Origin of the sequence: Streptomyces sp. C (genome assembly GCF_000158895.1) — a bacterium.
Lineage (GTDB): Bacteria > Actinomycetota > Actinomycetes > Streptomycetales > Streptomycetaceae > Streptomyces > Streptomyces racemochromogenes.
Map to the genome: position 1 here is coordinate 3,687,244 of NZ_GG657750.1, position 108,627 is coordinate 3,795,870.

The window sequence follows — 108,627 nt, forward strand, 5'->3', positions numbered from 1 at the left end:
AAAAAAAAAAAAAAAAGGCACCCCCCCCTTCTCTACGTCCCTCTACGTCCCTCTACGTCCCTGTTCCTACGAAAGCTGCTTCTTGACGGCCGCGGCGACCCGGCCGCCCTCCGCCAGACCCGCGACCTTCGGGTTCACGATCTTCATGACGGCACCCATGGCCCGCGGCCCCTCGGCACCCGCCGCCTTGGCCTCCTCGACGGCCTGCGCCACGATCGCGGTCAGCTCGTCGTCGCTGAGCTGCTTGGGCAGGTAGGCGTCCAGGAACTCGCCCTCCGCGGTCTCCCGCGCGGCCTGCTCGTCGCGGCCGCCCTGGGCGAAGGCCTCCGCGGCCTCGCGGCGCTTCTTCGCCTCCTTGGCGATCACCTTGAGGACTTCCTCGTCGGAGAGCACGCGCGCCTCCTTGCCCGCGACCTCCTCCTTGGTGACGGCGGAAAGGGTCAGGCGCAGCGTGGACGAAGCGAGTTCGTCGCGCGCCTTGATGGCGGTGGTGAGGTCTTCCTGGAGCTTGGCCTTGAGCGTGGTCATGCCCCTGAGTCTGCCAGGTGCGGGGCCTGCGGCGCCCATCGGTTTTCCCGGTCTGCGACGATGGGGGCATGCACGCGCGTTACGGAACCCCCCTGAAGGTGACCGCCTCGATCGCGGCGGTGGGGGCCGCCGGTGTGGCCTATGCCGCGGGGTTCGAAGCCCGGTCCTTCCGACTTCGCCGGATCACCGTTCCGGTACTGCCCGCCGGGATGCGCCCGCTGCGCGTACTGCAGGTCTCGGACATCCACATGGTCGGCGGGCAGCGCAAGAAGCGCGCCTGGCTGCAGTCCCTGGCCGGACTGCGCCCCGACTTCGTCGTGAACACCGGTGACAACCTCTCCGACACGGAGGGCGTGCCCGAGCTGCTCGACGCGCTGGGTCCGCTGATGGACTTCCCCGGGGTGTACGTCTTCGGCTCCAACGACTACTACGGGCCGCGGCTGCGCAACCCCGGGCGCTACCTGATCGAGAAGGTGCAGGGCCGCCACGGCCTGAACGGCAACAAGCCGGTCGTCGGCGCCGTCCACAACCCGTGGGAGGACATGCGGGACGCCTTCGACGCGGCGGGCTGGCTGAACCTCACGAACACCCGGGCCCGGCTGAAGGTGAACGGGGTGGAGCTGGCCTTCACCGGCCTGGACGACCCGCACATCAAGCGGGACCGCTACGAGCGGGTCGCGGGCGGCCCCGAGGCGGACGCGGACTTCTCGCTGGCCGTGGTGCACGCCCCCTACCTGCGGGTACTGGAATCCTTCACGGCCGACCGCTACCCGCTGATCCTCGCCGGGCACACCCACGGCGGCCAGCTGTGCATCCCCTTCTACGGGGCGCTCGTCACCAACTGCGACCTCGACACGAAGCGGGTGAAGGGCCTGTCCACGTACGAGGCCCAGGGCCGGCGCTCGTACCTCCACGTCTCGGCCGGCTGCGGCACCAACCGCTTCACCCCGGTCCGCTTCGCCTGCCCCCCGGAGGCGACCCTCCTGACCCTGGCCCCCAAGGCCTGACCACCGGCGCCGGGCCCTCGTGAAAACCGGATTTCGCCTCAGGCCGAGGGTCCGCTAAAGTAATCGATGTCGCCAGGACAGCACAGCTTCAGGGCGGCGATCGGGGTGTAGCGCAGCTTGGCAGCGCGCTTCGTTCGGGACGAAGAGGTCGTGGGTTCAAATCCCGCCACCCCGACAGAGTAAGACCAGGTCAAGGGCCTGATCCGCAACGCGGATCAGGCCCTTCCTGCATTTCGGCAGCCGTCCGCCGTGCGGCCTCGACCGGATCGCCAGCGGGGCCTGAGCGGGTGCGTGGACCGTGGAGGCAGCAGCTCCGCAGCTCTTCCGAGCGCTCACGCCGCGGCCGGCTCTGCGTCGGCCGGAAAGGAACACCATCGTGCTTTCCCTGCCCCCGCGCCCCGGCGCGGCCCCGCGCGTCTTCGGTCCGGCTCCGCACGGCCAGGGCTCCCAGATCTCCCCGATCATGATGCAGGAGGAGCTGTGGGGGCGGATGCGGGCGCTGCCCTTCGTCTACATGGCCCCCACGCTCGTCTCCGTCTCGCACGCCCGCTCGCTCTTCCTGCCCGAGGGCATCGGCACGGGCCCGGACGAAGCCTTCCAGGGGGGCCGGGAGTTCGCCCACATCCATCCCCACCACGACGGCTCGCTCCACATCACGCTCCCGAAGGACATCGAGGCCGAGGTCATCGAGGCCGGTTGGGGCGTGCACCACCCCGTCCAGAACGTGACGCTCATCTACGGGCCCAGGAACTCGGCGGAGCTGGAGATCGCCTGGCGGCTCGTGCAGGAGTCGTACTGGTACGCGCTCGGCGCGAAGTAGCGTCCGGCGCCTTCTCCAGGTCAGGGGCCTGATCCGAGGACCGGGTCAGGCCACTGCCGTGTCTTCACCGCTCCGGTGGGTGTGTGTGGGGTGCGGGGTGGGGGTGGGGGTGTTGGAATGCGGGGAGGGACAGGCTGCGGTGAGGAGCGGTCATGGGCGGCGGCTCCGGGCGCGTGGTGGTGCTGGGGCACCTGCTGCGGGCGGTCGGGTCCGGGGTGCTGGTGACCTGCCTGTACTACGCGGCTCCGTTGGACTACGGCTTCGGGGCCGCGGCCGTCGCGGCGCTGGCCGGGGGGTTGCTGCTGTTCGGGGGGCTCGTCGTCTGGCAGGTCGGAGCCATCGCCCGGTCGGCCCGCCCGAGGCTGCGGGCCCTGGAGGCCATGGGCACCGCGGTGCCGCTGTTCCTGGTGCTGTTCTCGGCGACGTACTTCCTGCTCTCGCGGGACCGGCCCGGGTCGTTCTCCGAGCCGCTGAGCCGGACCGACGCCCTGTACTTCGCGGTGACGGTGTTCGCGACCGTGGGCTTCGGCGACATCGCCCCCGCCGACGGGACCGGGCGGGCGCTGGCCACCGTGCAGATGGTGGCCGATCTGATCGTGGTGGGGCTCGTCGCCAAAGTGCTCTTCGGAGCGGTGGAGACCGGGCTGTCCCACCGGCCTGGAAAGAGGAGCGGTCCATGACGGCTACGGAACCGGCCCAGCCCGGGCGGCCGGCCCAGCCCGCCCAACCGGCCCGGCAGCCCGAGCCGGTGGTGTTGCGGGGGCTGCTGAAGACGCCTTCGTACCGCAGGATCCTGCTGCTCTGCGCCCTGGTCGGGATCCCGGTGTCCCTGGTCTGCTTCTGGTTCCTCGCGGGGCTGCACGAGTTGCAGCGGCTGCTGTGGGAGAGCCTGCCGCACTCGCTCGGCTGGGACGGGCCGCCGTGGTGGTGGCCGTTGCCGCTGCTGTTGGTCGGCGGCATCGGCGTGGGCCTGGTGGTGGCCCGGCTGCCCGGGGCCGGCGGGCACGTCCCCGCGGCCGGGCTGGCGGTGGGCGGGGCGTCGACCAAGGTGCTGCCGGGGGTGGTGCTCGCGGCGGCGGCGAGCCTGCCGTTCGGCGCGGTGCTGGGCCCGGAGGCGCCGCTGATCGCCCTGGGCAGCGGCTTCGCGCTGCTGCTGAGGGACCTCGGGCGCGGGCCGGCCACCCCGCAGGCCACGGCGCTGCTGGGGGTGGCGGGGGCGGCCGCGGCCATCGCCGCCATCTTCGGGAGCCCGCTGATCGCGGCCGTGCTGCTGATCGAGGTGGTGGGGGTGGGCGGCCCGCAGCTGGTCGCCGTCATGCTGCCCGCGCTGCTGTCGAGCGGGGTGGGGGCCCTGGTGTTCACCGGGTTCGGGCGCTGGACCGGCCTGCAGACCGGCGGGCTGACCGTCAAACTCCCCGGGCCCGTGCCCCGGCTGGACGCGGCCGACGTGGGCTGGGCGCTGCTGCTGGCCGTGGTGCTGGCGGCCGTCGTGCGCGAGGCGCTGGGGGCGGGTCAGGTGGTGGCGGCGTTCGTGGCGAAGGGCCCGGTCGTCCGTACGGCGCTGTGCGCGCTCGGCGCCGGCGTCTGCGCGGCTGCGTACGCGCTGGTCACGGACCGTTCCCCGGCGGACGTGGCCTCGTCCGGGCAGGCCTTGATGGCCACGCTGGCCGGTGATCCGCGGGCCTGGGGGGTGGGTGCGCTGGTGGCCGTGCTGCTGTGCAAGACCGTCGGGTACGCGCTCTGCCTCGGCAGCATGCGCGGCGGCCCGATCTTCCCCGCGCTGTTCCTCGGGGCGGCGGCCGGCGTGCTGGCCGCGCCGCTGCCGGGACTGGGGGTGGTGCCCGCGGTGGCGGCGGGGCTGGCCGCGGCGGGGGCGAGCGTGCTGCGGCTGCCGGTCAGCAGCGCGGTGATGGCGATCCTGCTGGTCGGCAGCCCGGGAATGACGCCGGTGGTGATCCTGGCCGCCGTCGCGGCCCTGATCACCACCGAGTTGCTGCCCGGGCCCCGGCGCCAGCTGTCAGGCTGAGGGCCGGTCGGCGACGAAGAAGTCCGCCAGGGCGGGGGCCAGGACGGCCGGGTCCACGTCGTGGGTCTGGCCGTCCAGGGTGCGGTGGAGGCCCGCCGGCAGCAGGGCGGCGAGGGCGCGGGCGCCGGACTGGAGCCAGGGATCGCTCGCGCCGCCGCCGATGGCCAGAACGGGGATCCGTACGGCCGCCCAGCGGTCGGTCGGCAGGGGGTTGCCGGACATGGTGTCCCCCATGACCCGCGCGTCGTACGGGAGGGTGTGGGCCAGCGCCGCGAAGTGGCTCCAGATGCCGCTCTCCCTCATCTGCCCGACGAACTCGGCCGGGACGAGGACGGCGGCGGTCAGCATGAGGGTGACGGCGTCGTCGCGCCGGTCCGCGGCGATGGCGATGTCCAGTCGCTCGACGTAGTCGGCGGGGACCGGGGGGCGGCTGTCGTCGATGACGAAGGGGGGCTCGTACAGGGCGAGTTCCTTCATCGGCACGCCGTGGGCGGCGGCCTCCAGGGCCAGGACGGCGCCCGACGACATGCCCATCACCCGGACGGGGCCGTCGAGTTCGGCGATGACGGCGGCCAGGTCCTCGACCTCCCGCTCCACCGCGTAGGGAGCGGTGTCGCCGCTGTCGCCCCGGCCGCGGCGGTCGTACGTGACGACGGTGAAGCGATCGCCGAGGAGCCCGGCGAGCACGGCCCACCTGGGATCGTCGCGGACCTGGTAGGCGCCTCCGACGAGGACGAGGGCGGGACCCTCGCCGGTGCGGTCGTAGGCGATGGCGGTCCCGTCGCGGGAAATGGCCTTCTGCACGGTCTGCTCCCCCTGAAGCCATGTGGACGGCGTCCACATCTCCCTCGTAGGCTATACCTGGAAGTTCACGCCGTCCACATTTAGCGAGGGATCGAGTCCCCATGCCATCGGAAACCGAACCGCCGCCCCCGCCCAAGCGCAGCACCTACCGCCACGGGAACCTGCGCAGCGCGCTGCTCGAAGCCGCCCTGGAGCTGGCGCGCGAGGGCGGACCGGACGCCGTCTCGCTGCGCGAGGTCACCCGGCGCGCCGGAGTGTCGCCCAACGCCGCCTACCGGCACTTCGCCGACCGGGGGGCGCTGGTGCACGGGGTCTCGCAGGCCGCGATGGCCCGGGTGGCCCTGGCCATGGAGGCGGAGATCGACGGCCTTCCCGCCGCCCAGGACCCGGCCGAAGCCGCCCGCGCCCGCTTCCGGGCGGTGGGGACGGGCTACGTCCGCTTCGCCGTCACCGAGCCGGGCTGGTTCCGGACCGCCTTCCACGTGCCGGCCGACATGACGTACGCGGCCGACGCCACGGCCGCCGGGGCGGGCGGGCTCACGCCGTTCGAGCTGCTCGGCGCCTCGCTGGACGGGCTCGTGGAGACCGGTGTCCTGCCGGAGGCCCGCCGCCCGGGCGCGGAGTTCCTCGCCTGGTCGGCGGTGCACGGCCTGGCGTCCCTGATCATCGACGGCCCCCTGCGCGGCATCACCCCGGAGCAGGCCCACGACGCGGGCCAAGACGTGATCGCCATGATCGAGCGGGGGCTCTGACGCCCGACGGGGACCGGCCCGGGCCGCGTGCCCCCGCCCGACCGGCCCCCGCGCGTCACGCGTCCAGGGGGTTCGCGGCGATGCGCTTCGCCGCGCCGCCCGCGACGTAGGACGCCGCCGCGCAGGCAGGCTTGCGGGCCGCCTGGTCCTCGACCAGGGCGAGGAAGGAGGGGCCGAAGCCGAGGCGGGGGTAGTGCTCCAGCAGGCCGGCCAGGAAGGCCGGGTCGAAGTCGGGCACGCGCAGGCCGGACACGTCGGCGCTGGTGCCCACCTGGAGGAGGTGGCTCTCGACGTCCTCGGCGGCGGTGACGTCGTCCCGCATGTGCAGCACGATGACCTCCTCCGCGCGGGCCCGGCGGGCCGGGGGCCAGCCCAGACCGGCCGTGAAGAGCCGGGCCACGTGCCCGCCGGCCTCCTCGAAGGGCAGGGTGTGGCTGTCGAACGGCTCGGTCAGGCCCAGGTCGTGCAGCAGGGCGCTGACGTAGAGCAGCTCCGCGTCGTAGGAGAGCCCGTGCACGCGCGCGTACTCGGCGCCGAAGGCGTAGGAGCGGACGGAGTGGTTGAGGAGGGCGGCGTCGGCGTACTCCGAGGCGATCTCGAAGGCCGAACGGGCCGTGTCCGAATCAAGGTTGTGAAGGGTCCACGTCATGGACCGCACCTTAGAGGGGTGCGGTGAAGTCCACCGCCGACGGGCCTTCTTCTCCCGGCCACCACAACCGGGCCGGTGCGGGCGGGGTTTCTGCGAGGACGGTGCCGCGCGAGACGACGTACCGCGGCCGGACCTGGCGGCGGATCGCCTCCGCGGGGGTGGGTGCCGGGAGGAGGACGAAGGAGGCGGGGGCACCCGGCGTGATCCCGTACTCGGCGGAGGACAGGCCGAGGACGCGGGCCGCGCGCTCCGTCACCATCGAGAACGCGACCGGGACGTCGTCCGCGCCGGTGAGCTGGGCGGCGTACAGGCCGACGAGGGCGGTCTGGAGCGGATTGGCGGTGCCGAGCGCGTTCCAGGGGTCCATCACGTCGTCGTGGCCGAAGGCCACGTTGACCCCGGCGGCCAGCATCTCCTTCACCTGGGTGAGGCCGCGCCGCTTCGGGTAGGCGTCGAAGCGGCCCTGGAGGTTGAGGTTCGCGAAGGGGTTGGCGACCAGGTTGATTCCGGAACGGGCGAGCAGCCGCTGGAGTTTGAAGCTGTAGGCGCCGTTGTAGGAGCCCATGGCGGTGGTGTGGGAGGCGGTGGCGCGCTCGCGCAGGCCCGAGCGCAGGGCGAGGGTGGCCAGCACCTCCACGAAGCGGGACTGTTCGTCGTCGATCTCGTCGCAGTGGGCGTCGACGCGGAGTCCGCGCTCCTCGGCCACCGCGAACGCGGTCCGCAGCGAGGCGACGCCGTCCTCGCGGGTGTCCTCGAAGTGCGGGATCGCGCCGACGACGTCCGCCCCGCGGGCGACGGCCTCGCGCAGCAGCGCCTCGCCGTCGGGGAAGGAGACGATGCCCTCCTGCGGGAAGGCGACGATCTGCAGGGTCATGATGTCCCGCACCCGGTCGCGGACCTCCAGCAGCGCGTCGAGCGCGGTGAGGGACGGGTCGGTGACGTCGCAGTGCGTACGGACGTGCAGCACGCCGTTGGCCGCCTGCCAGCGCAGCACCTCGGTGGCGCGCGCGATCACGTCCTCGCGGGTCAGGGTGCGCTTGCGTTCGCTCCAGCAGGCGATGCCCTCCCACAGGGTGCCGGAGGCGTTCGGGCGGGGCCGGCCCGCGGTGAGGGCGGTGTCGAGGTGGATGTGCGGCTCGGCGAAGGGGGCGGTGAGCAGCCCGCCGTGGGCCTCGATGAGCACGCCGGTCGCGGGCGGCTCCTTCTGGTCGTCGTACGGGATCACCCGCGCGATCCGGCCGTCCTCGGCGACCTCCACGTCGGACAGGCCGTCTTCGTGCAGCAGCCGGGCGCCCCGGACGATCATCCGCATGCGGTCCAGCGTAGGCACCCCGCCCGGGGTGCGCACGCGGCTCGGGGTGTGCACCCTGGGCGGGGTGCGCACGCGGCCCGGGGGCCTGTGCGGGCCCGGGGCCCTGACCCGCGCACGACCCGACCCGCGCACGACCCGACCCGCGCACGCGGCCCGACGTTTCACGTGAAACAAAACGTCGGGCCGTGACCGGTGCCGAGGCTCAGCCGCGCTTGGCCTGTGCCTTCTGCTGCATGCCTCGCGTCTTCGCGGAGAGCGACTGGGCCTCTCTGCCCGCGGCCTTGGCACGTGCCTCGGCCGCCGTGTTCTTCGCCATCGCGCGTTCGGAATCCTGGTGGCTGTGGTGGCCGGTACGAGCCTTCTTGGCCATGATCAACACCCTCTCGCAAGCGTTCGGCGTACGCACACCACCATGCGCCCATTCGGCGCAGTCGGCATCCCGGCCGCCCGCCGCGGCCGGACCCGTAAGAATGGAGCGCATGACCAGCAGCGACAGCGACCTGACCCCCGGCACCGCACCCGCTTCCGAGATGCCCGACTGGGAGAAGCGCTTCCGGGCACCGCGCGTGGGCCTGCCCGAATGGGCCGAGGACGCCCCGGACCGCTCGCTCTTCGTCTCGAACGCCACCGGGACCTACGAGCTCTACGCCTGGGACCGGGCCACCGGCACGCAGCGGCAGGCCACCGACCGCCCCAACGGCACCACCGACGGCGCGCTCTCCCCCGACGGGGAGTGGATCTGGTGGTTCTCCGACACCGACGGCGACGAGTTCGGCACCTGGGTCCGCCAGCCCTTCGCGGGCGGCCCGGACGAGCCCGCCACCCCCGGGCTGGAGCCCTCCTACCCCGCCGGCCTCGCCATCGGCCGTGACGGCACGGCGGTCGTGGGCCGGTCCACCGACGAGGACGGCTCCACCATCCACGTCGTACGCCCCGGCGCCGCACCGGAGGTCGTCTACCGGCACCGCGAGTCGGCCGGCGTCGGCGACCTGTCGTACGACGGGACCCTCCTCGCGATCGAGCACACCGAGCACGGCGACGCCATGCACTCGGCCCTGCGCGTGATCACCCTCGACGGCGCCACCGTCGCCGAACTGGACGACTCCCGGGGCGGCACCGAGGAACTGGGCCTGGAGGTGCTCGGCTTCGCACCCGTCGCCGGGGACACCCGGCTGCTCATCGGGCACCAGCGGCGCGGCCGCTGGGAGCCGATGGTGTGGGACGTGGCCAGCGGGGCGGAGGAGGGCCTGGCCGTCGACCTGCCCGGCGACGTGAGCGCCGAGTGGTACCCGGACGGGAGCGCGCTGCTCATCGCGCACAGCTTCGAGGCGCGCAGCGAGCTGTGGCGCTACGACCTGGCCGCGCGCGAACTCGTACGGGTGGACACTCCGCCGGGAACGGTGTCGGGGGCGACGGCCCGCCCGGACGGGACCGTGGAGTACCAGTGGTCCTCGGCCGCCGAGCCGGCCGTCGTGCGGTCCACCGCGGGCGGGGTCGTCCTGGACCCGCCGGGCATGCGGCCGCCGGCCTCGGTACCGGTGGAGGACGTCTGGGTGGAGGGGCCCGGCGGGCGGATCCACGCGCTCGCACAGCGGCCCGTGGGCCACGGTGACGGCCCCTTCCCTACGGTCTTCGAGATCCACGGCGGGCCCACCTGGCACGACTCCGACGCCTTCGCGGCCACCCCGGCGGCCTGGCTGGACCACGGCTTCGCGGTGGTACGCGTCAACTACCGGGGCTCGACGGGCTACGGCCGCGAGTGGACCGACGCCCTCAAGCACCGGGTCGGCCTGATCGAGCTGGAGGACATCACGGCGGTCCGGGAGTGGGCCGTGGCCTCCGGCCTCGCGGATCCGGCGCGACTGGTGCTCTCGGGCGGGTCCTGGGGCGGCTACCTGACGCTGCTCGGCATCGGCATGCGGCCCGACGACTGGGCGGTCGGGCTGGCCGCCGTGCCGGTGGCGGACTACGTGACGGCGTACCACGACGAGATGGAGGCGCTGAAGGCCCTGGACCGCACCCTCTTCGGCGGCACCCCGGAGGAGGTCCCGGAGCGGTTCGAGGCGTCCTCGCCGCTCACGTACGTGGACGCGGTGAAGGCGCCGGTGCACATCGCGGCGGGCGTGAACGACCCGCGCTGCCCGATCCGGCAGATCGACAACTACGTCGACCGGCTCGCGGCGCGCGGCGCGGTGCACGAGGTGTACCGCTACGACGCGGGACACGGCTCTCTGGTCGTGGAGGAGCGCATCAAGCAGGTCCGGATGGACCTCGAGTTCACGCTGAAGCACCTGCCGCAGGGCCTGCCGCGCTGACCCGGCACCGGGCTTCCGGTGCACCCCCCGTACCGTTGGTGGGGTGCACCGGTTTCTCCTGACCCCGCGCTGGTGGGGGATCAACGTCTTCGTCGCGCTCGCCATCCCCTTCTGCCTGTTCATGGGGACCTGGCAGCTCGGCCGGTTCGAGGGCCGCGTCGGCAGCCACAAGGAGGCGCAGGCCGAGCGGCCCGCCGACCGGGCCGCCGAGCCGCTGGACTCGCTGCTCCCGGTGGACACGAAGACCTCCGGGCGGCTTGCTTCCACGGCCGGCGAGTACGGGCAGCAGCTGCTCGTCCCCGAACGGGACCTCGGAGGGAAGCCCGGCTTCTACGTCCTGACCCTGCTGCGGACCGACTCCGGCAAGACGGTCCCGGTGGTCCGGGGCTGGCTGCCGGGTACGGCCGACCCGGCGAAGGCGCCGGCCCCGCCGACGGGGCGGGTCGAGGTGACGGGGGCCCTGCAGTCCTCGGAGAACTCGGGCACCAAGGGCGTGCACGCACAGGGCGGGCTGCCGCCGGGCCAGCTCGGGGTGATCGGGGCGGCCACGCTGGTCAACCTGGTGCACGAGCCGCTCTACGACGCCTGGCTGACGGTGCAGACGCCGGTGGACGGGATGACCCCGGTGCCGGCGAAGGCGCCGAGCAACACGGGGCTGGACCTGAAGGCCTTCCAGAACCTCGGCTACACGGGCGAGTGGTTCGTCTTCGTCGTCTTCGTGCTCTTCATGTGGTTCCGGCTCTACCGGCGCGAGGTGGAGACCCTGCGCGACGCCGAGGCCGGGCTGCTGCCCGCCGAGGCCCCCGCGCCCGCGCCCGCGGACGCCTCCGGGAAGCCGGAACAGACGCCGGAGCCGGAGCCGGCTACGGCGCGCTCGGCGGAATGAGGCCCGTGCGGTAGACCGTGCCGCCGCAGGCCGCCGGGATGGTGGTCTGGGTGACGGGGGCGCCCGTGCCCGGGGTGTGGGAGACCTCGACCCCGGTCGCCGCCGGGCTCCGGGAGCCGGTCTGCGGATCCTTGGCCGGGGCCGCGTCGGCGCCGGCCGGCTCCGTGCCGCCGGCCGTACCGCCCGCCGCCCCGCTCTGCCGGCCGGCCGTGGGCTGCGCCGCACCGCCCTGCTGCTGGGACCCCAGCGAGGGCGCCGGCTTCGCCGCCGGGCAGGACTGCCCGGAGGGCACCCAGGCGAACCGCACCTCGTACGCGGTGTTGGGCTGGAGCAGCACGACGGGAGCCTCGGCGGACGGGTCGGGCAGCAGCGCGCTCGCCGGGTCCCCCGCCGTGTGGCCCGTCACCGTCACCGGCGGCGCGGCCGCCTGGACGGGCGGCGGGTCGGCGGATGGCACCGAGGCGGCGGTCACGGTGTCCGGGCCGGAGACCGTGCAGCCCCGCGCCGAGACGTTGGTGACCTTGAAACTGCCGTAGACCTTGCCGTCGGTCTCGGGGGCGCGGGCACTGCCCGACACGCCCAGCTGGTCGGCCGTGCACCCCGGCGCCACGCCGGGCGCCGCGCCCACCGGCGGCAGCGGTCCGTGGCCGGCGCCGCCCGTGGGGGCGCCCGCTCCGGCGCCGACGGGGCCCGCGGACGTGCCGCCGGACGGGGAGCCGCTCGTCGGCGCGGACGGCTGCGTGCCGCCGCCCGTGTTCTGGCCGCCGCCCGGTGACCCCACCGGCCGGGGCCCGGCCGCGGCGTCGGAGCCGTTCTGCCGCGGGTCGGAGGCGTCGGCCGCCTTGGGGCCCTGCGACTCCCCGTGGCCGGCCATGGCCGAATGCCCGGCCACCGCCCCCTCGTCGGCGTTCAGGTGCAGGGCGGCCGGGATCGCGGTGCCCGCCAGCAGCGCCACCGCGGCCGTCGCCAGGAGGGCCTGCCGCTTGCGGGCCCGGCGCGCGGGCACCGCGTGCCGCAGCCGCTCCAGGGCCCCCTCGGAGGGCTCCAGCCCCTGCACGGCTCCGGCCAGCAGGCCGCGCAGCAGCTGCTCGTCGGCCGTGGCCGTCCCGGCCGGGCCGGGCAGGTTCTCGTGGTCGTCCCTCATGACTGCGCAGCCTCCATCGCCACCCGCAGCGCGGCAATGCCCCGCGATCCGTACGCCTTGACCGAGCCGAGCGAGATGCCGAGCGTCTCGGCGACCTGGACCTCCGTCATGTCGGCGAAGTAGCGCAGTACGAGCACCTCGCGCTGACGGCGCTGGAGCCCGCGCATCGCCCTGATCAGGTCGTCGCGCTCCAGCTGGTCGTAGGCCCCCTCCTCCGCGCTGGCCATGTCCGGCATCGGCTTCGACAGCAGCTTCAGGCCGAGGATGCGGCGGCGCAGCGCGGAACGCGAGAGGTTCACCACGGTCTGGCGGAGATAGGCCAGGGTCTTGTCCCGGTCCCGCACCCGGTTTCGGGCCGAGTGGACGCGGATGAAGGCCTCCTGGACCACGTCCTCGCAGGAGGCGGTGTCGTCGAGGAGGAGCGCGGCCAGGCCGAGCAGGGAGCGGTAGTGGGCCCGGTAGGTCTCGGTGAGGTGGTCGACGGTGGTACCGGCGACGACCGGCCGCTCGGCGCCGGCACTGGCACTGGTCCCGGCCCCGGCACTGGCCCCGGCAATGGCACTGGTCCCGGCGACGGCCCCGGCGCCGGGCGTCAGGGCCTCGGCCGCCGGAGCCCCGGATATCGAAGCGCCGGGTGCGGGCAGGGTGCCGGGCGGGAGGACCTCCGCCGGCTGCGGGCTCGTGGCGGTGTCCGCGCTATCGCGGGGCGAGGGCACGCGGCCGCCCCGGGTCGGCGGTGCGATGTGCGGCACGCTGGCCGGCGGGACGGGAACGATCACAGGGAAGCCGCCGCCGGGCGCGCCTGAGCGTCGGCGCGAGGGAACGATCCCGCTGCGCGCCGGTAGGACGGCCACGTCCAACAGTGCCTCTGCCACGCCCGTTGGACACGCGTCCCCCCGTCAGGGTTGTACGCGCCAGGCAGAGTATTCAGCAATTTCCCCATTGCCTTCATGCGTACCCGCTCTTCCCGATTGCCCCATTCATCCAGGCGGCAGTCGGGCCATCACCTTGATCAAGGGATCGATGCCGATCCTACAAAGCGGATTACGCGAATTCACCCGCGATCAGTTCCGAGATCTGGGCGGCATTCAGCGCGGCACCTTTGCGTAGATTGTCCGCACACACGAAGAATTCCAGGGCCCTCGGATCGTCGAGCGAGCCCCTCAGCCGCCCCACCCAGGCGGGATCGGTACCGGCCGCGTCCGCCGGCGTCGGGAACTCCCCCGCCGCCGGATCGTCGACGAGGACCACCCCGGGCGCCGCCTCCAGGACCTCCCGGGCGTGCGCCGCGGCCACCTCCCGCTCGAAGCGGGCCCGTACCGTCAGGGAGTGCCCGGTCACCACGGGAACCTGGACGCAGGTCACCGCGACCGGCAGCGAATCCAGGCCCAGGATCCGCCGGGTCTCCGCCCGTACGGCCAGCTCGTGCGAGGACCAGCCGTCCGCGCGCAGCTCCCCGGACCAGGGCACCACGTTCAGCGCGAGCGGCGCCGCGAAGGGCCCGGTGTCCTCGCCCACGGCACGGCGCACGTCCCCGGGCAGCTCCCCGAGGGGGCTTCCGGCGACCTGGGTCAGCTGCCTGCGCAGCGCCTCCGCGCCCGCCCGGCCCGAGCGGCTCGCGGCCTGGTACGAGGAGACGGCCAGCTCGGCCAGCCCGTACTCGGCGTGCAGCGCGCCCACGGCGGCGATCATCGCGGCGGTCACGCAGTCCGGGCCCGCGACGATCCCGCGCGGGCGGCTGCGTACGGCGTGGCCGTTCACCTCGGGCACCACCAGGGGCACCTCGGGGTCTTCCCGGAAGGCGGCGGACTGGTCCACCACCACGGCACCGCGCGCGGTGGCCACCGGGGCCCAGTGCGCCGACACCTCGGCCGGGGTCAGGAAGAGAACGACATCGCCCCCGCCGAGGCCCTCGAAGGCGTCCTCGGTGAGGGCGAGCACCTCGGTCTCCTCGCCGCGGACGGCCAGCACGCGGCCGGCCGAGCGCGAGGAGGCGATCAGGCGGATGTCGCCCCAGACGTCCGCCCGCTGGGACAGGATCTGGAGCAGGATCGTTCCGACCGCCCCGGTCGCCCCGACCACGGCGAGCGCCGGGGCCGGGGCCGACCGGTGCGGACTCATCGTCCGGTGCCTCCGTAGACGACGGCCTCGTCGCTGTCGGAGTCGAGGCCGAAGGCCGTGTGGACGGCGATGACGGCCGCGTTGACGTCGTCCTGGCGGGTCACGACCGAGATGCGGATCTCGGAGGTGGAGATCAGCTCGATGTTGACGCCCGCGTCGGACAGCGCCTGGAAGAAGGAGGCGGTGACGCCCGGGTTGGTCTTCATGCCCGCGCCGACCAGGGAGATCTTGCCGATCTGGTCGTCGTAGCGCAGGGAGTCGAAGCCGATCTGCGCCTTCGCCTTCTCCAGGGCGTCGATGGCCTTGTGGCCCTCGGTCTTGGGGAGGGTGAAGGAGATGTCCGTCAGGCCCGTGGAGGCCGCCGACACGTTCTGGACGATCATGTCGATGTTGATCTCGGCGTCCGCGATGGCGCGGAAGATCGCCGCGGCCTCGCCCGGCTTGTCCGGAACGCCGACGACGGTGATCTTGGCTTCGGAGACGTCGTGGGCGACTCCGGAGATGATGGCGTGCTCCACCTGCTCGTCCCCTTGTGACTCGGGCTTCTCGTTGCTGACCCAGGTACCCGGCAGTCCGGAGAAGGACGAACGGACGTGGATCGGAATGTTGTAGCGGCGCGCGTACTCGACGCAGCGGTGCAGGAGCACCTTGGAGCCGGAGGCCGCCAGCTCCAGCATGTCCTCGGAGGAGATCCAGTCGATCTTCCGGGCCTTCTTCACGACGCGGGGGTCCGCGGTGAAGACGCCGTCGACGTCGGTGTAGATCTCGCAGACCTCGGCGTCCAGCGCCGCGGCGAGCGCGACGGCGGTGGTGTCCGAGCCGCCCCGGCCGAGGGTGGTGATGTCCTTGGAGTCCGCGGACACGCCCTGGAAACCGGCGACGATGGCGATGTTGCCCTCGTCCAGCGCCGTGCGGATGCGGCCCGGCGTCACATCGATGATGCGCGCTTTGTTGTGGACCGAGTCGGTGATCACGCCTGCCTGGCTGCCGGTGAACGACTGGGCCTCGTGGCCCAGGTTTTTGATCGCCATGGCCAGCAGGGCCATGGAGATCCGCTCTCCGGCGGTCAGCAGCATGTCGAACTCACGCCCGGCAGGCATCGGGGATACCTGCTCGGCGAGATCGATCAGCTCGTCCGTCGTGTCGCCCATCGCGGAAACCACGACGACCACCTGGTGGCCGTTCTTCTTGGCATCCACGATCCGCTTGGCGACGCGCTTGATGCCCTCGGCATCGGCTACGGAGGAGCCTCCGTACTTCTGCACGACAAGGCCCACGTGCGCTCCTCGCTCAATCCAGTACTGCGGTCGCCGGTCAGTCTAACGAGCGACCGCGATACGGCCGACGAGTACCACATCGTGAGATGAGCTGTTCATTCCGTGATCATGCGTGGTCAGGCGGGCTCGCTACCGGTCTCCCGCCTTCTGGGCGGCCGGGCGGCGGCCCAGCCGGCCGAGTTCCTCGGCCATCACCGCGCCGGCCTGCTCCGCGAGATCGTCCTCCGCCAGGTCCTCGTCGGTGTCCAGGCCGTCCAGGGCCGCGAGCGGCTGGTTGAGCCGGACGTGGGCGATCAGCGACTGGAGGGCGCGCAGCATCGCCGAGGCCGTCGGGCCCCAGTTGGTGAAGTACGAGAACTGCCACCACCACAGGGCCTCGGTGACCCGGCCGCTCTGGAGGTGGATCAGCCCGTGCCGCAGGTCGGCGACCACGTCGGCCAGGTCGTCGGAGATCCGGTGCGCGACCGGGGTCTTGCGCGGCTCGTAGGGGTCGAAGACCTCGGAGTAGACGTCGACCGGCTCCAGCATCACGGCGAACCGCTCGCGCAGGTCGTCCACGTCCGGTTCCGGGCCCAGGTCGGGCTCGTAGCGCTCCTCGGGCAGGACGTCCTGGTACGCGCCCAGCCGACCGCCCGCCAGCAGCAGCTGGGACACCTCCAGGAGGAGGAAGGGGACGGCGCTGTCCGGGTCCTCGCCCTTGGCCACCTCGGTGACCGCGACGATGAAGGACTCGATCTGGTCCGCGATCGAGGCGGCGAAGTCGTCCGGATCCTGTCCCAGGGCGTGCAGCGTTGCGTCAGACATCAAGAAGTCGCCTTCCTTCAAAGGCCCGCCCGAGCGTGACCTCGTCCGCGTACTCCAGGTCTCCCCCGACGGGGAGCCCGCTGGCCAGGCGGGTGACCTTCAGGCCCATGGGCTTGATCATGCGGGCGAGGTAGGTGGCGGTGGCCTCGCCCTCCAGGTTCGGGTCGGTCGCGAGGATCAGCTCGGTGACCGCACCGTCCGCCAGGCGCGCCAGCAGCTCGCGGATCCGCAGGTCGTCGGGGCCGACGCCCTCGATCGGGCTGATCGCCCCGCCGAGGACGTGGTACTTACCCCGGAACTCGCGGGTCCGCTCGATCGCGACGACGTCCTTCGGCTCCTCGACCACGCAGATGACCGCCGTGTCGCGGCGCGGGTCACGGCAGATCCCGCACAGCTCCTCCTGCGCCACGTTCCCGCACACCGCGCAGAAGCGGACCTTCTCCTTGACCTCCAGCAGCGCGTGCGCGAGGCGCCGGACGTCGGTGGGCTCGGCCTGCAGGATGTGGAAGGCGATCCGCTGCGCGCTCTTGGGCCCGACGCCGGGCAGCCTGCCCAGTTCGTCGATCAGGTCCTGGACCACGCCTTCGTACAACGGACTGCCTTCTTTCGTTTCTGCGTGCTGCTGGATGCGGGTGTGGATGCGGGTGCGGGTGCGGGTCTGCGGGAGCGATTAGAACGGAAGGCCGGGGATGCCGCTGCCGCCGCCCAGTACCTGCGTCAGCGGTCCCAGCTTCTGCTGCTGGAGCGCCTGCGCGTTCTCGTTGGCCGCCTGGACCGCCGCGACCACCAGGTCGGCGAGGGTCTCGGTGTCCTCCGGGTCCACGGCCTTCGGGTCGATGACGAGGGCGCGCAGTTCACCGGAACCGGTGACGGTCGCCTTCACGAGGCCGCCGCCCGCCTGGCCCTCGACCTCGGCCGAGGACAGCTCCTCCTGGGCCGCGGCGAGGTCCTGCTGCATCTTCTGGGCCTGCTGGAGCAGCTGCTGCATGTCGGGCTGGCCACCACCGGGAATCACAGGTACTCACTCCGTACGTCGAAACGGCTGCGGATCGCCTTCGGGGAAGGCTCGGTCAATCCGAGCCTACGTGCTCCCCGGGCGCCGCGCCCTACGCCGGGAGGACCAACTCTTTCGGGTGAGAGACGGGGCGTGCGCGTACCTGATGGAGCCCTCCTTGTGGGCGGAAAACCCGGGATTCGTTGCCCATCGCGCGTCATTCGAAGGTAGGAAGAGCATGCGCACCATTGCGCACACGCGCACCACACGTCAGCGCAGGCAGAGGGAGTGCCGGGTGAGTCAGCCGGAGATGCAGCCCGAGGGGCCACCCCGGGACCCCGCAGAGGACGGCGACCTTACCGGCCGGCCGTTCCCTCTCGGGGACTGGGGAGAGCCCGCCGAGCGGCTCGACGAGCTCTACCGGCGGGTGGAGGCCGATGCGCTGCGCACGGCCGAGTGGTACCTGTCCGACCGGGCGTGGAAGCGCCGGGGCGCCCGGGCGCTGCGGGCCGGCGCGGCCGTGGGCGCCGTCACGGGCGCGGCCATGCCGCTGCTGGAGCTGACGGGCTCGGCGCCCGGGGCGGCCGCGTACGGTTACCTGTCGCTGCTGCTGGCCGCCGCCTGCATGGCCTGCGACCGCTTCTTCGGGCTGACGTCCGGGTGGATGCGGGACGTGGCGACGGCGCAGGCGGTGCAGCGGCGGTTGCAGACGCTCCAGTTCGACTGGGCCTCGGAGAACGTGCGCGAGGTGCTGGGCCCCACCGAGGGGACGGCCAGTGAGGCCGCCGAGCGGTGCCTGACGGTGCTGCGCCGCTTCTCGGAGGACGTCACGGAACTCGTGCGCTCGGAGACGGCCGACTGGATGGTGGAGTTCCGGGCCGGGCCGGCGCCGCTGCTGATGCAGTCCCTGGCCGGGGCGCCCTCCCGCCCGGACCCGGGCATCCCCCCGGCCCGTTTCCCGCTGCCGCCGGGCACCCGCCCGAACATGCCGCGCCAGCGGCCGCCGGAGCAGCCGCGCTGAGTCCCCGGGGTGCGCCGCTCACGGGGGCGGCGCGCCCCGGGAGCCGGGCCGGACGGCTACGTTCCGGCGCCGGTCGGGGCCAGGGGCCGGGTGCCGGGCCGGACCGGGGCCGGTGGCGGGGCCGGGGGCAGGGGCAGGGGCGTTAGCTGAAGATGATCATCGAGCCCTGGCCGAGGCTGCGGGTCGCCGCCGCGTGCAGGCCGAGCCACACGTGGCGCTCCCGGGCGAAGGGGCTCTCGTCGTACGGAATGGGCCCCGCGGGCTCCTCCAGCGCCGTCGGCCCCCCGGGCGGCGCGGGCGCCGCGGGCGGGTTCGCCGGGTCTATCCCGATCGCGGGAGCCACGAAGGCCAGCTCCCGCAGCAACCCCTGCGCCGACCCCAGCGGCCCGCCGCCCGCCAGCAGCTCCTCGTTGGCCAGCGGAGCCTCGAAGTCCACCGGGACGTACGCCCCCGCGTGGTCGTAGTGCCACACCAGGTGCGACTGCTGCGCCGTGGTCTCGAACATCTCCAGCAGCTGCTCGTAGTCCCCGCCCAGCTCGTCCACCGGGGTCACCGGCAGCCCGCAGATCTGCAGCAGGTACGCCCGCCGCAGGAAGTGCAGGGCGTCGTAGTCGAAACCGGCCACCGGGGCCACGTCCCCGCTCAGGCCGGGCATGTACGCGAACACGGGCACCGACGGCAGGCCCGCCTCGCCCAGCGCCTTGTCGTACGAGGCGATCTCTTCCGCGAAGGGGTTGTCGGGGCTGTGGCACAGCACGTCGACAAGGGGGACCAGCCACAGGTCACAGGCCACGCGGGCTCCGATCAGTCGTTGCCGCCGATCGGGCCAGAGTAGTGCGCCGGACACGCTCCGCGAAGGGGTGCGCAGAACCGGGGCGGGCGGACGGACGGCGTCAGAGGCCCGCGGCCCAGTCCAGCCCGTGCTGGTTGTACGCGCGCACGAGCCGGCGTACCTCGTCGGCGTCGGCCAGCGTCACCGCGTCCACCAGCTCGTTGTGCCCGTCCCACAGCGCGGCCCGCAGCTCGGGGGCCCCCTGGAGGTGCGGTACGGAGAAGACCCAGCACTGGACGCGGATGCGGTGCAGGAAGTCCGAGATGTAGGTGTTGCCGACCAGCTCGCTGAGCTCCCGCCAGAAACGCAGGTCGTAGCCGATCAGCACTTCGAGCGAACCGCTGCGCGTGGCCCGCCGCGCCTCCTCCGCGCGGCGGCGCACGGACACCAGCAGTTCAGCCGTGCCCGGCGGGGTGCCGCGTTCGGCGAGGCGGCGGAAGATGCCGTCGAGTATCAGGGTCCGGGCCTCGATCATTCCCCGGAAGTCGTCGACGGTGAAGATCCGCACCCGGAAGCCCCGGTGCTGCACCGACTCCAGCAGCCCCTGCGCCGAGAGGTCGACCAGCGCCTCGCGCACCGGGGTCGCGGAGACCTCGTACTGCTCGGCGATCTGTTTGACCGTGAACTCGGTCCCGGGCGGGAGACGCCCCGCGAGCACCTCGTCACGCAGCGCGTCCGCGATCTGCTGCCGAAGGGTGTTGCGGGTGACACCTCCGCTCCGGCTGCCTGGCATAGGGGTCCGTCTCCTCCATAGGTCATCGGACACCTTAGGCCAGGCAGCGCGGCTGAAACCGAGCGGTCTACGGCCGGAATGCGGATGTGACGTCCGCTCTCCGGACCGTCAGGCGCCGGCGGTGTGCCGGTCGGCCACCGTGAGCGCCTCGTCGAGCAGGGCCAGACCCTCCTTGGCCTCGGCCTCCGTGACGGTGCACGGGGGGACGACGTGGGTCCGGTTCATGTTGACGAACGGCCACAGCCCGGACGCCTTGCAGGCCGAGGCGAATTCGGCCATGGGGGCGTTGTCGGCCCCCGCGGCGTTGTACGGGACGAGCGGCTCGCGCGTCTCCTTGTCGCGCACGAGCTCCAGCGCCCAGAACACGCCGAGACCGCGGACCTCCCCGACGGAGGGGTGGCGCTCGGCGAGGTCGGCCAGCCCGGGGGCGATGACCTCGGCCCCGATGCGGGCGGCGTTCCCGACGATGCCCTCCTCCTCCATCGTGTTGATCGTCGCGACGGCGGCGGCGCAGGCCAGGGGCTGGCCGGAGTACGTCAGTCCGCCCGGGTAGGGGCGGGTGGCGAAGGTCTCGGCGATGGCGGCGGAGATGGCGACGCCGCCGAGCGGCACGTAACCGCTGTTGACGCCCTTGGCGAAGGTGATCAAGTCGGGGGTGACGTCCCAGTGCTCGGCGGCGAACCACTTGCCGGTGCGCCCGAAGCCCGACATGACCTCGTCGAGGATGAAGACGATGCCGTAGCGGTCGCACAGCTCGCGCACGCCGGCCAGGTAACCGGGCGGCGGGGTCATGATCCCGGCGGTGCCGGGCACCGACTCCAGGATGATCGCGGCGATGGACTGCGGGCCCTCGAAGGCGATCGTGTCGGCGAGGTGCGCGAGGGCGCGCTCGCACTCCTCCTGCTCGGTGGTCGCGTGGAAGGGCGAGCGGTACAGGAACGGGCCCCAGAAGTGGACGACGCCGGCGGAGGCGGTGTCCGAGGGCCAGCGGCGCGGGTCGCCGGTCAGGTTGATCGCGGCGGCGGTGGCCCCGTGGTACGAGCGGTAGGTGGAGAGCACCTTCTGGCGGCCGGTGTGCAGCCGGGCCATGCGTACGGCGTTCTCCACGGCCTCGGCGCCGCCGTTGGTGAAGAAGATCTTGTCGAGGTCGCCGGGGGTGCGCTCGGCGATGAGGCGTGCGGCCTCGGAGCGGACGTCGACGGCGAAGCCGGGCGCCAGGGTGCAGAGCTTCGCGGCCTGCTCCTGGACGGCCGCGACCACCTTGGGGTGCTGGTGGCCGATGTTGGTGTTGACCAGCTGGGAGGAGAAGTCGAGGAAGCGGTTCCCGTCGTAGTCCCAGAAGTACGAGCCCTCGGCGCCGGCGACCGCCAGCGGGTCGATCAGGGCCTGGGCGGACCACGAGTGGAAGACGTGAGCGCGGTCGGCGGCCTTGACGGTCGCGCCGGTGACATGAGGGGTCATGCGGTCACGCTAGAAGTGCGCAGGTGGGAAGGGATATCGGCGGACTGTATGGGGGTGGGCGGCCGCTCTCGGCAGTCTGTCTGCCTAGCCCACCATTGACAGCACACTGCCATGATGACAGTCTTCTGTCATAGCTTTCGTCCTACCAACTGGAGGCGAGCACCATGACCGAGACCCCCGCCAAGCCCGTCCACCTCGCGGTCTACGACACGTGGGCGGACTGGGAGACCGGACACACCACCGCGCACCTCACCCAGCGCGGCCACCGCATCCGCACGGTCGGCTTCGCCGCCGACGTCCCGGTGACCACCATGGGCGGGCTCCGGATCCTGCCCGACCTGTCCCTCGCCGATCTACGCCCCGAGGACTCCTCGCTGCTGATCCTGACCGGCGCCGAACTCTGGGACTCCGGTGACGAGCTCGCCCCGTTCGCGGCCAAGGCCCGCGAGTTCCTGGCCGCCGGAGTGCCGGTCGCGGCCATCTGCGGAGCCACGGCGGGCCTCGCCCGGGAGGGCCTGCTGGACGACCGCCCGCACACCAGCGCGGTCTCGTTCTACCTCGCCGAGCAGCCGGGGTACGCGGGTGCCGGGCAGTACGTGGAGGCCGACGCCGTGACGGCGGGCGACCTGATCACGGCCGGCCCGACCGAACCGGTGGCCTTCGCCCGGGAGGTCTTCGCCCGGCTCGGCGTCTACGAGCCGGACGTCCTCGACGCGTGGTACCGGCTCTTCCACGACTCCGACGCGAGCGCGTTCCCGGTCCTGATGGCGGCGGAGGCGGGCGATGCCTGAACCGCTGTCCGCGCGGGAGCGGCAGGACCTGCTCAGCCGTACCGCGCTGAACGTCTTCCACCTCAACGGCCAGTTCCTCTCCGTCTCCGAGGAACTGGCCCGCCCGGCCGGGCTGACGGCCGCGTGGTGGCAGGTCCTGGGCGCGGTGCTGACCGAGCCACTGCCCGTGGCGGGCATCGCCAGGACCATGGGCATCACCCGCCAGAGCGTCCAACGCGTGGCGGACCTGCTGGCCGCCCGGGGCCTCGCCGAGTACGTCCCCAACCCGGCCCACCGCCGGGCGAAGCTGCTCCGCCCGACGGAGGCGGGCCGCGCCGCGATCGCCCGCATCGACCCGGGGCACGCGGAACTGGCCGACAGGCTCACGGAGGCCCTCGGCGAAGCCGGCTTCGCCGAGACGGTCGCGGTCCTGGACCGCCTCTCGGCGGCGCTGTCGGCGATCACGGGCAAGGAGGCCTGAGACGGAGGGTCCGGGGACGGGGACGGGGTGGGGTGCCGGACAGGTGCCCGCCCGACCAGGGCGACGCCCGTTCCCACTCCCCCCGCGGAGCGCACCGCACTACGCTCGCCCCGTCCGGCCAGCCCAGGGGGAAGGGACCACCCGGCGATGGAGCAGCTCCACCCCACCGACCCGCACCACGTCGGCCCGTACCGCCTCCTGGCCCGCCTCGGGGCCGGCGGCATGGGCCAGGTCTACCTCGCCCGCTCCGACCGCGGCCGCGCCGTCGCCGTCAAGCTCGTCCACCCCGGCCTGGCCCTCCACGAGGAGTTCCGCTCCAGGTTCCGCCAGGAGGTCTCCGCCGCCCGGCGCGTCGGCGGCGCCTGGACCGCGCCCGTCCTCGACGCCGACACCGAGGCGGCGACCCCGTGGTTCGCCACCGGCTACGTCGCCGGGCCGAGCCTGCGCCAGGTCGTGGCCCGGGACTTCGGCCCGCTGCCCGCCCGCACGGTACGGATCCTCGCGGCCGGACTCGCGTGCGCCCTCCAGGACATCCACCGCGCCGGCCTGATCCACCGCGACCTGAAGCCCTCCAACGTGCTGCTCACCATCGACGGCCCCCGCGTCATCGACTTCGGCATCGCCCGCCCCCTGGACGAGCCCGACGCCGGCCTGACCCGGACCGGGCAACTCGTCGGCTCCCCCGGCTTCATGGCCCCCGAGCAGGTGCGCGGCGGACCGGTCACCCCGGCCTGCGACGTCTTCTGCCTCGGCGCCGTCCTCGCCTACGCGGCCACCGGACGGCTGCCGTTCGGCGACGCGGAACACCCCGGCGGGGCCGCCGGGCTGCTGCTGCGCATCGTCGAAGCCGAACCGGGCCTGGACGGCGTACCGGACGGGCTGCGCGAGCTCGTCGCGGACTGCCTGAGCAAGGACCCCGCCGCCCGGCCCGACCCGGCGACCGTGCTGGCCCGGGTGGGGGCGGGCGACACGGTGGCCGGCGGCCGGGCGCTGGAGCCCTGGCTCCCGGCACCGCTCGTGGCCCAGCTGGGGCGGCAGGCCGCGCAACTCCTCGACCGCGAGGACGCCGGTCCGGCGGGCACGCCACTGCCGCCGCTTCCGGCCCCGGCCGTCGCACCCGTACCACCCGTCACCGCCGTACCGCCCGTCACCGCCGTACCGCCCGTGCCTCCCGTACCGCCCGTGCCGCGCGCCGTCCCCGTGCCGCGCGCCGTCCCCGACACCCTCGCGGCGCCCGTCGCCGCCGGCCCGCCGGTGCCCGTGCCGCCGGTGCCCGTGCCACCGGTGCCCGTCCCGCCGTACGAGCCGCCTCCCCCGGCGCCCCCGGCCCGCCCCGGCACCGTGTCGACGGCGTTGCTCGCCGCGGTGGCGGTCGTCGTCGCGACGGCCGCGGGCGGCACGGTGTACGCGGTGATGAGCGGCGACCCCGCGCCCCGGCCCCCGCTCACGGCGCCCTCGGGGGCCGCCGGCGCCTCCTCTTCGGGCTCCGGATCCGCTTCCGCCCCCGCCTCCGGGAGCCCCGGAAGCGGAACCCGGGCGGGCCGGCTCCCCCAGTCCTATGCCGGCACCTGGCGGGCCACCTCCGGCTCCGCCGACTGGCGCCTGACCCTCACCCCCGGCGCCGTCGGCGAATCCGTCATGACCCTGCGCGTCGAGCACCCCGGGTACTCCTGCTCCTGGCGGGCCGCCCTGCGCAGCGCCCCCGACCCGGTGGAACTCGAAGCCTCCGCCGTCACCTCCGGGACCCCTCCCACCTGCACGCCCGGCGGCTGGAGCCGGCTGCGGCTGCTGCCCGACGGAAGCCTGGTCCGTGAGCTGAGCGGGGGAGACAGCCTCCCTCTCACGTATTACAGGGAGTAGTCGCCGACCGTTTGTGTCGAAGTCAATAAGCCTGCAAACAGAGCTTGTTGCGTACGACGGACCCACCGCACACTGCGGCACATGGAGCCCTTGAAGGTAGTGGCACGACTGTGGGAGCGGATCGAGGCACGCGACTGGGACGGCGTGGCCGGGCTCGTCGCCGAGGACGCCGTCATCGAATGGCCGGTCAGCGGCGAGCGGATCGTCGGCAGAGCCAACTTCGTCGCCGTGCTCCGTGACGAGGAGGACGACACCGGCGGGCGGTCCATCGGCTCCGTCGAGGTCCTGCGCATCCTCGCCGACGGGGACCTCGTCGTCACCGAGGTGGAGATACCCGAGGACCACGTCCTCTACCGGGCCGTATCACTGTGGACGGTGCACGGTGGACGGGTCGTCGGCGCACGGGAGTACTGGACAAGCCCTGGACAGGACCCTGCGCCCCGCTGGAGAGCCGTTTACGTCGAACCCCTGGTGGCAGACTGAGCCGTGTGCTCACGCAACTCGCCGCGGCGACCGGCGTCCTGGCCCTGCTGACCCTCGTACCCGGCCCCGACATGGCCATCGTGACCCGGCGGGCCGTCTCCCGGGGGCGGGCCGACGGGCTGCGCACCGTGGGCGGGATCGCCGTCGGGCTCCTGCTGTGGGGCGCCCTGACGGCGGCCGGGCTCGCGGCGCTGCTCGCCGCCTCGGCCGAGGTGTTCCTGGTGGTGAAGCTCGCGGGGGCGGCGTACCTCTGCCTCCTCGGCGCGCAGGCCCTGCGCCGCCCCGGTGCCGGGACCGCCCTGGACGGGACCGCCGGTGACACGGCGGACCGCCCCGCGCCCGGCCGCGGCGGCAGCGCCTGGCGCACCGGCCTGGTCGCCAACGCCCTCAACCCGAAGATCGCCGTGTTCTACACCGGCCTGCTGCCCACCCTCGCGCCGCCGGGACTGCGCCCGGCGGCGGGGATGGCGCTCCTCGTCCTGGTCCACGTCCTGCTGACGCTGGCCTGGCTGAGCACGTACGTCTACGTCCTGTCGCGCGCCCGGCGCTTCTTCACGCGGCCGCGCGTCCGCCGGACGATGGACCGGGTGACGGGCGTCGTCCTGATCGGCTTCGGGGTGCGCGTGGCCACGTCCGCGACGTAGCTCCCGGGTAGGGGGCGGGGCCGGACCGCTAGGGTCTGTCGTCAAACTCCCGTCGTCGCCCGGAGGGCGGCCCCGCGGCGTCTGGTGCGTGCTCTCGGCGTGCCGGGCGGAAGCCCGCGTACTGGACGTACTTGGCTTTCGCCCGGTGCGGCGAGAGCGCGTGCCAGGCGTCGCGGGGCAGACGGGAGTTTGACGACAGACCCTAGGGGAGGAGGCGGTCGAGCTCCTCGGTGACGGCGGCCCGTATCCCGTCGTGGCGGGGCGCGAGCGCGTGGCGTTCGCCGCGCCAGCACTCCTCGTCCTCGTAGAGCCAGACCGGCATCCGGACGAGGTCCTCGGGCTCCCAGTCGTAGCGCGGCCAGATGTGGGCGTGCAGGTACGGGTCGGTGTTGCCGAGGATCTCGATGTTCACCCGGCGGAAGGCCGGGTCGAGCCGCGCGCAGGCCCGCTCGACGGCCTCGGCGAGCCGTTCCAGGTCGGTGAGGTAGGCGATCCGGCGCGCCGGGGGCAGGTCCGAGAGCCGGGTCACGGCGGGGTCGTCGGTCAGCAGCACCGAGTACCCGGGCAGGAACTGCCGGTCCCCGATGGCCGCGAATCCGGAGTCGAGGCGGCGCAGGACGGTGGGGTTCAGCCCCCGGTGCGCGCTGCCGATGCGGTCGTGTCGCCAGTCGATCCCGTTCATCCCCGGACCCTAACGGAGGTGCCGTGGCGGGCTGTTCGCGGATGTCGGGCGGCGCGCTCCGAGGCCCGGCCGGTGCTCGTGGACCGGTGGAGGACCGCTGCCGGCTGGCTCTCAGGTAGCGGTGGTCATACCTGAGAGCTACCTGTGAAGCCCGCTCCGCAGCGTGACGCCGACGAGGGGTGCCGATTCCTAACTTCGTTACCAGAGCGGGCGCCTGCCCGCCGGATCGAAGGACAGGAAGAGGAATCCGAGATGAGCGCTGGCAGCCGCCTCCGCCGCACCCTGCTGGCCGGCCTCGTCGCCGCGGCCGTCGTGCTCCCCGTCTCCGCCGCCGCGTCCCCCCGGATCCCGGCGCCGGCCCCGGAGGCCGTCTCCGAGTCGGCCTCCCTGGAGAGCCGGTACGCGGCCTCCCTCGCGGGCATCGGCGGTGCGGCCCGTGCGGCCGAGGAGTCGGGCCACGCCGGACGGGCCGCGCGGCTGTGGGCCATGGCCGGGACCGGAGCCCGGTTCCTCGCCTTCGACGGCCGCGGCCAGGGCCGCGCCGTGGAGGTGTTCGGCGACCTGGGCGGCGCGGACCGGATCGCGGTCCTGGTGCCGGGCTCGGACACGAACCTGGACACCTACCAGCGCTTCCGGGAGGGCGCCCGCTCCCTCCAGCAGCGGCTCCAGGCCGAGCAGCCGCGCTCCGCGGTGGTCGCCTGGCTCGGCTACGACACCCCGGGCACGGTCAGCACCACCGTCCTGACCGCCGACCGCGCCGACCGGGCCGCGGCCGAACTCGGCCCGTTCCTCTCCGGGTTGCGGAAGCTCGCCCCGGACGGCGCCCGGATCTCCCTGCTCTGCCACTCGTACGGCTCGGTGGTCTGCGGCCGGACCAGGACCGGCCCGGAGGTCACCGACATGGCCCTGTACGGCAGCCCCGGTACGGGAGCGGCCACCGCGGGGGCGCTGCCGACCACCGCCCGGGTATGGGCCGGCCGGGGCTCCGGGGACTGGATCGGCAAGGTTCCCCATGTCCGGTTCGGCGGGGTCGGGTTCGGTACCGATCCCGTGGATCCCGCCTTCGGCGCCCGCGCCTTCGCGGCCGGCTCCGCCGGGCACAGCGACTACCTCAAGCCCGGTACCGAGTCCCTCGGCAGCCTGGCGCGCATCATCCTCGGAGCGGAGGCCCCCCATGCGTAGCCTGCTCGCCCGCTGGTCGGCACTGGCCGACCGCGTCGACGGGGCGACCCCGGCGGACCGGGACCGGTCGGTGGACGCCCTGCGGGCCCTCGCGATCCTCGGAGTGGTGCTCGGGCACTGGCTGGTGACGTCGCTGACCAGTACGGACGGCGGCCTGCGCGGGGTGAGTCCGCTGGCCCACATGCCCTGGCTGGCCCCGGTGTCCTGGGTGCTCCAGACGCTGGCCGTGTTCTTCCTGGTCGGCGGGCACGTCGCGGCCCAGGGGTACGCGTCGGCGCGGGCGCGCGGGGTCGCGTACGGGAGCTGGGTCCGGTTGCGGCTGGGGCGGCTGTTCCGCCCGGTGGCGGCGGTGCTCGTGCTGTGGGCGGTCGTGGCGGGCGGACTGCTGCTGGGCGGCGCCGAGCTGGACACCGTCCGGACCCTGCTCCGGCTGGTGTGGTCGCCGCTGTGGTTCCTGCTGGTGTTCGCTGCGCTGACCGCCGCCACCCCGCTGGTGGTCCGGCTGAACCCGCTGTGGCCCGCGCTCGTGGTGGCCGCGGTCGATGTGTGGCGGTTCGGCCTGGGCGGGCCCGAGTGGATCGGCTGGGTGAACGTCGCCGCGGGCTGGCTCGTCCCCTACACCCTCGGGGCCGCGTGGGCGCGGGGGGCGCTCGTCCGGCGCCGTCCGGCCCTGCTCCTGCTGGGCGGGGGCGCGGCCGGTGCGGCCGTACTGGTCCTGTGGGGCGGGTACCCGGCGTCGATGGTGGGGGTGCCGGGGGCGGCCGTGTCCAACCTGAACCCGCCGACGCTGGCCGCCGTCGCCTTCGGGCTGGCCCAGTGCGGGCTGGCGCTGCTGGCGCGCGGGCCTCTGGCGCGGGCCATGCGCCGGCCCCGCACCTGGGCGAAGGTGGCCCTGATGAACCTGTCCGCGATGACGGTGTTCCTCTGGCACCAGACCGCGATGATGTCCGTCACCGCTCTGGGGCTGCTGGTCTCCCGCGACCTGCCCGGGCTGCACACCGTGCCCGGTACGGCGGGCTGGATAGCCGCCCGGCTGCTGTGGCTGCCGGTGTTCGCGGCCGCCCTGGCCGTCTGCTGGGCCGCCTTCCACGCCTACGAGCGGGCCCCCCGGCCGCGGAAGGCCACCGGGACCCCGCGCGCCCGGCGTCCGGGATCCATGAGGGAGATCTCCCATGCCTAGGGTGGACGACGTGAACGACCAGAGAGAGACCGTTGCCGAGGGCCCCGCCGGCCAGGACGTCCCCGCCGCGCGCGGTGTGGCCCGGCAGCTGTTCAGCCTCGGGCGGGATCCGCTGCCGCCGATGAAGCGGCCCCGCTGGCTGAACCGGCTGCCGCACGCCCTGGTGGTGTACCTCGCGGTCCTCTTCGGCTTCCTGACGTTCACGCAGATCCAGGACCACTACCACGTGCGCGATCCGGGCGTCATCGTGCTGTGCCTCTTCACCGGCTTCTCCATCGTGGCCGCGATGTTCCGGCCGGTCGCCGCCTGGTGGCTCGGCATGGTGACCCACGGCTTCATCAGCGCCGTGATCCACGACCACGTGGGGTGGGGCCAGACCTGGCCGTGGACGCCGATCGGGCTCTTCGCGTTCGCGCCGCTGGTCCTGCTGGTGGCCCTGCGCGTGCCGCCCAAGGTGACGGCCGCGGTCGTCGCCGTCCCCGTGGCCTGCACCGGGATCGCCGAGATGCTCTCCAAGCCGGAGCACAGCCAGAGCAGCGCGGTCAGCGCGCTCCTCGTCCTCGGCTTCGCGGGCCTCCTCGGGTACGCGCTGCGGGCGACGCGGCTGGCCCGCGGCCAGCTCGTCGTGCAGGAGACGCTGACGGAGGAGGAGCGGGCACGGCGGACGCTCCTGGAGGAGCGCAGCCGCATCGCCCGTGAGCTGCACGACGTCGTCGCGCACCACATGTCGGTGATCTCCATCCAGGCCCAGGTGGCCCCGCACCTGGTGGAGAACCCCTCCCCGGAACTGAAGGAGAACCTCGCCGGCATCCGGCAGAACGCCCTGGAGGCCCTCACCGAACTGCGGCGCGTCCTGGGCGTGCTGCGCTCCGAGCACGCCGACGATCCGGCGAACCCGCACCACCCCCAGCCCACCCTCGCCGAGCTGGGCGCGCTCGTGGACAACGTGCGCGCGGCCGGACTGGACGTCACCACCGAGACGGCGGGCATACGGCGGCCGCTGACCCCGGGCGTGGAGCTGACCGCCTACCGGATCGTGCAGGAGGCACTGAGCAACTGTCTGCGCCACGCCCCCGGTTCACGTGTGGAGGTCGGCATCGCCTACGGGCCGCGCGAACTGCACCTGTGCGTGGCGAACTCGGCGCCGACCCGGCCGGCCCCGCCGTCGCCCGGTGCGGGGCACGGGCTGCTCGGGATGCGGGAGCGGGCGGGCATGCTGGGCGGGGAGCTGGCGGCCGGCCCGCGCCCTGACGGGGGGTACGAGGTGAGCGCCGTGCTCCCCATGGATCCGCCCGGCGGTTCCGTCTCCGAGAAGAAGAAGGACGTATGAGCACTCCGATCAGGGTGATGATCGCCGACGACCAGATGATGGTGCGGCAGGGTTTCACCGTCCTGCTGAACGCCGAGCCTGACATCGAGGTGGTCGGCCAGGCGATAGACGGCGCCGACGCGGTGGCGAAGGCCGGGGAGCTCGTGCCGGACGTGGTCCTGATGGACATCCGCATGCCGGGGATGGGCGGCATCGAGGCCACCTCCGTCATCACGGGCACGCCCGGCTCGGCGGTGAAGGTGCTGGTGCTGACCACCTTCGACCTGGACGAGTACGTGTACGAGGCGCTGCGTGCGGGTGCTTCGGGCTTCCTCCTGAAGGACGCCTCGGCGGACCAGCTGGCCGAGGCCGTGCGGGTGGTCGCGGCCGGCGAGGCCCTGCTGTCGCCGAACATCACGAAGCGTCTGATCACCGAGTTCTCGCGGCTGGGTGCTCCGCGGGCGCCGTCGCGGGCGCGGATCGAGGAGCTGACGGAGCGGGAGACCGAGGTGCTGTCGCTGATCGCCCAGGGCCTGTCGAACGGGGAGATCGCGACGCACCTGGTGGTGGCCGAGCAGACGGTGAAGACCCATGTGGGCCGGATCCTGGTGAAGCTGGGTCTGCGGGACCGGACCCAGGCCGCGGTGTTCGCCTACGAGACGGGTCTGGTCCGTCCGGCGGGCTACTGAGGGCCCCGTGTAGTACCTGAGGGGGACGCCGGGAAATCCCCTTCGGTGGCGACGCGGTCGAGGCAGGCACCCGCCTACGGTTTGGACATGACCGAGACGACCACCGGGGCGACCCCCCGGCCTCCCGAACTGCGGATGGCTTCGGGCCTGCTCCAGAGCCTGCGCGACGAGCTGATCACCGACGCCCTCGCCTACCGGCCGCTCCCGCCGATGCGGACGGACGGGCCGCTGGTGCGCCGGCTCCCCGAGGGCATACGCCCGAAGGCGGCCTACCTGCCGCATGCCGTGGTGGTCGTGACGGCGTTCATCGTGACCATGCTCGCGAGCGCCGACAACCAGTACGGCGGGCCGCCGGTCCAGTTCATGGTGCTGGGGCTGCTGGCGGCGGGTCCGGTGCTGATGACCCTGGTGCGGCCGGCGGGGGCGTTCTGGGTGGTGCTGGCGCTGACCACGGTCCTGTCGGTGTTCTCCGACCGGAACCTGTCCTGGCCGTGGTCGCCGAGCACGTTCGCGGCGACCCTCGCCGTCATGACCTTCGTGGCGATGCGGCTGCGGCCCCGGGCCGCCGCCTGGATGTGGGTCATCACCGTTGCGTACGGCACGGTCCTGCCCATACTGGTCGGCGGTGCGGACGGCGGCGCCGTCGCGCCGATGGCCTTCTTCTCGGCGGTGGCCCTGCTGGTGGTGACGGTCCGCAACACGCGCAGGGAGGCCCGGCGCGAGGTGATCGCCGAGCGGGAGGTGACGGCCGTCGAGCGGGACCGGCGGACGTTGCTGGAGGAGCGGACGACGATCGCGCGGGAGCTGCACGACGTGGTCGCGCACCACATGTCGGTGGTGGCGATCCAGGCCGAGGCGGCCCCGTACCGGGTGAAGAATCCGCCGCCGGAGCTGGAGGCCGCCTTCGCGACCATCCGGGAGAACGCGGTGGCTGCCCTGACGGAGCTGCGGCGGGTGCTGGGTGTGGTGCGGTCCGCGGACTACGAGGCCCCGGAGGCCCCGCAGCCGACGCTGGCCTCCCTGGACGGGCTGCTGGCCAATGTGCGGGAGGCCGGTCTGCGCGTGGACAAGACCGTCACGGGTGCGGTGCGCGAGCTGCCGCAGGGCGTGGAGCTGTCGGCGTACCGGATCATCCAGGAGGCCTTGAGCAACAGCCTGCGGCACGCCCCGGGGGCGCTGGCCGAGGTGGAGGTCTCGTACGTGCTGGGCGGGCTGGGGATACGGGTGGTCAACGGTCCGGCGGACGGGGACGTCCCGCCCTCGCCGGGAGCCGGGCACGGAATCACGGGGATGCGGGAGCGGGTGGCGATGCTGGAGGGGGAGATGACGGCCGGGGAGACCGGTGCGGGCGGGTACGAGGTGGCCGTGTTCATACCGGTGCGCAACCGGCCGCAGCCCGAGGAGGAGCCGGCATGACGATCCGGGTACTGATCGTCGACGACCAGATGATGGTCCGCGAGGGGTTCTCCGTCCTGCTGAACGCGATGGAGGGCATCGAGGTCGTCGGGGAGGCCGTCGACGGCAGGCAGGCCATCGCGCAGGTCGCGGCCCTGGGGCCGGACGTGGTGCTGATGGACATCCGGATGCCGGAGATGAACGGCCTGGAGGCGACGCGGCAGATCGTGGCGGCGGACACGGACGCGAAGGTGCTGGTCCTGACGACCTTCGACCTCGACGAGTACGTGTACCAGGCGCTGCGTGCGGGGGCGTCCGGGTTCCTGCTGAAGGATGCCTCCGCCCGGCAGCTGGCGGAGGGGGTGCGGGTGGTGGCGGCCGGGGAGGCGCTGCTCGCCCCGTCGGTGACGAAGCGGCTGATCTCGGAGTTCTCGAAGCTGTCGGACGTGCAGAGGGCGGCGGACCCTTCGGGGGTGTCGGAGTTGACGGAGCGGGAGACGGAGGTGTTGGTGCTGATCGCGCAGGGCCTGTCCAACGGGGAGATAGCGGACCGGCTGCTGGTGGCGGAGTCGACGATCAAGACGCATGTGAGCCGGATCCTGGTGAAGCTGGGCCTGCGGGACCGCACCCAGGCCGCGGTGTACGCCTACGAGACACGACTGGTGACGCCTGCTTAGGGGAGGCACCGCCTAGGGGGTGTCCGCAAAGTCTCGCCTGCCCCGCGACGCCCGGCACGCGCTCTCGCCGCACCGGACGAAAGCCCAAGTACGTCCAGTACGCGGGCTTCCGCCCGGCACGCCGAGAGCACGCACCGGACGCCGCGGGGCCCGCCCTCCGGGCGGACGGCGCCACTTTGCGGACACCCCCTAGGGTGCTGGGATGCGCTTTGATCCTTGGGATGCCGCGTTCGTAGCCGATCCGTACCCCGCCTACCGGGAGTTGAGGGGGCAGGGGAGGGCGGTGTGGTGCGAGGCGACGGGGCAGTGGCTGGTGCCGCACTACGCCGATGTGAGCGCGCTGCTGCGGGATCGGCGGCTGGGGCGGACCTACCTGCACCGCTTCAGCCACGAGGAGTTCGGGCGCACGGCTCCGCCGCCGGAGCACGAGCCGTTCCACGTGCTGAACGGGAACGGCCTGCTGGACCTGGAGGATCCCGCGCACGCCCGGGTGCGGCGGCTGGTGTCCAAGGCGTTCACCCCGCGCATGGTGGAGCGGCTCGCGCCGTCGGTCGAGCGGCTGGCGCGGGAGCTGGCGGGCGGGCTGCGGGCCGTCGGTGGCGGGGACCTGCTCACCGCCGTGGCCGAGCCACTGCCGGTGGCGGTGATCGCGGAGCTGCTCGGGGTCCCGGAGGGGGACCGGGGGCTGCTGAGGCCCTGGTCGGCGGACATCTGCGGGATGTTCGAGCTGCGGCCGGACGCGGAGACCGCGCGGCGGGCGGTGACGGCGAGCGTGGAGTTCAGCGCGTACCTGCGGGAGCTGATCGCCGAACGCCGCAAGGAGCCCGGCACGGATTTGATCTCCGCGCTGATCGCCGCCCACGATGAGGAGGGCCGGCTCAGCGAGCAGGAGATGATCTCGACCTGCGTCCTCCTGCTGAACGCCGGGCACGAGGCGACCGTGAACACCACGGTGAACGGCTGGTGGGCCCTGTTCCGCAATCCCGGTCAGCTCGCCGGCCTGCGCGCGCACCCCGGTCCGGCGCGTGCGGAAAAGTTGTCCACAGCTGTGGATGAACTGATGCGCTACGACACACCCCTCCAGATGTTCGAGCGCTGGGTGCTCGACGACATCGAGATCGGGGACACGCTCATCCCCCGCGGGGCCGAGGTGGCACTGCTCTTCGGGTCCGCGAACAGGGACCCCGCGCGCTTCGAGGACCCTGACGTGCTCGACCTCGGACGGGCCGACAACCCGCACCTGACCTTCGGGGCCGGCATCCACTACTGCCTGGGCGCGCCCCTGGCCCGGCTGGAGCTGGCCGCCTCGTTCGGGGCGCTGCTCGACGCGGACGGCCCGCCGATGCGGCTGGTGAGGGAGCCGCGGTGGCAGGAGGGCTATGTGATCCGGGGGCTGCGGGAGCTCCTGGTGGAGTTCTAGGCGGGCAGCGGGCGGTCCGGGGGCGGGGGCTCCGGCGGCCGGGGCTCCGGCGGCGGGGGCTCCGGGGCGGCCGGAGGGCCGCGAAGAGACGGCCGCCCGCCCCCGCGGACCCCCGGCCCCCCAGGACGCCTCACCTCGGCAGAGTCAGCGCCCAGGCCGCCCGTCGCACCGTCCACGTGCGCCGCCGCACCGGGCCGGCCAGGGCGTGGTCCGCGCGGTAACGGAAGTCCTCCCCGGACGCCCCGACCACCGCGGACACCGTGACCGCCTCCGCGCGGCCCCTCAGCGGCGGCGCGCCCGACAGCCGCACCACCACTTCCGCCGGTCCCGCGCCGCCCCCGGCGGTCCGTACGGCCACGTCCTCCACCGGACGGTCCCCGTCGGCGACCACGACCCCGTCGACCTCCACCCGCAGCCGGTGCGCCGGCCACACGGGCGGCGCCGGGCTCGGCAGCAGCGTCCGCAGCAGCGAGCGGTAGCCCCCGCCGCGTCGCACGGCCGACACCGGAGGGCTGATCCGCAAGCCGCCCAGCACCACCCCGCCGCCGTCGTCCACCAGCAGGTCCCGCGGCCGCGCCGGCCCGTCCAGCGCCGTCCTCGCCGCCAGCACCGCCGACAGCGGCACCCCCAGCGACCGGGCCAGCGCCAGCGACCCCGCGGGCCCCACCGGGATCAGCGACACCACCCGCTCGCCCGGCTCCCGCTCCCGGTGCAGCAGCCCCACGGCCCGCACCAGCGCCCGGTCGTCCCCCACGACCACCGGCCGCCGATGGCCGCGGCGGGCGAGGGCCCGCGCAAATTCCTCCTGCGAATCCGGGAGGCAGATTTTCGCCGCCGCTCCCGCTGACAACACATCCTTCGCGATTCGCACGGACTCGCCGTCAAGACGGCGGGCGACCGGGTCGACGAGCACGAGCAGGCCGCCTACCGGCGCGCCCGCATGGCTCATGGCGGGCTCTGGAGCCGACACCTCGGTCCTTCCTCGGGTAGCATCTTTGTGCAAGAGGCCCTTGCGCTATTGCGCCAGGGCCTTCGTCTATTCCGGGGCACCGGTCCGACGGCTCAGCCTGCGGTGTACATCGTCGTACGCCCCCTGACCTTGGACATGCCCCATCCGGAAGAGGTGTACGCCTGTGCCCGCTCTTGTGCTGCTCGGAGCTCAGTGGGGTGACGAGGGCAAGGGAAAGGCCACCGACCTGCTCGGTGGATCCGTTGACTATGTGGTGCGCTACCAGGGCGGCAACAACGCCGGCCACACGGTCGTCGTAGGCGACCAGAAGTACGCGCTCCACCTTCTCCCTTCCGGCATCCTCTCCCCCGGATGCACCCCGGTCATCGGCAACGGTGTCGTCGTCGACCCGGCCGTCCTGCTCTCCGAGCTGCGCGGTCTGAACGAGCGCGGCATCGACACCTCCAAGCTGCTCATCAGCGGCAACGCGCACCTGATCACGCCGTACAACGTCACCCTCGACAAGGTCGGCGAGCGCTTCCTCGGCAAGCGCAAGATCGGCACGACCGGCCGCGGCATCGGCCCGACCTACGCGGACAAGATCAACCGCATCGGCATCCGCGTCCAGGACCTCTACGACGAGTCGATCCTCACCCAGAAGGTCGAAGCGGCCCTGGAGGGCAAGAACCAGCTCCTCGCGAAGCTGTACAACCGCCGCGCCATCGAGGCCTCCGCGATCGTCGAGGAGATGCTCCAGTACGCGGAGCAGATCAAGCCGTACGTCGCCGACACCACCCTGATCCTCAACAACGCGCTGGACGAGGACAAGGTCGTGCTCTTCGAGGGCGGCCAGGGCACCCTGCTCGACGTCGACCACGGCACGTACCCCTTCGTCACCTCCTCGAACCCGACCGCCGGCGGCGCCTGCACCGGCACCGGCGTCGGCCCGACGAAGATCAGCCGCGTCATCGGCATCCTCAAGGCCTACACGACCCGCGTCGGCGCGGGCCCGTTCCCGACCGAGCTGTTCGACGAGGACGGCGAGGCGCTGCGCCGCATCGGCGGCGAGCGCGGCGTGACCACCGGCCGCGACCGCCGCTGCGGCTGGTTCGACGCCCCGATCGCCCGCTACGCCACCCGCGTGAACGGCCTGACGGACTTCTTCCTCACCAAGCTGGACGTGCTGACCGGCTGGGAGGAGATCCCGGTCTGCGTCGCGTACGAGATCGACGGCAAGCGCGTCGAGGAGCTGCCCTACTCGCAGACCGACTTCCACCACGCGAAGCCGATCTACGAAACCCTCCCGGGCTGGTCCGAGGACATCACCAAGGCCAAGACCTTCGCCGACCTGCCGAAGAACGCGCAGAACTACGTGAAGGCGCTGGAGGAGATGTCGGGCGCCCCGATCTCCGCGATCGGCGTCGGCCCCGGCCGCACCGAGACGATCGAGATCAACTCGTTCCTCTAGGCACAGCCGCCCGAAGGGGCGGGGAGCGCACCGCGCCCCCCGCCCCTTCGGCGTTTTCCGCAGACCCGCGCGAACACGTACCGCACCCGGTGGATCACGTTCGGTACAGTCGGGGCACCGTCACCCAGGGCTGGGGATTCCAGATGCACGACCTCCGCGCGCCGGCGCTCCCGGCCACCCGAGGCGAGGCGCTCGACGCCGACGCCTACGCCGAAGAGCTGCGGGTCCGCCGCGCGTCGGTCCGCAACGGCGAGTCCTGGCAGCTGGAGCGGCTCCAGCACTTCGAGGAGACCGGAAACCCCACCCGGGACGCGCTGCGCCGCGGCGACTGGCGGGAGGTGCTCCGGCTGATCGAGGCGGAACGCACCACGGCGCGCCGGGCCGCCGACGACGAGAGCCGCAACGGCTCCGCCTTCCGTCGGCTGCGGGTGGTGGAGGAGCCGCTGTCCCCGTACATGCGCTGGCAGCTGCACTGGCTCCACATGCGCGCCGAGGCCGGGCACCAGACGCGGGTGCTGTCCGCCGAGGAGTTCTCCTTCGCCGAGGCGGCCGGCGGCGGCAGGCTCCCCGAGATCGTGATCGTCGACGGCCAGGTCCTGTACGAGGTCCTCCACACCCCCGCCGGAGTCCACACGGGCAGCCGCCGGTACGAGGACCCGGCGATCGTCCGGCCCTGGGAGGTGTACGTGAAGCGGGCCTACGCGATGGCCGAGGACCTGCGGAACTACTTCACCCACTCCGTCGCGCACCTGCCGCCGCCCCCGGCGACCTGAAAAAATCTCCTCCGGGCCTGTCACATCCGCGCCCTCCCCCGGGTCAGTGCTGTGAAGACACCGACCGAAGGAGAGCACCAGCCATGACGAACGCCCCCGCCTCGATCTCCCGGATGCCCGACCCGGGCGAGTTCGTGCCCGAGCTGAGCGACATCAGCGCCGCCCTCTTCCGCGCCACCGGCAACCGCTCGGTGCCGCGCACCACGATCAGCCTGGTGCACCTGCGCGCCGGCCAGATCGTCCACAACACCTACCTGACCGTCCTGAACACCGCCTTCCTCCGCAAGGCCGGCGAGTCCGAGGAGCGGATCACCGCCGTCTCCTCCTGGCAGGACGCGCCGTACTTCACCCCGGCCGAGCGCGCCGCGCTCGCCCTGGTGGAGGCCACCCTCCAGCCCGCCCCGCGCGGACAGGAGCGCGTCCCGGACGAGCTGTACGCCGAGGTCGCGAAGCACTACGACGAGAAGGCGCTGGCCACCCTCACCATCGCGATCGGGCAGATCAACTTCTTCATCGCGCTGGCGGTGATCGGCAAGCCCCAGCCGGTGGCCTCCCTCGCCGACCAGCAGTGGGACTGAGGACCGGCGGCACACACCGGGTCAGGAGACCAGGGTCTGCTCCTCCAGCTCGGTCAGCCGCACCGTGCACAGGCCGCCGCGCTCGGTCCGCACGTCCGTGACCCTCAGCTGCGTTCCCGGGGAGAGGATGAACTCCTCCTCCTCGGTGAACGCGGAGAAGTCCCGGATGCCGACCGCCCGGGCGGGCACCACCTCGAAGAGCGTCCGCTTGCCGCGGCTGCCGAGGAACCCCCGCGCGACACCGAGCTTCGGCGTGCAGGAGGACACGCCCCACCAGGTGACGGTGCGGCCCGGCGGGTACTGCGCCCGCAGGTCCAGCGCCACGCCCCGGTACAGCGGTTCGGTGCGCGCGGGCAGCCCGGACACGGCGGCGAACAGCAGCCGCAGGTAGGGCAGGTACGGGACGAGCCGGGAGCGGTCCGGTGAGCGCAGGACGGCGTTGATCTCCCGGTAGAACGCGGACTCGCAGGTGTAGAGGTAGAGCGCGGAGACCGCGTCGGCGGACAGCCCGCCGGCCGCTCCGTCCGCCCGCGTCCTGCCGAACTCGTACGACCGGTCGACGTGCCGGCCGAGTCCGGACAGCAGCTCGGCGACGGGCGCGACGGCGTCCCGGAATTCCATGAGCGGGGTGTCGAACACACCGGTGATGGCGGGGAGGACGAGGCCCTCGTCCTTCACGCTGGAGAGGCGCTCCAGATACAGCTGGTGCAGCTCCATCGTGGAGGTGATGAAGGCGCCCATGCGTGCCGCGACGTCCTCGCCGCCCGCCCCGCCGGCCCCTTCGGCGCGCTCGTTCCACCCCTTCTCCGGGAGCCAGTCGACGGGGGCCGCGCCCACGGACGCGAGCGCGTCGTTGACCGTCGCGAAGTGGTCGCCGTCACAGAAGACGTCGCCCTGCGCCGCCGGATTGGCGTGGTCGATGTGCCGGACCTCGACGCCGGGGTACTTCTTCTGGAGTTCGAGGACGACCTTCTTCAGGCTGCGCGCGTGGGCGCCCCACCAGGCGAAGACGACGCCGCGGTCCTCCTCGTCGGCGTCCTGCTTGGCCTTGAGGATCTCCTCGACGATGCGTTCGGCGACCGGCCGCCAGAAGGCGGTGTGCGGATCGGCGCCGCCCCGGGTCCCGTCGCTGCTCGCGGTGAGCGCGGCGTTCAGCAGGAGCACGCCCTGGGTGAGCATCGCCTGGAACCATTCCGGCGGCTGCACGGTGTCCCGCTCCTTGAGGAGCGCGCGTATGTCGGCGATGGGGGTCTTCTTGGGAATTCCGTGCTTCCACATCGCCGCTGCCTTGATGATGCAGCGAATGCTGACGACCCGGCCGAACTGGCTGTCCTTCCAGTCGTGGAAGGTGTTGTCGAACATCGCTATGCCGGTGGCGCTTTCCGGCCGCGGATAGGGGTTCTGCCCGAAGACGACGACCTTCCACTTGTGCGGTGGATTCGGCTTGAGCGCCTGGAAGGTCAGCTCGCGGACCGGGACGACTTCCGGGCTGCGGCCCGCGCCGATGAACGCGGCCGCGTTCGGCCGGCCCTCGATGACGGGCTTCAGCAGGGGAAACCACGGTTCGCCACCGCCCTTGAACAATTCGGCGAGGGCCAGCGGATCATGGGGGTCGGGCTGTGCGGGATCGGCCGGGGAATTGGTTTCGGGCATGGCGGTAACTCCGAAATGTCGAACCGGATTTCGAGTCTTTCCGCAGGCTAGCAGCGGCCACTGACAACGCTGACCGACCATCACCGGGGGCCGGACTGAAGGGGATTGTCAGTGCCCGCCGCTAGCGTGGTGAGTGGTCGGAAAGACCGATTCCCGATTGGAGTGGATGATGACCGAGGACCGCGTGCAGCCTGCGCTCAGGGTCGTACTGACCGACGTCAACGCCGCAGTGGTGGAGTCGTGGCGGGCCGCCTTCGCCGACACCCCCGGGATCGAGATCCGCCGGGGCTCGATCCTCGACGAGGACGTCGACGCGTGGGTCAGCCCGACCAACTCCCGCGGCCGGATGGACGGCGGGGTCGACGCGGCCGTCAAGCGCTTCCTGGGGGCGGGAATCCAGCTGCGCGTGCAGCGGGCGATACGCGACGGGTTCGCGGGCAGCTTCCCGGTGGGCAGCGCGGTGTGCGTGCCGTCCGGGGCCGTCACCCCGCGCTTCCTGATCTCGACGCCGACGATGGAGACGTCCTCGCAGAACGTCAGCCAGACGTTGAACGTGGCCCTGGCCTGCGCGGCCGCCTTCCAGGCGGTCCACCGGCAGAACGACGAGAAGCCCGGCAGCATCCGCTCGGTGGCGCTGGTCGGCATGGGCGCCCGGACCGGCCGCGTGCCGGCGCGGGTCTGCGCGAACCTGATGTGGACCGGCTACACCCTCTTCAACGACCACCGCTTCGACGACTACGACGACCTGCGCGCCACGATCACCGCGCAACTCGACGACATAGAGAACGCCCCCGCCGGGAAGCGGGTCCGCATCACCCCGCCGAAGCGGGCCGCGGCCCGGCGCTGACCGGCCGGGGGCGGCAAGGGGCGGCAAAGGGCGGCAAAGGGCGGCAAAGGGCACCGGCTACCAGGCGAGTTGGGAGATCTCCTCCGCGACCACCGCGCAGGCGTCCGCCGCCGGATCGATCAGGGGGAAGTGGCCGACGCCCTCGACCAGGGTCAGGCCGACCATCTCGCCGGCCTTCGCCGCCGCGGCCACGTACGACTCCGCCACCGCGGGCGGGACCACGATGTCCTCGCGCCCGTGCACCACGGTGGTGGCGATGCCCGTCGGGAGCAGCGCCGCCGGGTCGGCGCAGGGCAGCCGGGCCTCCCAGTGCTCCGGACCGCCCAGCAGCTGTGCCGACGCGCCGCCGCAGACGCCGAGTTCCTCCGCGACCGCGAAGTCCGCGATCGGGGCCAGCGCCACCACACCGCGCAGCGGCGGCGGGGCGGGCAGCCGCCAGGGGGAGCCGGCCGGGAGCACGTGCCGCGCCGCCGCCCACAGCGCGAGCTGTCCGCCCGCCGAGTGGCCGGTCACCACGGTCCGGCGGAAGTCGGCGGCGGGCAGCGCGGTCGCGGCCAGGGCGGGCAGGGCGTCCATGGCGGCGGCCACGTCGTCGAAGGTGTCGGGCCAGCGGCCGGCCACCGGCCCGTCGCCGCCCTGGCGGGGCAGGGAACCGCCGCGCCGGTACTCGACGTTGGCGACGGCGAAACCGCGCCGGGCCAGCAGGTCCACGAAGGGGGTGACGTGCTGCCGGTCGTAGGGGGCCCGCCAGGCACCGCCGTGCAGGACCACGACCAGCGGGGCGGAGCCCGGGCCCGTGGCGTCCCCGCGCGGGGCGTAGAAGTCGATGACCTGGTCGGGGTGGTCCCCGTACGCGGCGCTCGCGTCGGGCCCGACCGGGGGGTGGGCGAAGGCCGAGGCGGCCTCGGCGGCGTCCCGTTCGACTGCGGGGTCCGTCATCGGCTCAACCTCTCGGTAACGCGTGGGACAGGGGGGACAGATGTTCCGGTGTTCCGACTGAGCGGGACCGTACCAGGCCGACACGGGCCGCCGGCCGCCGGAAGGTGGGCGCACGGAGGCGGGCGGAGCCGTAGCCCCGCCCGCCCCGTGGTGTGACGTTTCGCTACCGCGTCACCCGAAAATGTGACCCAGTGTGCGTGCGGCGCGCTCCACATCGGCGAAACCGACGTAGAGCGGGGTGAATCCGAACCGCAGGACGTCGGGGGCGCGGAAGTCGCCGACGACCCCCCTGGAGATGAGCTCCGCCATCACCTCGCGGGCCCCCTCCGCGCGCAGCGAGACCTGGCTGCCGCGCCGGGCGTGCTCGGCCGGGGTGACCGGCTCGACCCGGCCCCGCGGCACGTACGCGGCCACGCATTCGAGGAAGAAGTCCGTCAGCGCGAGCGACTTGGCGCGCACGGCCTCGACGTCGACGCCCTCCCAGGCGTCGAGGGCCGACTCCAGGGCCAGCATCGACAGGATGTCCGGGGTCCCGACGCGCATCCGGGCCGGTCCCTCGGCGGGGACGTAGTCCGGGGTCATCGCGAAGGGCTCCGCGTGGCCGTTCCAGCCGGGCAGCGGGGAGTCGAAGGCGCCCTGGTGCCGTTCGGCCACGTAGATGTAGGCCGGGGAGCCGGGGCCGCCGTTGAGGTACTTGTAGGTGCAGCCCACCGCCAGGTCGACGCAGTGGGCGTCGAGCCCGACGGGCAGGGCCCCGGCGCTGTGGCACAGGTCCCAGACGATCAGCGCGCCCGCGGCGTGCGCGGCCGCGGTGAGGCCGGGCAGGTCGTGCAGCCGGCCGGTGCGGTAGTCGACGTGGTTGAGCAGCACCACCGCGGTGTCGTCGCCGAGGGCGCCGGCCGCGTCGGAGGGGTCGACCGGAACGAGTTCGAGGCCGGTCATCCGGGCGGCGGACGCGGCGATGTAGCCGTCCGTCGGGAAGGTGGTGGCGTCGACCAGCATCCGGGTCCGGCCGGGCGCCGCCAGGCGGGCGGCGCCGACGAGGGCCTTGAAGAGGTTGACGCTGGTGGAGTCGCCCACGGTCACCTGGCCGGGGGCGGCGCCGATCAGCGGGGCGATGCGGTCGCCGATCCGCTGCGGGGCGGTCCACCAGCCGCTCTCGTCCCAGGAGCGGATGAGGAGCTCGCCCCACTGGCGGTGCACGACGTCGGCCACCGCGCCGGGGACGCCGGCCGGCAGCGCGCCGAGGGAGTTCCCGTCGAGGTAGACGACCCCGTCGGGCAGGGTGAAGCGCTCGCGGAGCTTGCCGAGGCCGTCCTCGGCGTCGAGGCGCGCGGCCCGCTCCCGCAGCTCCGGTATCAGGTTCGGATTCGGGTTCGGGTTCGGGTCCAGGTCCGGGGCGGCGTCAGACATGGCTGCGGGCCGTCCAGAGCTCGGGGAAGACGTTCTTCGTGGCGCGCTTCTCCAGCCAGGTCACCCCGGCCGAGCCGCCCGTCCCCGTCTTCGCGCCCATCGCCCGGCGCGTCGCGACCAGGTGGTCGTTGCGCCAGCGCCAGACCAGCTCGGCGACGTCCGTGAGCACCTCGCCGAGGCGGTGCAGGTCGGCGTGCCGGCCGGCCGGGTCCGCGTAGAGCTCCGTCCAGACGGCCTCGACCTCGGCGGAGGGCTCGTACCGCAGGGCGAGGTCCCGGTCCAGGACCGACTGGGGCACCGGCAGGCCGCGGCGGGCCAGCAGGCGCAGCGTCTCGTCGTACACGCTGGGCTCGTGGAGGGCCTTCTCCAGCTCGGCGTGGACCCGCGGGGCGCCCCGGTGGGGGACCAGCATGGACGCGGACTTCTCGCCCAGCAGGAACTCCATCCGGCGGTACATCGCCGACTGGAAACCGGAACCCTCGCCGAGGGCGGCGCGGTACGAGTTGAACTGGGCGGGGGTGAGCTGGGCCAGCGGCCGCCAGGAGGCGTTCAGGGCCTCCAGCTCACGGAGGGATCGTTTCAGCGCGTCCATCGCCACCGGGACGTCGTCCTCGCGCAGGGCGCGGGCGGCGGTCTCCCACTCGTGGACGATGACCGTGAACCACAGTTCCATGACCTGGGTGGTCACCAGGAACACCATCTCGCCGGGATCGTCCGAGCGCAGGTGCTGGAGGTGGGTGAGGACGTCCGCCTGGACGTAGTCCTCGTACGGAGTCGTGCCGGCGAAGTCGAGGTTCGGGGTGTCCGAACCGGCTCCGGAGGCATCAAGGGCGTGCGACATTTCTGTCTCCTCGACACGTGCTTCCGGGTAGCGGTCCGCTCCTTCCGATGAGGTAAGTGGAGCCCCGGTCCCCTGCTCCGCATCATAAGCAGGGGATCCGGAAGCCCTCTAGGGCGCTCCTGGAGAGCGTTATGCGAGCGTGTCCGCCGCCGTCTGGGAGGAATCCCGCAGGAACGTGGAGCAGCGCTCGTACTCCTCCTTCTCGCCGATGGCCCCGGCGGCCCGCGCCAGGGCGTGCAGGGCGCGCAGGAAGCCTCGGTTCGGCTCGTGCTCCCACGGCACCGGGCCGTGGCCCTTCCAGCCGGCGCGGCGCAGCGCGTCGAGGCCGCGGTGGTAGCCCGTACGGGCGTACGCGTACGACTCGACCGTGCGGCCGGCCTCGAAGGCCTGGTCGGCGAGGGCGGCCCAGGCGAGGGAGGAGGTGGGGTGCGCGGCGGCCACCTCGGCCGGGTCGGTGCCGGCGGCGAGGGCCTCGCGGGGCGCGGGCTCGTCGGGCAGGTGGGTGGGGGCGGGGCCCCCGAGCAGGTTCTGGTGAATCGACATGGCTTCAGTCTGGCCGACGGAGCCGGCGACCGGCGCCCGGGCCCGGCTCACGGGCCGGCGCGCCCGGATCACCCGTCCGCGACGCGCCCCGGCCCCGGCCCCGTCGCAGGATGGCGGGGGCCCGGGGGGACGGACGGCGGACGGGAGGCGGCCAGCTCCCGGCGCAGGACCGGCACGATCCGCTCGCCCAGCACGTCGACCTGCTCCAGGGCCGCCGCCGCCGGCAGCCCGGAGTGGTCGACGGCGAACAGCTGCCGCTGGTAGTCCCCGTACACCTCCCGGAAGCCGAGGACCTTCTCGATCACCTGGTCCGGACTGCCCACGGCCAGCGGCGTCCGCGCCACGCACTCCTCCAGCGAGTAGCGCCCGCCGTGGAACCGGGACCGGTCGAAGTACGGACGGAACTCCCGCACCGCGTCCTGCGAGCGCGCCCGCACGAAGACCTGCCCTCCGAGCCCGACGACCGCCTGCTCGGCGGTGCCGTGGCCGTGCTCCTCGTACCGGGCCCGGTACAGCTCCACCAGCCGGGCGTACTGGTCGACCGGCCCGAAGAGGTTGTCCGCGAAGAAGCCGTCGCCGTAGTACGCGGCCCGCTCCGCGGTCTCCGGCGAACGCACCGACCCGTGCCACACGAAGGGCGGTACGCCGCCCAGCGGGCGGGGCACGGAGGTGAAGCCGTCCAGGCGGGCCCGGAAGCGGCCCTGCCAGTCGACGTCCTCCTCCCGCCACAGGCGGTGCAGCAGGGCGTAGTTCTCCCGGGCCAGCGCGATGCCCTGGCGCAGGTCCTGGCCGAACCACGGGTAGCAGTTGGGGGTGTTGCCCCGGCCCGTGATCAGGTCGAGGCGCCCGCCCGCCAGGTGCTGGAGCAGCGCGTACTCCTCCGCGACGCGGACCGGGTCGTTGGTGGTGACCAGGGTGGTGGCGGTCGACAGGATCAGCCGCCGGGTGCGCGCCGCGAGGTAGCCCAGCAGGACCGGCGGCGAGGAGGTCACGTAGGGCGGGTTGTGGTGCTCACCGGTGGCGAAGACGTCGAGCCCGGCGTCCTCCGCCCGCAGGGCGAGCGCGGTCATGGCCAGGATCCGCTCGTGGTCGGTCGGCGTCCGGCCCGTCGACGGGTCGGGCACGACCTCGCCGATCGAGAAGACGCCGAACTGCACCCCGCCCCTCCCGTGTCGACACCGCCGCCGCGCGGGGTGCGGCAGCGGGGGGCAGTCCCCGGCACCGCGGTTCGCGGCCCCGCCAGCAGACCGTGCCCGATTCGCGGCGGTCCGGCCAGGTCCGCCCGGGCAGTCCGTCAAGTCGCCCGGTGTGGTGGCGCCCCCACCACGATCCGGCCGAGTGCGGTGACCGGCACACCTCCCCGGAAGAGGGGTGCTCGTCCGACGGTAGAGGTGCAGTGGACGCACGCCGAGGGGGCATGTCGTGAAAGCGGTCATGAGCAGCATCAACAGCATCAGCGGGGGCACCGGTACGGGTACGGGTACGGTGGCGCCGGTCCGGCGGGATCCGGCCCGGGAGGCGGCCGACGACCTGTGTGCCGCCGTCCTGTCCTCCCTGCGCCGCAAGGACCAGCGGGAGAAGGGCCGGCAGTACGTGCAGGGGCTGCTCGCACTGCCCGGCCGCAAGTCGATGCGGGGCATCGCGGGGCAGGTCGGGGGCGGGGCCGCCGAGCAGAGCATGCACCACTTCATCTCCGGCTCCACCTGGGACTGGGAGCCGATCCGCGCCTCGCTCGCGGGGTTCCTCCAGGCGGGCAACCCGCTGACCGCGTGGGTGGCGCAGCCGATGGCCATCCCCAAGGGCGGGGAGCACTCGGTGGGGGTGGCGCACCGCTTCGACCCGCACCAGGGGCAGATGTTCCGGGGGCAGCAGGCCTTCGGGACCTGGTTCGCCTCGGCGGGACTGGTCACTCCGGTCGGGTGGCGGATGCACCTGCCGGAGGACGACACCCCCGGCGCGCCCGGCACACCCGGCGCGCCCGGCACACCCGGCGCGGCCGGCGCCCCCGGGGCACCCGCTGCCTTCGACACCGCCGACGCGCAGGCCGCGTACGAGGAGTCCGCGGCGGACGCCGTCATCGAGACGGTACGGCGCACCGGCAACCGGCGTCCGGTGGTGCTGGACATCCAGCGCATCGGCACCCGGTCCACGATGAACCGCTTCGCCGAGGCGGGGCTGCCCGTCATCGCCCGCGTCGCGCCGTCGACGCCGCTGCTCGTCACCGACCCCGCGCTGCCCGGCCACGGCGCCGGGGCGCGCCCCGCGCGGGACGTCCTGCAGTCGGTGAAGGGCCTGTGCACCCCGGTGGAGTGGACCGACCCGGACCCCGCGTTCCCGGGCGGCCGGCACCGCAGCACCCTGGCGGTCGCGGTGCGGGTGATGATGCCCGACCCGTCCCCGGCCCGCCGCCGCCACCTGCTGCTGGTCGGCGAGTGGACGGACCCGCGCCGCCCTCCGGCGCAGCTGTGGGTGACGGACCTGGTACGGCTGCCCGTGGGCCCGCTGCTGCGGCTGACGAAGCAGGGCCGCCGGGTCGCCTTCGCCGCCGAGCACAGCGGCCGGGAGGCGGGGCTGCGCGACTTCGCCGGGCGGGCCCTGCCCGGCTGGCACCGGCACGTCACGCTGGCCTCGGTCGCGCACGCGGCCCGCGCGCTGACCGGTACGGAGCACTACGCGGCGGCGTAGCCCGGTGGCTCGGCCCGGCTACACCGGGTTCGAGCGGTCGGCGGCCGTGCGGCGGTCGTGCAGGACGGTGCGGGCCTTGCGCAGCCGCAGCGCCATCTGGATCTCCAGCGCCCCGGCGGGCTTCTGCCAGTCGGGGCCGAGGAGTTCGCCGATGCGGTCCAGCCGGCGGGAGACGGTGTTGGGGTGCACGTGCAGGGCCTCGGCGGCGTGGGTGGGGCTGGCGCCCGAGGCGAAGTACGCCTCCAGGGTGCGGGTCAGCTCCGTCAGCCGGTCCGCGTCGTACTCCAGCACGGGGCCGATGGTCGCCGCGACGAACGACTCCACGTCGTGGTCGGCGGACAGCAGCATGCCGAGGAAGCCCAGTTCGCGCAGGGAGGCGGTGCCGCCCACCCCGTCGAGCGCGGTCAGCGCGTCCAGGCAGCGCACGGCCTCGGCGTAGACGCGGGCCACCTCGCCCGGGCTCCCGGTGGGGCCCGCGGCCCCGGTGGACACGGCGTGGCCCAGCAGCGGCGAGAGCTCGCCGGAGACCCGGTGCGCGGCGGCGGAGGCGTCGGTGCCGGGCAAGACCAGGACGATGCAGCCGCGGCGGACGCCCTTGAGCCCGCCCATCCGGTACGCGTACGAGGACGCCCAGGCCACGGCCCTGCCCAGCTCGCCGCCCTCCGGCCGGGCCACGACCACCACGTGCGGGCCGTCCAGGTCGATGCCGAGGCGGCGGGTGCGTTCCAGCAGGTGCAGGTCGACGGAGTGCGGGCGGTCCAGCAGGTCGGCGAGGAGTTCGTCGTGCACGGGGCCCTCGGCGGCGACCGTGCCGCGCTGGATCAGCATCAGTGAGGCCACGGACTGGGCGGCCAGCTGGAGCAGCCGTACGTCCTCCTCGGCGAGGGGTTCGGAGGCGCTCAGCAGCAGCACCCCGAGGTCCTCGGCCCCCGCCAGTACCGGGGCGAGCCACAGGTCGCCGGGCAGGCGCACCGGGCGGCGGTCGGTGAGCGCCTGGAGGGCGCCCTTGGTCACCGCGTCCTCGTCCAGGCCGGGCAGTTCCCCGGTCGCGGTCAGCGGCCGCCCGCCCGGGTCCCGTACCTGGAGCACGCCGTCCAGCGCGTCGGCGGTGGCCCGGGCGAGGGTGGCGAGGCCGGCCCCGTCCAGGACCAGCCCGGCCAGCCGGGCGTGGCACTCCCACAGGTACCGGACCCGGGTGAGGGCGGTGTTGGTGCGCGAACCGAAGGCCGCCAGCTCGGTGACCTCGTCGCGGGTCTGCTCCAGCAGCCGGGCCTTCTCGATGGCGACGGCGGCCAGGTCGGCGAGGGAGAGCATGATGCCGATCTCGTCCGGGGTGAACTCCCGTACGGCGCGGTCGGATCCGTAGAGCGCGCCGAGGGTGGAGTTCCCGCGCCGCAGCGGGACCGCGATGATCGCGTGCAGCCCCTCCGCCTCGACCACGGCGTCGATGCCGGGGGCGTGCGCGATGGAGGAGTCGGCGAGGTAGTCGGGGGTCCACACCGGTGAGCGGCGGGCCTGCGCGATGCTGCCGAGGCCCCGGCCGGTGCCGAGTTCGAGGCCGACGTTGAGGGCGGTGGTCTCGCCCTCCGAGGTGCGCACGTACGCCGAGCCGTCCGGGCGGCTCAGCGACAGCCAGGCCATGTCGAAGCCGAGGAGCCGCCTGGCCCGGCGGGTGATCAGCCGCAGCAGGCCGTCGATGTCGTACGGGGAGGTCAGGTCGTGGGCGGTGTCGACGAGGGCGGTGAGGGCGGCCTCGCGCTGTTTGCCGCTGCTCGCGCGGGCCCGTACCGAGCCTGCCAGGGCCACGGCCCGGGTGAGGTCGGCGAGTTCGGCCTCTCCGGCGCCGGCGGCACGGGCCTCGGCGAGGAGGGTCTCGTACCGGCTCGGCGGGGCGTCCTGCGCGAGCAGCTCCAGTACGGCCAGTGGGCCGCCCCCGTCCCCGCGTCGCATACCGCCGCTCCCCCCACCCGACCAGCCTCTTTACGTCCCCGGCCCCGAACCTAGGTTCCGCCGGGCGAGGGGTCAAGCAGGTGCGGGGGGCCTGCCCCGGGCGCGGGCCCCAGGTCAGCCGCAGGTGGCGCCGGTCAGGGAGGCGCCTGTCAGGGTGGAGCCGGTCAGGGAGGAGCCGGTCAGGGAGGGGCCGGTGGCCGGGGGGGTCCTGCGGACGGCCTCGACGCGGGCCTCGGTCCGGCGCAGCGCCGCCAGGTAGGCGCCGCCGGGGCGGCCGGCCCCGGAGCCGCGCAGGACCGCGAGGGCGAGGCGCAGCTCGCGGTGGCGTCCGAGGGCGAGTTCCGCCTCGGCCCACTGGCCGAGCACGGACACCCGGTCGGCGTCGAGGCAGGCGATGCGGCCGCGGAGCCAGGTCCCGGCGTCGATGCCGTCCAGGGCGGGGCCGGTCCACAGGTCCAGCGCCCGGCGCAGGCGCGCGGCGGCCTGCCCGTGGTCGCCGCGTTCCATGGCCCGGTATCCGGCGCCGGCCTCGCGTTCGAAATCGCGGACGTCGCAGCGGCCGCCTGCGGTGTCGAGAAGATACCCGCCGGGCCGGGTGGACAACACGGCTTCGGGAGTCCGTACCGAGCCGGCCCCCAGCGCCTCCGCGAAACGCTCGCGCAGCCGGCGTACGGCGGTGTGCAGGGCGGCGTGGGCGTGTTCGGGCGGGACGCGGCGGACCAGCTCGTCCGCGAGCACGGAAACGGGGACGACCCGGTCGGGACAGGCCGCGAGGACGGCCAGGACGTGCCGGGACTCCGGCGTGGGGGCGGTGATGGGCACGCCGTTCTCGATGACCCGCGGTGTGCCGAGTACCTCAATGTCCACAGTGATCTCCCTGGGCCGGCCAGCGGAAAAATAATACCCAGGAGGATCTTTTTGGGAAGAGGGAGGGTCCGGTGAGGGGCCGGTCGGGGTCAGACCTCCTCCCGCGGGGGCACCCCGCCCGCACAGGAGTGCCGGCACTCGTGCGCGCCCTGCGGCCCGTACAGCGCCCGCGCGCCCCGGCCGGGGGCGGTGTCCAGCCGGATCGCCACGGCCGGGACCACCACGCCGGGCATCACGTGCGTGTACAGCTCCGAGACCTGGACGTCCAGGTCCAGCCCGAGCGTGTACGACATGGTGTTCAGGCCCGCGTACGCGCCCACGATCAGGCGCGCCGGCACCCGCGGGTCCACGTTCAGCAGCAGCTCCCCGCGCCGCTGGGCCTCTTCCAGCAGCGGGACGTGCAGCTCGATCCAGGTCTGGTACGGGGTCACCCGGTCGAGGCCCCGGCCCGCGTGGTCCAGCGTGAGCCGGGTGCTGGCCCGCATCAGGGCGTCGTGCCGCAGCTGGTGCGAGAAGACCATGCCGATGTCCACGAACTCCTGCGCCTTGAACTGCTGCGGCAGCATCTGCGGCTGCGCCTCGTTCTGCGCGTCGATGACGGCCTGGGCCAGGCCTTCCTTGGACTCGAAGTGGAAGTACAGCGCGCCCTTGGTGACGTTGGCGATCTTGACGATGTCCGAGAGCTTGGCCGTGTCGTAGCCGTGCTCCTCGAAGACCAGCGCGGCCGCCTCCAGGATCGCCCGGCGCGTGCGCACCGCCCTCTCCTGCTTGACCTGGGGTCGCTCTGTCCTCATCGCTGGCGTCGCCTCTCCTGGCCCGCCGGTTTTACATCCCCACGGGTACGTTTCTCTGGGTAGTAGATTCCACACCATCGCGCCGCCGCGCGTCCACCGGCGTATGTCACCTCGGGCGAATTCCCCCCGAATCCACCACCCCGCACGCAGAGAGGGGCCCGCCGGCCCGTGACGGACCGGCGGACCCCTCTCTCAGGTCCCGGCGGACCCTTCCGGGTCCTCGCCGCTTACTTCAGCTTGGTGCCGGTGGAACGCAGGTCGGCACAGGCCTGGGTGACGCGCTTGGCCATGCTCGCCTCGGCCAGCTTGCCCCAGGTGCGCGGGTCGTAGGTGGACTTCTTGCCGACCTCGCCGTCGACCTTCAGGACACCGTCGTAGTTGCGGAACATGTGGTCCGCGACCGGGCGGGTGAAGGCGTACTGGGTGTCGGTGTCGAGGTTCATCTTCACGACGCCGTTCTCCAGCGCGGTGGCGATCTCCTCGGGCGTGGAACCCGAACCGCCGTGGAAGACGAAGTCGAACGGCGAGGCCTTGCCGAACTTCTCGGCGACGCCTGCCTGCAGGTCCTTGAGCAGCTCGGGGCGCAGGACGACGTTGCCCGGCTTGTAGACGCCGTGCACGTTGCCGAAGGAGGCGGCCAGCAGGTAGCGGCCCTTCTCGCCCAGGCCCAGGGCCTCGGCGGTGCGGATCGCGTCCTCGACGGTGGTGTACAGCTCGTCGTTGATCTCGTGGCTGACGCCGTCCTCCTCGCCGCCGGTCGGGGTGATCTCGACCTCAAGGATGATCTTCGCGGCGGCGGCCTTGGCGAGCAGCTCCTGGCCGATGGCCAGGTTGTCGGCCAGGGTCTCGGCGGAGCCGTCCCACATGTGCGACTGGAAGAGGGGGTTCAGGCCGCGGGCGACGCGCTCGGCGGACACCTCCAGGAGCGGACGTACGTAACCGTCCAGCTTGTCCTTGGGGCAGTGGTCCGTGTGCAGCGCGACCGTGACGTCGTACTTGGCGGCGACGACGTGCGCGAACTCGGCCAGGGCGACCGCGCCGGTCACCATGTCCTTGCTGTACTGGCCGCCCAGGAACTCGGCACCACCGGTGGAAATCTGGATGATGCCGTCGCTCTCGGCCTCCGCGAAGCCGCGCAGCGCGGCGTGCAGGGTCTGGGTCGAGGTGACGTTGATGGCCGGGTAGGCGAACTTGCCTGCCTTCGCCCGGTCGAGCATCTCGTTGTAGACCTCGGGGGTTGCGATGGGCATCTGTCCGCTCCTTGGATGTGCGGGGAGTGTGCTTATTGCGGGCCCTGACCTGGGGGCGACGTCGCCGTCGCGCCTATCTTTCCAGACTCGGCGCAACACTCCACCCCGCCTGTCACCCCCCGGTCACCGCAGCGGGCGGAGTGTTTCACGTGAAACACTCCGCCCGTCCGCAAAGCCGCAGGTCAGGCGAGGCCCAGGTCCCCGAGCTGGTAGCCGGTGAGGTAGGGCAGGCCGGCGGCGGCGATCGCGTCGGCCGCGCCGCGGTCCACGATGGTGGCGACGGCGACGACCTCGCCGCCGGCCTCGCGGACCGCCTCGACGGCGGTCAGCGGGGAGCCGCCGGTGGTCGAGGTGTCCTCGACGACCAGGCAGCGCTTGCCCTTCACCTCGGTACCCTCGATGCGGCGCTGCATGCCGTGGGCCTTCTGCGCCTTGCGGACGACGAAGGCGTCCAGGCGCTCGCCGCGCGCGGCGGAGGCGTGCAGCATCGAGGTGGCCACCGGGTCCGCGCCCAGGGTCAGGCCGCCGACGCAGTCGAACTCCAGGTCCGCGGTGAGGTCCAGCATGACCTGCCCGACCAGCGGGGCGGCCTCGCCGTCGAGGGTGATCCGGCGGAGGTCGATGTAGTAGTCGGCTTCCTTGCCGGAGGAGAGCGTCACCTTGCCGTGCACGACGGCCTTGTCCTTGATCTGCTGCAGAAGCGCATCGCGTACGTCAGTCATGGCGTCGAGCTTAGTTGCGTGCGAGGGGGTGTCCGCAAAGCGGCGCCGTCCGCCCGCAGGGCGGGCCCCCGCGGGGTCCGGTGCGTGCTCTCGGCGTACCGGACACCGCGAGCACCGCACAGGACTTTCGCAACACCCCCTAGCCGAGGCGCCGCCAGGTCCAGGTGGTGGAGACCTCCAGCGGGTCCACCGGCGTGACCAGGCGCGGGAGGGTGTTGAGGCCGTTCGGCGGGCCGGACTGCGGCTCGACGCAGACGGCCTCGGGCTCCTCGTCGTACACGACCACCCATTCGGCGGGGCTGGTGATTTTCAGCTCCAGCTGACCGGGCCAGGTGAGGCTGACGTCGACCCCGTAGGGCATGCCGAAGCAGTCGTCCCACGGTCCGGGCTTCGGGTCGGTGCGGCGGCCGGTGGGGATGTGGTCCTCGTCGCGCTCCTCCTGCCAGGCCGGGTCGAAACCGATCCGGGCCGGCTCCCCGCCCTCGGTCAGGACCCGGTTGAACCAGGGGTGCCAGCCCGCCTGCGCCGGGAAGGAGTCCTGGTACGTCTCCACGCCCAGGCGGATCGTCAGCGCGTCCGGCCCCAGCTCGAAGAGCTGCGTCACCCGGCCGGAGTAGGGCCAGGGGTCGGTGAGGTCGTAGGTGAAGGCCGCGGTTGTCCCGGTCGCCGAGGCCGTCTTCCAGGGCGCGTCGCGGGCGAAGCCGTGGATGGCGTGCGGCGGGTGGTTGAGCGGCAGCTGGTGGACGGCGGCACCGTCGTGGAACCGCCCGTTCGCCGTGCGCCCGCACCACGGGACCATCGGGAAGGCCCCGTACTTCGGGCCCTGCCGCAGCAGCTCGATGCCGTCGACGCGCAGACCGCTGACCCGGCAGCCGTTTTCCTGATCGATGGTGATTTCGGCGCCGCCGGCGCTCAGTCGCGTAGTCATACGGCGACCCTACGGCTCGTCAGCGACGGCGGCGCAACGCCCTTCCGACCACGACCGCCGAGGCGAGGGCCAGGGCCGCGGCCGGGGCGATCCAGCGCAGTCCGTTGCCGCCGTCGGAGGCGGAGGGTGCCGGGACCGGGGCGTAACGGCCGCGCGGGGGCGCGTGGTCGACCTCCTCGGCGCTGCGGCCGATCATCGTGCGGCGGGCGTGGGCGGCCTCGGCCGGCGGACGCCCGGGGCCGGCGGGGCCCGCGCCCGGCGCTTCCTCCTCCTCCGGCTCGGCGAAGGCGGCGAAGTCCGCGAACTCGCCTTCCAGGAAGGGGTCGAGGGTGGGCGGCGGCACCTCGGTCTCGAACACGGACGGCCCGGCCCCGGCGGCCCCGGCCCCGTCCTGCCCGGCCTCGTCTGCCTGCCCGGCCTCGTCTGCCTGCCCGGCCCCGTCCTGCCCGGCCCCGTCCTGCCCGGCCCCGTCCTGCCCGGTCCCGGCGGGCCCGGTCCCGGCGGCGGGCTCGCCCGCGGTGCCGGCCGCGCCGGCCAGGTTGGCTGCGAAGCGGTCGAGGAGCCGTCCGGCGGCGGTGACGGTGGCCGCCGGGTCGAAGGCGGCGGCCCGGCCGTCGGCCGTGGCCCCGCCGCTGAACTCCAGCAGGGTCCCGCCGTCGTGCGGGACCAGCCGCAGCACGAGCGCGAGGGTGACGGCGCCGCTCCCCCGCACCTCGCTGCCCTCGCCCTCGGCGGCGAAGTGGTCCGGGTCCCGCTCGGCCAGGGCCAGGGCACCCCGGTAGGTCACGGTGTGGCCGCCGACCCGCACCTTGAGCCGCCCGGCCAGCGGCCCGGAAGAGGTGTCGGCGTCCTGCTGGAGCCCGGGGACGCAGCGGGCCACCCGGGCGGGGTCGCGCAGCACGGCGCGGACGTCTTGTGCCGGTACCGGAACGAACACCTGATGCTCCATGCGGCCGAGCCTACCGAGGGTGCCCGCCGCTGCACACGGACACGACGCCGCGCGTCACTGGTAACGCGGGTGCGGCAGCGTCGACGGCGGGAGCCCGGCGGCGGGCCGGCTGCGCGCGGCGTCCCGGGCCGCGTCCTGCAGCCCCCGGGTGGAGACGGCCCGCAGGGCGGGGGTGTCGCGGTCCACGCGCAGGTCGGGGACCCGGTCGCGGGCGGCGAGCACGAAGCCCCAGTCCTGCGGCGGCGCGTCGGCCGCGCCCTGGGTGCGGTCGGGCCCTGCGGCGAAGCCGGAGAGCCGGCCGCCCGTGCTGTACGGGGTGGTGAGCAGCCCGGCCGCGCGCAGGGTGGACTCGACGGTCCAGTACGTACGCGGCCTCGTGGTGAGGGGGCCGGCGTGCACCGCGATCCGCCCGCCCGGCTTCAGGGCCCGCGCGGCGAGCCCGTAGAACTCCTGCGAGTACAGCTTCGTGCTCGGGGTGATGCCCGGGTCGGGCAGGTCGGAGACGATGACGTCGAAGCGGTCCCGCGCGGCGGGCCCCCGCAGCCAGTGGAAGGCGTCCTCGGTGACGACGCCGAGGCGCGGGTCCGCGTACGCGCGGGCGTTGAGCGCGGAGAGCATCGGATCGGTGCGGGCGAGGCGGACCACGCCGGGGTCGAGCTCGACGACGGTGACGGAGGCGACGTCCCGGTAGCGCAGCACCTCGCGGGCGGCGAGCCCGTCACCGCCGCCGAGGACCAGGACGCGGGAGTGCGGGCCGGTCATCGCGGGGTGGACCAGGGCCTCGTGGTAGCGGTACTCGTCGTAGCCGCTGACCCGCAGCCGCCCGTCGAGGAAGAGGTCCAGGGAGCGCGGGGAGCCGGTCGACGGCCCGGTCAGCACCAGTTCCTGCACGCCGGTCTGCGCGGCGACCCGTACCTCGGCGCCGTAGACGGCGGTGCGCGCGGCCCGCTCGAAGTCGTCGACGAGGACGGTGGCGGAGGCGAGCAGGGCGAGGACGGTCGCGTTGGCGGTGACCAGCAGCCAGCGGCAGCGTCTGCTGAGGTCGTGGCGGAACAGCCACAGGACGAGTCCGCCGCCGACGACGGCGTTCACGGTGCCGGTCAGCATGGCTCCGGTGAGCTGGCCGAGGACGGGCAGCAGCAGGAAGGGGAAGGCGAGCCCGCCGGCCAGGGCGCCCACGTAGTCGGCGGCGAAGAGGTCGGCGACGGCCCCGCCGGCGTCCTGTCTGCGGATGCGCTGGATGAGGACCATCAGCAGCGGGATCTCGGCGCCGATGAGGACCCCGATGCCGAAGGAGAACGCGACGAGGGCCGGCCGGGATTCCCCCAGCCAGGCGAAGCTGGCGTACAGGGTCATGGCGGAGAAGCCGCCGAGCAGGGCGAGCGCGGCCTCGATGGCGCCGAACCCGAAGGCGGGCCGGTGGCGCAGGCGTTTGGCGAGGAGGGAGCCGACGCCCATGGCGAAGACCATGACGGACAGGACGACCGACGCCTGCGTGACGGAGTCGCCGATGAGGTACGAGCCGAGGGCGAGCAGTTCCAGCTCGTAGACGAGCCCGCAGGCGGCGCAGACGAACACCGTGGCCAGCACGAGGAGTCGGCCGGTCCGGGGGCGTACGGGCAGGGCGGCCTGGACGGTCTGCACGCCCCGCGGCTCCGCCGCCGGGAGCACCCCGCGGGGGGCGGAACGGTCGATCATGCAGCGAACCGTACGTCACCGCCCACCGACACCCTGTCACCCACATGGGTGCAAGTGCCTTGTTGATCAGGCCAGTTGGCGTAATCGCATCAGGTACCGGCGGGGGTCAGACGGGGGCGCCCATGCGCACGCCCACCCGGGTGCGGGTCGCCACCAGCTGGCCCTCCTGCGGATAGGCGTGCCAGGTGCGCCAGCGGACCTGGCCCTCGTGCCGCTGCGCGAGCATCGCGGTGAACGCGTGAGGGTCACCGGGGAAGGTGCCTGCTAGCCCGTTCGGGTGATCCGCGACCAGCGCGAGCAGCTCCTGCGCCCGACCCGCGAAGGACCCCCGGGAGAGGGTCTCGACGCGCGCGGCGAACTCGTACTCCCAGTCGCCCACCCGCTTCGCCACGCCGAGCGGCAGCGGCGTACTGCTGCCGGGCATACAGGCGACCGTCTCCGAACAGAGCACCTCGCCCTCCTCCAGGAGCACCTGATGAGAGGCCCCGAGCAGGCGCAACTCCACCTTCGCGTCCGCGAGCTGGAGGTTCAGTACGGCCAGGGCGGGCAGCCGGTCGCGTCCCAGGGCCCAGGCGAGATCGGCGGCACGCGTGTCGGTGTAGGTGGTCTGGAGGGTCGTGAGCATGAGTCGGCTCCGCAAACGCGCGAGGGAGATGGGCCGGGGCCCGCCAGCGGTAGTCAACGGGTGGGGGGACACCGGCACGGGTCCACAGGAAGTCCCGGGAGGTCCGGAGACTGGTCTACTCAACCGAGGGAATCATGAAAGGCACGGCACTCACAGCGTTTTTACCCAACTTGACGGGGTTTACATCCCCCCGGGGGCTTCACGGTTCACGTGTTCAACACCACGCCGCCCGTACGCCGTAGTGCCCGCCCGAACAAGAAGACGCCCGAAGGAAGTTGTCCCCACCGGGCGTCTTGTCCACACCGGGTCCGGACAGTGGCGACCCGTACCAGTGTCAGCTGGACCCGCAGCCTCCGCCACCGCAGGAGGACGAGGATCCACAGGAAGAAGACGAACCGCACGACGACGAGGACGAACCGCAGGAGGACGAGGACGAGGACCCCCCGCTGCCCGCCCACCAGCTGGAGCCGGAACCGGAACCGCCGGAGCCGGAGCCGGAGCCGCCGCCGCCGGAGAAGCGCGACGCCAGGTAGATGACGAGTCCGGCGATCGCGACGACGATGAACACAACCAGGAGCATTGCTTCGCCCCTCTCTGACACCCGGTCCCCCGGGATGACGGAACCCCCGTGGCCCGCGTGCAGGGGGGATGCCCCCAGGCCAAAGCCTCGAAAGCACACTTGAGCAACTCCAGAGGTTCCCCCGAGGATGACGCCCATGAGCGCACCCGCGGGCAGCAGCCGCCCCTACCTCAACCGCAACCTCGCCGCCTTCGGCACCACGATCTTCGCGGAGATGTCGGCGCTGGCCGCCGCCACCGGGTCGATCAACCTGGGCCAGGGCTTCCCCGACACCGACGGCCCCGCCGAGATCGCCGAAGCGGCCGTACGCGCGATCCGCGACGGCCGCGGCAACCAGTACCCGCCCGGCCCGGGCGTCCCCGAACTGCGCACCGCGATCACCGCCCACCAGCAGCGCTTCTACGGCCTGTCCCACGACCCGGACACCGAGGTCCTCGTCACCGCCGGCGCCACCGAGGCCATCGCCGCCTCCCTCCTCGCCCTCCTCGAACCGGGCGACGAGGTCATCGCGCTGGAACCGTTCTACGACTCCTACGCCGCCTGCATCGCCATGGCGGGCGCGGTCCGCGTCCCGCTCACCCTGCGCGCCCCGCACTTCCGCCCCGACCTCGACGCCCTGCGCGACGCGATCACCCCGCGCACCCGGCTGCTCCTGCTCAACACCCCGCACAACCCCACGGGCACCGTCCTGACCCCCGAGGAACTGGCCGTCATCGCCGAGCTCGCCGTCGAGCGCGACCTCCTCGTCGTCACCGACGAGGTGTACGAGCACCTCGTCTTCGAGGGCGCGCACGTACCGCTGGCCTCCCTGCCCGGCATGCGCGAACGCACCGTCACCATCTCCTCCGCCGGCAAGACCTTCTCCTTCACCGGCTGGAAGGTCGGCTGGATCACCGCCCCGCCCGCGCTGGTCTCGGCGGTCCGCTCCGCCAAGCAGTTCCTGACGTACGTCTCCTCCGGCCCCTTCCAGTACGCCGTCGCCGAGGCCCTCGCCCTCCCCGACTCCTACTTCGACGACTTCCGCGCGGACCTCGCCGCCAAGCGCGACCTCCTCTCCGACGGGCTCGCCGCCGCCGGCTTCGAGGTCTTCCGCCCGCAGGGCACGTACTTCATCACCACCGACGTCTCGCCCCTGGGCGAGAAGGACGGCCTCGCCTTCTGCCGCGCCCTGCCCGGGCGGTGCGGGGTCGTCGCCATCCCGAACCAGGTCTTCTACGACGACAAGTCCGCCGGGGCCACCCAGGTCCGCTGGGCCTTCTGCAAGCGGACCGACGTCCTCCAGGAGGCCGTGGAGCGCCTCCGCCGGCTCTGAGGCCCGGCATGGACGCGCCGACGAGACAGGTGGCGTCCGCCCCCGGGCGGACCGGACGAAGACGGGGGACGGCCTGGTCGGCCGGGGTCGCACTCGGGGCGTTCGCCGCCGTGCGCGGGACCGGGGCGCTGGTCGTCGCCCTCGGCGCCTGGTGGGCCGGCAAGGACCCGGTGAAGGTGCTCGGCGGCTCCTGGGACTCCTTCTGGTACCTCTCCATCGCCGCCCGCGGCTACGGCCGCACCCAGATGTGGCCCGCCTCCGACTCCATCCAGAGCGACTACGCCTTCTTCCCGCTCTACCCCCTGCTGGTGGACCTCACCGGCGGCGGCCCCGTCGCCGGACTCGCGGTGTCCTGGACGGCCGCCGCCGCTGCCGCCGTCGGGGTGTACCGGATCGGGGAGCTGCTGCTCGGGGCCCGGGCCGGGGTGCTGCTCGTCGCGCTGTGGGCCTCGCTGCCGCACGCGGTGGTGCTGGGCCAGGCCTACACCGAGCCCCTGCTGTGCGCGCTGGCCGCCTGGTCGCTGTACGCGCTGCTGCGCGGGCGCTGGCTGTGGGCGGCCTCCCTGGCCGCGCTGGCCGGGCTGACCCGGCCCACCGGGATCGCCGTCGCCGCCGCCGTGACCGTCCTGGCCCTGCGGGAGCTGCTGGTACGGGGCAACCGCGCGCCCGGGGTGTGGGCGGCCGGGCTGCTCGCGCCCGCGGGCTGGGCCTCGTACGTCGTGGCCGTCGGGGCGCACCGCCACGACCCCCTCGGCTACTTCACCGTCCAGCGGCAGTGGGGCTCGCGCTTCGACTTCGGCGGCGGGACCCTGGAGACGGCCTGGAAGGCCCTGTCCGGCGGGCCCGTGACCATCCCCGTCGCGGTGACGCTGGCCGTGCTCGCCGCCGCCGGGCTGCTCGCGGTGGCGGCCGTGCTGGAGCGGACGCCGCTGCCGCTGCTCGTGTACACCGCGACGCTGCTGGTGATCACCTTCGGCGGGGCGGGCTTCTTCGAGTCGAAGCCGCGGTTCCTGCTGCCCGCGTTCCCGCTGCTCCTGCCGGTGGCGGCCGCCATGGCGAGAGCCCGGCCGCGCACGGCGGTCGCGGTGACCGCCGGCCTGGCCGGGCTCTCGTGGGGCTACGGGGCGTACCTGCTGCTCATGGCGAAGGTGCCCCTGTAGGGCCGTGGGGCCCGTAGCGAGGAGGGGGACGGCTACTCGCCGTCCTCCTCCCCCTTCTCGTCGTCCTCGGCGGAGTCGACGTCCTTCTCCAGGCCGAGCTGCTCCAGCAGCCACTTGTCGAACTCGATCGACGCGCGGACCCAGCTGACCGTGGAGGACACGAAGTGCTCCAGGCTGACGCCCGTGCCGATCAGCATCTGCGCCTCGCCGATCAGGCGGACCGAGCCGTCGTCGTGCGTGTGGCTGTAGACCTTGGGCCACAGGGTGCGGCGGTTCCAGTCGTCGATCGACTCCAGCAGCTGCGGCTTGTCGTCGATGGCGTGCGGGCGGTCGTAGAAGGTCCGCACGGAGAAGACCTGCTGCTCGCCCTCGCCGCGGAACATGAAGTAGGTGCGGAAGTCCTCCCACGGCGCCGCGAGGTCACCCTCGTCGTCGACGACGTACTTCAGCTCCATCTGCTCCAGGAGCTGCTTGACCAGGTCCTGGTCGGGGACGACGGGGCCCGCCGGTCCTTGGCCTTGCGGTTCGGGCTGACCCCCGAAGTTCGGAATCGAGGCCGGGTCGATGCTCACCGTGTACTTCCCTTCGTGCGGATGAAGCCATCCTCCCCCATCTCGCCTACCCCGTGTCCAGCCCCGCACCCGCGATCCGCTCCCGGCGGACACGGGGCCCCGGCGGCCCTTACAGGGCCCGGCCGACCAGCAGGTCCTCGCCGGCCACGTCGACCCGTACGGTGTCGCCGTCGCGGACCTCGCCGGAGAGGATCTCCTTGGCGAGCCGGTCGCCCACGGCCGTCTGGATCAGGCGGCGCAGGGGGCGGGCGCCGTAGGCCGGGTCGTTGCCCTTGTCCGCCAGCCAGGCCAGTGCCTCGGGGGTGACGTCCAGGGCCAGCCGGCGGTCGGCGAGGCGCTTGGCGAGCTTGGCGATCTGGAGCTCGGCGATGTGCGCCAGCTCGTCGCGGGTCAGTGCGGAGAAGACGACGATGTCGTCGAGGCGGTTGAGGAACTCCGGCTTGAAGCTCGCCCGGACCACCTCCAGGACCTGCGCCTTCTTCTGCTCGGCCGGGGTGGCCGGGTCCACCAGGAACTGGCTGCCCAGGTTCGAGGTGAGGATCAGGATGGTGTTGCGGAAGTCCACCGTACGGCCCTGGCCGTCGGTGAGGCGGCCGTCGTCGAGGACCTGGAGCAGGATGTCGAAGACCTCGGGGTGGGCCTTCTCGACCTCGTCCAGCAGCACCACGGAGTACGGGCGGCGGCGGACGGCCTCGGTGAGCTGGCCGCCCTCCTCGTAGCCGACGTAGCCGGGCGGGGCGCCGACGAGCCGGGCCACGCTGTGCTTCTCGGAGTACTCGGACATGTCGATGCGGACCATGGCCCGCTCGTCGTCGAAGAGGAAGTCCGCGAGGGCCTTGGCCAGCTCCGTCTTGCCCACGCCCGTCGGGCCCAGGAAGAGGAACGAGCCGGTGGGACGGTCCGGGTCGGCGATGCCGGCGCGGGTGCGGCGCACGGCGTCCGCGACGGCCCGTACGGCCTCGGTCTGGCCGATCAGGCGGCGGCCCAGCTCGTCCTCCATGCGCAGGAGCTTCTGGGTCTCCCCTTCGAGGAGCCGGCCGGCCGGGATGCCGGTCCAGGCGCCGACCACGTCGGCGATGTCGTCGGGGCCGACCTCGTCCTTGACCATGCTGTTCTTCGCGGCGCCGGTCTTGGCGGCCTCCTCCTCGGCCTCGGTGGCCTCGGCGAGCTCGCGCTCCAGCCCCGGGATCTCCCCGTAGAGCAGCTTGGAGGCGGTGTCGAAGTCGCCGTCGCGCTGGGCGCGCTCGGCCTGGCCGCGCAGGTCGTCCAGGCGCTCCTTGAGCTCGCCGACGCGGTTGAGGGACTGCTTCTCCTTCTCCCAGCGGGCGGTGAGGCCGCGCAGCTCCTCCTCCTTGTCCGCGAGGTCCTTGCGGATCTTGTCGAGGCGTTCGATCGAGGCCGGGTCGGACTCGTTCTTCAGCGCCAGCTCCTCCATCCGCATCCGGTCCACGGAGCGCTGGAGCTCGTCGATCTCCACGGGCGAGGAGTCGATCTCCATGCGCAGCCGGGAGGCCGCCTCGTCGACGAGGTCGATGGCCTTGTCGGGCAGGAAGCGGGAGGTGATGTAGCGGTCGGAGAGGGTGGCGGCGGCGACGAGGGCGCTGTCGTTGATGACGACCTTGTGGTGGGCCTCGTAGCGGCCCTTGAGCCCGCGCAGGATCGCGATGGTGTCCTCGACGGTGGGCTCGGCGACCAGCACCTGCTGGAAGCGCCGCTCCAGCGCCGGGTCCTTCTCGATGCGCTCGCGGTACTCGTCCAGGGTGGTCGCGCCGACCATGCGCAGCTCGCCGCGGGCCAGCATGGGCTTGAGCATGTTGCCCGCGTCCATGGCGGAGTCCCCGCCGGCCCCGGCGCCGACGACGGTGTGCAGTTCGTCGATGAAGGTGATGATCTGACCCTCGCTCGACTTGATCTCGGCGAGGACGGTCTTCAGGCGCTCCTCGAACTCGCCGCGGTACTTGGCGCCGGCCACCATCGCGCCGAGGTCGAGGGAGACGAGCCGCTTGCCCTTGAGGGACTCGGGGACGTCGCCCTTGACGATGCGCTGGGCCAGGCCCTCGACGACGGCGGTCTTGCCGACGCCGGGCTCGCCGATGAGCACCGGGTTGTTCTTGGTGCGGCGGGAGAGGACCTGGACGACGCGCCGGATCTCGTGGTCGCGGCCGATGACGGGGTCGAGCTTGCCGTCGCGGGCGGCGGCGGTGAAGTCGGTGCCGAACTTCTCCAGGGCCTTGTACTGGCCCTCGGGGTCGGGGGTGGTCACCCGCCGTGCTCCTCGTGCGTTCTGGAAGGCGTCCAGCAGCTTCTTCGCCGTGGCGCCCTGGGCGGAAAGGACCTCACCGGCCGGTCCGCCCTTGGCGGCGACGGCGATGAGGAGGTGTTCGGTGGAGAGGTACTCGTCGCCGAGGCGGCCGGCCTGGGAATCGGCCTCGGCCAGCACGGCGAGCAGGTCGCGGCTGGGCTGCGGGGGCGCGACGGTGGAGCCGGTGACGCTGGGCAGGGCGGCGAGCAGGCGCTCCGCGCCGGTGCGGACGGCGGCCTGGTCGGCGTCGGTGGCGACCAGCAGGTCGACGACGTTCTCGTTGTCCTCGCCGGCGAGCAGCGCCAGCAGGAGGTGCGCGGGGGTCAGGTCGGCGTGGCCGTCCTTGACGGCCCTGCTCGTGGCCGCGTTCAGGGCGTCGCGGCTCTTGTTGGTCAGCTCGGCGTCCACTCTCGGTTCTCCTCTCCGGCGGGCGTACGTGACGCGTCGCACCGGCCGGCTGGCCGGATACGCACTCTGACAGATTCAGCATCCGCAAAGTTGAGTCTATTCCACTCAATGCGTCCTTCGGGGCCATTCTCCCGCCGGGGCCGGCGGAGACGCGGGCGTACGCTTCGGCCCATGTCCCATGACGTACTCAACCCGACGCCCGAGTACCTCGCCTTCTGGCGGGAGCGGCACGTCTGCACCCTGACCACCCCGCGCCCCGACGGCACGCCGCACGTGGTGCCCGTCGGCGTGACCTACGACCCGCAGGCCGGGCTGGCACGGGTGATCAGCAACAAGCACAGCAAGAAGGTCCGCAACGTCCTGGCGGCGGCCGGCGGCGGTGCCCGGGTGGCGGTCTGCCAGATGGAGGGCAGGCGCTGGGCCACCCTGGAGGGGCGCGCGGTGATCCGTACGGACGAGGCGGCGGTCGCCGAGGCCGTGGCGCGCTACGCGGAGCGGTACGGGCGGATGCCCTCGCCGAACCCGGACCGGGTGGTCCTGGAGATCACCCTCGACCGGGCCATGGGCCGGGCCTGAGCCCGGAAAAAGGGGGCGGCGGTCCTGGAGCGGCCTTCGAGTGCTTCCCGGCCGGTCACCGGGTGATTGTCCGGTTCAACCACTGGACGCGGACAGCACAACGGCGCCATCGTGGTCAGGTCCACGATGGCGCCGTTGTGTGGGGGTAGCACCTGGAGCGATCTGCAACGACGGGGGAATCGCCTCAGGCACTGCGGGGGGTGGCGGTGGTGATATCGGGCTCGAACAGCTGGTGGTCACGCTGGTCGAGGTTGACGAAGACCATTCCGTACCGCACTTCACAGCGGACGGGCTGCGGTGCGCCCCGGGGGCGGCGCAGACAGCGGTAGGCCCGGACGTCCTCGTCCTCTTCGCGCACGACGACGATCGGCTGGCCGAAAAGAGTGACCATCAACGAATCGCCGGCGTAGGGGATCGCCGTGGCGAGGTCTATGAACTGCCACCCGGAGCGGTACGCGGATGCCATTTCGCGGCGGAAGTCGCGGTCGTCGGGCGTCATGAGGAGGCCTTCGCAGGGGTGCTGTTCCAGCCGAAATCGCTCTCGACGGCCGTCCCGGCCGACGGACCGGCAGCAGCCTGAGCGCTTCCCGTGTCCCCGTCGGCGGCGACGACCGCCCCAAAGACCGCAACGGCGGAGAAAACAACGGCAAGCGCCGAGCGAAGCATTCTCTTATACATGGTCGGCTTCGTCCTCACTTGATGGAATCCTCTCCCCCGCACTGTCAGACGATGGCTCATTCAGGCACGTCAGTGCCACAGGGACGATGCATCATGTTCTTACATGTTCAGGACCCTGGGGGGTGGAGATTTGCCCAAGAGCGACGTAAACCCGACACATCGCCACCCCGTCACGGAGATGTGCACCGAGGGCGCGCGACTCTACGCGGCGGCCCTGAGCACCGGCCGCGTCGCCCGCGGCGAGGTCGCGAACGCCCCCTGCCTGCTCGAATTCGCGCTACTGCGACCCGACCCGGACGACGCGAACCAGCTGCGCGCGGTTCCCCCGTCCATCGCACTGGCGCAACGGCTCCATCCCATCGAACGCGAGATCCAGGAGCGCCGGCGCACCGCCGTAGATCTCACCGACGCATTCGAGCCGTTCCTCACCATCAGCGCGCAGAGCCCCGCGAACACCCACGCCATCACGGTGCTGGAGGGGTTCGACCAGATCAACGCCGCCATCGACCTGGCCACCGCCGAGTGCCACACCGAGGCCCTCACGGTCCAGCCGGGTGGCGCCCGGCCGACCTCCGTGCTCAGCGAGTCCCTGGAGCGGGCCACGCCGATGATCGACCGCGGGGTGAGCATCCGCACGCTCTACCAGCACACCGTGCGGCACAGCCAGGGCACGCTCGCCTACGTGGACCGGATCTCCGCCGGAAAGGTCGAGATCCGCACGCTGGAAGAGCTGATAGAGCGTCTCATGATCTTCGACCGCACGGTGGCCATCATCCCCGCCAGCGACGACCGGCGGGTGGCCCTGGAGCTGCGGCACCCCGGCCTGGTGGACTACCTCATCAAGGTCTTCGAACAACTCTGGCGCCGGGCCGTGCCGTTGGGCGACGAGGTCACGTACACGCACAACCCGGATGGTATCTCCGGAGTGCAGCGCTCCATCGCACAGCTGCTGATCGAGGGCCACGTGGACGAGGCGATCGCCCGCCGGCTGGGAATGAACGTACGCACCTGCCGCGCGCACATCGCGAAGCTGGCCGCCGCCCTGGGCAGCGGCAGCAGGGCCCAGCTGGGCTACCTCATCGCCCAGTCAGGGATCCTGCACGGCCAGGGCCCGGCCCAGCTCCCCGAAGCCTGACAGCGGCCCTCAGACGGCCTCCAGGAGCCCCCGGACACGCCGAAGGCCCCGCCAGGTCCCTCCTCGTGCGGGAGGGGCCCGGCGGGGCCTTCACCGTGCTTGCGGCGGTGCGGCGGGGTCAGTCGCCCGGGCGCCTGGTGGGGCGCCAGACGACCAGCGCGTTGCCCGGCGCCGGCGGCTGGTACGGGACCAGGTCGCGGCGGTACGAGGCGTGCACCTGGGCCTCGCGCGCCTGGAGGGCGGCGGCCGCCCCGTCCACGGCGGCGGACAGCTCGGCGACGCGCTGCTGGAGCGCGGCCACCTGGTTCTCCAGTTCGATGATCCGCTTGATGCCGGCCAGGTTGATGCCCTCGTCCTGGGACAGCTGCTGCACCGTGCGCAGCAGCTCGATGTCCCTGGCCGAATACCGCCGGCCGCGGCCGGCCGTACGGTCCGGCGAGACCAGACCGAGGCGGTCGTACTGGCGCAGGGTCTGCGGATGCAGGCCCGAGAGCTGGGCGGCCACCGAGATCACGTAGACCGGGGTCTCGTCGGTGAGCTGGTAGGCCCCCTCGCCGAAGCGGGGCTGCCGTCGGCGGCCGTCCATGTCATGCTCCCTTCGCGGACTCGAACAGGAGGGCGCGCGGATCCTCGGACCCGGTGGCGTCCCGGTACATCTCCAGGGCCTCGCGGGCCTTGTCGGACAGCTCCGCCGGTACCGCGACCTCCACCGTGACGAGCAGGTCGCCGCGGGTGCCGTCCTTGCGGACCGCGCCCTTGCCGCGGGCCCGCATCGTACGTCCGGTCGGGGTGCCCGGGGGCAGCTTCAGCGTCACCGGCGGGCCGCCCAGGGTCGGGACCTTGATGTCGGCGCCGAGGGCCGCCTCCGCGATCGTGACGGGCACGGTCACCGTGAGGTTGTCGCCCTTGCGGCCGAACACCGGGTGGGTGCCCACGTGCACGACGACGTACAGGTCGCCCGCCGGGCCGCCGCGCTCGCCCGGGGCGCCCTTGCCGCGCAGCCGGATCCGCTGGCCGTCGGAGACCCCCGCCGGGATCCGGACCTGCATGGTGCGGGAGGACTTGGCGCGCCCGCTGCCCTTGCAGACCTCGCAGGGGTTCTCCGCGATCAGGCCGCGGCCCTTGCAGTCGGCGCAGGGGTCGGTCAGCGAGAAGCCGCCGCCGCTGCCCCGGGAGACCTGGCCGGTGCCGACGCAGGTCGGGCACACGCGGGGCGTGCCGTTCTTGTCGCCGGTCCCCGAACAGGCCTTGCAGGGAGCCTGCGAGGACATCCGCAACGGCACCGTCGCGCCGTCCACGGCCTCCGTGAAGGAGAGCGTGACCTCCGACTCGATGTCCTGGCCGCGGCGCGGCTGGGTGCGGGTCCCCGCACCGGCGCCGGCGCCGCGGTTGAACAGCCCGCCGAAGACGTCGCCCAGACCGCCGCCGAAGCCGCCCTGGCCGCCGGCCTGGGTGCCCCCGAAGAGGTCGCCCAGGTCGAAGTTGAACGAGCCGCCGCCGCCCGGACCGGCGCGGAAGCCGCCGTTCCCGAACAACGCGCGGGCCTCGTCGTACTCCTTGCGCTTCTTGGCGTCGCCGAGGACGTCGTTCGCCTCGGAGATCTCCTTGAAGCGCTCCTCGGCCGAGGCGTCGCCCTTGTTGGCGTCCGGGTGGAACTCGCGGGCGAGCTTCCGGTACGCCTTCTTGATCTCGGCCTCGGTGGCGTCCTTCGGGACACCGAGGACCTTGTAGTAGTCCTTCTCGACGAAGTCCTTCGTGCTCATCCCCGGTGTCCCTCCTCTCGGATCCCTACATGGTGTGCGTCAGCCCTTGTCGGGGGCATCCGTGTCCTTGTCGGACGGCGTGTCGCCGTCACCGGACTCGGACTTGGCGGCGGGTGCCGCGCCCGGCTGGGGCTCGGCCACCGCGACCCGCGCGGGGCGGATCGTGCGCTCGCCGATCCGGTACCCCGGCTGCAGGATCGCCACGCAGGTCGTCTCGGTGACGTCCGGCGCGTACGAGTGCATCAGGGCCTCGTGGATCGTCGGGTCGAAGGGCTCGCCCTCCTTGCCGAACTGCTGCAGCCCCATCTTGGCCGCGGCGGTCTCCAGCGACTCGGCCACCGACTTGAAGCCGCCGACCAGCTCGCCGTGCTCGCGGGCCCGGCCGATGTCGTCCAGCGTCGGCAGCAGCTCCGTCAGCAGGCTCGCGACCGCGATCTCCTTGACGGCGACCCGGTCCCGCTCCACGCGGCGACGGTAGTTCTGGTACTCGGCCTGGAGCCGCTGGAGGTCCGCGGTGCGCTCGCCGAGCGCGGTGCGGGCCTGGTCCAGCTGCGCCAGCAGGGCTGCTTCCTGCCCAGCGCCTTGAGCCTTGTCCCCGGCCGGGGCCGCCTCGTCCTCCTTCTTGGAGGAGTCGGCGGCCTTCGGCTCCGCGTCGTCAGCGCCGGCGCCGGCGGGGACTTCGGGCTTCTCCTCGAAGCCCGGGGTCTCCTCCGACATCAGGCAGCGCCGCCCTTCGGCTTCTCGTCGTCGACGATCTCGGCGTCGACGACGTCGTCGTCGGCCTTGGCCTGGCCCGCGTCACCCGCGCCGCCAGCGGCCTGGGCGGCCTGGGCGTCGGCGTAGATGGCCTGGCCGAGCTTCTGGCTGACCGCGGCGAGCTTCTCCGTCGCGGTGCGGATCTCGGCGGTGTCCTCGCCCTTGAGCTTGTCCTTCAGCTCGGTGACGGCCGTCTCGACCTCGGTCTTGACCTCGGCCGGGACCTTCTCCGCGTTGTCCGCGAGGAACTTCTCCGTCTGGTAGACGAGCTGCTCGCCCTGGTTGCGGGACTCGGCGGCCTCCTTGCGGCGGAGGTCCTCCTCCGCGTACTGCTCGGCCTCCTGGCGCATGCGGTCGACCTCGTCCTTGCCGAGCGAGGAGCCGCCGGTGACGGTCATCTTCTGCTCCTTGCCCGTGCCAAGGTCCTTGGCCGTGACGTGCATGATGCCGTTGGCGTCGATGTCGAACGAGACCTCGATCTGCGGGACGCCGCGCGGGGCCGGCGGCAGGCCCGTCAGCTCGAACATGCCGAGCTTCTTGTTGTACGCCGCGATCTCGCGCTCGCCCTGGTAGACCTGGATCTGCACGGACGGCTGGTTGTCCTCGGCCGTCGTGAAGATCTCCGACCGCTTGGTCGGGATGGTCGTGTTGCGCTCGATGAGCTTGGTCATGATGCCGCCCTTGGTCTCGATGCCGAGGGACAGCGGGGTCACGTCGAGGAGCAGGACGTCCTTGACCTCACCCTTGAGGACACCGGCCTGGAGGGTGGCGCCGATGGCGACGACCTCGTCCGGGTTGACGCCCTTGTTGGCGTCCTGACCGCCGGTGAGCTCCTTGACGAGCTCGGCGACGGCCGGCATGCGGGTGGAGCCGCCGACCAGGACCACGTGGTCGATCTCGGACAGCGCGATGCCGGCGTCCTTGATGACGTTGTGGAACGGGGTCTTGCAGCGGTCGAGCAGGTCCGCGGTGAGCTGCTGGAACTGCGAGCGCGTGAGCTTCTCGTCCAGGTGCAGCGGGCCCTCGGCGGAGGCCGTGATGTACGGCAGGTTGATCGTGGTCTCCGTGGAGGAGGACAGCTCGATCTTCGCCTTCTCGGCGGCCTCGCGCAGGCGCTGGAGCGCCATCTTGTCCTTGGACAGGTCGACGCCGTGGCCGTTGGCGAACTGCTTCACCAGGTAGTCGACGACGCGCTGGTCCCAGTCGTCGCCACCGAGGTGGTTGTCACCGTTGGTGGCCTTGACCTCGACGACACCGTCGCCGATCTCCAGGAGCGACACGTCGAAGGTGCCGCCACCGAGGTCGAAGACGAGAATGGTCTGGTCGTCCTTGTCGAGGCCGTACGCCAGGGCGGCGGCGGTCGGCTCGTTGACGATGCGCAGGACGTTCAGACCGGCGATCTCGCCGGCCTCCTTCGTCGCCTGGCGCTCGGAGTCGTTGAAGTAGGCAGGAACGGTGATGACCGCGTCCGTGACCTTCTCGCCCAGGTACGCCTCGGCGTCGCGCTTCAGCTTCTGCAGGATGAAGGCGCTCATCTGCTGCGGGTTGAAGTCCTTGCCATCCAGGTTGATCTTCCAGTCAGTGCCCATGTGGCGCTTGACGGAGCGGATGGTCCGGTCAACGTTCGTGACCGCCTGGCGCTTGGCCACCTCGCCGACGAGGACCTCGCCGTTCTTGGCGAAGGCGACGACGGACGGCGTGGTCCTGGCACCCTCGGCGTTGGTGATGACGGTGGGCTCGCCGCCTTCGAGAACGCTGACGACGGAGTTAGTGGTGCCCAGGTCGATGCCGACCGCACGTGCCATTTCGATTCCTCCAGCTGACTTGAGTGGAACAGACTCAAGAATGCCGCAACGCCGCGTCGGCGTCAACAGAGGTGAGCCGAGGGGGCTCAACCTTTAGGCTGCCCTTACGCTCAGGGCCGCCACCCTGGGCCCGGCGGCGGCCGCGCCGCACGGGCGCTGCGCGCCCGGCTCCGCCAGGGGTACGCAGCCATTCCGGACCCGTCGGCCGTCCGCAGCCCAACCCAGCCTCGCCGGCGATCGAGGCGCGGGGTCTGGGGCGGGGCCCCAGCGGACGGCCCGCAGCCGAACGGGTTCCGGGCGCGGGGCGCGGCCGCGCGGCGCGCCGGGGGCGTCGGGGGCTTCCGGCACGGTGCTGGCATGCCTCTGCTGACCACCCTGACCGCCCTCACCGCCCGGCCAGGGCTGCGGCCGGCCCGGCCGCCGGCCAAGCGGGTGTTCGACCTGATCGGCGCGGCGGCCCTGCTCGCGGTGGCGGCCGTGCCGCTGCTGCTGACCGCCGCCGCGCTGTACGCGGCGACCCGCGCACGGGTCCTCGTACGCGAACCCGCGCTCGGCCTCGGGGGACGCCCCTTCCTCGCCTGGCGGCTGCGCCCCGAGGGCGCGGGGCGGGCCGGCGCGCTGGTCAGACGGTGCGCCCTGGAGGGACTGCCGCAGCTGCTGAACGTGGCGCGCGGCGAGATGTCGCTGGTCGGGCCGCGCCCGCAGGCCCGTACCGACCACCCGGAACGGCTCCTCGTACGGCCCGGAATGACCGGATTGTGGCAGGTCAGCGCGCGTTCCGACCTCCCCTGGGAGGAGATGGCCCTGCTGGACCGGCACTATGTGGAGAGCCATTGGCTGGGGATGGATCTCGCGATCCTCGCGCAGACCCCTCGGGCGGCCTACCGACAGAGGCATGCCTGAGCGACACAGATCACCGCACGCTCACCTACAGTGCGGCGCGGGAACTGGGTAACCTCAAGCCTTGACTCAATAAGTTACCGCTTAGTAAGTCCCGCCCGAGGAGCCCTCCCATGCAACTCGCCGCGATCATCGTGTCGCTGGTCCTGACCGTGGTCGGCGTCGCGCTGATCGCCCGAGCCGTGGCGCAGATCTACCGGTTCGTGAAGCTCGGCCAACCCGTACCGGCGGGCAGCCGCACGGACCGCCCGAAGGACCGAACGATCACCCTGGTCCGGGAGTTCCTCGGCCACAGCCGGATGAACCGGTGGGGGATCGTCGGCTTCGCGCACTGGTTCGTCGCGATCGGCTTCCTGACGCTGCCGCCCACCCTGGTGCAGGCCTTCGGCCAGCTCTTCCAGGCCGACTGGCTGCTGCCGATCGTCGGCAACTTCCTGCCCTTCGAGCTCTACACCGAGTTCATCGGCGTGATGACCGTCGTCGGCATCGTCGTCCTGATGGCGATCCGCCTGCTCAACCTCCCCTCGCGGGCCGGCCGCAAGTCGCGCTTCGCCGGCTCGAAGGCCTGGCAGGCGTACTTCGTCGAGTACGTCATCCTCACCATCGGCCTCGCGATCCTCGCGCTGCGCGGCCTGGAGGGCGCGATCCACGGCGTCGAGTCGTACGAGCCGGCGTACTTCGCCTCGTACCCGCTGGTGCTGGCCTTCAAGGGGCTCTCGATCAGCGGCATCCAGAACGCCATCTACTTCACCGCGATGGTGAAGATCAGCGTCTCCTTCATCTGGATGATCACGGTCTCGCTCAACACCAACATGGGTGTGGCCTGGCACCGCTTCCTCGGCTTCCCGAACATCTGGTTCAAGCGCAACGCAGATGGTTCGACGGCGCTCGGCGCCCTCCAGCCGATGACGAGCGGCGGCAAGGAGATCGACTTCGAGGAGCCCGGCGAGGACGACGTCTTCGGCGTCTCCCAGGTCGAGCAGTTCTCCTGGAAGGGCATCCTCGACTTCTCCACCTGCACCGAGTGCGGCCGCTGCCAGTCGCAGTGCCCCGCCTGGAACACGGGCAAGCCCCTCTCCCCCAAGCTCCTCATCATGTCGCTGCGCGACCACGCGCACGCCAAGGCCCCGTACCTGCTCGCGGGCGGCGGCAAGACGATGGAGGGCGAGGAGAAGGCGACCGCCGAGCAGCTGGCCGGCGTCCCGGCGGCGGCCCTGGCCGAGGCGGAGCGTCCGCTGATCGGCACGGTCGAGGAGAACGGCGTCATCGACCCGGACGTGCTGTGGTCCTGCACGACCTGCGGCGCGTGCGTGGAGCAGTGCCCGGTCGACATCGAGCACATCGACCACATCGTCGACATGCGCCGCTACCAGGTGATGATCGAGAGCGCGTTCCCGTCGGAGGCGGGCACGATGCTCAAGAACCTGGAGAAGAAGGGCAACCCCTGGGGTCTGGCCAAGAAGCAGCGCGTGGAGTGGACGAAGGAGGTCGACTTCGAGGTCCCGATCATCGGGAAGGACGCGGAGGACCTCTCGGAGTTCGACTACCTGTACTGGGTCGGCTGCGCGGGCGCCCTGGAGGACCGGGCGAAGAAGACCACGAAGGCCTTCGCGGAGCTGCTGAACATCGCGGGCGTCAAGTTCGCGATCATGGGCGGCGACGAGAAGTGCACCGGTGACTCGCCGCGCCGCCTGGGCAACGAGCCGCTGTTCCAGCAGCTGGGCCAGGAGAACGTGGCCATGCTGAACATGGCGTTCGGCGAGGACGACGACGACCCGTCGACGAAGAAGCCGAAGTCGGCGAAGCGGATCGTCTCCACCTGCCCGCACTGCTTCAACACCATCGCGAACGAGTACCCGCAGCTGGGCGGCGAGTACGAGGTCATCCACCACACGCAGCTGCTCCAGCACCTGATCGACGAGGGCCGGCTGACGCCGGTGACGCCGGTCGACGGCCTGATCACGTACCACGACCCCTGCTACCTGGGCCGGCACAACAAGGTCTACACGCCGCCGCGCGAGATCATGTCCGCCGTGCCGGGCCTGCGGCAGCAGGAGATGCACCGCCACAAGGAGCGCGGCTTCTGCTGTGGCGCCGGTGGTGCGCGGATGTGGATGGAGGAGCGGATCGGCAAGCGCATCAACAACGAGCGCGTCGACGAGGCCCTCTCCCTGAACCCGGACATCGTCTCGACGGCCTGCCCGTTCTGCCTGGTGATGCTGACCGACTCGGTGAACGGCAAGAAGAACGACGGCCAGGCGAAGGAATCCGTCCAGGTCGTGGACGTGGCGCAGCTCCTGCTGGAGTCGGTGAAGGCCCCGGAGCCGACGGAGGAGGAACTGGCGGCGCTGGCGGCGGAGGCCGAAGCCGAAGCCGCTGCCGCGGCCGCTGCGGAGGCCGAGGCGAAGGCGGCTGCGGAGGCGGCTGCCGCCGCGGAGGCGAAGGCCAAGGCGGAGGCGGCTGCCGCGCAGGAGGCGAAGGCCAAGGCGGAAGCCGAAGCCAAGGCGGAGGCGGAGGCCGAGGCGGCTGCCGCCGCGGAGGCGAAGGACGAGGCGGAAGCCGAGGCTGCGGCCGAGGACGACGCGGCGGACGCGGCGGACGCGGCCAAGCCTGAGGCCAAGGCAGACGAGGCCGCCGACGAGGCTGAGGCAGCACCGAAGGCCGACTCCGAGGCGAAGGCCGAAGACGAGCCCGCCGCGGAGGCGGAGGCCGCCGACGAGGCGCCTGCGGCGAAGCCGGAGGCCGAGGCTGAGGCTCCGGCCGAGGACGAGCCCAAGGCCGAGGCTCCGGCCACGGTGGACGCTCCGGCCGAGGCTCCGGCCAAGGCGGACGCTCCGGCCGAGGCTCCGGCCAAGGACGAGCCCAAGGCCGAGGCTCCTGCCCAGGCGGACGCTCCGGCCGAGGCTCCGGCCAAGGACGAGCCCAAGGCCGAGGCTCCTGCCCAGGCGGACGCTCCGGCCGAGGCCCAGGCTCCTGCCAAGGCGGACGCTCCTGCCCAGGCGGACGCTCCTGCCAAGGCGGACGCTCCTGCCCAGGCGGACGCTCCGGCCGAGGCCCAGGCTCCTGCCAAGGCGGACGCTCCTGCCCAGGCGGACGCTCCGGCCGAGGCCCAGGCTGAGGCGGCCCCGAAGGGCGACTCCGAGCCGAAGGCCGACGACGAGTCCGCCGCGGCGGCCGCGGCCGAGGACGGCAAGGGCGAGGCGAAGCCCGAGGCGGCCAAGTAGCCCCAGCCGAACAGCCGGCACGCACAGAACGGCCGGTCCCTCTCGATCGAGGGGGACCGGCCGTTCCGCGTATCAGCCGTTGGTGCGGTTCCGGCGGAGCAGCGCGAAGCCGAGGCCCGCCGCGCCCGTCGCGGCCATGCCGCCACCCGCGGCCAGCAGCAGCGGGGTGTCGGTCTGCGCGTCGGAGCCACCGGCACCGGCGTTCACGCCGCCCTTCGGCACGACCCGCTCGACCTTCGCCGGCTCGACCGGCTTCTCCGCCCTGTACCGCTCGATCAGCTTCCCGGTGGAGAAGTCGTACACCCAGCTGTCCCCGCCCCCCTTGCCGTCGATGACGACGAACTTCACGCGCTTCCCGTCCTGGACGAGCTTGTACGTCCAGCCGTCGTTCAGCGCGCTGCGGTTCTTCATGTCGATGGTGCCGAGCACGTTCCCGTTCGGCATGGAGATCTCGGCGCGCTTGCCGCTCGGGCCGTCGACCAGCCGTGCGATCCGCCCGTCCGGCATGGCGATCCGCACCGATGTCTCCTTCTTGACCTGCGGCTTCGGGCCGCCCTCGACCCAGGAGGTCACGGTGCCGTTCGGCTGGAGGACGACGTGCAGGCCGTTGTTCTGCCCGTAGGCCGGCCTTCCGTTCTTGCTGACCAGGATGTCCGGCTTCGCACCCCGGGTGAGGACGTCGGCCTCGAAGTGGCCGTCGCCGAGCTTGTAGACCTTGGCGACCGACCCGTCGGCCAGCCTCACGGTGGTGACGTACACCCGCCCCTTCGCCTGCTTCTCGACGGGCTTCTCCACGGGCTTCCCCACCGGCTTCTCCGCCGGCCGCTCGACCCCCGGCAGCACCTCCGGCTCCGGCACCGTCGGCGAGTCCGCGAAGGCGGATCCGACGGGCAGCGCCAGCACGGCGGCGGCGCCGGTGAGGACTGCGGCGGTACGAAGGGTGGTGCTGCGGCGGGTACGGCGCATGGGTGGGGTTCCGTTCTGGTTCGTGACTCCGTGGCGGCTACGTCCACGAAGCTACGGACCCGATACGTACGCATTCCGTCGGCTGCGTAACGAATCACCACATAAGCCCCCGCAACCGTGTAAACCGGCCACCCCCAGCTCCCCCTAGGGGATGTCACAGGTCAGCCGCAAAGGCCGCCCGTTCCGGTGGCCCGGCCACGGCCGCCCGGCGGAGCAGGTACTTTCGATCACGTGGCTGGATTCAGGATCGGACGCGGCAGGGACGACAACCACCCTCCGCAGCAACCCCCGCACACCCCGCGGCAGCAGCCGTACGGTCAGCAGCAGCAGCAAGCGCCGCAGGCACCGTACGGTCATCAGCCCTACCCGCCCGCAGGCCCGCCGCCGCAGCAGCACTGGCCGGCCCAGGGCAGCGCGGGCGACCACGGCGAGCCGGAGTACTTCGACCCGTACTCCCAGCCGCAGCCGCACCCGCACGCGCACCCGCAGCCGCCGCAGGCCCCGTACGCGGGCCGGCAGGGGGCCCCGTACGCGAACGACCCGGGGTACACCCAGGCCTTCTCGATCGGCGAGGACCCGTACGGCCAGGGCGCGACGTACCAGGCGGGCGCGGCCCCCGCGGCCCCCGTCGGGCCGCGGCTGCACTGGAAGGACCTGCTGCGCGGCATGCTGCTGCGCCCGGGGCCGACCTTCCTCCAGATGCGGGACTACCCGGTCTGGGGTCCGGCGCTGGTGGTGACCTTCATCTACGGCATGCTCGCGGTCTTCGGCTTCGACAAGGCCCGCGAGGACGCCATCAAGGCGACCCTCACCCAGGTGATCCCGATCATCCTGAGCGCCGGCGTGGCCTTCGTCCTGTGCGGCCTGATCCTCGGCGCGGTCACCCACACCCTGGCCCGCCAGCTGGGCGGCGACGGCGCGTGGCAGCCGACCGTGGGCCTGTCGATGCTGGTCATGTCCATCACGGACGCGCCGCGCCTGCTGGTGGCGGTGTTCCTGGGCGGCGACAACATGTTCGTGCAGGTGCTGGGCTGGGTGACCTGGCTGGCGGCCGGCGCGCTCTTCACCTCGATGGTGAGCAAGTCGCACGACCTGCCCTGGCAGAAGGCGTTGGGCGCGTCCGCGATCCAGCTGGTCGCACTGCTCTCGATGATCAAGCTGGGCACGCTCTAGCCGACGCGTACGACGGCACACACGGGAAGGCCCCCCGCGCGACCGCGCGGCGGGCCCTTCCCGTGTCCGTCTCTCCCGGCTCAGGCGTCGAGGACCTGGCCCTCGCGCTTCACCACGGGCGGCTGGACCGACCAGGGGAACTCGATCCAGTCGTCGGTGCGCTTCCACACGTACTCGCACTGCACGAGCGAGTGGGACTTCTCGTAGATGACGGCGGAGCGCACCTCGGCGACGTGGCCGAGGCAGAAGTCGTGGACGAGCTTGAGCGTCTTGCCCGTGTCCGCCACGTCGTCGGCGATCAGGACCTTCTTGTTCGTGAAGTCGATCGCCTCGGGGACGGGCGCGAGCATGACCGGCATCTCCAGCGTGGTGCCGACGCCGGTGTAGAACTCCACGTTCACCAGGTGGATGTTCTTGCAGTCGAGCGCGTACGCCAGGCCGCCGGCGACGAAGACGCCGCCGCGGGCGATGCTCAGGATGATGTCCGGCTCGTAGCCGTCGTCGGCGATGGTCTGCGCCAGCTCGCGGACGGCGCGCCCGAAGCCCTCGTAGGACAGGTTCTCGCGTACTGCGTCACTCATGCTTCGTGCCTCACCTGGGTACGGTGGAAGTTCTGGAAGGAGCGCGAGGCGGTCGGCCCGCGCTGCCCCTGGTACCTGGATCCGTACCGCTCGCTGCCGTACGGGAACTCCGCGGGCGAGCTGAGGCGGAACATGCACAGCTGCCCGATCTTCATGCCCGGCCAGAGCTTGATCGGAAGGGTGGCCAGGTTCGACAGCTCCAGGGTCACGTGCCCCGAGAAGCCGGGGTCGATGAATCCGGCGGTCGAATGCGTCACCAGACCCAGGCGTCCCAGGCTGGACTTCCCCTCCAGCCTGGAGGCGATGTCCTCGGGGAGCGAGATGACCTCGTACGTCGAGGCGAGCACGAACTCACCCGGATGCAGGATGAACGCCTCGTCGCCCTCGGGCTCGACCATGCGGGTCAGGTCGGGCTGCTCGATGGCGGGGTCGATGTGCGCGTACCGGTGGTTCTCGAAGACCCGGAAGAACCGGTCGAGGCGTACGTCGATGCTGGAGGGCTGCACCATCGACTCGTCGAAGGGGTCAATGCGAACCCGTCCGCTGTCGATCTCGGCCCGGATGTCTTTGTCGGAGAGAAGCACGTCCCGAGGATACGCAGAGCGCGCGGGCCACCCCCAATCGAGAAGGCCCCCCGCGCGCCCGCACCTGCCTGCGTCCTGCCGCCCTACCGCTTGACGCCGCCGACGGGCACCGCGTGCCTCAGCCGCGCGCACCGCGGACACCGCAGCAGCCGCCCGGGCCCGATCCGGCCGGCACCGAGGTGCTGCAACGGGAACGAAGCGGTGTTGAAAACATGCCCTTCGGCACAACGGACGACTGTGTGCTCCATCGAGTCCCTTTCCCCAACGAGCCGTAACGCGATGAATCGCCACATTAGGGGATGATCGGGACCCACTCCAGCCGCCGCTCCGCACCCCAACGGTACGCCCCAACTCCCGCCCCCACGAACCCTCCTGCGCCGCGGGAACGACGACGACCCCGACGGGAGAATTCACCGGGGGTCGATCATGGGGTACAGTGTGCAACGGTAGGGATCCAGGCAACTGGACCACTGCGCGGATGTAGTTTAATGGTAGAACATGAGCTTCCCAAGCTTATAGCGCGGGTTCGATTCCCGTCATCCGCTCCACGACAAAGCCCCAGGTCAGCGACCTGGGGCTTGCTTGTTGTCTAGACCTATCGAGGCCCGCGTGCCATTCGCGCGCCACAAGCGCCCTCATGGAGCGTCAGGTTGAGCCCAGATCGCACTCGAAGGCGCTCAGCAGAACGGTAGATCCGAGTCTCACCCTCGCCGTTTCAGCGCCCGTGCCAGGCGAGGGCCTTCGTCGTGGAGGAGTCGGCCGGCCAGGGCGCCGCCGAACACGACGACTCCGACGCCGACCAGCCAGGACTGGATGACCAGGACGGTTCCGAACGGGCCGTAGGAGACGGCGCTGGAGGCGATCAGCGGTGAGAACACGAGCCGGGAGAAGAGTCTGAGGCCGAGCAGCCCGAGCATGGTGGCGACCGCCCCGGGCAGCAGGGTGGCCCAGGCGATGCGGCCGCCGAGCAGGATCCGCTGGGACCACCAGAAGAACAGGGTGCCGCTGACCACCGTGACCACCCCGCGGGCCGAGGAATTCCGCCACAGGGGTGTGATCGCGGACAGGAAGAGGATGCCGATGAGGACGGCGAGCCACAGCACGTGCCGCCACCTGGCCCACCAGCGGGCCGGGGGCAGATCCCAGATCTTCTCGTAGCCGCTCTGTATCGCCGCCCCGAACGACAGACCGAATACGGCGAGGACGGCGAGGCCGAATGCCGTCGTAGTCCGCCATGCCTGGCCCGGCAGGGCGAACAACCGCTCGATCTCCCCTCTGGCCGCCGCGGACACGCCGAGCCCGTCCCCCAGCCACTGCGCGAATCCCCGTCCGCTCGCCGGATCGGCTGCGGACACGACGATCAGCAGCGGCACCAGTGTCAGGAATCCGAGCGCCGCGAATCCCAGCGAAAGCTGCGACAGGTCGATATCGCCGCCCCGCCCCCACCTGCGTCCGGCCCGCGAGCGGCGGATCGCGCTGCGCAGGCGCCCGAACGGAGACAAGCGGCCCACGGCATCGGACGAGATCCCCTTGCTAGGGCGCACTTGGGCGCGTCTCCGAGCCCGGGACCTCGGTCGGCTGCTCCGCCGAGGCACCGTGCTCAGGGGCTTTGCGCCAGCGGGCTTCGCAGAACGAGTAGAGGCCGAACACCAGGAGGCCCACCGCCGCGGCGATCAGCAGGACGGGCCCGGCGGGCGTGGCGGCGAACGAACGCAGCGTCTCGTCCATGCCCTTGGCTTCGCCGGGATCGAACCGCACCGCGGCCAACACGACGAACAGCCCGGCCACCCCCGCGACCACGCCGGTCGCCACGCCGCCGACGATGCCGAGCCAGGCGACGATGCGCCGCGTCGTCGGGCTCATCTCGTCCGTCCGGAGATTCTCCTCGAACTTCCGCATCAGGCTGCGCACCACGATCACCACGCCGACGATGACCAGGACGGCCCCGACCACACCGACGAGCACCCGCCCAAAGGGCCAGGTCAGCACCCTCGCGGTGTAGTCCTTCGACGTCTCATCACCGGGACGACCCCCGGCGGACCCGCCGACCAGCACCGTCTGCACCACACCGATACAGATCACGATGTAGAAGACGGCCAACCCCAACGAACCCAGGCGCCGGGTCCACTTGTCACCGCCTGTCACCGCCTGCCCGAACGCCGCCTCGGACAGCCGCCACAGCGCCATCGCAGCCAGCCCCACCACCAGCGCCCACAGCAGCACCCGGCCGAACGGCTGCTCCCCGATGGTCCGCACCGCACCGGACCGGTCGGCCTCCTTGCCGCTGTCGCCGCCGAAACCCATCTGTACGGCCAGCAGCCCCACCAGTACGTAGATCACTCCCCGGGCGCAGAATCCGACCCTGGACAGGACCTCCATGGCGCGGCTGTTGGACATGCGCCGCCCTTGGGACCTGGCGTGGGCGGCATCCTTCTTGATGGCCATACGTGGCACCTCCGGGAGGCTTGCCGTGAGGCCGGCAGGGCTTGTCAGGCGGTCAGTGCTTGAAGGCGTCCTTGATCTTCGCCCCGGCTTGCTTGGCGTTGCCCTTGATCTGGTCACCGCGGCCTTCGGCCCGCAGGTGCCAGCTGCCGGTCACACGGCCGACGGTCTTCTTGGCACCGCCCTTGGCCGCTTCGGCCTTGTGCGCGATCTTCTTGCCGATACTCATGGCTCGCCACCCTTCGTCATCATCTGCCAAGGGACGCCCCGCCCAGGGGCACCCCCGGCGGTTGGTCGGCCGGCGATCGACTGCCGGCCTATCGGGGCTCGGATCGGTGCTTGAACGGGTTGAGCCCCCTGCGGCGCTCGCCTTCCGGGCTGGGCTCTCTCTCGCTCGTCGTCTGCGGGCGGGGGCTGCCGCGCTGGTCTACGACGTCCTCGCGGTCGTTGCCGACCGCGGCCGTCTCGCGGCGCGCCGTGCGTCTGGGGTATGCGCCGCGGCCGCGGCGAGAGGTGCGGCGGGCACCGGCCAGGAGGAGGATCAGTCCGAGCATGGCCACGGCCCCGACGACGATGCCGTAGAGGAAGAGAGTGCCGGTGGAGCCGGTGACGTGGTAGTCGAAGACGGAGAATGCGCTGGTCAGCTCATGGGCGCTGCCGTCGTTGGTGACGACGGCGGTCACGCCGACGACCAGCGCGGCGATCAGGAGGATGAGTCCGAGGATGACGAGCATGGCGCGCTCCAGAGGTCTCGCTGTCTCTCCACGGTAGGACCGTCCTGCCCGGGAAGCCACAGGCAGAGGGCCGATCTACCCTGGGAACAGGGGCTTCGCATCACTCCGTGAGATCGGCGGACACCATGATCGTCCTCGGAATCATTCTGCTGGTCGTCGGCTACGTGGTCGGCATCTCCATCCTGTGGACCATCGGGATCATCCTGGTCGTCATCGGCATCATCCTGTGGATCCTGGGATCCACAGGACACAAGGTCGGCGGACGACGGCACTACTGGTAGCCGCCCCTGACACCGCGCGGGGAACACCCCCGGTACCTGGTCTCCGCCGACGTACTGCTCCTGATCGCCGACGTGCTCTACCTCGCCGTGCGGTCGGTACTGCGCCGCCGACGCCCGGCCCACTGACCTGCTTGCCACCACGCGTCGACAGCCCATCCACAGCACATTTCGGGCGATATGTGAAATTCTGGAATGTGGCACAGCAAGGGACGGCACCCGCGGCGGTGACGCTCGTACGCCCCGGTTCTGGCTGCATGTGTGAGCTGTCAATGAGTGGAGGATGCGATGTGGACCATCGTCATCATCGTGGCCGCCGTGGTGATCCTGGCCGCCGCCGCAATGACCATGCGGACCATGACCCGGCGCCGGCACCTCCGGGAGCAGTTCGGGCCCGAGTATGACCGCACGGTCGAGGCGGGGCAGAGCCGCGGAGCGGCCGAGCGCGACCTCAAGGAGAGGGAGGAGCGGCATGAGGCGCTGGAGATCAGGCCGCTGCCCTCCACCGTCCGGGACCGGTACGCCCGGGACTGGGCCATCGTGCAGGAGCACTTCGTCGACAGCCCCGACCAGGCTGTGGGTGAGGCGGACCGCCTGGTGACCACGCTCATGAGCGAGCGCGGCTACCCGACCGAGAGTTTCGAGCAGCAGAAGCGGGACCTCTCGGTCGAACACTCCCGGACCCTGGACCACTACCGCATCGCGCATGAGATCAAGGGGCGGGCCGGAGGCAGGGACACCACGACGGAAGAACTGCGGGGCGCCATGGTCCACTACCGGGCGCTGTTCGAGGAACTGCTGAAAGACGACACCGCTTCGCCAGATGAAGAACGCCACTGAGCGCCAGCAGCCGGAAGCGGCCGTTCGCCACCGCAGGGAGGTGAAGGGACATGCAGAGAGACGGACCATACGGACGCGACGACGAGTACGCCGAACCCGCCGGAGAAACGCTGTCCACCGAGGACATCGCCCGGCCCCGGACAGACACATCGCAACAGACGGCAGACGATGACCTGACCGCCGCCCCCGACGACGAGGGGGCAGCACCCCGGACCAGAATCACGGACGAGGCCGGAAACGAGCCCGAGCCCGTAGCCGACGAACAGATCGAGTCCGAGGATGAGCCCGATTCTGCCCCGCTTCTCGGGGCCCAGGAGGCAGAACGCCTTCGCACCAGGTGGCAGGAGATTCAGCAGGGATTCGTCGATGACCCGAAACAGTCGGTGCTCGCGGCAGACGGGCTCGTCGCCGAGGTCATGCAGCTGCTCGCCACCACGTTCGCCGACCACAAGCAGGGACTCGAAGGCCAATGGCACCGCGGCGAGGAGGTCGCCACCGAGGACCTGCGCCTGGCCCTGCGCCAATACCGGTCCTTCTTCGACCGCCTGCTCAGCACCTGACCGCCGGCCCTGACCGCGACGAGTGCCCCGCCGAGGTGCTGGTCGCAAAGCACCGGCCGGTGTCTCCCCCACGCAGAGAGGATCGCGCGGGCAGTCACCGGCCGGTACGTGGGGCAGGGTCTCAGCGGACGTGGCGGCGTCCGGAGCGACGCCCGCGCAAGCCCAGGTAGACCAGGGCCGCCACGAAGACCACGATGCCGATGAACAGCAAATAGAGCATGCCTTCGGCGACCGCGCCGATGATGCCCAGCACCATCGCCACGATGACGAGAATCAAGAAAACCTTCACGACGTAGACACCTCCTCGGGCGAATGGGGCTCAGCGGCGGGCGAGCACCCGCTCACCGCCCGCGCCGGGCCGGTAGGCGAGACCGTAGTGCTGGAAGACGGCTTCCTCCTCCTCGGCCGGCAGGACGTCGTCCGTGCCGATCGAAGGGCTCTTCTTCACCAGCGCCTTGTCGTAGCCAACCTTGACGTACCCCGGCCCGACGATCGCGCCGTCCAGTGGAACGAAGACCAGCCGGTGCCGGGTGGGCAGCCCCACCAGCACGGTGGCCATGGCGGGCTCGTCCGTGCTGGTGTCCACGTAGACGGCCTCCAGCGTGCCGATCCTGTGCCCGCCCGCGTCGACCACCTCGTGGGTACGCCACTCGCGAATGTCCGCTGCCTGGATCATCCTCAGGTCCCTTCGCACGATCACAGCCCGGCCGGTGCACTTCTTAGCCTGCCCCCGCCTGACCGAGGGAACCAGCTCGGCACACCCGACAACGTCCCACGGGTCACACCGGTCCTGTGAGTCTGCTCCTGTGGGATCTCCAGACGGACGACCCGGGTGAGGCAGCCCTGTACGCAAGAGGGAGTTGCACGGGGCATCGACAGCGTGGCCCGCTTGCTTCCGCAACACCGGCGTGCGCCGCAGCCTGGGGGGGACCGGCCTTGCAGGGGTGTAAGTCGCCCAGGGGGCGCCCCGGCCCGGCGCCCGGCGAGGGCGTGCCCCATCCGTGCCCTTCGGAGGGGTAAACAGCGGTCATCACGGGTACGGAGTGACCGCAGCAGCGACCACTTCGCAGGGAAAACACGCAGGTCAGACGACCTATCACCGTGCCAGGCACCGTTGATTCCCAAGCGTATAGCGCGGGTTCGATTCCCGTCATCCGCTCCACGACAAAGCCCCAGGTCAGCGACCTGGGGCTTATTTGTTGTCTAGACCTATCGAAGCTCGCGTGCGGGCACCCGCTGGAGCCGGACGGTACTTCGGCAAGCGCGAAGACCTGCTCGACGGGGGCCACGGGCCGCTCGTCGGCGTCCTCGCGCCCCGCACCTCGGATGGAGCACGGATTCCGGCGGACCAGCTCGTCCTCGACCGCCGTCTGCACAATCGCCTTCAGCAGCCGGTAGGACGTCGCCGTCGTGGTCTTGCCCGTCGCCTTCAGCCGTTCCAGAGGGTCCCGGCGCTGATGGCGCCCCGCAGGACGTGGGCGATCTCCTCGGGCTTGAGGTTGATGCCGTCGAGCGCCTCCGCGGTCAGCGGGACCTCCTCCAGCGCGTACTCACCGCGACCCTCGGCGCTGAACTCGGGACCGGTGCGGTCGTCGAAGGACCAGGTCGTGATGCGGGCGAGATAGAAGAGCTGACGCTCCTCGTCGGACTCCAGCGTGTGGAGGAGGCGGATGATGTCGGCCTTCCCCGCGATCTCCTCGTGGATCTCCCTGTGGAGGGCGGCCTCCCGGGACTCGCCACTGGGCTCTACACCGCCGCCGGGGAGCACCCAGTACTCGGGGACGTCGGGCTTGGTGCGGTGGATGACCAGCATCGTGTCGTCGGCGGTGACGAGGACGGCGCGGACTCGTTCGATCATTTCTCTCTGCTTCCTTGCGAAGGCGGCGATGAGGACGTGGCATCCGGTCCTGGCCGAGGATGACGACCAGGCATCGGCTTCAGCGATTCAGAGCCGCGTCGAGGTGTTCTCGTACCGGCGCGAACAGACCGTACGGGACGTACTGCGGGATCTCGGCGTGGGCTACCCAGGCGACTTCGGCCAGCTCGTCGGTATCCGCGACGTGCGCGTTTCCGCCGAGCACCTCGCAAGCCGTGTAGGACACCAGCCGACCAGTGTCCGGGTGGACCCGCTCACCCAGCGGCCGTCCCGACCTCACTACCAGCCCCGTCTCCTCCTGGGTCTCGCGCACGGCTGCATCCTCCCGGCTTTCGCCAGGCTCGACCTTGCCTGCGGGGAACTGCCAGGAGAGCCGGCCCTCGCTTACGCGACGCCGCACCATGAGCACGCGGCCCTCGTGCACCACGATGGCCGCGGCGACGCCCGGGCGCTCCCCGGCGTTCTGCTGCGTCACGTCTACTCCTCCGGGACGGCCAGGATGGATGGAAAGGACATATGGACGGGGATGATCCGGGGCTGTCTAGGCAGACGGTGCGCCGCTGCGTCGGTGGCGTCCCCGCCCCCTGACAGCGGTTCTGGCCTCCCGTCCGCACTCGGGTCGGTCGGTGGGACGAGCGGGCTCATCGTGGCGGCGGATGGAGCACCAGACACGTTCCTGGAGCTCTGCGATGCAGGGGCCGCAGGCGTACATGGGCGCCTGGGCTCCGGCCACACTGACCGGGCCGATCCACAGGACGCGGGTCCATCGCTGTCCGCAGTACAGCCAGCACACCCCTTCGACCCACTCGTTGCCGTCGTTGGTGGTCGGCGGCTCGGGCAAGCCACCGCGAGCGAACTCGGCGATGCCGGGGACTGCCAGGTGGTGCGGTAAGCCTTGCTCGGTCAGCACCAGCTCACCTGTCCTGTCCGCCGTCAGCCGCAGACACGGGCATACCCACCGGGGCTCCTTCGTCAGCGCTGAGGTCGAAGCTGCCGGTCGGTGCCCACTCGTGCTCCAGGATCGAGTAGGTGATCGAGTCCCGCCAGGCTCCGTGGACGAAGACGTGGTCGCGGATCCGCCCGTCCTCGGTCATGCCCGCCCGCAGGAGGGTCCGCGCGGACGCCTCGTTGAGCGGCGAGCGTGCGGCCCATATGCGGTGGAGGCCCAGGACCTTGAAGCCGAGCGCACACAGCATGCGAACGGTCTCCGTACCGAGGCCCTTGCCCCACTCGGCGGGGTTCAGGGCGAACCCGATGGTGGCCGCCTGCTGGGGTTCGGTCGCGAGGCGCGCGTAGCCGATCAGCCGGTGTTCACCGCGCGGGGTGATGGCAAGGCAGTACTCGGTCCGGGGAGTGTCCTTCGCGGAGGCTATGGACCGGTCGACGATCGCCTGGACCTGGTCGGGGGTGCGGGGCTCGAAGCTGAGGTGCCGGGTGGCCTCGGGGTCGCCGTAGATGGCCAGGAGGCCGGCGGTGTCCTCGGGTTCGACTTCGCGCAGTGCCAGACGGGGGCCGGCCAGGTGGACTGGAGTCATGGCTGCGGAGCCTACCGGCGGGGTCACCGGACGAGGACGGACGTCGGGGTGGCCGTGAAGGCTTCGATCTCCTCGCGGAGGCCGGCCGCCGCCGCGCCTCGGTTGCGCCTGCCTTCGGCCTGGAGCGCGGCGTGGACCCGCTGGGCGCTGCTGGTGATGCCGAAGTTGCGCTGCTCGACGGGGAGGTCGAGTACCGGCTGGACGGCTTCGATGGCGCCCTCGATCTCGCCGCGGGCGATGCGGGCGAGGGCGAGGTCGGTCTGGGCGCCGGCCTCGTCGCCGAAGGCCCATTCGTCTTCCGTGGCGGTGCGGTACGCGGCGACGGCGGCCTCGGACTGGCTCTCGCCGAGTGCGGGGTCCTCGCCGAGGTGCACGGTGGCCTCGGCGACGTAGTACAGCTGCCGGGGCACCGGGAAGGTCATGATGCCGCCGAAGGCGTCGAGGTCATCGGGTTCGGCGACCGTGCGGGCTTCCTCGGCCTGCTGGATGGCGGTACGGGTGGCCTCGCCGTCGCCGAGGAGGGCGTGGGCGCGGGCGGAGAGACAGGCCAGCCAGACGCTGGTGGTGGCGCACGCTCCGTGCCACAACGTGCCAGTAGGGCCGGTGAAGAGCGGTCAACACGGGTTTCCCAGACACAGCCCAGACAGGCCAGCTGGCGCACATTCCGGCAGGTCAGAGGGCATACGCACGCCCAAGTACCGAGTGATTCCCAAGCTTATAGCGCGGGTTCGATTCCCGTCATCCGCTCCACGACAAAGCCCCAGGTCAACGACCTGGGGCTTTTGTGTTCGCGTTGAGGAAGCACACGTCGACCGAGATGGCGGCGCGCCTGGGCCGCCGGCGGCGCAGCCTGGGTCCTTGTCCAGGCGGGCGAGGCCCTGGGCAGGAGGTCGTCAGGCACGTCCCGACCGCAGGTGGCGGGAGGCTGCCAGACAGGAGGACAGCCACGTCGCCTCGGCGCGATGGATTATCAGGTCGTTAACAGTGATCATTCCCTCCAGTTGGCCGTCCACCCGTATCGAGTGGTCGCCCACGCGGTACATCTGCCAGTCCGCGTCGCTGTGCCAGAGCCTGGCGGTCTTCTCTCCCGGGCTCTGGGCGAAGACGAGTTCCTCGCCGAACTCGTTCAGGAAGTAGCCGACGTACTCCATGTCAGTGATCGCGCCACCACAAAGGCGGGCCAAGAGCGGCTCGATCGCAGGAGGGGTGGCGTTCATGCCGCGGGCTCCTCGTGCGTACCGGGGTTCTGCCCGGCAGACGAGAGCGCCAGCATCCGGGCCGCAGAATCCAACAGGGTCTCGTACGTGATCACCTCGATGCGCGCCGTATGCGTGTTGTAGGTCCGCAGCGTCTCCGCGATCTCCTGGGACGTGATGCTCCCGTTCACGTACCGCGGGTGCCCGATCACGACCGTCGCCGATGCCCTGCGTGTGTCGACGCCGTACTGCGCAAGGATGGTCTGCCGGTTCTCGTCCATGGTTCGAAGATAGTTCTGCGCCTGGGAGACTGCGTGGTGCGCCGCAGAGCCCAGCATGAGGTGGCCGCTGGGTCGTATGACGAGGTCCTTGATGTTGGCGCGCTTGAGTTCCACCACGTGCAAGGATCCGTCACCGCGCAGCAGCGGAATGTCAAGAATGGTGTCTGGAGTGTACTGACGGCGGGTCAACTCGGCGACGTACGCTCCGCCGAAGATCCACTCCTGGCTCTTCAGGCAGGCGTGGAGGGCCCTTTCGGAGCTGTCAGGGTCGTCCACCGCGGCACGCAGGGCCGCGAGGCCCGCCCGTCTAGCCTTCAATTCGAGCAGTTGGGCCAGCAGTCCCGCATCAGCGTCCGCCAAGACGTCGCCCATCATCCGGGCGGCTTCGGCTGAGGCAGGTCGGGGCAGATTCCGGAGGACTATCTCCATGCGCCCATACTCCTGTAGCCGCTTCAGGTACTTGGTGGACAGCTGGATCCCGCCCTCTCCGGTCCCGAGCCCCAGGTAATCGGTGGACCGTGCGATGCCGTGGAAGAGGGCACGGGCATCGGTGGCAGTCGCGGCGGGGTTCTCGTCGCACAGGACGTCCAAGGCGGCCACCGCCCGCTCAGCGCCCATGGCAGCCATTCGCCGCATGTACTTCTCGCTGCGCTGCCGCGCCTCCTCGTCGTAGTAGTTCTCCAAGATGTCGAGGAACAGCTCGCCTCGGGCGTAGGCGGCGAAACGTTGAAAGCGTCGGGCGAACTCGATGTCCTCGTGCAAGAGCGCCTCTTGGGCGACATCCTCCAAGCCGTCCACCAGCGGTCTGCCCTTGCCGTACGTCCCGCCGAGGCCCCCCATGATGCTCAGCACCGCGTCGATGCGCCGCTGTACGCCCGCATGCTCCGTGAGCTCTCGTGCCGCCTGAACCATGCGCCAGAGCGTGAAGCCGGATCGGAATGTCGCCATGCGGGCACCCTAGAACCGGGCACTGACAACCACCGTGGCCGGACGGAGCGCGGTGGCTCTGACGGCAGAATCTTCTTATGAGCGCTTCGACTTCCGCACCTGTTCCGCCCCGGCAACCTTTATCCCTGCAACCGGACTCGGGCCCCGCAGGATCAACTCCAATGACTGCACTGTCCTTCAACCGCCGCATCCACGTCGTCGCAGAGGTCCCGGACCGCCCAGAGGAGCTGGGCTTGCTTCAGCAGGTGTGTGAGGCGATGGACTGGCCCCTACGCGAGCCTCTGGCCCAGGAGACCAGAGTGGTCACGGATGCCGGGTGGGCAGCGCGTGTGATCGAAGTTCGCATCCGAGGAGTCCGTGAGACCGCGGTACAGGAAGCGGTGGCCACCTTGGACACGCTGGCCCAGAATGCCGAACTCTCGCTTCACTGCCGGGATGCCGCGCTCGTGGAACGCGTCCACCGGCCACAGACTGAGTGGCACCTGCGGGGCAAGCGGGCGTCCATGGGCAAACGGCTCAGCCACGCGCTCCACTTGGCCGTACGGACCGGCGAGCATGATCCGCATGCGGGTACCGTCCGGCTGGTGCGCGTCCCGGCCCAGCTCGACGAACCCCGTTCGCGTCGGCTGGCTCGCACCCGACGCGCTGCCAGGGCTGCTCTGTCGCACCATCCGTTGGCCATTCGACAGCTAGACCCAAACGTTCATGAGATCCGCAGTTCCTTGGTGTCCAAGGGCTGGCACGCTCTGGCGTTCTTGATGCTCGTCGTTACAGCAACGGCAACCTGCCTGCTCGGAGCCGGCCTCTGGCCAGCGATCGGAGCAGACAATCCACGCGTCGGTGGCCCTCTCATAGTCCTGGTCGGCGGCTATCTGATGGGAGGAACGCTTCTCGCGGTACGGCGCACCCCCACACACCGAGCTTTGCCTTGGCTGGTGCCTCTGGCCGTGCCCCTCGCAATTCCCCTGGTGCCCTGGCTCGGGACTCTCGTCCAGCGGGCGTACCTATCACCGTTCGACGTGCGTCCCGTGCCGGGTGGTGGCGGGCTGGGCGGCATGCAGGCCGGACTTTGGATGCTGTGCGTGTTCGTCGCGGCTGCGCTGGTGCCCATCGCTTACCTGGGATGGATGCGGTTCCTCGCCCCGTCCCTGCGGGTCCGAGGACCGTGGCTGTCCTGGGCGCCTGCGGTAACGCTGGGCGTAGGCATGGGCATGGCGTTCTGCCTTCTCACCCTCCACACTGCAGCGCGCAGTGGGACGGAGAACCGTGCACTCGCTGCGGCCGGCCGGGGCATCCCCGAGTACTTCGGCGTCAGCGCCCAGTACGCCTGCGTCGAGCTGACCTCCCCCGAGGCGCCGTACTACGGTACCCAGCCTGCTCGTGACCGCCCGATGGTGCTTTTTGGACAATCCGGCGATCGGGTCGAATTCTGGGATCCCACTGCCCGACGGAAGACGAGTATCCGTCTGGAGGATGCGCGCCTGGAGTCCGTTCCCAAACCCGACTCGCCGTGCGTCAGGGCCGCCCGATAGACAAGTCCTTGCGCATCAGCGTGCACATGGTCTCGTACCGGCGCAGCGAACCGTCCGGCGCCTCCACGTCCCAGGCATCGGGCTCACGGCCGTAGGCCATGTACCCCAGGCGCTCGTACAAGGCCCGGGCCCGTGGATTGCTCTCCTCCACCCCGAGGTCGGCACGCCACAGGCCGCGTGACCTGATGCGCTCCTCCGCGGCCCCGACGAGCACGGTGCCCAGACCGCACGACTGCAGCGCAGGGAGCACTGCGAGCTGCCACAGCGTGCCCGCGCCGACCGCGACCTGATAGTCGACCCCGCCGATCGCCACCGGAAGACCGGCCGGGGTACAGACCGCCAGGTAGTCCACGTCCCCGGCAGCCGCCCGTTCCAGCTCACGTGCGACCTGCACCAGATGGGTCGCCGAGCCCGACCAGGCACAGGCCGGCAGATCAGCGGACGTCAGATCACGGACAACGACAGGTACGACGACCTCGGCCGCCCCGGCATGCAAGACACTCATGCACCCATCCCAGCAGTCCGAGGAAGATCCACACACTGGATTTCGAATTCTGGGAGCCGTTCAACGCCGCGCTTCAATCGATGTGCCTGGTGGCAAGCGCAGAGGCCGCCACGGCGGCGCCAGCCGACAGACCTCGAAGAGGTCCGGCCGATCCACAGCGGCTTGCACGAGGCGCTCTTGAAGTTCGTCAACGCAGCTCGCCGCTCGCTGGACGGGTCGCAGGAACACCTTGCCCGGACAATGGGCGGCCCGTCCCCGTGGCACGGGGTCGAATCCTTCTATGCCCGAGGTGTCGGGCCCGGTGAGCACTGAGTGCGCAGGCCAAGAACCCCGACGCGTAGCCAAGACGCTCCCCCGAGTCGTACCCCGGGCACGGGCGGAAATCCCTTTCCATCACCTCGTCCGGCTGCGTCATGATCGGCGATGACGCGAAGATCCGTGGCGCGCGGTGGAGGAACTGGCAGTTGTGAGACCCAAACCGAGGCTGATCTTGCTGTGCGGCTATCAGGCTCGGGGAAGACGACGCTGGCCAAACGGCTGGCTGAGGAGATCCCGGCCGTGCGCCTGTGCCCGGACGAATGGATGGCGTCACTCGGCATCGATCTGCACGACGAGGAGACACGCGACCGGCTTGAGAGGCGATTCTGGAAGCACGCGCAGGACCTGCTGAAAGTCGGGCAGACCGTGATCCTGAAATCGAGCTTCTGGCTGCGCTCCGACCGGGACGAGAAGCGACTCGGTGCGCGCGCCCTCGGGGTCCCGGTGGAGCTGCGCTACCCGGGGGTCAGCGGCCCCAGCGCAGCGCTGCCGTCCGCACCGGTGCGTCCCACAGGCGCAGCAGTTCCTCGTCGGCCCGGCACAGCGTGACCGAGCACCCCGCCATGTCCAGCGAGGTGACGTAGTTCCCCACGAGGGTCCGGGCCACCGGGACGCCCCGAGCCGTCAGCACCCGGGCCACCTCCGCGTGGAAGCCGTACAGCTCCAGCAGCGGCGTCGCGCCCATCCCGTTCACCAGGGCCAGTACCGGCCCGTCGACGGGAGCCGCCCTCGCCATGTCGTCCAGCACAGAACCCACCGCGACCTCGGCGATCTCCCTCGCCGGCATCATCGGGCGCCGCTCCCGGCCCGGCTCGCCGTGGATCCCGATGCCCAGCTCCAGCTCGCCGTCGGGCAGGTCGAAGGTGGGACTGCCCTTGGCGGGGGTAGTGCAGGCGCTCAGCGCCACGCCGAAGCTGCCCGAGGCCTCGTTGACCCGCCGGGCGACTGCGGCGACCTGCTCCAGCGGCGCGCCCTCCTCCGCGGCCGCCCCGGCGATCTTCTCCACGAAGAGCGTGGCCCCGGTGCCGCGCCGCCCGGCGGTGTAGAGGCTGTCGGTCACGGCGACGTCGTCGTTGACCAGCACCCGCTCGACCCGGATGCCGTCCTCCTCGGCGAGCTCGGCGGCCATGTCGAAGTTCAGTACGTCACCGGTGTAATTCTTGACGACGAACAGGACCCCCTGGCCGGAGTCCACGGCCTTGGCCGCCCGCACCATCTGGTCGGGCACGGGGGAAGTGAACACCTCGCCCGGACAGGCGGCGGACAGCATTCCGTATCCGACGAAGCCGGCGTGCAAGGGCTCGTGTCCGGAGCCGCCACCGGAGACGAGACCGACCCGCCCGCCCTGCCGTGCGTCCCGCCGTACGACGACCCGGGACTCGGCATCCACGTCCAGTTCCGGGTGGGCCGCGGCCAGTCCCCGCAGGGCGTCCGCGACCACGGTCTGGGGACTGTTGATCAGCATCTTCATCGTGTGCCTCCCGGTCGGAGCCGAGGGGTGAGCGTCCGGCGCCGTCACGGAGCACCGATCACCGCGCGCCGGGCAGGCGCGTCAGCGAGGCACGCCATACGAACAGTGTGCTGCCACGCCGCGGACATCCGCGAGAGCTCGGGCGACCGCCTCGGAAAAGGATCGAGGAACCGAAGCGGGCACCGGCCTCCGCGCAACCGGGCCGCCCTCGCCTTTCCGGTACGGGCGACCCGTCTTACGCTGAACCGGGGGCTCGGGGCAGTCGAATGCCGGCCTTCGGACCGGCGGGAAGCGGGCACCCATGAAGGAGCGCCTCAAAGCACATGGGCTGGTCGGCGAACTGTCGGCCGAATTCGCGGGCACCATGATCCTCATCCTCTTCGGCTGTGGCGTCGTGGCCCAGGTCGTCGCCGGTGGAGCCCTGACAGACCCCGCGGGCGGCCTCGGAAACCACGACAGCATCGCCTGGGCCTGGGGTCTCGGCGTGACCCTGGGCGTCTACGTCGCGGCGAGGCTGAGCGGCGCCCACCTCAATCCCGCGGTGACCGTCGCCCTGGCGGCGTTCAAGGGCTTCCCGTGGAGCAAGGTGGCCCCCTACGCGCTGGCCCAGCTCGCCGGAGCCTTCGTTGCCGCCCTGATCGTCCGCTGGAACTACACCGAGGCGCTGGCGAAGGCCGACCCCGGCCACACCATCAAGACGCAGGGTGTCTTCTCCACGCTGCCGGCCAACGGGAACACGAACCTGCCGGTGACCGAGTGGGGGGCACTGCGCGACCAGATCATCGGCACCGCGATCCTGCTCCTGCTGATCCTCGCGGTCACGGACCTGCTGGGCACGCCTCCCGGTGCCAACCTGGCTCCGTTCATCGTCGGCCTGATCGTCGTGGCGATCGGCATGGCCTGGGGCACCAACGCCGGGTATGCGATCAACCCCGCCCGTGACCTCGGCCCCCGGCTGGCCAGCTTCCTCACCGGGTACGGCGGGGCATGGAGGGATCAGTACGGGAACTTCTACTTCTGGGTGCCGATCGTCGGCCCGCTGATCGGCGGTCTGCTGGGAGCCGGTCTCTACAAGTTCTTGATCGGCAGGTTCCTGCCGACCGCCGAACCGGAGCCCCCCGGACGCGTACCGACACCGGACGAGAGCTGACCTGATCCGGGGCGGGCGGACACCCCACGCCCCGTCCCCGTACGACAGCCCCACGGGCATCCCAAGAGGAGCACTCATGGCTGACTTCGTCGGCGCAGTGGACCAGGGGACCACGAGCACCCGTTTCATGATCTTCGACCACGCCGGCAACGAGGTGGCGCGGCACCAGTTGGAGCACTCCCAGATCCTCCCGCGCTCGGGGTGGGTCGAACACGACCCGGTGGAGATCTGGGAACGCACCAACTCGGTGATCCAGAACGCCCTCCGGCACGGAAACCTCGACGCCTCCGACCTCGCGGCCGTCGGCATCACCAACCAGCGCGAGACGACCGTCGTCTGGGACCCCCGCACCGGGCGCCCGTACTACAACGCGATCGTCTGGCAGGACACCCGTACCGACTCCATCGCCGCCGCACTGGAGCGCGGCAGCCAGGGCGATGTCATCCGCCGTAAAGCGGGGCTGCCACCGGCCACCTACTTCTCCGGCGGCAAGATCCAATGGATCCTGGAGAACGTCGACGGCGTGCGGGAGGCCGCCGAGCAGGGCCACGCCCTCTTCGGCAACACCGACTGCTGGGTCTTGTGGAACCTCACCGGAGGCCCCGACGGCGGCATCCACGCCACCGACGTGACCAACGCCAGCCGCACCATGCTCATGAACCTGGAGACCCTCGACTGGGACGACGAACTGCTCGGCTTCTTCGGCGTACCCCGGGCCATGCTGCCCACGATCAACCCGTCCTCCCACCCGGAGGCGTACGGACGGACTCGCACCTCCCGGCCGCTGCGCGAGGCCATTCCCATCACCGGTGTCCTCGGCGACCAGCAGGCGGCCACCGTCGGGCAGGTCTGCTACGCGCCCGGCGAGGCGAAGAACACGTACGGAACCGGCAACTTCCTGGTGCTCAACACCGGGACGGAACTGGTCCGCTCGCAGCACGGCCTGCTGACCACCGTGGCGTACCAGTTCGGCGACAGCCCCGCGGTCTACGCACTCGAAGGCTCCATCGCGGTCACCGGCTCCGCCGTGCAATGGCTGCGCGACCAGCTGAAGATCATCAGCGACGCCGCCGAGAGCGAGCGCTTGGCGAGCACCGTCGAGGACAGCGGAGGAATCTACTTCGTCCCCGCCTTCTCCGGCCTGTTCGCCCCGTACTGGCGCTCCGACGCCCGCGGCGCGATCGTCGGCCTCGCCCGCTACCACGACAACGGCCACCTCGCGCGGGCCACCCTGGAGGCCATCTGCTACCAGACCCGCGACGTGGTGGAAGCCATGGAGCAGGACTCCGGCGTCCACCTCGACGTGCTCAAGGTCGACGGCGGAGTCACGGCCAACGACCTCTGCATGCAGACCCAGGCCGACATCCTCGGCGTCCCGGTCAGCCGTCCCGTCGTCGCCGAGACGACCGCGCTCGGCGCCGCCTACGCGGCCGGGCTCGCCACCGGCTTCTGGCGGGACACGGACGAACTGCGCACCCACTGGCAGGAGTCCAAGCGCTGGACCCCCGAGTGGTCGGAGGAACGGCGCACGGAAGGGTACGACGGCTGGAAGCGGGCGGTGGAGCGCACGCTCGACTGGGCCAAGGTCGAATAGGTCCGGCGGTCCGGCCGCGCACGTGCCCGCAGCACTGAGGAGGAGACCATGGTCGATCCGGTCGCACTCTCACCGCGGGCCCGCACGCAGGCCCTCGTCGGCATGGGACAGGGCGAACTCGACGTCCTGGTCGTCGGAGGCGGCGTCGTCGGCAGCGGGGCTGCCCTGGACGCCGCCACCCGGGGCCTGAGCATCGGGCTCGTCGAAGCCCGCGACTGGGCCTCGGGCACGTCCAGCCGCTCCAGCAAACTCATCCACGGCGGCCTGCGCTACCTGGAGATGCTCGACTTCCGCCTCGTCGCCGAAGCCCTCAAGGAACGGGGCCTCCTGCTCAGGTTCCTCGCCCCCCACCTGGTACGTCCGGTGCCGTTCCTCTACCCCCTGCAACACCGCGTCACGGAGCGCCCGTACGTCGGCAGCGGCGTGCTGCTGTACGACGCGATGGCCAGGGCCTCCGGCACCTCCGGCGGCCTGCCCCACCACCGGCACCTGAGCAGGAGCCGGGCCCTGCGCGAGGCGCCGGCGCTGCGCTCCGACGCCCTGGTGGGCGCCGTCCAGTACTGGGACGCCCAGGTCGACGACGCCCGCCACACCATGTTCCTCGCCCGCACGGCCGCCTCGTACGGGGCACTGGCCGCCAACCGGGCCCGCGTCAGCCGGTTCCTGCGGCAGGGCGAGCGGGTGGTCGGCGCCGTCGTCACGGACCTGGAGAGCGGCGACGAGACGGAGGTGCGCGCCAAGCAGGTCATCAACGCGACCGGGGTGTGGACGGACGACACCCAGGCCATGGCCGGCACCCGCGGCCAGTTCCACGTCCGTGCCTCCAAAGGCGTCCACCTGCTCGTCCCCCGTGACCGCATCAACTCCCGCACCGGACTGATCCTGCGCACCGAGAAGAGCGTGCTGTTCGTCATCCCCTGGGGCCGGCACTGGATCATCGGGACCACCGACACCGACTGGACGCTCGACAAAGCCCACCCCGCCCTCAGCTCCAAGGACGTCACCTACCTGCTGGAACACGTCAACAGCGTCCTGACCACGCCCCTGGTCCCCGAAGACGTCGAGGGCGTCTACGCCGGCCTGCGCCCCCTGTTGTCCGGCGAGGCTGCGGAGACCAGCAAACTGTCCCGAGAGCACCTGGTCGCCCATCCGGTACCCGGACTCGTCGTGGTGGCGGGCGGCAAGTACACCACCTACCGGGTGATGGCCAAGGACGCGGTCGACGAGGCCGCCCGCGCCCTGGACGAGAAGGTCCCCGGCTGCGTCACGCACCGTGTCCCGCTGTTGGGTGCCGACGGCTACCCGGCGCTGTGGAACTCGCGGTACCGGCTTGCCGAACACTCAGGGCTCCATGTCGCCCGCATCGAGCACCTCCTGAACCGCTACGGCTCCCTGGCGCCCGAACTGCTCGCCCTGGTGGCGGCCGACCCCGAGCTCGGCGAGGCGCTGCCGAGCTCCGACGACTACCTGCGGGTCGAGGCCGTGTACGCGGTGACTCACGAAGGAGCCCGCCACCTGGAGGACGTCCTCGCCCGGCGAACCCGGATCTCCATCGAGTCCTGGGACCGCGGGGTGGACGCGGCGCCGACCGTGGCCCAGCTGATGGCACCTCACCTGGGATGGGACCGGGCGCACCAGGACCGCGAGGTCGACCATTACCTCAAACGGGTCGCCGCCGAGCGCGAGGCCCAGCAGCAGCCGGACGACCGGACCGCCGACGCGGTGCGGCTCGGCGCCCCCGACATCATCCCGGTGACCTGAACGGCCGCACGCGGGGGCTCCGCCACGGCGGACGCGCCCTCGCTGGTCAGGCGTGCTCGTCCGATGGCTGCTGGACAGGCTGGACCGACCAGCTTGGCGGCTCGTCGTTGCCTGAGGTGCGGCCGGCGCGGATATCCCCCGGACGCCCTCCAGTAACGGCTTGCGGGTGCAATCCTGTGCAGGGACGACCTACCAACCAGGCCCCGCCCGCGAGTGGTCCAGGCGGCTCGTGCCTCTTCCGCAGCAGTACTGCGAAGGTGTGCCCCAACCGTGCCCTTGAGAGCGGTCAACAGCGGTCAGAACCGGATCCTGAAGGGCCTCCGGGAGACCTCACCGGAACCTGTCTACGCAGGTCAGAGATGGTGTGGACGCGTTCCGCGCAGTAGATTCCCAAGCTTATAGCGCGGGTTCGATTCCCGTCATCCGCTCTTGAACGAAGGCCCAGGTCAGCGACCTGGGCCTTCGTCGTTGTCTAGACCTATCTGGGCTCGCTTGCCCTTCGCGTGCCACAACTTCCCTAACGGGGCGTCAGGTTGGTGACGTGCCCCTTGCGAGGATCACCTCGCCCGAGAAGCCCGGGCCGGACGCCGGCGGCGAGGGCACGACCATGCGCCCGGTCCCCGTCGGTGGTAGATCAGCTGGGCCCGCTCCACGACTGGCCCCCACGGGCCGCTCGTCGGCGTCCTCGCGCCCCGCACCTCGGATGGAGCACGGATTCCGGCGGACCAGCTCGTCCTCGACCGCCGTCTGCACAATCGCCTTCAGCAGCCGGTAGGCCTTCGCCATCGTGGTCTTGCCCGTCGCCTTCAGCCGTTCCGGAGGGTCCGGGTGCTGATGGCACCCCACAGGACGTGGGCGATCTCCTCGGGCTTGAGGTTGATGCCGTCGAGCGCCTCCGCGGTCAGCGGGACCTCCTCCAGCGCGTACTCACCGCGACCCTCGGCGCTGAACTCGGGACCGGTGCGGTCGTCGAAGGACCAGGTCGCGATGCGGGCGAGATAGAAGAGCTGACGCTCCTCGTCGGACTCCAGCGTGTGGAGGAGGCGGATGATGTCGGCCTTCCCCGCGATCTCCTCGTGGATCTCCCTGTGGAGGGCGGCCTCCCGGGACTCGCCACTGGGCTCGACACCACCGCCGGGGAGCACCCAGTACTCGGGGACGTCGGGCTTGGTGCGGCGGATGACGAGCATCGTGTCGTCGGCGGTGACGAGGACGGCGCGGACTCGTTCGATCATTTCTCTCTGCTTCCTTGCGAAGGCGGCGATGAGGACGTGGCATCCGGTCCTGGCCGAGGATGACGACCAGGCATCGGCTTCAGCGATTCAGAGCCGCGTCGAGGTGTTCTCGTACCGGCGCGAACAGACCGTACGGGACGTACTGCGGGATCTCGGCGTGGGCTACCCAGGCGACTTCGGCCAGCTCGCAGCATCAGCAGCGCGGCGAGGGCCGGATGCGGGCCCTTTTGCCTTCCGGCGCCGCCACATCGGGAACGGGCGTCACGCGTGTGCCTCGCTTGGCAGACGACATGATGCAGACCGCCGCTATGCGTGTGAGCGTGATCCGAGAGGAATCCGTACCCACGCATCGAGAGGAGTCGCTGTCATGGGCGGTACGCCGGACAAGCGTCAGGAGCCGGGCAAGGACCGCGGGGCACAGGGCCACCAGCGCCCTGGAGACCCCGCGCACCCCCAGCCGGGGAAGCACTCCCGCGAACGGGGACAGAAGCAGGGCCCGCAGACCTCGCGCCGTCGCGAGGACGACCTGCTGCGCGAAGAGGACCTGCACGACGAGTCGCTGTGACCAGAGCAGCACTCGTCCACCTGCCCAGAGCCCGGCAGGTCAACAGGCTTCACAGCGGCTCCCTCATTTCGAGCCCGACGCCCGTCCTTGAGGCGCGCAGCCTCATACCCGTCACCGACAAGGGCCGCCTGGCCCGCAGCGGGGGGGGCGCGTTGCACCTGCCTCTGATGGAGATCGCAAGACTTGATCGCCGGTGATTTCCGGCAGCCCACGACCACCCGATGAGCAGGGGATGTTGTGACAGGACAGGTCATTCCGCACGACGTACTGGGCACCGGCTCCGAACGGGCCCTTCTGCTCCACAACTGGTTCGGTGACCGGTCGAGCTTCGACCCGATGCGCGAGCACCTGAACGGTAACGCGTTCAGTTACGCGTTCCTGGACTGCCGCGGGTACGGCGAGGCGATCGACGCCGACGGCGCGTACACGATGGATGAGGTCGCCGAGGACGCCCTGGCCGTGGCCGACCACCTGGGCTGGGAGTCCTTCACAGTCATCGGCCACTCCATGGGCTCCAAGGCAGCCCAGCTGATGCTGCTGGACGCCCCGTCGCGCATCCGCTCGATCATCGGCATCTCACCGGTGCCCGCGTCCGGTTTCCCGCTCGAAGGTGAAATGTGGGAGCTGTTCTCCGGGGCGGCGAGAAATCCCGGCAACCGCAGGGCGATCATCGACCACACCACCGGCGGACTGCGTGACGACGCCTGGCTGGACGCAATGGTGAGCCGCTCCGTGGAGCGTTCCTCGCCGACGGCTTTCCGCTCGTACTTGGATTCCTGGGCGCGCGTCGACTTCCACGAGCGGGTGAAGGACAACCCGGCCCCCGTCCTCCTCCTCGCCGGTGCGAACGACCCCGCGCTGGGGCCCGAGGCCATGCGGGCCACCTGGATGCAGTGGTACCCGCACGCCCAGCTGGAGGTGCTCCCGAACACGGGGCACTACGCACCGGAGGAATCCCCCGCGGCCGCCGCCGCGGCTGTCGAGCGATACCTCGGTCGCTGAGTTCGGGGTCAGGCTCCTGGATCAGCGGCGGCGCCGTCTGCCCGTTCGAGTGCGGTGGCGATGAGGATCTGAGCGGCCTGGGTGACGTTGTCGGGGCGGACGGTACGTGCCATCGCTTCGCGGGCGGCGTCGGCGGTGGTGTCCGGCGGAACCACCAGCAACGCGAAGTGGGTCGAGCGGGGGAATGCCTCCGTCATCTCACGGTCCACCCGCCCACGCAGGAGGCCCGGGACCGCGTACTCTCCGACCCCACCCTCGCACTCGGGAAAATACCTGGTCGGAAGGTGACTCCGGGACAGTGGACCGGAGTACGGTGGAGACACCGGGAGTATCTCGCACACCCGCTCCCAGCGGACGTCGTTTCCGGCGATCACTGCACCGGGCCGTTCGCGAACGGCCCGGGGACGGGTCCGCGACATGACCACGATCCTTGACCGCGCTGCCGCAGGCACGCATGCACCCGTGCGGCCGGCCCGCCTGTCACTCACGCCGAACACCACGCTCGCAGGTCAGCTGGACGGTGCCTGGTGGCCGTACTCCCGTGACCTCGAAGCCGAGCTACCGGCTCTCGCCGCCGCTCTGGACGAGCCGTGGGGGCGCATCACCCGCGTCAGCGTGAACCCCATCAGCTGGCCCGTCATCCCGCGCACGGTTCGCTTCGACGGGCGCACGGTGCACGTGGGCTGGTTCACCGAACAGGGCCCTGACAAGCTGATCCTGCTGTCGTACACCGTCGGCCGCTGGGACCTGCTGGTGGTCCCGCCCGAGACGGGGCCGGCAGCCGCGGCCCGCCTCATGTCGGCCGCCGTGATCCCCGGCAGTGTCCTCACCGCAGCCACCCTGATGGCGAATGAAGCCGCCATCAGCCGCGGCATACGCGAGGCCCTGAGCGAGGAGGACTCCTGGGAGGCCGAAGGCGGGGCCGGCACATCACCCTTCGGGCACCTCATGGGGCGAAAGGCCCTCCCGGTGCCCAGGGACACGTGGCGGTGAGGAGCACGGTCGGGTGACGGGGACACACGCAGCCCGAGCCAATGACTTGGACACGTCTCGCCGGAGGCAGCGGGCGGACGCTCAGCAGCGTCACCGGCCGATGAGCCACGCTCGGACGGAAAGCCCCCTCCCGGCCCGCTCCCGGCCGACCAGCAGGAAACCCGCCGGCGGCATCGGCGCCGACGCCGAGGAGGGCTACGAACCGGGGCCCCCCGGTGCACGAAAGGACACGGCCATGGCCAGCCTCCACGAGCGGAAGGCCTATCGCCAGCAGATCCTCGAAGCCCTGTACGAAGCCACCGAAGGCAACCGCCTCCTGGGAATCACCGGGGCGGCACTCGAACACGGCCTGCACATCCCGCAGCCGGACCTGGCGGCCGCCTGCACCTACCTCGCAGCCGACGGCCTGATCATCGTCGACTGGGAACCGGGCAACACCCCCGCGATGGTCTCACTGACCCATCAGGGGATCCAGCTCATGGAGGCCCAAGAGGAACACGGCTGAGCCTCTCTTGCAGCAGATGGCCGGTCGACCGCCTGGGGCCGTGGCTGGTCAGCGATAGTGCGGCACGCCGCCATCCCGCACAAGGCCCGCGTGCGTGCCCGGCCGCCAAGGAGCATCCGGGAGGCCGCACCACCGGTGCGGCCGGATGCCGTGCCGCCGGATAGTGCCGAGCCACTACCGGACAGCCCGCCGTCACTGCGCGGCGTTCGTGCCCCGTCCCGTCTGCCTCACCGTCCAGTCGGACCCGACCGCCCGCTGAGGCCCTTGCCGCCGGGCCGCCGCCCGGTTGGAGGCACCGGGATGACCGTCGGAGCGCACGGGGATCCGGACCGCTCGGAGAGCTTCGGGGAGCAGCTGCTGTGCACCGGCCGCCTCCAGTGGGTCAACGCCGGGCACCCCGCCCCCATGCTGATCCGCGACCACCGCGTCGTACGCCGCCTGAACAGCCCCACCATCCTCCCTTCCCCGTCGGCTTCGGCGGGGCCCAGCCGCAGGTTGTGGCGCGGCTGACGGAAGGCCGGTCCGGCCGGCTCCGTGCATCGTCGGTCACCGAAGCGGACGGTGGCGGGCGAGCGGCGCGTGCTCAGTTGGTTCGCCACTCGCGGATGTCCGCCATCTGGATCATGCCGACTCCTCGTGGTCGGTCGTCGGTTCGGGAGGCCGGGCGATGAGGATCTCGGCGGCCTGGGTGACGTTGTCGGCCCGGACCGCACGGGCCATGAAGTCCCGCGCCGCGTCGGGCGTCGTGTCCGGGGGCACGACCAGGAGGGAGAAGTGGTCGTTGTCGCCCCGGGTGACGAGGACGGTGTCGTCGCCGACGGGGAAGGTGTCGAGGCGCACGACCTTGTCGTCGACGACCACCCGGGTCGGAACCTCCTCCCAGGCGTCCACGTCCAGGCCGACGCGCGTGAGGGGGCCGAGGTGTGCGGTGAGCGCCCGGATCAGGTCGGGCAGCTCGGTCGCGACGTCGCGGGAGCGGGGCCACCAGGCGCCGTCGAGCACGCCTTCGCGGGAGTGCGTCGTCTGCAGCCGGAGCAGGGCCGTGCCGGGCGTCACCGCTCGGTGGATCTCATCCGGAAGGAGCTTCGGGGAGCTGGGGGTGTCGGATTCGGCCATGGTGGTCCGCCTGCCTGTGCGGGGCCGCCGACACCTCATGGCCGACGAGATACCGCCGCAATCTCACGGTACCCCGCGCCTGTTGCGGCGGCCGGGCGGCTGCCTCGGCTCACGCCCGATCCACCGGCTCGACGCCCGGCACGACGCACGCAAACCCACCGGTCCACTCCTGCGACCGAAGGCCGCGGGTGGGGGACCCGACACCCGGGACAACGCCCGCCGAGCACGGGAGCAGGGCGGGCCGGGCATGCAGCTGGTGGACGCTTTCCTGCCGAAACACTGCCCTCGGGGGGAATCAATACCTGTCCCCGCGGTCACAGGGTTTAACGACCCCCGCACGGAGAGTTTTTACTGCACCGCACACGGGGGAAATAATTGACGTACACCAACCGCCGCGGCGTGCTACTGTCGATCCCGGTTGCAGTTTTGGTACCCAAAAACTTCGAGCGTTCCCAGTCGGCCTCCGCGCCACATCCGGGCGCTTTATATTTCCGGATCATTTTCCCGGCGGGGCATCATCGCGGCGACACGGTGTCCGTACAGTGCGGATGCTGGTGTACTGCCCCAAAGGAGATCGACATGGCATCTGGCACCGTGAAGTGGTTCAACGCGGCAAAGGGTTTCGGCTTCATCGAGCAGGACGGTGGCGGCGACGACGTCTTCGCCCACTTCTCGAACATCGCCACCCAGGGCTTCCGCGAACTACTGGAAGGCCAGAAGGTCACCTTCGACATCGCGCAGGGCCAGAAGGGCCCGACGGCCGAGAACATCGTTCCCGTCTGACGCTGACGCGCATTTCGTAGCTGGGGCCCGCATCCCTCGGGGTGCGGGCCCCAGCTGCACATATTCCCCCCGCGGTGATGTCGCCTGCGGGACGAAACATCCAGGGTCACGCCCTCCTCGGGGCTTCACCCCACTCGACTTTTCTGGATTTCGCGTCCACGCGACGTCTCCCCGTCTCAGCGCCTGCGACCGCAGAGAATCTCTGCAGTCCAGAGGCGCTTTCGCATTCCATTCGGCCCGTTCTTGCGATTCCCCGCGCCGTGTTTCCGCCGCCGGAATTCCTTGATACGTGCCGCATCAAGGAGGGTTCTGAATGAACCGCACCCGTACGAACGACCGTTCCTCTCGCACCCGTAGCCGCACCGGCGGCCCTTCCTACGGCGCTGCCGCCGGCTCGGAGCGGGGCAGCCGCTTCGGCTCGTCCACCCCGAGTCGTTCCGGAAGTCCGAGCCGCTCCAGGGGATACGGCCGCCGGTCCGCACCGGTCCAGGGCGAGTTCGCCCTGCCGAAGACGACCACTCCTGCTCTGCCCGCCGTCGAGGCCTTCACCGATCTCGACATGCCGGCCGAGCTGTTGGCGGCCCTCGGCGCCCAGGGCGTGACCGTGCCCTTCCCCATCCAGGGCGCCACCCTGCCCAACACCCTCGCAGGCCGTGACGTGCTCGGCCGCGGGCGCACCGGGTCCGGCAAGACCCTCGCCTTCGGCCTTGCCCTTCTGGCCCGCACCGCCGGACTGCGTGCCGAGCCGCGCCAGCCGCTCGCCCTGATCCTCGTACCGACGCGTGAACTGGCCCAGCAGGTCACCGATGCCCTCACCCCGTACGCCCGTGCGGTGAAGCTGCGTCTGACCACGGTCGTCGGAGGCATGTCGATCGGCAGGCAGGCCGGAGCTCTGCGCGGAGGCGCGGAGGTCGTCGTGGCCACGCCCGGCCGGTTGAAGGACCTCATCGACCGTGGTGAATGCCGGCTGAACCAGGTCGCGATCACCGTCCTCGACGAGGCCGACCAGATGACCGACATGGGCTTCATGCCGCAGGTCACCGCACTCCTGGACCAGGTGCGTCCCGAGGGGCAGCGGATGCTGTTCTCGGCCACCTTGGACCGCAATGTCGACCTGCTGGTTCGTCGCTACCTGATCGACCCGGTCGTGCACTCGGTGGATCCCACGGCCGGTGCGGTGACGACGATGGAGCACCACGTACTGCACGTCCACGGCGCCGACAAGCAGCGGACGACGACAGAGATCGCGGCGCGCGAGGGCCGGGTGATGATGTTCCTGGACACCAAGCACGCCGTGGACCGGCTGACCCAGGACCTGCTGAACAGCGGTGTCCGGGCCGCCGCCCTGCACGGCGGGAAGTCACAGCCCCAACGCACCCGGACCCTGGCCCAGTTCAAGACCGGACACGTGACCGTGCTGGTCGCGACGAACGTGGCGGCGCGCGGCATCCACGTCGACAGCCTCGACCTCGTGGTGAACGTCGACCCGCCGACCGACCCCAAGGACTACCTCCACCGCGGCGGCCGCACCGCACGCGCCGGCGAGTCCGGCAGCGTCGTCACCCTCGTCACCCCGAATCAGCGCCGCGAGATGACCCGTCTCATGCAGGCCGCCGGCATCACCCCCCAGACCACCCAGGTCCGCTCCGGCGAAGAGGCCCTGAACCGGATCACCGGCGCCCAGGCCCCCTCCGGTATCCCCGTCGTCATCACCGCGCCCGTCGTCGAACGCGCCAAGCGCAGCTCGGCCTCCCGTGGCAGGCGCCGGCCCACTTCGACGGCCCGGCGCGGGAGCGTGAGCGCGAGCGCACGACGGTCCGCCTTCGATGCGGCGACCTGAGCACCACGTGATCAAAAAACTGACCCATCTCTGCAGGAGGCACGTTGTGACGCTGGTCCAGATGCAGCCCCGCTCGGCGAACGCCAACCCTGTGCACCGTGCGGTGGACGCCGCGATGGAGACTGACGGTCCACAGGCCTGTGACGACATGACGGTCGAGGTGGCCCTGGCCGTCATGGCCGGCGCCCGCGCAGGTCATCTGCTCGTCCGTGACGAGGACGGCCTGTGCACCGGGCTGGTCACCCAAGCCCAGCTCGCCGCCGTCCGCGACGGCGCGGCGTACACGGACCGGGTCCGTCTGCGCGACGTACTCGGCGACCGCGGACCGTTCACCCCGCCCGTGACCACGTTGGCCGAAGCCGCCGTCCCCCCGCGCGTCCTCAGCCCGCTCCAGCGGGCTTCCGCGATGCTCGGCACCCCCCTGACCGTCTGACCGACGGGCCCGGCGCGCGCCGACACCCGAACAGCGAGGAGGGCCCGACCGGCACGCGCCGGTCGGGCCCTCACTCGTACCCAGAGGTTTCCTACGTGATGGTCAGTGGTCGGAGTAGCTGAAGTCGCCCATGGTCCAGGCGCTGACATCCGCGATCGAGACGCGGTACATTCCGCCCGTCTCCGGGATCCCCACCGTGCCCTGAAGGATGCGGGCCACATGGAAGTGCAGATGGGTGGGCGGACCCTCCCGGGGGGTCGTCGCGGTGAAGATGGCGGCGAACTCACCCAGGCTGGCCGAGTCCGACAGGACCTCCGACACCCGCTGCCTCCACACGGCCTCGGGAGCCAGCCGACCGGTGATGACAGCACCACCGGTAACCACGGTCAGGGACATCTGATTGCTCTGCCCGGACTCCACCAGGGTGGCGACGTCGGCGAGCAGCTCGTCAGGCTTCGACATGAGAGCCGATTTTATGCACCGGCAGACCCGTGAGCCCGGCGCGTGGCTGCGATCCTCCCGAGCCCACGAGCCAACAAGCCCCTGACGCGCGGCCCTGCCGACCAGGCCGCTCTGCGTGTCCGGGCCCACCGGACAGGTCTAGCTCCCCTCGACAGACACGAAAATCTATGCCCGCTGGAGTAGACATTGGGTGGTGACGTAGTTATGGTTTCTCTCGTAGCCCAGAGAGACAGTAGGCCCTGGCAGAGACGAACTGCCGGGCAGCAGAACCGAAGTCGCAGCACGCAGAACGGTGCGGTAGTGGAGTTCCGAAGCCAGGGTTGTTGCAGGAAGGCGACGGGACTGACGACCGGACCGGGTGGCCCGCGGTAATCAGGGGCCGCCGTAAGCAGTACGCAGTACGCGGTACCCAGCAGCGAAGTAAATGAGCAGCACCCTCGGTGAAGGCGTCGGCTGCGGGCGCGCGCACCGGGAAGTTCGGCAGTGGGGTTCCAAGCCAGAGCAGACGCAGGACGGGCAACGGGGCTGGCTGCCGGAGAGTGGCGCTGTCGCAGGCCACCAGCAGTACGCGGTACCAGCAGTAAGCAGTTCGATCACAGAGGGAAGAACGGAGGAGCCGAGCGCCATCAGGATCGCCCGGGCTGGAGCTTTGAGCCCGGGTACCGCAGGACATCGATAGTGAGGTGGTCTCCGGTCACGCAACCGCGATCCCCGCACTCCCGGCAGCGTCTCGGTCGGGTGGGCGGAAACACAGGGTCGGCGCAGTATCAGGGCCGACAGATGGTGTAGTAGTTCCTTCGGGGCCCTGGTGCCGTATGGCACCAGGGCCCCTCCACGCGTTTCATGAGAGAGGTTCAATGACAGCAGACGACTCGTTCGGCCGTCTCGACGACGACGACTACCCCGCCTACACCATGGGCCGGGCCTCCGAAATGCTCGGCACGACCCAGGGCTTCCTCCGCGCGCTCGGCGAAGCCCGCCTCATCACCCCGCTCCGCTCCGCCGGCGGCCACCGCCGCTACTCCCGCTACCAGCTGCGCATCGCCGCCCGCGCCCGGGAACTCGTCGACCAGGGCACCCCCATCGAGGCCGCCTGTCGCATCATCATCCTCGAGGACCAGCTCGAGGAGGCGCAGCGGATCAATGCCGAATACCGCCGCGCCGCCGAGTCATCCGCGCCGCCGCCCTCAGCCTGAACCGAGTGTGACCGTCGGGATCGGCGGGCCTCGGTCATCGAAGGTGCAACCGGGCACTCGGAAGCGGGTCCCGGGTCGCGAGACGCATTTTCGGGTGTAGCCCGCCGACACGGCGTGCACGGGAGGGACCCGGCTGCACAGAGCGCTCGGTCACAATCGCTCACCGGAGCGGCCCCCGCGAGTTCTGCGGTTGACGGCAGTCCGGCACGGGGCTGCACTGGTTCTGGACGCCGCGGCGCCTCCACCCGAGGGAGAGCAGCGATGACAACCATGGACACGTTCAACCTTCTGCAGCCGTACAAGATCGCCGAGGAGACGTTCGTCATCCCGTGGGCTCTTGAGGCCCCGCCTGTCGGCCATTTTCCGATGAACTCGATGGTGATCCGAGGAACCGAACCGATCCTCGTGGACACCGGGGCGCCCGCGGTGCGCGCCCAGTGGCTGGAGGCGGCCTGGTCCGTCGTAGACCCTCTGGACGTACGGTGGATCTTCCTCACCCACGACGACCGCGACCACGCCGGCAACCTCCTGGCGGTCTTCGCCGCATGCCCGAACGCGACCCTGCTGACGACGTGGTTCTCCATCGGCCGCATGGCCGAGGAGTGGGAAACTCCCATCAACCGGTGCCGCTTCATGACAGACGGCGACACGATCGACGCGGGCGACCGCATCCTGGTCGCCAAACGACCGCCTCTGTACGACAACCCCACGACCCGGGCTCTCTTCGACCGGAAGACCAACGTCCTGTGGTCCGTCGACACCTTCGCCACGAACGTGCCGACCCCCATGCCCGAAACGGCAGCGCTGACGGCGGACGAATTCCGCGACGGCCAGTTCTTCGGCGGAAGGCTGGTCTCCCCCTGGGTCTCCCTGCTGGACGCCCAGAAGTTCGGGGCGGTCGTCACCGACTTCCAACACCTGGACGCCGAGGTCATCGCCGGCTGCCACTGCCCCGTCCTGCGCGGTCCCCAGATTCCCCAGGCCTACGACCTCCTCCGGCAGCTCCCCGCGATCCCGCCCTGGACAGAGTTCACCCAGGCCGACCTGGACCAGTGGATGGCGGTGGCCGAGAGCTCGGTCCCGCCGGAGCAGCCCCGGCCGTCGGGGACGTGAGGGGCACCGCCGCGCGGTGCCTTCCTGCCCCTCGCCCCGGTGTGCGCCGGGCGTGGCCCCAGCCGCGGAGCGGGCGACCCGCAGGACGTCGGCCCCTCACGAGTCGAACAGCCCTGACCGTCACCCGCGGAGCGCCGGGCACGGCCCGGACGGCAACGGTCCCGTACGGGAAGGGCGGGGGGTGCTGCTCCTACCGCTCACGGAGCGAGGCGAGCTCGTGCTCGGCCGCGATGAGCGCGGCGCGCGCGTTGCGGCGGCCGGTCAGCAGGCAGAGTGCTTGAGCGGCGTCGTTCAGTTCGGCTCGGCCGTCCGCGTCGTCCGGAGCCGCCAGGGTCCGGCGCCGGGCGGCACGGAGCACGCCGAGGTACTCGCGCAGCCTCACGTGGTTGAGGGGCACGGAGCGCGGGGCGGCGCCACCGGCAGAGGTTGCGCGCGGCTGATTTCGCCGTGCAGCGGCGCTTCGAGTGCCGGGTCGGCCGGAGTACGGGCCCGGGGGTGTACCTGCACCGTGTAGGACTGCACGGCGGGCTCCCCCTCACACGGGGCACCAGCCCTGGGAACCAGAGAAGGCAGCCGCGGCTGCGCGGGACCCGCCCCGTCGGGCGGCACGTGTCCACGTCCGGCGATCGGAGCCACCACAGCACGCATGCCGCTGCCCGTCCGCACACGACGCCGGAGCCTCAAGCGACGGAACCAGAACGGTCCGCCCCCTCCACCATCCCACACCTCTGCCAGAGCGGTCCCCCAAGCCCGGGACGGGCGGCCGGCCCGCCCGCGCACTCGTGCTCGGGCGGGCCGGCCACGGCCCCTCGTGACGCTCGGAGGGGCTACGTGTGCAGGCGGCTGTTGGGGCCGTCCTGGTCGCCGAGGGTGTCGTCGTTGAACCAGTAGTCCCCGGCCGCCAGGTACCGGAAGGCGTAGGTGCGCTCGCCCGGCAGCTCGACGGTCACGGCGCGTTTGCCGTCCTTGCGCGGCTTGAGGGTGTGGGTGCCGGGCTGCCAGTCGTTGAAGTCGCCCACCACGCTGACCGGGCCGGGCGGGGTGTCCGCGGGCAGGACGAAGGTGATCTCGGTGTGGGACTTGCGCATGGTGCGCTCCAGCATGGGCGTCTCCTGACAGGCGCACGGGACGGTATACGCCGCCATCGTGGGCGGCCCG

112 protein-coding genes, 2 tRNA genes and 4 pseudogenes are annotated in these 108,627 nt (G+C 71.7%); 52 read left to right on the plus strand and 66 right to left on the minus strand.

The genetic code is table 11. From position 1 onward, the window contains the following. Window positions 1-66: 66 nt before the first annotated feature. A complete protein-coding gene (locus SSNG_RS16385; RefSeq protein WP_007264971.1) occupies window positions 67-528 on the minus strand; it encodes a GatB/YqeY domain-containing protein in 462 nt (153 codons plus the stop codon). Between the two features lie 68 nt (window positions 529-596). On the opposite strand from SSNG_RS16385, the gene SSNG_RS16390 reads away from it, so the two are divergent. The 5 genes from SSNG_RS16390 to SSNG_RS16410 all read left to right on the plus strand — a co-directional run bounded on the left by SSNG_RS16390 (window position 597) and on the right by SSNG_RS16410 (window position 4,381). Beyond that, window positions 597-1,535: a metallophosphoesterase gene (locus tag SSNG_RS16390; RefSeq protein ID WP_007264972.1), complete on the plus strand. Its 939-nt coding sequence runs from the start codon at window positions 597-599 to the stop codon at window positions 1,533-1,535. Window positions 1,536-1,636: 101 nt separating this feature from the next. After that, window positions 1,637-1,710 (plus strand) — tRNA-Pro (locus SSNG_RS16395). Between the two features lie 201 nt (window positions 1,711-1,911). Continuing rightward, the gene (locus SSNG_RS16400; RefSeq protein ID WP_050779643.1) at window positions 1,912-2,355 is read left to right on the plus strand and encodes a luciferase family protein; all 444 of its coding nucleotides are present in this window, start codon (window positions 1,912-1,914) and stop codon (window positions 2,353-2,355) included. 152 nt (window positions 2,356-2,507) lie between these two features. Beyond that, a complete protein-coding gene (locus SSNG_RS16405) occupies window positions 2,508-3,035 on the plus strand; it encodes a potassium channel family protein (protein WP_007264974.1) in 528 nt (175 codons plus the stop codon). After that, window positions 3,032-4,381 (plus strand): chloride channel protein, encoded by a 1,350-nt coding sequence (locus SSNG_RS16410; protein WP_007264975.1) that lies wholly within the window; start codon window positions 3,032-3,034, stop codon window positions 4,379-4,381. Before SSNG_RS16405 ends, SSNG_RS16410 begins: the two co-directional genes overlap by 4 nt. On the opposite strand, the gene SSNG_RS16415 is transcribed toward SSNG_RS16410, so the two are convergent. After that, a complete protein-coding gene (locus SSNG_RS16415) occupies window positions 4,373-5,185 on the minus strand; it encodes an alpha/beta hydrolase (protein WP_007264976.1) in 813 nt (270 codons plus the stop codon). The two genes, SSNG_RS16410 and SSNG_RS16415, sit on opposite strands and share 9 nt — an antisense overlap. Window positions 5,186-5,286: 101 nt before the next feature. Between SSNG_RS16415 and SSNG_RS16420 the strand changes: the two genes are divergently transcribed. Next, window positions 5,287-5,937 carry a TetR/AcrR family transcriptional regulator gene (locus tag SSNG_RS16420; protein ID WP_007264977.1) on the plus strand — a complete coding sequence of 217 codons (651 nt, stop codon included), beginning with the start codon at window positions 5,287-5,289 and terminating at the stop codon, window positions 5,935-5,937. Between the two features lie 55 nt (window positions 5,938-5,992). On the opposite strand, the gene SSNG_RS16425 is transcribed toward SSNG_RS16420, so the two are convergent. The 3 genes from SSNG_RS16425 to SSNG_RS42140 form a co-directional block, all read right to left on the minus strand. Further along, on the minus strand, window positions 5,993-6,586 hold the full coding sequence (locus SSNG_RS16425) for an HD domain-containing protein (protein ID WP_007264978.1): 594 nt from the start codon (window positions 6,584-6,586) through the stop codon (window positions 5,993-5,995). 10 nt (window positions 6,587-6,596) lie between these two features. Then, window positions 6,597-7,898 carry a cytosine deaminase gene (codA, locus tag SSNG_RS16430; protein WP_277752147.1) on the minus strand — a complete coding sequence of 434 codons (1,302 nt, stop codon included), beginning with the start codon at window positions 7,896-7,898 and terminating at the stop codon, window positions 6,597-6,599. A gap of 202 nt (window positions 7,899-8,100) precedes the next feature. Continuing rightward, window positions 8,101-8,268, minus strand: coding sequence for a hypothetical protein (locus tag SSNG_RS42140; RefSeq protein ID WP_164720908.1), 168 nt, complete (start codon window positions 8,266-8,268; stop codon window positions 8,101-8,103). Between the two features lie 100 nt (window positions 8,269-8,368). Between SSNG_RS42140 and SSNG_RS16435 the strand changes: the two genes are divergently transcribed. Together SSNG_RS16435 and SSNG_RS16440 are read left to right on the plus strand one after the other, a co-directional pair. Then, the gene (locus SSNG_RS16435) at window positions 8,369-10,213 is read left to right on the plus strand and encodes a prolyl oligopeptidase family serine peptidase (RefSeq protein WP_206731302.1); all 1,845 of its coding nucleotides are present in this window, start codon (window positions 8,369-8,371) and stop codon (window positions 10,211-10,213) included. Window positions 10,214-10,256: 43 nt separating this feature from the next. Further along, entirely contained in the window at window positions 10,257-11,099 is an 843-nt protein-coding gene (locus tag SSNG_RS16440) for an SURF1 family protein (RefSeq protein WP_007264982.1), read from the plus strand. Here the strand turns inward: SSNG_RS16440 and SSNG_RS16445 are convergent. From SSNG_RS16445 to SSNG_RS16475, 7 genes are all read right to left on the minus strand, one after another. Further along, the gene (locus SSNG_RS16445; RefSeq protein ID WP_007264983.1) at window positions 11,077-12,243 is read right to left on the minus strand and encodes a hypothetical protein; all 1,167 of its coding nucleotides are present in this window, start codon (window positions 12,241-12,243) and stop codon (window positions 11,077-11,079) included. The genes SSNG_RS16440 and SSNG_RS16445 overlap by 23 nt on opposite strands. Beyond that, the gene (locus SSNG_RS16450) at window positions 12,240-12,800 is read right to left on the minus strand and encodes a SigE family RNA polymerase sigma factor (RefSeq protein WP_050779878.1); all 561 of its coding nucleotides are present in this window, start codon (window positions 12,798-12,800) and stop codon (window positions 12,240-12,242) included. The genes SSNG_RS16445 and SSNG_RS16450 overlap by 4 nt, the downstream gene beginning before the upstream one ends. Before the next feature lie 487 nt (window positions 12,801-13,287). Beyond that, a complete protein-coding gene (locus SSNG_RS16455) occupies window positions 13,288-14,364 on the minus strand; it encodes an aspartate-semialdehyde dehydrogenase (RefSeq protein WP_007264985.1) in 1,077 nt (358 codons plus the stop codon). Continuing rightward, window positions 14,361-15,641 carry an aspartate kinase gene (locus SSNG_RS16460; RefSeq protein WP_007264986.1) on the minus strand — a complete coding sequence of 427 codons (1,281 nt, stop codon included), beginning with the start codon at window positions 15,639-15,641 and terminating at the stop codon, window positions 14,361-14,363. The genes SSNG_RS16455 and SSNG_RS16460 overlap by 4 nt, the downstream gene beginning before the upstream one ends. 129 nt (window positions 15,642-15,770) lie before the next feature. Next, entirely contained in the window at window positions 15,771-16,445 is a 675-nt protein-coding gene (locus SSNG_RS16465) for a DUF5063 domain-containing protein (protein WP_007264987.1), read from the minus strand. Next, the gene (recR, locus tag SSNG_RS16470) at window positions 16,438-17,037 is read right to left on the minus strand and encodes a recombination mediator RecR (protein WP_007264988.1); all 600 of its coding nucleotides are present in this window, start codon (window positions 17,035-17,037) and stop codon (window positions 16,438-16,440) included. The genes SSNG_RS16465 and recR overlap by 8 nt, the downstream gene beginning before the upstream one ends. A gap of 78 nt (window positions 17,038-17,115) precedes the next feature. After that, window positions 17,116-17,460, minus strand: a complete 345-nt coding sequence (locus tag SSNG_RS16475; protein ID WP_007264989.1) for a YbaB/EbfC family nucleoid-associated protein — start codon at window positions 17,458-17,460, stop codon at window positions 17,116-17,118. 274 nt (window positions 17,461-17,734) lie between these two features. On the opposite strand from SSNG_RS16475, the gene SSNG_RS16480 reads away from it, so the two are divergent. Next, window positions 17,735-18,460, plus strand: a complete 726-nt coding sequence (locus tag SSNG_RS16480; protein ID WP_050779644.1) for an SLATT domain-containing protein — start codon at window positions 17,735-17,737, stop codon at window positions 18,458-18,460. Window positions 18,461-18,602: 142 nt separating this feature from the next. On the opposite strand, the gene SSNG_RS16485 is transcribed toward SSNG_RS16480, so the two are convergent. From SSNG_RS16485 to SSNG_RS16495, 3 genes are all read right to left on the minus strand, one after another. After that, window positions 18,603-19,253 (minus strand): hypothetical protein, encoded by a 651-nt coding sequence (locus tag SSNG_RS16485; RefSeq protein WP_007264991.1) that lies wholly within the window; start codon window positions 19,251-19,253, stop codon window positions 18,603-18,605. Window positions 19,254-19,353: 100 nt separating this feature from the next. Continuing rightward, on the minus strand, window positions 19,354-20,025 hold the full coding sequence (locus tag SSNG_RS16490; RefSeq protein ID WP_007264992.1) for a GntR family transcriptional regulator: 672 nt from the start codon (window positions 20,023-20,025) through the stop codon (window positions 19,354-19,356). Window positions 20,026-20,133: 108 nt separating this feature from the next. Beyond that, window positions 20,134-21,486 (minus strand): aspartate aminotransferase family protein, encoded by a 1,353-nt coding sequence (locus SSNG_RS16495; RefSeq protein ID WP_007264993.1) that lies wholly within the window; start codon window positions 21,484-21,486, stop codon window positions 20,134-20,136. Window positions 21,487-21,650: 164 nt separating this feature from the next. Between SSNG_RS16495 and SSNG_RS16500 the strand changes: the two genes are divergently transcribed. From SSNG_RS16500 to SSNG_RS16520, 5 genes are all read left to right on the plus strand, one after another. Further along, on the plus strand, window positions 21,651-22,277 hold the full coding sequence (locus SSNG_RS16500; protein WP_007264994.1) for a DJ-1/PfpI family protein: 627 nt from the start codon (window positions 21,651-21,653) through the stop codon (window positions 22,275-22,277). Further along, window positions 22,270-22,737, plus strand: a complete 468-nt coding sequence (locus SSNG_RS16505; RefSeq protein ID WP_007264995.1) for a helix-turn-helix domain-containing protein — start codon at window positions 22,270-22,272, stop codon at window positions 22,735-22,737. Before SSNG_RS16500 ends, SSNG_RS16505 begins: the two co-directional genes overlap by 8 nt. Window positions 22,738-22,884: 147 nt before the next feature. Then, a complete protein-coding gene (locus SSNG_RS16510; RefSeq protein WP_042801155.1) occupies window positions 22,885-24,597 on the plus strand; it encodes a serine/threonine-protein kinase in 1,713 nt (570 codons plus the stop codon). Window positions 24,598-24,678: 81 nt separating this feature from the next. Then, entirely contained in the window at window positions 24,679-25,080 is a 402-nt protein-coding gene (locus SSNG_RS16515; protein ID WP_042801157.1) for a nuclear transport factor 2 family protein, read from the plus strand. Window positions 25,081-25,085: 5 nt separating this feature from the next. Continuing rightward, window positions 25,086-25,724, plus strand: coding sequence for a LysE family translocator (locus tag SSNG_RS16520; RefSeq protein ID WP_042801159.1), 639 nt, complete (start codon window positions 25,086-25,088; stop codon window positions 25,722-25,724). Between the two features lie 202 nt (window positions 25,725-25,926). On the opposite strand, the gene SSNG_RS16525 is transcribed toward SSNG_RS16520, so the two are convergent. Then, window positions 25,927-26,406: a diadenosine tetraphosphate hydrolase gene (locus SSNG_RS16525; protein ID WP_042801162.1), complete on the minus strand. Its 480-nt coding sequence runs from the start codon at window positions 26,404-26,406 to the stop codon at window positions 25,927-25,929. 252 nt (window positions 26,407-26,658) lie between these two features. On the opposite strand from SSNG_RS16525, the gene SSNG_RS39770 reads away from it, so the two are divergent. The 7 genes from SSNG_RS39770 to SSNG_RS16555 all read left to right on the plus strand — a co-directional run bounded on the left by SSNG_RS39770 (window position 26,659) and on the right by SSNG_RS16555 (window position 34,258). Then, window positions 26,659-27,588 carry an alpha/beta hydrolase gene (locus tag SSNG_RS39770; protein ID WP_128636990.1) on the plus strand — a complete coding sequence of 310 codons (930 nt, stop codon included), beginning with the start codon at window positions 26,659-26,661 and terminating at the stop codon, window positions 27,586-27,588. Further along, a complete protein-coding gene (locus tag SSNG_RS16530) occupies window positions 27,581-28,768 on the plus strand; it encodes an acyltransferase (protein WP_007265001.1) in 1,188 nt (395 codons plus the stop codon). Before SSNG_RS39770 ends, SSNG_RS16530 begins: the two co-directional genes overlap by 8 nt. Window positions 28,769-28,778: 10 nt before the next feature. Then, window positions 28,779-30,098: a sensor histidine kinase gene (locus tag SSNG_RS16535; RefSeq protein ID WP_241695067.1), complete on the plus strand. Its 1,320-nt coding sequence runs from the start codon at window positions 28,779-28,781 to the stop codon at window positions 30,096-30,098. Further along, window positions 30,095-30,766 (plus strand): response regulator transcription factor, encoded by a 672-nt coding sequence (locus SSNG_RS16540; RefSeq protein ID WP_007265003.1) that lies wholly within the window; start codon window positions 30,095-30,097, stop codon window positions 30,764-30,766. The genes SSNG_RS16535 and SSNG_RS16540 overlap by 4 nt, the downstream gene beginning before the upstream one ends. Window positions 30,767-30,853: 87 nt before the next feature. Continuing rightward, window positions 30,854-32,182 (plus strand): histidine kinase, encoded by a 1,329-nt coding sequence (locus SSNG_RS16545; RefSeq protein ID WP_042801164.1) that lies wholly within the window; start codon window positions 30,854-30,856, stop codon window positions 32,180-32,182. Further along, window positions 32,179-32,838, plus strand: coding sequence for a response regulator transcription factor (locus SSNG_RS16550; RefSeq protein ID WP_007265005.1), 660 nt, complete (start codon window positions 32,179-32,181; stop codon window positions 32,836-32,838). Before SSNG_RS16545 ends, SSNG_RS16550 begins: the two co-directional genes overlap by 4 nt. Window positions 32,839-33,040: 202 nt before the next feature. After that, complete coding sequence (locus SSNG_RS16555; protein ID WP_007265006.1) at window positions 33,041-34,258, plus strand: cytochrome P450; 1,218 nt, start codon at window positions 33,041-33,043, stop codon at window positions 34,256-34,258. Between the two features lie 130 nt (window positions 34,259-34,388). Here SSNG_RS16555 and SSNG_RS16560 read toward each other — a convergent pair whose 3' ends face one another. Continuing rightward, complete coding sequence (locus SSNG_RS16560; RefSeq protein WP_042801166.1) at window positions 34,389-35,207, minus strand: hypothetical protein; 819 nt, start codon at window positions 35,205-35,207, stop codon at window positions 34,389-34,391. Window positions 35,208-35,391: 184 nt separating this feature from the next. On the opposite strand from SSNG_RS16560, the gene SSNG_RS16565 reads away from it, so the two are divergent. The 3 genes from SSNG_RS16565 to SSNG_RS16575 all read left to right on the plus strand — a co-directional run bounded on the left by SSNG_RS16565 (window position 35,392) and on the right by SSNG_RS16575 (window position 38,026). Next, window positions 35,392-36,675 (plus strand): adenylosuccinate synthase, encoded by a 1,284-nt coding sequence (locus SSNG_RS16565; RefSeq protein WP_007265008.1) that lies wholly within the window; start codon window positions 35,392-35,394, stop codon window positions 36,673-36,675. A 143-nt stretch (window positions 36,676-36,818) separates the two neighbouring features. After that, window positions 36,819-37,448 carry a DUF6879 family protein gene (locus SSNG_RS16570; RefSeq protein ID WP_007265009.1) on the plus strand — a complete coding sequence of 210 codons (630 nt, stop codon included), beginning with the start codon at window positions 36,819-36,821 and terminating at the stop codon, window positions 37,446-37,448. 83 nt (window positions 37,449-37,531) lie between these two features. Beyond that, window positions 37,532-38,026 (plus strand): carboxymuconolactone decarboxylase family protein, encoded by a 495-nt coding sequence (locus SSNG_RS16575; protein WP_007265010.1) that lies wholly within the window; start codon window positions 37,532-37,534, stop codon window positions 38,024-38,026. A gap of 21 nt (window positions 38,027-38,047) precedes the next feature. Here SSNG_RS16575 and SSNG_RS16580 read toward each other — a convergent pair whose 3' ends face one another. After that, window positions 38,048-39,679 (minus strand): ADP-ribosyltransferase domain-containing protein, encoded by a 1,632-nt coding sequence (locus SSNG_RS16580; protein ID WP_007265011.1) that lies wholly within the window; start codon window positions 39,677-39,679, stop codon window positions 38,048-38,050. Window positions 39,680-39,848: 169 nt separating this feature from the next. Here SSNG_RS16580 and SSNG_RS16585 point away from each other — a divergent pair, with 169 nt between their 5' ends. Further along, window positions 39,849-40,526 (plus strand): macro domain-containing protein, encoded by a 678-nt coding sequence (locus tag SSNG_RS16585; protein WP_042803633.1) that lies wholly within the window; start codon window positions 39,849-39,851, stop codon window positions 40,524-40,526. A 57-nt stretch (window positions 40,527-40,583) separates the two neighbouring features. On the opposite strand, the gene SSNG_RS16590 is transcribed toward SSNG_RS16585, so the two are convergent. The 5 genes from SSNG_RS16590 to SSNG_RS16610 all read right to left on the minus strand — a co-directional run bounded on the left by SSNG_RS16590 (window position 40,584) and on the right by SSNG_RS16610 (window position 45,419). Further along, a complete protein-coding gene (locus SSNG_RS16590; protein ID WP_007265013.1) occupies window positions 40,584-41,465 on the minus strand; it encodes an alpha/beta hydrolase in 882 nt (293 codons plus the stop codon). A gap of 171 nt (window positions 41,466-41,636) precedes the next feature. Next, on the minus strand, window positions 41,637-42,878 hold the full coding sequence (gene kynU / locus SSNG_RS16595; RefSeq protein ID WP_206731303.1) for a kynureninase: 1,242 nt from the start codon (window positions 42,876-42,878) through the stop codon (window positions 41,637-41,639). Next, the gene (locus SSNG_RS16600; RefSeq protein WP_007265015.1) at window positions 42,871-43,719 is read right to left on the minus strand and encodes a tryptophan 2,3-dioxygenase family protein; all 849 of its coding nucleotides are present in this window, start codon (window positions 43,717-43,719) and stop codon (window positions 42,871-42,873) included. The genes kynU and SSNG_RS16600 overlap by 8 nt, the downstream gene beginning before the upstream one ends. A gap of 129 nt (window positions 43,720-43,848) precedes the next feature. Next, window positions 43,849-44,262: a DUF3151 domain-containing protein gene (locus SSNG_RS16605; protein ID WP_007265016.1), complete on the minus strand. Its 414-nt coding sequence runs from the start codon at window positions 44,260-44,262 to the stop codon at window positions 43,849-43,851. Window positions 44,263-44,330: 68 nt separating this feature from the next. Continuing rightward, the gene (locus SSNG_RS16610; RefSeq protein ID WP_007265017.1) at window positions 44,331-45,419 is read right to left on the minus strand and encodes a CE1758 family FMN-dependent luciferase-like monooxygenase; all 1,089 of its coding nucleotides are present in this window, start codon (window positions 45,417-45,419) and stop codon (window positions 44,331-44,333) included. Window positions 45,420-45,696: 277 nt separating this feature from the next. On the opposite strand from SSNG_RS16610, the gene SSNG_RS16615 reads away from it, so the two are divergent. Further along, window positions 45,697-46,947, plus strand: a complete 1,251-nt coding sequence (locus tag SSNG_RS16615; RefSeq protein ID WP_007265018.1) for a transposase — start codon at window positions 45,697-45,699, stop codon at window positions 46,945-46,947. An 18-nt stretch (window positions 46,948-46,965) separates the two neighbouring features. Here the strand turns inward: SSNG_RS16615 and SSNG_RS16620 are convergent, their stop codons facing one another. The 9 genes from SSNG_RS16620 to SSNG_RS16660 all read right to left on the minus strand — a co-directional run bounded on the left by SSNG_RS16620 (window position 46,966) and on the right by SSNG_RS16660 (window position 56,730). After that, on the minus strand, window positions 46,966-48,897 hold the full coding sequence (locus tag SSNG_RS16620; RefSeq protein WP_007265019.1) for a helix-turn-helix domain-containing protein: 1,932 nt from the start codon (window positions 48,895-48,897) through the stop codon (window positions 46,966-46,968). A gap of 114 nt (window positions 48,898-49,011) precedes the next feature. Next, complete coding sequence (locus tag SSNG_RS16625) at window positions 49,012-49,764, minus strand: BTAD domain-containing putative transcriptional regulator (protein ID WP_050779646.1); 753 nt, start codon at window positions 49,762-49,764, stop codon at window positions 49,012-49,014. Window positions 49,765-49,853: 89 nt separating this feature from the next. After that, a complete protein-coding gene (locus SSNG_RS16630) occupies window positions 49,854-50,558 on the minus strand; it encodes a ScbR family autoregulator-binding transcription factor (RefSeq protein ID WP_165365003.1) in 705 nt (234 codons plus the stop codon). A gap of 227 nt (window positions 50,559-50,785) precedes the next feature. Next, a complete protein-coding gene (gene fbaA, locus SSNG_RS16635; RefSeq protein WP_007265022.1) occupies window positions 50,786-51,808 on the minus strand; it encodes a class II fructose-bisphosphate aldolase in 1,023 nt (340 codons plus the stop codon). A 182-nt stretch (window positions 51,809-51,990) separates the two neighbouring features. Beyond that, entirely contained in the window at window positions 51,991-52,530 is a 540-nt protein-coding gene (gene pyrE / locus SSNG_RS16640) for an orotate phosphoribosyltransferase (protein WP_007265023.1), read from the minus strand. A gap of 139 nt (window positions 52,531-52,669) precedes the next feature. After that, window positions 52,670-53,458, minus strand: a complete 789-nt coding sequence (locus tag SSNG_RS16645) for an aldose 1-epimerase (protein ID WP_007265024.1) — start codon at window positions 53,456-53,458, stop codon at window positions 52,670-52,672. Between the two features lie 19 nt (window positions 53,459-53,477). Further along, a complete protein-coding gene (locus SSNG_RS16650; RefSeq protein ID WP_007265025.1) occupies window positions 53,478-54,407 on the minus strand; it encodes an SRPBCC domain-containing protein in 930 nt (309 codons plus the stop codon). Between the two features lie 54 nt (window positions 54,408-54,461). Further along, the gene (locus SSNG_RS16655) at window positions 54,462-56,105 is read right to left on the minus strand and encodes a polyamine aminopropyltransferase (RefSeq protein WP_007265026.1); all 1,644 of its coding nucleotides are present in this window, start codon (window positions 56,103-56,105) and stop codon (window positions 54,462-54,464) included. Window positions 56,106-56,211: 106 nt separating this feature from the next. After that, the gene (locus SSNG_RS16660; RefSeq protein WP_042801168.1) at window positions 56,212-56,730 is read right to left on the minus strand and encodes a DUF2617 family protein; all 519 of its coding nucleotides are present in this window, start codon (window positions 56,728-56,730) and stop codon (window positions 56,212-56,214) included. Between the two features lie 716 nt (window positions 56,731-57,446). On the opposite strand from SSNG_RS16660, the gene SSNG_RS16670 reads away from it, so the two are divergent. Both SSNG_RS16670 and SSNG_RS16675 read left to right on the plus strand, forming a co-directional pair. Continuing rightward, window positions 57,447-58,622 carry a pyridoxal phosphate-dependent aminotransferase gene (locus SSNG_RS16670; RefSeq protein WP_042801172.1) on the plus strand — a complete coding sequence of 392 codons (1,176 nt, stop codon included), beginning with the start codon at window positions 57,447-57,449 and terminating at the stop codon, window positions 58,620-58,622. 110 nt (window positions 58,623-58,732) lie between these two features. Then, window positions 58,733-59,782, plus strand: coding sequence for a hypothetical protein (locus SSNG_RS16675; RefSeq protein WP_241695068.1), 1,050 nt, complete (start codon window positions 58,733-58,735; stop codon window positions 59,780-59,782). Window positions 59,783-59,814: 32 nt separating this feature from the next. Here the strand turns inward: SSNG_RS16675 and SSNG_RS16680 are convergent, their stop codons facing one another. After that, entirely contained in the window at window positions 59,815-60,354 is a 540-nt protein-coding gene (locus SSNG_RS16680) for a YbjN domain-containing protein (protein WP_007265030.1), read from the minus strand. Window positions 60,355-60,463: 109 nt separating this feature from the next. Then, window positions 60,464-63,064 (minus strand): ATP-dependent chaperone ClpB, encoded by a 2,601-nt coding sequence (gene clpB, locus SSNG_RS16685; RefSeq protein ID WP_007265032.1) that lies wholly within the window; start codon window positions 63,062-63,064, stop codon window positions 60,464-60,466. Between the two features lie 171 nt (window positions 63,065-63,235). On the opposite strand from clpB, the gene SSNG_RS16690 reads away from it, so the two are divergent. After that, window positions 63,236-63,640, plus strand: coding sequence for a TIGR03618 family F420-dependent PPOX class oxidoreductase (locus SSNG_RS16690; RefSeq protein ID WP_042801175.1), 405 nt, complete (start codon window positions 63,236-63,238; stop codon window positions 63,638-63,640). A 184-nt stretch (window positions 63,641-63,824) separates the two neighbouring features. Here SSNG_RS16690 and SSNG_RS16695 read toward each other — a convergent pair whose 3' ends face one another. Both SSNG_RS16695 and SSNG_RS16700 read right to left on the minus strand, forming a co-directional pair. Further along, complete coding sequence (locus SSNG_RS16695) at window positions 63,825-64,139, minus strand: hypothetical protein (protein WP_030228709.1); 315 nt, start codon at window positions 64,137-64,139, stop codon at window positions 63,825-63,827. Beyond that, entirely contained in the window at window positions 64,136-64,336 is a 201-nt protein-coding gene (locus tag SSNG_RS16700; RefSeq protein WP_050779648.1) for a hypothetical protein, read from the minus strand. The genes SSNG_RS16695 and SSNG_RS16700 overlap by 4 nt, the downstream gene beginning before the upstream one ends. Window positions 64,337-64,421: 85 nt before the next feature. Between SSNG_RS16700 and SSNG_RS16705 the strand changes: the two genes are divergently transcribed. Then, a complete protein-coding gene (locus tag SSNG_RS16705; RefSeq protein WP_007265034.1) occupies window positions 64,422-65,453 on the plus strand; it encodes a hypothetical protein in 1,032 nt (343 codons plus the stop codon). Between the two features lie 118 nt (window positions 65,454-65,571). On the opposite strand, the gene SSNG_RS16710 is transcribed toward SSNG_RS16705, so the two are convergent. The 4 genes from SSNG_RS16710 to dnaK are packed head-to-tail and all read right to left on the minus strand — an operon-like array spanning window position 65,572 to window position 69,777. Then, window positions 65,572-66,039 (minus strand): helix-turn-helix transcriptional regulator, encoded by a 468-nt coding sequence (locus SSNG_RS16710; RefSeq protein ID WP_007265035.1) that lies wholly within the window; start codon window positions 66,037-66,039, stop codon window positions 65,572-65,574. A 1-nt stretch (window position 66,040) separates the two neighbouring features. Continuing rightward, on the minus strand, window positions 66,041-67,216 hold the full coding sequence (gene dnaJ / locus SSNG_RS16715) for a molecular chaperone DnaJ (protein ID WP_007265036.1): 1,176 nt from the start codon (window positions 67,214-67,216) through the stop codon (window positions 66,041-66,043). 39 nt (window positions 67,217-67,255) lie between these two features. Next, window positions 67,256-67,933, minus strand: coding sequence for a nucleotide exchange factor GrpE (gene grpE, locus SSNG_RS16720; RefSeq protein ID WP_007265037.1), 678 nt, complete (start codon window positions 67,931-67,933; stop codon window positions 67,256-67,258). Further along, window positions 67,933-69,777 carry a molecular chaperone DnaK gene (gene dnaK, locus SSNG_RS16725; protein ID WP_007265038.1) on the minus strand — a complete coding sequence of 615 codons (1,845 nt, stop codon included), beginning with the start codon at window positions 69,775-69,777 and terminating at the stop codon, window positions 67,933-67,935. Before dnaK ends, grpE begins: the two co-directional genes overlap by 1 nt. Before the next feature lie 357 nt (window positions 69,778-70,134). On the opposite strand from dnaK, the gene SSNG_RS16730 reads away from it, so the two are divergent. Both SSNG_RS16730 and SSNG_RS16735 read left to right on the plus strand, forming a co-directional pair. Continuing rightward, window positions 70,135-70,680 carry a sugar transferase gene (locus tag SSNG_RS16730; protein ID WP_007265039.1) on the plus strand — a complete coding sequence of 182 codons (546 nt, stop codon included), beginning with the start codon at window positions 70,135-70,137 and terminating at the stop codon, window positions 70,678-70,680. A 110-nt stretch (window positions 70,681-70,790) separates the two neighbouring features. After that, a pseudogene (locus tag SSNG_RS16735) lies at window positions 70,791-73,007 on the plus strand (heterodisulfide reductase-related iron-sulfur binding cluster); the annotation flags it as partial. Between the two features lie 966 nt (window positions 73,008-73,973). On the opposite strand, the gene SSNG_RS37975 reads toward SSNG_RS16735, so the two are convergent. Further along, window positions 73,974-74,867, minus strand: a complete 894-nt coding sequence (locus SSNG_RS37975) for a hypothetical protein (RefSeq protein WP_007265041.1) — start codon at window positions 74,865-74,867, stop codon at window positions 73,974-73,976. Window positions 74,868-75,098: 231 nt separating this feature from the next. Between SSNG_RS37975 and SSNG_RS16745 the strand changes: the two genes are divergently transcribed. Beyond that, complete coding sequence (locus tag SSNG_RS16745) at window positions 75,099-76,040, plus strand: Yip1 family protein (protein WP_007265042.1); 942 nt, start codon at window positions 75,099-75,101, stop codon at window positions 76,038-76,040. A gap of 80 nt (window positions 76,041-76,120) precedes the next feature. On the opposite strand, the gene SSNG_RS16750 is transcribed toward SSNG_RS16745, so the two are convergent. Together SSNG_RS16750 and dcd are read right to left on the minus strand one after the other, a co-directional pair. Next, window positions 76,121-76,621, minus strand: a complete 501-nt coding sequence (locus tag SSNG_RS16750) for a phosphoribosyltransferase (protein WP_007265043.1) — start codon at window positions 76,619-76,621, stop codon at window positions 76,121-76,123. Beyond that, the gene (gene dcd / locus SSNG_RS16755; protein WP_007265045.1) at window positions 76,618-77,205 is read right to left on the minus strand and encodes a dCTP deaminase; all 588 of its coding nucleotides are present in this window, start codon (window positions 77,203-77,205) and stop codon (window positions 76,618-76,620) included. The genes SSNG_RS16750 and dcd overlap by 4 nt, the downstream gene beginning before the upstream one ends. A gap of 474 nt (window positions 77,206-77,679) precedes the next feature. Here dcd and SSNG_RS16760 point away from each other — a divergent pair. Then, a tRNA-Gly gene (locus SSNG_RS16760) sits at window positions 77,680-77,753 on the plus strand. 153 nt (window positions 77,754-77,906) lie between these two features. Here the strand turns inward: SSNG_RS16760 and SSNG_RS16765 are convergent. The 4 genes from SSNG_RS16765 to SSNG_RS42985 all read right to left on the minus strand — a co-directional run bounded on the left by SSNG_RS16765 (window position 77,907) and on the right by SSNG_RS42985 (window position 80,381). Continuing rightward, entirely contained in the window at window positions 77,907-78,707 is an 801-nt protein-coding gene (locus tag SSNG_RS16765; RefSeq protein ID WP_241695069.1) for a YhjD/YihY/BrkB family envelope integrity protein, read from the minus strand. A 31-nt stretch (window positions 78,708-78,738) separates the two neighbouring features. Further along, window positions 78,739-79,650, minus strand: a complete 912-nt coding sequence (locus SSNG_RS16770) for a DUF1206 domain-containing protein (RefSeq protein WP_007265048.1) — start codon at window positions 79,648-79,650, stop codon at window positions 78,739-78,741. A gap of 52 nt (window positions 79,651-79,702) precedes the next feature. Then, window positions 79,703-79,876: a CsbD family protein gene (locus tag SSNG_RS39800; RefSeq protein WP_128636995.1), complete on the minus strand. Its 174-nt coding sequence runs from the start codon at window positions 79,874-79,876 to the stop codon at window positions 79,703-79,705. Between the two features lie 88 nt (window positions 79,877-79,964). Beyond that, entirely contained in the window at window positions 79,965-80,381 is a 417-nt protein-coding gene (locus SSNG_RS42985) for a hypothetical protein (RefSeq protein ID WP_042801177.1), read from the minus strand. 125 nt (window positions 80,382-80,506) lie between these two features. Between SSNG_RS42985 and SSNG_RS42145 the strand changes: the two genes are divergently transcribed. The 3 genes from SSNG_RS42145 (at window position 80,507) to SSNG_RS37980 (ending at window position 82,059) form a co-directional block, all read left to right on the plus strand. Beyond that, window positions 80,507-80,662, plus strand: a complete 156-nt coding sequence (locus tag SSNG_RS42145; RefSeq protein WP_241695240.1) for a DUF6131 family protein — start codon at window positions 80,507-80,509, stop codon at window positions 80,660-80,662. 285 nt (window positions 80,663-80,947) lie between these two features. Next, window positions 80,948-81,499 (plus strand): hypothetical protein, encoded by a 552-nt coding sequence (locus SSNG_RS16780; protein WP_042801180.1) that lies wholly within the window; start codon window positions 80,948-80,950, stop codon window positions 81,497-81,499. 50 nt (window positions 81,500-81,549) lie between these two features. Continuing rightward, the gene (locus tag SSNG_RS37980; protein ID WP_007265053.1) at window positions 81,550-82,059 is read left to right on the plus strand and encodes a hypothetical protein; all 510 of its coding nucleotides are present in this window, start codon (window positions 81,550-81,552) and stop codon (window positions 82,057-82,059) included. Between the two features lie 121 nt (window positions 82,060-82,180). Here the strand turns inward: SSNG_RS37980 and SSNG_RS42150 are convergent, their stop codons facing one another. From SSNG_RS42150 to SSNG_RS16820, 9 genes and pseudogenes are all read right to left on the minus strand, one after another. Then, window positions 82,181-82,348 (minus strand): hypothetical protein, encoded by a 168-nt coding sequence (locus SSNG_RS42150; RefSeq protein WP_007265054.1) that lies wholly within the window; start codon window positions 82,346-82,348, stop codon window positions 82,181-82,183. Window positions 82,349-82,378: 30 nt separating this feature from the next. Continuing rightward, the gene (locus tag SSNG_RS16790) at window positions 82,379-82,735 is read right to left on the minus strand and encodes a PRC-barrel domain-containing protein (RefSeq protein WP_007265055.1); all 357 of its coding nucleotides are present in this window, start codon (window positions 82,733-82,735) and stop codon (window positions 82,379-82,381) included. Window positions 82,736-83,312: 577 nt separating this feature from the next. Next, window positions 83,313-83,498, minus strand: a pseudogene (locus SSNG_RS43860) (site-specific integrase); the annotation flags it as partial. Beyond that, window positions 83,489-83,917 carry an NUDIX domain-containing protein gene (locus SSNG_RS16795; RefSeq protein WP_007265056.1) on the minus strand — a complete coding sequence of 143 codons (429 nt, stop codon included), beginning with the start codon at window positions 83,915-83,917 and terminating at the stop codon, window positions 83,489-83,491. The gene SSNG_RS16795 and the pseudogene SSNG_RS43860, both read right to left, overlap by 10 nt. Window positions 83,918-83,996: 79 nt before the next feature. Beyond that, the gene (locus SSNG_RS16800; RefSeq protein ID WP_007265057.1) at window positions 83,997-84,410 is read right to left on the minus strand and encodes an NUDIX hydrolase; all 414 of its coding nucleotides are present in this window, start codon (window positions 84,408-84,410) and stop codon (window positions 83,997-83,999) included. A 439-nt stretch (window positions 84,411-84,849) separates the two neighbouring features. Then, window positions 84,850-85,470: a GNAT family protein gene (locus SSNG_RS16805; RefSeq protein ID WP_007265059.1), complete on the minus strand. Its 621-nt coding sequence runs from the start codon at window positions 85,468-85,470 to the stop codon at window positions 84,850-84,852. A 23-nt stretch (window positions 85,471-85,493) separates the two neighbouring features. After that, a complete protein-coding gene (locus SSNG_RS16810) occupies window positions 85,494-86,057 on the minus strand; it encodes a hypothetical protein (RefSeq protein ID WP_007265060.1) in 564 nt (187 codons plus the stop codon). Between the two features lie 306 nt (window positions 86,058-86,363). Beyond that, window positions 86,364-86,687 (minus strand): hypothetical protein, encoded by a 324-nt coding sequence (locus tag SSNG_RS16815; RefSeq protein ID WP_007265062.1) that lies wholly within the window; start codon window positions 86,685-86,687, stop codon window positions 86,364-86,366. After that, window positions 86,684-87,895, minus strand: coding sequence for a Shedu anti-phage system protein SduA domain-containing protein (locus SSNG_RS16820; RefSeq protein ID WP_007265063.1), 1,212 nt, complete (start codon window positions 87,893-87,895; stop codon window positions 86,684-86,686). Before SSNG_RS16820 ends, SSNG_RS16815 begins: the two co-directional genes overlap by 4 nt. Window positions 87,896-88,056: 161 nt before the next feature. Between SSNG_RS16820 and SSNG_RS41190 the strand changes: the two genes are divergently transcribed. Beyond that, window positions 88,057-89,427, plus strand: a complete 1,371-nt coding sequence (locus SSNG_RS41190; protein ID WP_007265064.1) for a hypothetical protein — start codon at window positions 88,057-88,059, stop codon at window positions 89,425-89,427. Here the strand turns inward: SSNG_RS41190 and SSNG_RS16835 are convergent. Then, on the minus strand, window positions 89,411-89,932 hold the full coding sequence (locus SSNG_RS16835) for a GNAT family N-acetyltransferase (protein ID WP_042801187.1): 522 nt from the start codon (window positions 89,930-89,932) through the stop codon (window positions 89,411-89,413). The two genes, SSNG_RS41190 and SSNG_RS16835, sit on opposite strands and share 17 nt — an antisense overlap. 423 nt (window positions 89,933-90,355) lie before the next feature. Between SSNG_RS16835 and SSNG_RS39820 the strand changes: the two genes are divergently transcribed. Next, window positions 90,356-90,799, plus strand: a complete 444-nt coding sequence (locus SSNG_RS39820) for an AAA family ATPase (protein ID WP_206731304.1) — start codon at window positions 90,356-90,358, stop codon at window positions 90,797-90,799. On the opposite strand, the gene dhaK is transcribed toward SSNG_RS39820, so the two are convergent. Next, window positions 90,717-91,721 carry a dihydroxyacetone kinase subunit DhaK gene (gene dhaK / locus SSNG_RS16840; RefSeq protein WP_007265067.1) on the minus strand — a complete coding sequence of 335 codons (1,005 nt, stop codon included), beginning with the start codon at window positions 91,719-91,721 and terminating at the stop codon, window positions 90,717-90,719. The two genes, SSNG_RS39820 and dhaK, sit on opposite strands and share 83 nt — an antisense overlap. A 301-nt stretch (window positions 91,722-92,022) precedes the next feature. On the opposite strand from dhaK, the gene SSNG_RS16845 reads away from it, so the two are divergent. From SSNG_RS16845 to SSNG_RS16855, 3 genes are all read left to right on the plus strand, one after another. Further along, window positions 92,023-92,871 carry an MIP/aquaporin family protein gene (locus tag SSNG_RS16845; protein WP_007265068.1) on the plus strand — a complete coding sequence of 283 codons (849 nt, stop codon included), beginning with the start codon at window positions 92,023-92,025 and terminating at the stop codon, window positions 92,869-92,871. Window positions 92,872-92,947: 76 nt separating this feature from the next. Further along, entirely contained in the window at window positions 92,948-94,465 is a 1,518-nt protein-coding gene (gene glpK, locus SSNG_RS16850; protein WP_007265069.1) for a glycerol kinase GlpK, read from the plus strand. Between the two features lie 48 nt (window positions 94,466-94,513). After that, window positions 94,514-96,226: a glycerol-3-phosphate dehydrogenase/oxidase gene (locus tag SSNG_RS16855; protein ID WP_007265070.1), complete on the plus strand. Its 1,713-nt coding sequence runs from the start codon at window positions 94,514-94,516 to the stop codon at window positions 96,224-96,226. A gap of 669 nt (window positions 96,227-96,895) precedes the next feature. Here the strand turns inward: SSNG_RS16855 and SSNG_RS43865 are convergent. The 3 genes and pseudogenes from SSNG_RS43865 to SSNG_RS43870 all read right to left on the minus strand — a co-directional run. Further along, window positions 96,896-97,042 (minus strand): annotated as a pseudogene (locus tag SSNG_RS43865) (site-specific integrase); the annotation flags it as partial. Next, window positions 97,033-97,461 (minus strand): NUDIX domain-containing protein, encoded by a 429-nt coding sequence (locus SSNG_RS16860; protein ID WP_007265072.1) that lies wholly within the window; start codon window positions 97,459-97,461, stop codon window positions 97,033-97,035. The gene SSNG_RS16860 and the pseudogene SSNG_RS43865, both read right to left, overlap by 10 nt. 79 nt (window positions 97,462-97,540) lie before the next feature. Continuing rightward, window positions 97,541-97,648: pseudogene (locus tag SSNG_RS43870) on the minus strand (NUDIX hydrolase); the annotation flags it as partial. Between the two features lie 180 nt (window positions 97,649-97,828). Between SSNG_RS43870 and SSNG_RS16865 the strand changes: the two are divergent. Together SSNG_RS16865 and SSNG_RS16870 are read left to right on the plus strand one after the other, a co-directional pair. Next, on the plus strand, window positions 97,829-98,026 hold the full coding sequence (locus tag SSNG_RS16865; RefSeq protein WP_050779650.1) for a hypothetical protein: 198 nt from the start codon (window positions 97,829-97,831) through the stop codon (window positions 98,024-98,026). Window positions 98,027-98,263: 237 nt separating this feature from the next. Beyond that, window positions 98,264-99,028, plus strand: a complete 765-nt coding sequence (locus SSNG_RS16870) for an alpha/beta hydrolase (RefSeq protein WP_007265074.1) — start codon at window positions 98,264-98,266, stop codon at window positions 99,026-99,028. Between the two features lie 8 nt (window positions 99,029-99,036). Here the strand turns inward: SSNG_RS16870 and SSNG_RS16875 are convergent, their stop codons facing one another. Then, window positions 99,037-99,225, minus strand: coding sequence for a hypothetical protein (locus SSNG_RS16875; RefSeq protein WP_042801188.1), 189 nt, complete (start codon window positions 99,223-99,225; stop codon window positions 99,037-99,039). A 220-nt stretch (window positions 99,226-99,445) separates the two neighbouring features. Between SSNG_RS16875 and SSNG_RS16880 the strand changes: the two genes are divergently transcribed. The 3 genes from SSNG_RS16880 to SSNG_RS16890 all read left to right on the plus strand — a co-directional run bounded on the left by SSNG_RS16880 (window position 99,446) and on the right by SSNG_RS16890 (window position 101,036). Beyond that, window positions 99,446-100,021 carry a DUF5994 family protein gene (locus SSNG_RS16880; protein WP_007265075.1) on the plus strand — a complete coding sequence of 192 codons (576 nt, stop codon included), beginning with the start codon at window positions 99,446-99,448 and terminating at the stop codon, window positions 100,019-100,021. Window positions 100,022-100,256: 235 nt separating this feature from the next. Further along, a complete protein-coding gene (locus SSNG_RS16885) occupies window positions 100,257-100,526 on the plus strand; it encodes a hypothetical protein (protein ID WP_007265077.1) in 270 nt (89 codons plus the stop codon). A gap of 300 nt (window positions 100,527-100,826) precedes the next feature. Further along, on the plus strand, window positions 100,827-101,036 hold the full coding sequence (locus SSNG_RS16890) for a SpoIIE family protein phosphatase (protein ID WP_007265078.1): 210 nt from the start codon (window positions 100,827-100,829) through the stop codon (window positions 101,034-101,036). Between the two features lie 111 nt (window positions 101,037-101,147). On the opposite strand, the gene SSNG_RS16895 is transcribed toward SSNG_RS16890, so the two are convergent. Beyond that, window positions 101,148-101,642: a DUF5994 family protein gene (locus SSNG_RS16895; protein WP_007265079.1), complete on the minus strand. Its 495-nt coding sequence runs from the start codon at window positions 101,640-101,642 to the stop codon at window positions 101,148-101,150. Between the two features lie 579 nt (window positions 101,643-102,221). Between SSNG_RS16895 and SSNG_RS16900 the strand changes: the two genes are divergently transcribed. From SSNG_RS16900 to SSNG_RS16910, 3 genes are all read left to right on the plus strand, one after another. After that, window positions 102,222-102,425, plus strand: a complete 204-nt coding sequence (locus tag SSNG_RS16900) for a cold-shock protein (protein ID WP_007265081.1) — start codon at window positions 102,222-102,224, stop codon at window positions 102,423-102,425. Between the two features lie 313 nt (window positions 102,426-102,738). Further along, window positions 102,739-104,265 (plus strand): DEAD/DEAH box helicase, encoded by a 1,527-nt coding sequence (locus SSNG_RS16905; protein WP_007265082.1) that lies wholly within the window; start codon window positions 102,739-102,741, stop codon window positions 104,263-104,265. 46 nt (window positions 104,266-104,311) lie between these two features. Beyond that, on the plus strand, window positions 104,312-104,698 hold the full coding sequence (locus SSNG_RS16910) for a CBS domain-containing protein (RefSeq protein WP_042801191.1): 387 nt from the start codon (window positions 104,312-104,314) through the stop codon (window positions 104,696-104,698). A gap of 102 nt (window positions 104,699-104,800) precedes the next feature. On the opposite strand, the gene SSNG_RS16915 is transcribed toward SSNG_RS16910, so the two are convergent. Continuing rightward, window positions 104,801-105,160, minus strand: coding sequence for a hypothetical protein (locus SSNG_RS16915; RefSeq protein ID WP_007265084.1), 360 nt, complete (start codon window positions 105,158-105,160; stop codon window positions 104,801-104,803). Between the two features lie 857 nt (window positions 105,161-106,017). Here SSNG_RS16915 and SSNG_RS16920 point away from each other — a divergent pair. Further along, window positions 106,018-106,356: a MerR family transcriptional regulator gene (locus tag SSNG_RS16920; RefSeq protein WP_007265086.1), complete on the plus strand. Its 339-nt coding sequence runs from the start codon at window positions 106,018-106,020 to the stop codon at window positions 106,354-106,356. Window positions 106,357-106,617: 261 nt separating this feature from the next. After that, window positions 106,618-107,469: an MBL fold metallo-hydrolase gene (locus SSNG_RS16925; protein ID WP_128636996.1), complete on the plus strand. Its 852-nt coding sequence runs from the start codon at window positions 106,618-106,620 to the stop codon at window positions 107,467-107,469. A 190-nt stretch (window positions 107,470-107,659) separates the two neighbouring features. Here the strand turns inward: SSNG_RS16925 and SSNG_RS16930 are convergent, their stop codons facing one another. Continuing rightward, on the minus strand, window positions 107,660-107,866 hold the full coding sequence (locus tag SSNG_RS16930; RefSeq protein WP_007265088.1) for a DUF5133 domain-containing protein: 207 nt from the start codon (window positions 107,864-107,866) through the stop codon (window positions 107,660-107,662). A 430-nt stretch (window positions 107,867-108,296) separates the two neighbouring features. After that, complete coding sequence (locus SSNG_RS16935) at window positions 108,297-108,572, minus strand: isoamylase early set domain-containing protein (RefSeq protein ID WP_007265089.1); 276 nt, start codon at window positions 108,570-108,572, stop codon at window positions 108,297-108,299. Between the last annotated feature and the right edge of the window lie 55 nt (window positions 108,573-108,627).

Excerpts from the sequence above, each read along its gene's own strand:
- SSNG_RS37975 (WP_007265041.1), bottom strand. The coding sequence starts at position 74,867 with ATGCGCCGTACCCGCCGCAGCACCACCCTTCGTACCGCCGCAGTCCTC.
- SSNG_RS16865 (WP_050779650.1), top strand. The coding sequence starts at position 97,829 with ATGGGCGGTACGCCGGACAAGCGTCAGGAGCCGGGCAAGGACCGCGGG.
- SSNG_RS16650 (WP_007265025.1), bottom strand. The coding sequence starts at position 54,407 with ATGGAGCATCAGGTGTTCGTTCCGGTACCGGCACAAGACGTCCGCGCC.
- SSNG_RS39820 (WP_206731304.1), top strand. The coding sequence starts at position 90,356 with ATGACGCGAAGATCCGTGGCGCGCGGTGGAGGAACTGGCAGTTGTGAG.
- SSNG_RS16860 (WP_007265072.1), bottom strand. The coding sequence starts at position 97,461 with ATGATCGAACGAGTCCGCGCCGTCCTCGTCACCGCCGACGACACGATG.
- SSNG_RS16670 (WP_042801172.1), top strand. The coding sequence starts at position 57,447 with ATGAGCGCACCCGCGGGCAGCAGCCGCCCCTACCTCAACCGCAACCTC.
- SSNG_RS16895 (WP_007265079.1), bottom strand. The coding sequence starts at position 101,642 with ATGGCCGAATCCGACACCCCCAGCTCCCCGAAGCTCCTTCCGGATGAG.
- SSNG_RS16570 (WP_007265009.1), top strand. The coding sequence starts at position 36,819 with ATGCACGACCTCCGCGCGCCGGCGCTCCCGGCCACCCGAGGCGAGGCG.
- SSNG_RS16600 (WP_007265015.1), bottom strand. The coding sequence starts at position 43,719 with ATGTCGCACGCCCTTGATGCCTCCGGAGCCGGTTCGGACACCCCGAAC.
- SSNG_RS16510 (WP_042801155.1), top strand. The coding sequence starts at position 22,885 with ATGGAGCAGCTCCACCCCACCGACCCGCACCACGTCGGCCCGTACCGC.
- grpE (WP_007265037.1), bottom strand. The coding sequence starts at position 67,933 with ATGTCGGAGGAGACCCCGGGCTTCGAGGAGAAGCCCGAAGTCCCCGCC.
- SSNG_RS16620 (WP_007265019.1), bottom strand. The coding sequence starts at position 48,897 with ATGCGACGCGGGGACGGGGGCGGCCCACTGGCCGTACTGGAGCTGCTC.
- SSNG_RS16875 (WP_042801188.1), bottom strand. The coding sequence starts at position 99,225 with ATGACGGAGGCATTCCCCCGCTCGACCCACTTCGCGTTGCTGGTGGTT.
- SSNG_RS16455 (WP_007264985.1), bottom strand. The coding sequence starts at position 14,364 with ATGAGTCCGCACCGGTCGGCCCCGGCCCCGGCGCTCGCCGTGGTCGGG.
- dnaJ (WP_007265036.1), bottom strand. The coding sequence starts at position 67,216 with ATGAGCACGAAGGACTTCGTCGAGAAGGACTACTACAAGGTCCTCGGT.
- SSNG_RS16385 (WP_007264971.1), bottom strand. The coding sequence starts at position 528 with ATGACCACGCTCAAGGCCAAGCTCCAGGAAGACCTCACCACCGCCATC.
- SSNG_RS16515 (WP_042801157.1), top strand. The coding sequence starts at position 24,679 with ATGGAGCCCTTGAAGGTAGTGGCACGACTGTGGGAGCGGATCGAGGCA.
- SSNG_RS16815 (WP_007265062.1), bottom strand. The coding sequence starts at position 86,687 with ATGAACGCCACCCCTCCTGCGATCGAGCCGCTCTTGGCCCGCCTTTGT.
- SSNG_RS16630 (WP_165365003.1), bottom strand. The coding sequence starts at position 50,558 with ATGAGGACAGAGCGACCCCAGGTCAAGCAGGAGAGGGCGGTGCGCACG.
- SSNG_RS16550 (WP_007265005.1), top strand. The coding sequence starts at position 32,179 with ATGACGATCCGGGTACTGATCGTCGACGACCAGATGATGGTCCGCGAG.
- SSNG_RS16660 (WP_042801168.1), bottom strand. The coding sequence starts at position 56,730 with ATGCTCACGACCCTCCAGACCACCTACACCGACACGCGTGCCGCCGAT.
- SSNG_RS39770 (WP_128636990.1), top strand. The coding sequence starts at position 26,659 with ATGAGCGCTGGCAGCCGCCTCCGCCGCACCCTGCTGGCCGGCCTCGTC.
- SSNG_RS16560 (WP_042801166.1), bottom strand. The coding sequence starts at position 35,207 with ATGAGCCATGCGGGCGCGCCGGTAGGCGGCCTGCTCGTGCTCGTCGAC.
- SSNG_RS16820 (WP_007265063.1), bottom strand. The coding sequence starts at position 87,895 with ATGGCGACATTCCGATCCGGCTTCACGCTCTGGCGCATGGTTCAGGCG.
- pyrE (WP_007265023.1), bottom strand. The coding sequence starts at position 52,530 with ATGACTGACGTACGCGATGCGCTTCTGCAGCAGATCAAGGACAAGGCC.
- SSNG_RS42140 (WP_164720908.1), bottom strand. The coding sequence starts at position 8,268 with ATGGCCAAGAAGGCTCGTACCGGCCACCACAGCCACCAGGATTCCGAA.
- SSNG_RS16855 (WP_007265070.1), top strand. The coding sequence starts at position 94,514 with ATGGTCGATCCGGTCGCACTCTCACCGCGGGCCCGCACGCAGGCCCTC.
- SSNG_RS16900 (WP_007265081.1), top strand. The coding sequence starts at position 102,222 with ATGGCATCTGGCACCGTGAAGTGGTTCAACGCGGCAAAGGGTTTCGGC.
- SSNG_RS16615 (WP_007265018.1), top strand. The coding sequence starts at position 45,697 with ATGAGCAGCATCAACAGCATCAGCGGGGGCACCGGTACGGGTACGGGT.
- SSNG_RS16500 (WP_007264994.1), top strand. The coding sequence starts at position 21,651 with ATGACCGAGACCCCCGCCAAGCCCGTCCACCTCGCGGTCTACGACACG.
- SSNG_RS16780 (WP_042801180.1), top strand. The coding sequence starts at position 80,948 with ATGTGGACCATCGTCATCATCGTGGCCGCCGTGGTGATCCTGGCCGCC.
- SSNG_RS16585 (WP_042803633.1), top strand. The coding sequence starts at position 39,849 with ATGACCGAGGACCGCGTGCAGCCTGCGCTCAGGGTCGTACTGACCGAC.
- SSNG_RS16405 (WP_007264974.1), top strand. The coding sequence starts at position 2,508 with ATGGGCGGCGGCTCCGGGCGCGTGGTGGTGCTGGGGCACCTGCTGCGG.
- SSNG_RS16730 (WP_007265039.1), top strand. The coding sequence starts at position 70,135 with ATGCCTCTGCTGACCACCCTGACCGCCCTCACCGCCCGGCCAGGGCTG.
- SSNG_RS16805 (WP_007265059.1), bottom strand. The coding sequence starts at position 85,470 with ATGACTCCAGTCCACCTGGCCGGCCCCCGTCTGGCACTGCGCGAAGTC.
- SSNG_RS39800 (WP_128636995.1), bottom strand. The coding sequence starts at position 79,876 with ATGAGTATCGGCAAGAAGATCGCGCACAAGGCCGAAGCGGCCAAGGGC.
- SSNG_RS16885 (WP_007265077.1), top strand. The coding sequence starts at position 100,257 with ATGGCCAGCCTCCACGAGCGGAAGGCCTATCGCCAGCAGATCCTCGAA.
- SSNG_RS16790 (WP_007265055.1), bottom strand. The coding sequence starts at position 82,735 with ATGATCCAGGCAGCGGACATTCGCGAGTGGCGTACCCACGAGGTGGTC.
- glpK (WP_007265069.1), top strand. The coding sequence starts at position 92,948 with ATGGCTGACTTCGTCGGCGCAGTGGACCAGGGGACCACGAGCACCCGT.
- SSNG_RS16410 (WP_007264975.1), top strand. The coding sequence starts at position 3,032 with ATGACGGCTACGGAACCGGCCCAGCCCGGGCGGCCGGCCCAGCCCGCC.
- SSNG_RS16750 (WP_007265043.1), bottom strand. The coding sequence starts at position 76,621 with ATGAGTGACGCAGTACGCGAGAACCTGTCCTACGAGGGCTTCGGGCGC.
- SSNG_RS16935 (WP_007265089.1), bottom strand. The coding sequence starts at position 108,572 with ATGCTGGAGCGCACCATGCGCAAGTCCCACACCGAGATCACCTTCGTC.
- kynU (WP_206731303.1), bottom strand. The coding sequence starts at position 42,878 with ATGTCTGACGCCGCCCCGGACCTGGACCCGAACCCGAACCCGAATCCG.
- SSNG_RS16425 (WP_007264978.1), bottom strand. The coding sequence starts at position 6,586 with ATGACGTGGACCCTTCACAACCTTGATTCGGACACGGCCCGTTCGGCC.
- SSNG_RS16390 (WP_007264972.1), top strand. The coding sequence starts at position 597 with ATGCACGCGCGTTACGGAACCCCCCTGAAGGTGACCGCCTCGATCGCG.
- SSNG_RS16795 (WP_007265056.1), bottom strand. The coding sequence starts at position 83,917 with ATGATCGAACGAGTCCGCGCCGTCCTCGTCACCGCCGACGACACGATG.
- SSNG_RS16845 (WP_007265068.1), top strand. The coding sequence starts at position 92,023 with ATGAAGGAGCGCCTCAAAGCACATGGGCTGGTCGGCGAACTGTCGGCC.
- SSNG_RS16580 (WP_007265011.1), bottom strand. The coding sequence starts at position 39,679 with ATGCCCGAAACCAATTCCCCGGCCGATCCCGCACAGCCCGACCCCCAT.
- SSNG_RS16505 (WP_007264995.1), top strand. The coding sequence starts at position 22,270 with ATGCCTGAACCGCTGTCCGCGCGGGAGCGGCAGGACCTGCTCAGCCGT.
- SSNG_RS16435 (WP_206731302.1), top strand. The coding sequence starts at position 8,369 with ATGGAGCGCATGACCAGCAGCGACAGCGACCTGACCCCCGGCACCGCA.
- SSNG_RS16770 (WP_007265048.1), bottom strand. The coding sequence starts at position 79,650 with ATGGCCATCAAGAAGGATGCCGCCCACGCCAGGTCCCAAGGGCGGCGC.
- SSNG_RS16605 (WP_007265016.1), bottom strand. The coding sequence starts at position 44,262 with ATGTCGATTCACCAGAACCTGCTCGGGGGCCCCGCCCCCACCCACCTG.
- SSNG_RS16905 (WP_007265082.1), top strand. The coding sequence starts at position 102,739 with ATGAACCGCACCCGTACGAACGACCGTTCCTCTCGCACCCGTAGCCGC.
- SSNG_RS16420 (WP_007264977.1), top strand. The coding sequence starts at position 5,287 with ATGCCATCGGAAACCGAACCGCCGCCCCCGCCCAAGCGCAGCACCTAC.
- dhaK (WP_007265067.1), bottom strand. The coding sequence starts at position 91,721 with ATGAAGATGCTGATCAACAGTCCCCAGACCGTGGTCGCGGACGCCCTG.
- SSNG_RS16915 (WP_007265084.1), bottom strand. The coding sequence starts at position 105,160 with ATGTCGAAGCCTGACGAGCTGCTCGCCGACGTCGCCACCCTGGTGGAG.
- SSNG_RS16465 (WP_007264987.1), bottom strand. The coding sequence starts at position 16,445 with ATGTCTGACGCAACGCTGCACGCCCTGGGACAGGATCCGGACGACTTC.
- SSNG_RS16525 (WP_042801162.1), bottom strand. The coding sequence starts at position 26,406 with ATGAACGGGATCGACTGGCGACACGACCGCATCGGCAGCGCGCACCGG.
- dnaK (WP_007265038.1), bottom strand. The coding sequence starts at position 69,777 with ATGGCACGTGCGGTCGGCATCGACCTGGGCACCACTAACTCCGTCGTC.
- SSNG_RS16495 (WP_007264993.1), bottom strand. The coding sequence starts at position 21,486 with ATGACCCCTCATGTCACCGGCGCGACCGTCAAGGCCGCCGACCGCGCT.
- SSNG_RS16920 (WP_007265086.1), top strand. The coding sequence starts at position 106,018 with ATGACAGCAGACGACTCGTTCGGCCGTCTCGACGACGACGACTACCCC.
- SSNG_RS16835 (WP_042801187.1), bottom strand. The coding sequence starts at position 89,932 with ATGAGTGTCTTGCATGCCGGGGCGGCCGAGGTCGTCGTACCTGTCGTT.
- SSNG_RS16445 (WP_007264983.1), bottom strand. The coding sequence starts at position 12,243 with ATGAGGGACGACCACGAGAACCTGCCCGGCCCGGCCGGGACGGCCACG.
- SSNG_RS37980 (WP_007265053.1), top strand. The coding sequence starts at position 81,550 with ATGCAGAGAGACGGACCATACGGACGCGACGACGAGTACGCCGAACCC.
- SSNG_RS16540 (WP_007265003.1), top strand. The coding sequence starts at position 30,095 with ATGAGCACTCCGATCAGGGTGATGATCGCCGACGACCAGATGATGGTG.
- codA (WP_277752147.1), bottom strand. The coding sequence starts at position 7,898 with ATGCGGATGATCGTCCGGGGCGCCCGGCTGCTGCACGAAGACGGCCTG.
- SSNG_RS16555 (WP_007265006.1), top strand. The coding sequence starts at position 33,041 with ATGCGCTTTGATCCTTGGGATGCCGCGTTCGTAGCCGATCCGTACCCC.
- SSNG_RS16695 (WP_030228709.1), bottom strand. The coding sequence starts at position 64,139 with ATGACGCCCGACGACCGCGACTTCCGCCGCGAAATGGCATCCGCGTAC.
- SSNG_RS16545 (WP_042801164.1), top strand. The coding sequence starts at position 30,854 with ATGACCGAGACGACCACCGGGGCGACCCCCCGGCCTCCCGAACTGCGG.
- SSNG_RS16705 (WP_007265034.1), top strand. The coding sequence starts at position 64,422 with ATGTTCAGGACCCTGGGGGGTGGAGATTTGCCCAAGAGCGACGTAAAC.
- SSNG_RS16490 (WP_007264992.1), bottom strand. The coding sequence starts at position 20,025 with ATGCCAGGCAGCCGGAGCGGAGGTGTCACCCGCAACACCCTTCGGCAG.
- fbaA (WP_007265022.1), bottom strand. The coding sequence starts at position 51,808 with ATGCCCATCGCAACCCCCGAGGTCTACAACGAGATGCTCGACCGGGCG.
- SSNG_RS16645 (WP_007265024.1), bottom strand. The coding sequence starts at position 53,458 with ATGACTACGCGACTGAGCGCCGGCGGCGCCGAAATCACCATCGATCAG.
- SSNG_RS16655 (WP_007265026.1), bottom strand. The coding sequence starts at position 56,105 with ATGATCGACCGTTCCGCCCCCCGCGGGGTGCTCCCGGCGGCGGAGCCG.
- SSNG_RS16710 (WP_007265035.1), bottom strand. The coding sequence starts at position 66,039 with ATGGACGGCCGCCGACGGCAGCCCCGCTTCGGCGAGGGGGCCTACCAG.
- SSNG_RS16530 (WP_007265001.1), top strand. The coding sequence starts at position 27,581 with ATGCGTAGCCTGCTCGCCCGCTGGTCGGCACTGGCCGACCGCGTCGAC.
- SSNG_RS16690 (WP_042801175.1), top strand. The coding sequence starts at position 63,236 with ATGTCCCATGACGTACTCAACCCGACGCCCGAGTACCTCGCCTTCTGG.
- SSNG_RS16575 (WP_007265010.1), top strand. The coding sequence starts at position 37,532 with ATGACGAACGCCCCCGCCTCGATCTCCCGGATGCCCGACCCGGGCGAG.
- SSNG_RS16925 (WP_128636996.1), top strand. The coding sequence starts at position 106,618 with ATGACAACCATGGACACGTTCAACCTTCTGCAGCCGTACAAGATCGCC.
- SSNG_RS16590 (WP_007265013.1), bottom strand. The coding sequence starts at position 41,465 with ATGACGGACCCCGCAGTCGAACGGGACGCCGCCGAGGCCGCCTCGGCC.
- SSNG_RS16880 (WP_007265075.1), top strand. The coding sequence starts at position 99,446 with ATGACCACGATCCTTGACCGCGCTGCCGCAGGCACGCATGCACCCGTG.
- SSNG_RS42985 (WP_042801177.1), bottom strand. The coding sequence starts at position 80,381 with ATGCTCGTCATCCTCGGACTCATCCTCCTGATCGCCGCGCTGGTCGTC.
- SSNG_RS16890 (WP_007265078.1), top strand. The coding sequence starts at position 100,827 with ATGACCGTCGGAGCGCACGGGGATCCGGACCGCTCGGAGAGCTTCGGG.
- SSNG_RS42145 (WP_241695240.1), top strand. The coding sequence starts at position 80,507 with ATGATCGTCCTCGGAATCATTCTGCTGGTCGTCGGCTACGTGGTCGGC.
- SSNG_RS41190 (WP_007265064.1), top strand. The coding sequence starts at position 88,057 with ATGACTGCACTGTCCTTCAACCGCCGCATCCACGTCGTCGCAGAGGTC.